The sequence below is a fragment of the uncultured Tateyamaria sp. genome (assembly GCF_947503385.1).
Taxonomy (GTDB): Bacteria; Pseudomonadota; Alphaproteobacteria; order Rhodobacterales; family Rhodobacteraceae; genus Tateyamaria.
The window spans coordinates 109,609-223,353 of record NZ_CANNDO010000004.1 but is presented as its reverse complement, the minus strand read 5'-3'; the positions used below and the strand labels follow the sequence as shown (position 1 = coordinate 223,353).

General features: G+C 62.3%; 107 protein-coding genes and 2 tRNA genes (2 of these 109 cut by a window edge). 56 read left to right on the top strand and 53 right to left on the bottom strand.

Annotation, left to right across the window (positions count from 1 at the left end; translation table 11 throughout):
• Positions 1-793: the 3' portion of a hypothetical protein gene (locus Q1A85_RS14915; protein ID WP_299690953.1), read on the top strand. Its footprint begins 218 nt before the window's first position; the window shows 793 of its 1,011 coding nt (coding positions 219-1,011); the start codon falls outside the window, past its left edge; the stop codon is at positions 791-793.
• Positions 794-810: 17 nt separating this feature from the next.
• Here the strand turns inward: Q1A85_RS14915 and Q1A85_RS14910 are convergent, their stop codons facing one another.
• A complete protein-coding gene (locus Q1A85_RS14910; protein WP_299690950.1) occupies positions 811-2,184 on the bottom strand; it encodes an L-serine ammonia-lyase in 1,374 nt (457 codons plus the stop codon).
• Between the two features lie 3 nt (positions 2,185-2,187).
• Positions 2,188-2,895: a glutathione S-transferase family protein gene (locus tag Q1A85_RS14905; protein WP_299690947.1), complete on the bottom strand. Its 708-nt coding sequence runs from the start codon at positions 2,893-2,895 to the stop codon at positions 2,188-2,190.
• Positions 2,896-3,023: 128 nt separating this feature from the next.
• Here Q1A85_RS14905 and Q1A85_RS14900 point away from each other — a divergent pair, with 128 nt between their 5' ends.
• The 7 genes from Q1A85_RS14900 to Q1A85_RS14870 all read left to right on the top strand — a co-directional run bounded on the left by Q1A85_RS14900 (position 3,024) and on the right by Q1A85_RS14870 (position 9,956).
• Entirely contained in the window at positions 3,024-3,611 is a 588-nt protein-coding gene (locus tag Q1A85_RS14900) for a hypothetical protein (protein ID WP_299690944.1), read from the top strand.
• A gap of 103 nt (positions 3,612-3,714) precedes the next feature.
• Entirely contained in the window at positions 3,715-4,503 is a 789-nt protein-coding gene (gene rpiA, locus Q1A85_RS14895) for a ribose-5-phosphate isomerase RpiA (protein WP_299690941.1), read from the top strand.
• A gap of 11 nt (positions 4,504-4,514) precedes the next feature.
• Positions 4,515-5,990: an FAD-dependent oxidoreductase gene (locus Q1A85_RS14890; RefSeq protein WP_299690938.1), complete on the top strand. Its 1,476-nt coding sequence runs from the start codon at positions 4,515-4,517 to the stop codon at positions 5,988-5,990.
• 74 nt (positions 5,991-6,064) lie between these two features.
• The gene (gene hflK / locus Q1A85_RS14885) at positions 6,065-7,240 is read left to right on the top strand and encodes an FtsH protease activity modulator HflK (RefSeq protein ID WP_299690935.1); all 1,176 of its coding nucleotides are present in this window, start codon (positions 6,065-6,067) and stop codon (positions 7,238-7,240) included.
• Positions 7,240-8,127: a protease modulator HflC gene (gene hflC, locus Q1A85_RS14880; RefSeq protein ID WP_299690932.1), complete on the top strand. Its 888-nt coding sequence runs from the start codon at positions 7,240-7,242 to the stop codon at positions 8,125-8,127. The genes hflK and hflC overlap by 1 nt, the downstream gene beginning before the upstream one ends.
• Complete coding sequence (locus Q1A85_RS14875; RefSeq protein ID WP_299690929.1) at positions 8,127-8,321, top strand: DUF2065 domain-containing protein; 195 nt, start codon at positions 8,127-8,129, stop codon at positions 8,319-8,321. Before hflC ends, Q1A85_RS14875 begins: the two co-directional genes overlap by 1 nt.
• Positions 8,322-8,486: 165 nt before the next feature.
• Positions 8,487-9,956 carry a DegQ family serine endoprotease gene (locus tag Q1A85_RS14870; protein WP_299690927.1) on the top strand — a complete coding sequence of 490 codons (1,470 nt, stop codon included), beginning with the start codon at positions 8,487-8,489 and terminating at the stop codon, positions 9,954-9,956.
• Between the two features lie 59 nt (positions 9,957-10,015).
• Here Q1A85_RS14870 and Q1A85_RS14865 read toward each other — a convergent pair whose 3' ends face one another.
• The gene (locus tag Q1A85_RS14865; RefSeq protein WP_299690924.1) at positions 10,016-10,543 is read right to left on the bottom strand and encodes a peptidoglycan-binding domain-containing protein; all 528 of its coding nucleotides are present in this window, start codon (positions 10,541-10,543) and stop codon (positions 10,016-10,018) included.
• 63 nt (positions 10,544-10,606) lie between these two features.
• Positions 10,607-11,026: an OB-fold nucleic acid binding domain-containing protein gene (locus Q1A85_RS14860; protein WP_299690921.1), complete on the bottom strand. Its 420-nt coding sequence runs from the start codon at positions 11,024-11,026 to the stop codon at positions 10,607-10,609.
• A 122-nt stretch (positions 11,027-11,148) separates the two neighbouring features.
• Here Q1A85_RS14860 and Q1A85_RS14855 point away from each other — a divergent pair, with 122 nt between their 5' ends.
• The 3 genes from Q1A85_RS14855 to Q1A85_RS14845 all read left to right on the top strand — a co-directional run bounded on the left by Q1A85_RS14855 (position 11,149) and on the right by Q1A85_RS14845 (position 12,615).
• A complete protein-coding gene (locus tag Q1A85_RS14855; RefSeq protein ID WP_299690918.1) occupies positions 11,149-11,472 on the top strand; it encodes a 2Fe-2S iron-sulfur cluster-binding protein in 324 nt (107 codons plus the stop codon).
• An 88-nt stretch (positions 11,473-11,560) separates the two neighbouring features.
• On the top strand, positions 11,561-12,223 hold the full coding sequence (locus Q1A85_RS14850) for a VCBS repeat-containing protein (protein WP_299691460.1): 663 nt from the start codon (positions 11,561-11,563) through the stop codon (positions 12,221-12,223).
• Positions 12,220-12,615, top strand: a complete 396-nt coding sequence (locus Q1A85_RS14845; RefSeq protein WP_299690915.1) for a hypothetical protein — start codon at positions 12,220-12,222, stop codon at positions 12,613-12,615. Before Q1A85_RS14850 ends, Q1A85_RS14845 begins: the two co-directional genes overlap by 4 nt.
• Positions 12,616-12,622: 7 nt before the next feature.
• On the opposite strand, the gene purD is transcribed toward Q1A85_RS14845, so the two are convergent.
• Positions 12,623-13,888: a phosphoribosylamine--glycine ligase gene (purD, locus tag Q1A85_RS14840; protein WP_299690911.1), complete on the bottom strand. Its 1,266-nt coding sequence runs from the start codon at positions 13,886-13,888 to the stop codon at positions 12,623-12,625.
• Positions 13,889-13,958: 70 nt separating this feature from the next.
• Here purD and xseA point away from each other — a divergent pair, with 70 nt between their 5' ends.
• Positions 13,959-15,500: an exodeoxyribonuclease VII large subunit gene (xseA, locus tag Q1A85_RS14835; RefSeq protein WP_299690908.1), complete on the top strand. Its 1,542-nt coding sequence runs from the start codon at positions 13,959-13,961 to the stop codon at positions 15,498-15,500.
• A gap of 99 nt (positions 15,501-15,599) precedes the next feature.
• Here xseA and Q1A85_RS14830 read toward each other — a convergent pair whose 3' ends face one another.
• Both Q1A85_RS14830 and Q1A85_RS14825 read right to left on the bottom strand, forming a co-directional pair.
• Positions 15,600-15,995 (bottom strand): hypothetical protein, encoded by a 396-nt coding sequence (locus Q1A85_RS14830; protein ID WP_299690905.1) that lies wholly within the window; start codon positions 15,993-15,995, stop codon positions 15,600-15,602.
• Positions 15,996-16,044: 49 nt separating this feature from the next.
• The gene (locus Q1A85_RS14825) at positions 16,045-17,085 is read right to left on the bottom strand and encodes an alkane 1-monooxygenase (RefSeq protein ID WP_366140594.1); all 1,041 of its coding nucleotides are present in this window, start codon (positions 17,083-17,085) and stop codon (positions 16,045-16,047) included.
• 196 nt (positions 17,086-17,281) lie between these two features.
• Here Q1A85_RS14825 and Q1A85_RS14820 point away from each other — a divergent pair, with 196 nt between their 5' ends.
• Positions 17,282-18,976, top strand: coding sequence for an NAD(P)H-dependent oxidoreductase subunit E (locus tag Q1A85_RS14820; RefSeq protein ID WP_299690902.1), 1,695 nt, complete (start codon positions 17,282-17,284; stop codon positions 18,974-18,976).
• On the opposite strand, the gene Q1A85_RS14815 is transcribed toward Q1A85_RS14820, so the two are convergent.
• Positions 18,973-20,847, bottom strand: a complete 1,875-nt coding sequence (locus Q1A85_RS14815) for a glycosyltransferase family 2 protein (RefSeq protein ID WP_299690899.1) — start codon at positions 20,845-20,847, stop codon at positions 18,973-18,975. The genes Q1A85_RS14820 and Q1A85_RS14815 overlap by 4 nt on opposite strands.
• Before the next feature lie 83 nt (positions 20,848-20,930).
• Complete coding sequence (carA, locus tag Q1A85_RS14810) at positions 20,931-22,088, bottom strand: glutamine-hydrolyzing carbamoyl-phosphate synthase small subunit (protein ID WP_299690896.1); 1,158 nt, start codon at positions 22,086-22,088, stop codon at positions 20,931-20,933.
• Positions 22,089-22,287: 199 nt separating this feature from the next.
• Between carA and Q1A85_RS14805 the strand changes: the two genes are divergently transcribed.
• On the top strand, positions 22,288-22,752 hold the full coding sequence (locus tag Q1A85_RS14805; protein WP_299691454.1) for a GatB/YqeY domain-containing protein: 465 nt from the start codon (positions 22,288-22,290) through the stop codon (positions 22,750-22,752).
• On the opposite strand, the gene Q1A85_RS14800 is transcribed toward Q1A85_RS14805, so the two are convergent.
• The 6 genes from Q1A85_RS14800 to Q1A85_RS14775 all read right to left on the bottom strand — a co-directional run bounded on the left by Q1A85_RS14800 (position 22,730) and on the right by Q1A85_RS14775 (position 29,320).
• Positions 22,730-23,224 (bottom strand): DUF2244 domain-containing protein, encoded by a 495-nt coding sequence (locus tag Q1A85_RS14800; RefSeq protein ID WP_299691450.1) that lies wholly within the window; start codon positions 23,222-23,224, stop codon positions 22,730-22,732. The two genes, Q1A85_RS14805 and Q1A85_RS14800, sit on opposite strands and share 23 nt — an antisense overlap.
• A gap of 83 nt (positions 23,225-23,307) precedes the next feature.
• Positions 23,308-23,913, bottom strand: a complete 606-nt coding sequence (locus Q1A85_RS14795) for a peptidoglycan-binding domain-containing protein (RefSeq protein WP_299690893.1) — start codon at positions 23,911-23,913, stop codon at positions 23,308-23,310.
• Positions 23,914-24,739: 826 nt separating this feature from the next.
• The gene (gene ctaD / locus Q1A85_RS14790; protein WP_299690890.1) at positions 24,740-26,413 is read right to left on the bottom strand and encodes a cytochrome c oxidase subunit I; all 1,674 of its coding nucleotides are present in this window, start codon (positions 26,411-26,413) and stop codon (positions 24,740-24,742) included.
• A 162-nt stretch (positions 26,414-26,575) separates the two neighbouring features.
• Complete coding sequence (locus Q1A85_RS14785; RefSeq protein WP_299690887.1) at positions 26,576-27,787, bottom strand: Hint domain-containing protein; 1,212 nt, start codon at positions 27,785-27,787, stop codon at positions 26,576-26,578.
• 98 nt (positions 27,788-27,885) lie between these two features.
• Positions 27,886-28,548 carry a lipoyl(octanoyl) transferase LipB gene (lipB, locus tag Q1A85_RS14780; RefSeq protein ID WP_299690884.1) on the bottom strand — a complete coding sequence of 221 codons (663 nt, stop codon included), beginning with the start codon at positions 28,546-28,548 and terminating at the stop codon, positions 27,886-27,888.
• Between the two features lie 4 nt (positions 28,549-28,552).
• On the bottom strand, positions 28,553-29,320 hold the full coding sequence (locus Q1A85_RS14775) for a LytTR family DNA-binding domain-containing protein (RefSeq protein ID WP_299690881.1): 768 nt from the start codon (positions 29,318-29,320) through the stop codon (positions 28,553-28,555).
• 113 nt (positions 29,321-29,433) lie between these two features.
• Between Q1A85_RS14775 and Q1A85_RS14770 the strand changes: the two genes are divergently transcribed.
• The 3 genes from Q1A85_RS14770 to Q1A85_RS14760 all read left to right on the top strand — a co-directional run bounded on the left by Q1A85_RS14770 (position 29,434) and on the right by Q1A85_RS14760 (position 31,597).
• Positions 29,434-29,919: a DUF2306 domain-containing protein gene (locus Q1A85_RS14770; RefSeq protein ID WP_299690877.1), complete on the top strand. Its 486-nt coding sequence runs from the start codon at positions 29,434-29,436 to the stop codon at positions 29,917-29,919.
• Positions 29,920-30,030: 111 nt separating this feature from the next.
• Positions 30,031-31,392 (top strand): peptidoglycan-binding domain-containing protein, encoded by a 1,362-nt coding sequence (locus tag Q1A85_RS14765; RefSeq protein WP_299690875.1) that lies wholly within the window; start codon positions 30,031-30,033, stop codon positions 31,390-31,392.
• Between the two features lie 118 nt (positions 31,393-31,510).
• Positions 31,511-31,597 (top strand) — tRNA-Leu (locus tag Q1A85_RS14760).
• 35 nt (positions 31,598-31,632) lie between these two features.
• Here Q1A85_RS14760 and Q1A85_RS14755 read toward each other — a convergent pair.
• From Q1A85_RS14755 to Q1A85_RS14740, 4 genes are all read right to left on the bottom strand, one after another.
• Positions 31,633-33,237 carry an amidohydrolase family protein gene (locus Q1A85_RS14755; protein ID WP_299690871.1) on the bottom strand — a complete coding sequence of 535 codons (1,605 nt, stop codon included), beginning with the start codon at positions 33,235-33,237 and terminating at the stop codon, positions 31,633-31,635.
• A 5-nt stretch (positions 33,238-33,242) separates the two neighbouring features.
• Positions 33,243-34,538: a TRAP transporter large permease gene (locus tag Q1A85_RS14750; protein WP_299690868.1), complete on the bottom strand. Its 1,296-nt coding sequence runs from the start codon at positions 34,536-34,538 to the stop codon at positions 33,243-33,245.
• A complete protein-coding gene (locus Q1A85_RS14745; protein WP_299690865.1) occupies positions 34,535-35,071 on the bottom strand; it encodes a TRAP transporter small permease in 537 nt (178 codons plus the stop codon). The genes Q1A85_RS14750 and Q1A85_RS14745 overlap by 4 nt, the downstream gene beginning before the upstream one ends.
• Before the next feature lie 87 nt (positions 35,072-35,158).
• On the bottom strand, positions 35,159-36,151 hold the full coding sequence (locus Q1A85_RS14740) for a TRAP transporter substrate-binding protein (RefSeq protein ID WP_299690862.1): 993 nt from the start codon (positions 36,149-36,151) through the stop codon (positions 35,159-35,161).
• 102 nt (positions 36,152-36,253) lie between these two features.
• On the opposite strand from Q1A85_RS14740, the gene Q1A85_RS14735 reads away from it, so the two are divergent.
• From Q1A85_RS14735 to Q1A85_RS14725, 3 genes are all read left to right on the top strand, one after another.
• Positions 36,254-37,156: a LysR family transcriptional regulator gene (locus tag Q1A85_RS14735; protein ID WP_299690859.1), complete on the top strand. Its 903-nt coding sequence runs from the start codon at positions 36,254-36,256 to the stop codon at positions 37,154-37,156.
• A 120-nt stretch (positions 37,157-37,276) separates the two neighbouring features.
• Complete coding sequence (locus tag Q1A85_RS14730; RefSeq protein ID WP_366140593.1) at positions 37,277-38,860, top strand: amidohydrolase; 1,584 nt, start codon at positions 37,277-37,279, stop codon at positions 38,858-38,860.
• On the top strand, positions 38,857-39,729 hold the full coding sequence (locus tag Q1A85_RS14725) for a GTP-binding protein (RefSeq protein WP_299690853.1): 873 nt from the start codon (positions 38,857-38,859) through the stop codon (positions 39,727-39,729). The genes Q1A85_RS14730 and Q1A85_RS14725 overlap by 4 nt, the downstream gene beginning before the upstream one ends.
• Here Q1A85_RS14725 and Q1A85_RS14720 read toward each other — a convergent pair whose 3' ends face one another.
• From Q1A85_RS14720 to Q1A85_RS14695, 6 genes are all read right to left on the bottom strand, one after another.
• Entirely contained in the window at positions 39,730-43,314 is a 3,585-nt protein-coding gene (locus Q1A85_RS14720) for a hydantoinase B/oxoprolinase family protein (RefSeq protein WP_299690850.1), read from the bottom strand. It lies immediately after the preceding gene.
• An 89-nt stretch (positions 43,315-43,403) separates the two neighbouring features.
• Positions 43,404-44,687, bottom strand: coding sequence for a TRAP transporter large permease (locus tag Q1A85_RS14715; RefSeq protein ID WP_299690847.1), 1,284 nt, complete (start codon positions 44,685-44,687; stop codon positions 43,404-43,406).
• The gene (locus Q1A85_RS14710) at positions 44,687-45,250 is read right to left on the bottom strand and encodes a TRAP transporter small permease (protein WP_299690844.1); all 564 of its coding nucleotides are present in this window, start codon (positions 45,248-45,250) and stop codon (positions 44,687-44,689) included. The genes Q1A85_RS14715 and Q1A85_RS14710 overlap by 1 nt, the downstream gene beginning before the upstream one ends.
• A gap of 66 nt (positions 45,251-45,316) precedes the next feature.
• A complete protein-coding gene (locus Q1A85_RS14705) occupies positions 45,317-46,354 on the bottom strand; it encodes a TRAP transporter substrate-binding protein (protein ID WP_299690841.1) in 1,038 nt (345 codons plus the stop codon).
• A 2-nt stretch (positions 46,355-46,356) separates the two neighbouring features.
• A complete protein-coding gene (locus Q1A85_RS14700) occupies positions 46,357-47,190 on the bottom strand; it encodes a putative hydro-lyase (protein WP_299690839.1) in 834 nt (277 codons plus the stop codon).
• Positions 47,191-47,274: 84 nt separating this feature from the next.
• Positions 47,275-48,150 (bottom strand): LysR family transcriptional regulator, encoded by an 876-nt coding sequence (locus tag Q1A85_RS14695; protein WP_299690837.1) that lies wholly within the window; start codon positions 48,148-48,150, stop codon positions 47,275-47,277.
• 123 nt (positions 48,151-48,273) lie between these two features.
• Here Q1A85_RS14695 and Q1A85_RS14690 point away from each other — a divergent pair, with 123 nt between their 5' ends.
• Positions 48,274-49,125: a YihY/virulence factor BrkB family protein gene (locus tag Q1A85_RS14690; protein WP_299690835.1), complete on the top strand. Its 852-nt coding sequence runs from the start codon at positions 48,274-48,276 to the stop codon at positions 49,123-49,125.
• On the opposite strand, the gene Q1A85_RS14685 is transcribed toward Q1A85_RS14690, so the two are convergent.
• The 7 genes from Q1A85_RS14685 to Q1A85_RS14655 form a co-directional block, all read right to left on the bottom strand.
• A complete protein-coding gene (locus Q1A85_RS14685) occupies positions 49,122-50,051 on the bottom strand; it encodes an AEC family transporter (protein ID WP_299690833.1) in 930 nt (309 codons plus the stop codon). The two genes, Q1A85_RS14690 and Q1A85_RS14685, sit on opposite strands and share 4 nt — an antisense overlap.
• Positions 50,052-50,119: 68 nt before the next feature.
• Positions 50,120-50,923, bottom strand: a complete 804-nt coding sequence (locus Q1A85_RS14680; RefSeq protein ID WP_299690830.1) for an MBL fold metallo-hydrolase — start codon at positions 50,921-50,923, stop codon at positions 50,120-50,122.
• Entirely contained in the window at positions 50,920-51,720 is an 801-nt protein-coding gene (locus tag Q1A85_RS14675) for a TatD family hydrolase (protein WP_299690827.1), read from the bottom strand. Before Q1A85_RS14675 ends, Q1A85_RS14680 begins: the two co-directional genes overlap by 4 nt.
• The gene (locus Q1A85_RS14670; protein ID WP_299690824.1) at positions 51,717-52,835 is read right to left on the bottom strand and encodes a DNA polymerase III subunit delta'; all 1,119 of its coding nucleotides are present in this window, start codon (positions 52,833-52,835) and stop codon (positions 51,717-51,719) included. The genes Q1A85_RS14675 and Q1A85_RS14670 overlap by 4 nt, the downstream gene beginning before the upstream one ends.
• 61 nt (positions 52,836-52,896) lie before the next feature.
• Positions 52,897-53,532, bottom strand: a complete 636-nt coding sequence (gene tmk / locus Q1A85_RS14665; RefSeq protein WP_299690821.1) for a dTMP kinase — start codon at positions 53,530-53,532, stop codon at positions 52,897-52,899.
• A complete protein-coding gene (locus Q1A85_RS14660) occupies positions 53,529-54,680 on the bottom strand; it encodes a D-alanyl-D-alanine carboxypeptidase family protein (RefSeq protein WP_299690818.1) in 1,152 nt (383 codons plus the stop codon). The genes tmk and Q1A85_RS14660 overlap by 4 nt, the downstream gene beginning before the upstream one ends.
• A gap of 18 nt (positions 54,681-54,698) precedes the next feature.
• On the bottom strand, positions 54,699-55,619 hold the full coding sequence (locus Q1A85_RS14655; RefSeq protein ID WP_299690815.1) for an SPOR domain-containing protein: 921 nt from the start codon (positions 55,617-55,619) through the stop codon (positions 54,699-54,701).
• A gap of 211 nt (positions 55,620-55,830) precedes the next feature.
• Between Q1A85_RS14655 and Q1A85_RS14650 the strand changes: the two genes are divergently transcribed.
• A tRNA-Ser gene (locus tag Q1A85_RS14650) sits at positions 55,831-55,920 on the top strand.
• Between the two features lie 53 nt (positions 55,921-55,973).
• Here the strand turns inward: Q1A85_RS14650 and Q1A85_RS14645 are convergent.
• A complete protein-coding gene (locus tag Q1A85_RS14645; protein WP_299690811.1) occupies positions 55,974-56,984 on the bottom strand; it encodes a LacI family DNA-binding transcriptional regulator in 1,011 nt (336 codons plus the stop codon).
• 127 nt (positions 56,985-57,111) lie between these two features.
• Between Q1A85_RS14645 and Q1A85_RS14640 the strand changes: the two genes are divergently transcribed.
• A complete protein-coding gene (locus tag Q1A85_RS14640; RefSeq protein WP_299690808.1) occupies positions 57,112-59,382 on the top strand; it encodes a DUF1989 domain-containing protein in 2,271 nt (756 codons plus the stop codon).
• A 26-nt stretch (positions 59,383-59,408) separates the two neighbouring features.
• Here the strand turns inward: Q1A85_RS14640 and Q1A85_RS14635 are convergent, their stop codons facing one another.
• A complete protein-coding gene (locus Q1A85_RS14635; RefSeq protein ID WP_299690805.1) occupies positions 59,409-60,326 on the bottom strand; it encodes a LysR substrate-binding domain-containing protein in 918 nt (305 codons plus the stop codon).
• A gap of 110 nt (positions 60,327-60,436) precedes the next feature.
• On the opposite strand from Q1A85_RS14635, the gene Q1A85_RS14630 reads away from it, so the two are divergent.
• The 5 genes from Q1A85_RS14630 (at position 60,437) to Q1A85_RS14610 (ending at position 65,900) form a co-directional block, all read left to right on the top strand.
• Entirely contained in the window at positions 60,437-61,480 is a 1,044-nt protein-coding gene (locus Q1A85_RS14630) for a D-cysteine desulfhydrase (protein ID WP_299690802.1), read from the top strand.
• Between the two features lie 40 nt (positions 61,481-61,520).
• Positions 61,521-62,486 carry a glycine betaine ABC transporter substrate-binding protein gene (locus Q1A85_RS14625; protein WP_299690799.1) on the top strand — a complete coding sequence of 322 codons (966 nt, stop codon included), beginning with the start codon at positions 61,521-61,523 and terminating at the stop codon, positions 62,484-62,486.
• A 74-nt stretch (positions 62,487-62,560) separates the two neighbouring features.
• Positions 62,561-63,616, top strand: a complete 1,056-nt coding sequence (locus tag Q1A85_RS14620; RefSeq protein WP_299690796.1) for a betaine/proline/choline family ABC transporter ATP-binding protein — start codon at positions 62,561-62,563, stop codon at positions 63,614-63,616.
• On the top strand, positions 63,613-65,178 hold the full coding sequence (locus Q1A85_RS14615) for an ABC transporter permease subunit (RefSeq protein ID WP_299690793.1): 1,566 nt from the start codon (positions 63,613-63,615) through the stop codon (positions 65,176-65,178). Before Q1A85_RS14620 ends, Q1A85_RS14615 begins: the two co-directional genes overlap by 4 nt.
• Positions 65,175-65,900 (top strand): alpha/beta hydrolase, encoded by a 726-nt coding sequence (locus tag Q1A85_RS14610; protein WP_299690790.1) that lies wholly within the window; start codon positions 65,175-65,177, stop codon positions 65,898-65,900. Before Q1A85_RS14615 ends, Q1A85_RS14610 begins: the two co-directional genes overlap by 4 nt.
• A gap of 54 nt (positions 65,901-65,954) precedes the next feature.
• On the opposite strand, the gene Q1A85_RS14605 is transcribed toward Q1A85_RS14610, so the two are convergent.
• The 3 genes from Q1A85_RS14605 to Q1A85_RS14595 all read right to left on the bottom strand — a co-directional run bounded on the left by Q1A85_RS14605 (position 65,955) and on the right by Q1A85_RS14595 (position 68,669).
• Entirely contained in the window at positions 65,955-67,097 is a 1,143-nt protein-coding gene (locus tag Q1A85_RS14605) for an aldo/keto reductase (protein ID WP_299690787.1), read from the bottom strand.
• 37 nt (positions 67,098-67,134) lie between these two features.
• Complete coding sequence (locus Q1A85_RS14600) at positions 67,135-67,692, bottom strand: nuclear transport factor 2 family protein (RefSeq protein WP_299690784.1); 558 nt, start codon at positions 67,690-67,692, stop codon at positions 67,135-67,137.
• Between the two features lie 80 nt (positions 67,693-67,772).
• Positions 67,773-68,669, bottom strand: a complete 897-nt coding sequence (locus Q1A85_RS14595) for a LysR family transcriptional regulator (RefSeq protein ID WP_299690781.1) — start codon at positions 68,667-68,669, stop codon at positions 67,773-67,775.
• Between the two features lie 97 nt (positions 68,670-68,766).
• Here Q1A85_RS14595 and Q1A85_RS14590 point away from each other — a divergent pair, with 97 nt between their 5' ends.
• Both Q1A85_RS14590 and Q1A85_RS14585 read left to right on the top strand, forming a co-directional pair.
• Entirely contained in the window at positions 68,767-69,687 is a 921-nt protein-coding gene (locus tag Q1A85_RS14590) for a DMT family transporter (protein ID WP_299690776.1), read from the top strand.
• A complete protein-coding gene (locus Q1A85_RS14585; RefSeq protein WP_299690773.1) occupies positions 69,674-71,032 on the top strand; it encodes an adenylate/guanylate cyclase domain-containing protein in 1,359 nt (452 codons plus the stop codon). The genes Q1A85_RS14590 and Q1A85_RS14585 overlap by 14 nt, the downstream gene beginning before the upstream one ends.
• On the opposite strand, the gene Q1A85_RS14580 is transcribed toward Q1A85_RS14585, so the two are convergent.
• From Q1A85_RS14580 to Q1A85_RS14550, 7 genes are read right to left on the bottom strand one after another with little or no spacing between them, the layout of a single operon-like run.
• A complete protein-coding gene (locus tag Q1A85_RS14580) occupies positions 71,029-71,808 on the bottom strand; it encodes an aldolase/citrate lyase family protein (protein ID WP_299690770.1) in 780 nt (259 codons plus the stop codon). The two genes, Q1A85_RS14585 and Q1A85_RS14580, sit on opposite strands and share 4 nt — an antisense overlap.
• Entirely contained in the window at positions 71,805-72,206 is a 402-nt protein-coding gene (locus tag Q1A85_RS14575) for a RidA family protein (protein WP_299690767.1), read from the bottom strand. Before Q1A85_RS14575 ends, Q1A85_RS14580 begins: the two co-directional genes overlap by 4 nt.
• A 3-nt stretch (positions 72,207-72,209) precedes the next feature.
• A complete protein-coding gene (locus tag Q1A85_RS14570) occupies positions 72,210-74,237 on the bottom strand; it encodes a dehydrogenase E1 component subunit alpha/beta (protein WP_299690764.1) in 2,028 nt (675 codons plus the stop codon).
• 6 nt (positions 74,238-74,243) lie between these two features.
• Positions 74,244-75,560, bottom strand: coding sequence for a TRAP transporter large permease subunit (locus Q1A85_RS14565; protein WP_299690762.1), 1,317 nt, complete (start codon positions 75,558-75,560; stop codon positions 74,244-74,246).
• Positions 75,560-76,051 carry a TRAP transporter small permease gene (locus Q1A85_RS14560; RefSeq protein ID WP_299690760.1) on the bottom strand — a complete coding sequence of 164 codons (492 nt, stop codon included), beginning with the start codon at positions 76,049-76,051 and terminating at the stop codon, positions 75,560-75,562. The genes Q1A85_RS14565 and Q1A85_RS14560 overlap by 1 nt, the downstream gene beginning before the upstream one ends.
• A gap of 52 nt (positions 76,052-76,103) precedes the next feature.
• Positions 76,104-77,108, bottom strand: coding sequence for a TRAP transporter substrate-binding protein DctP (dctP, locus tag Q1A85_RS14555; RefSeq protein WP_299690758.1), 1,005 nt, complete (start codon positions 77,106-77,108; stop codon positions 76,104-76,106).
• Positions 77,109-77,139: 31 nt separating this feature from the next.
• Positions 77,140-78,039 carry a 3-keto-5-aminohexanoate cleavage protein gene (locus tag Q1A85_RS14550; protein ID WP_299690756.1) on the bottom strand — a complete coding sequence of 300 codons (900 nt, stop codon included), beginning with the start codon at positions 78,037-78,039 and terminating at the stop codon, positions 77,140-77,142.
• Positions 78,040-78,168: 129 nt separating this feature from the next.
• On the opposite strand from Q1A85_RS14550, the gene Q1A85_RS14545 reads away from it, so the two are divergent.
• The 9 genes from Q1A85_RS14545 to Q1A85_RS14505 all read left to right on the top strand — a co-directional run bounded on the left by Q1A85_RS14545 (position 78,169) and on the right by Q1A85_RS14505 (position 88,896).
• On the top strand, positions 78,169-79,026 hold the full coding sequence (locus Q1A85_RS14545; protein WP_299690754.1) for a LuxR C-terminal-related transcriptional regulator: 858 nt from the start codon (positions 78,169-78,171) through the stop codon (positions 79,024-79,026).
• Between the two features lie 155 nt (positions 79,027-79,181).
• Entirely contained in the window at positions 79,182-81,209 is a 2,028-nt protein-coding gene (gene goxA, locus Q1A85_RS14540; protein WP_299690752.1) for a CTQ-dependent glycine oxidase GoxA, read from the top strand.
• Positions 81,206-82,321 carry a glycine oxidase maturase GoxB gene (gene goxB, locus Q1A85_RS14535; RefSeq protein ID WP_299690750.1) on the top strand — a complete coding sequence of 372 codons (1,116 nt, stop codon included), beginning with the start codon at positions 81,206-81,208 and terminating at the stop codon, positions 82,319-82,321. Before goxA ends, goxB begins: the two co-directional genes overlap by 4 nt.
• A gap of 68 nt (positions 82,322-82,389) precedes the next feature.
• A complete protein-coding gene (egtB, locus tag Q1A85_RS14530; RefSeq protein WP_299690748.1) occupies positions 82,390-83,637 on the top strand; it encodes an ergothioneine biosynthesis protein EgtB in 1,248 nt (415 codons plus the stop codon).
• Between the two features lie 2 nt (positions 83,638-83,639).
• On the top strand, positions 83,640-84,581 hold the full coding sequence (gene egtD, locus Q1A85_RS14525; RefSeq protein WP_299690746.1) for an L-histidine N(alpha)-methyltransferase: 942 nt from the start codon (positions 83,640-83,642) through the stop codon (positions 84,579-84,581).
• A gap of 181 nt (positions 84,582-84,762) precedes the next feature.
• A complete protein-coding gene (locus Q1A85_RS14520; RefSeq protein WP_299690744.1) occupies positions 84,763-86,610 on the top strand; it encodes a ferritin-like domain-containing protein in 1,848 nt (615 codons plus the stop codon).
• Between the two features lie 11 nt (positions 86,611-86,621).
• Complete coding sequence (locus tag Q1A85_RS14515; protein WP_299690741.1) at positions 86,622-87,188, top strand: hypothetical protein; 567 nt, start codon at positions 86,622-86,624, stop codon at positions 87,186-87,188.
• On the top strand, positions 87,185-88,129 hold the full coding sequence (locus tag Q1A85_RS14510) for a DUF692 domain-containing protein (RefSeq protein WP_299690726.1): 945 nt from the start codon (positions 87,185-87,187) through the stop codon (positions 88,127-88,129). Before Q1A85_RS14515 ends, Q1A85_RS14510 begins: the two co-directional genes overlap by 4 nt.
• The gene (locus Q1A85_RS14505) at positions 88,126-88,896 is read left to right on the top strand and encodes a DNA-binding domain-containing protein (protein WP_299690723.1); all 771 of its coding nucleotides are present in this window, start codon (positions 88,126-88,128) and stop codon (positions 88,894-88,896) included. The genes Q1A85_RS14510 and Q1A85_RS14505 overlap by 4 nt, the downstream gene beginning before the upstream one ends.
• Here Q1A85_RS14505 and Q1A85_RS14500 read toward each other — a convergent pair.
• The gene (locus Q1A85_RS14500; RefSeq protein WP_299690720.1) at positions 88,893-89,795 is read right to left on the bottom strand and encodes a hypothetical protein; all 903 of its coding nucleotides are present in this window, start codon (positions 89,793-89,795) and stop codon (positions 88,893-88,895) included. The two genes, Q1A85_RS14505 and Q1A85_RS14500, sit on opposite strands and share 4 nt — an antisense overlap.
• A gap of 717 nt (positions 89,796-90,512) precedes the next feature.
• Between Q1A85_RS14500 and Q1A85_RS14495 the strand changes: the two genes are divergently transcribed.
• Positions 90,513-91,487 carry a glycosyltransferase family 2 protein gene (locus tag Q1A85_RS14495; RefSeq protein ID WP_299690718.1) on the top strand — a complete coding sequence of 325 codons (975 nt, stop codon included), beginning with the start codon at positions 90,513-90,515 and terminating at the stop codon, positions 91,485-91,487.
• Between the two features lie 13 nt (positions 91,488-91,500).
• Here Q1A85_RS14495 and Q1A85_RS14490 read toward each other — a convergent pair whose 3' ends face one another.
• Complete coding sequence (locus Q1A85_RS14490) at positions 91,501-92,436, bottom strand: hypothetical protein (RefSeq protein WP_299690715.1); 936 nt, start codon at positions 92,434-92,436, stop codon at positions 91,501-91,503.
• 311 nt (positions 92,437-92,747) lie between these two features.
• Here Q1A85_RS14490 and Q1A85_RS14485 point away from each other — a divergent pair, with 311 nt between their 5' ends.
• Both Q1A85_RS14485 and Q1A85_RS14480 read left to right on the top strand, forming a co-directional pair.
• Positions 92,748-94,241 (top strand): radical SAM protein, encoded by a 1,494-nt coding sequence (locus Q1A85_RS14485; RefSeq protein ID WP_299690712.1) that lies wholly within the window; start codon positions 92,748-92,750, stop codon positions 94,239-94,241.
• A gap of 25 nt (positions 94,242-94,266) precedes the next feature.
• Positions 94,267-94,938 (top strand): acetyltransferase, encoded by a 672-nt coding sequence (locus tag Q1A85_RS14480; RefSeq protein ID WP_299690709.1) that lies wholly within the window; start codon positions 94,267-94,269, stop codon positions 94,936-94,938.
• Here the strand turns inward: Q1A85_RS14480 and Q1A85_RS14475 are convergent.
• Positions 94,935-96,065, bottom strand: coding sequence for a DegT/DnrJ/EryC1/StrS family aminotransferase (locus Q1A85_RS14475; RefSeq protein WP_299690707.1), 1,131 nt, complete (start codon positions 96,063-96,065; stop codon positions 94,935-94,937). The genes Q1A85_RS14480 and Q1A85_RS14475 overlap by 4 nt on opposite strands.
• Positions 96,058-96,765 carry a WbqC family protein gene (locus tag Q1A85_RS14470; RefSeq protein WP_299690704.1) on the bottom strand — a complete coding sequence of 236 codons (708 nt, stop codon included), beginning with the start codon at positions 96,763-96,765 and terminating at the stop codon, positions 96,058-96,060. Before Q1A85_RS14470 ends, Q1A85_RS14475 begins: the two co-directional genes overlap by 8 nt.
• 314 nt (positions 96,766-97,079) lie before the next feature.
• On the opposite strand from Q1A85_RS14470, the gene Q1A85_RS14465 reads away from it, so the two are divergent.
• The 8 genes from Q1A85_RS14465 (at position 97,080) to kynU (ending at position 104,452) form a co-directional block, all read left to right on the top strand.
• Complete coding sequence (locus Q1A85_RS14465; RefSeq protein WP_299690701.1) at positions 97,080-97,730, top strand: tail fiber protein; 651 nt, start codon at positions 97,080-97,082, stop codon at positions 97,728-97,730.
• A gap of 26 nt (positions 97,731-97,756) precedes the next feature.
• On the top strand, positions 97,757-98,398 hold the full coding sequence (locus Q1A85_RS14460; protein ID WP_299690698.1) for a tail fiber protein: 642 nt from the start codon (positions 97,757-97,759) through the stop codon (positions 98,396-98,398).
• A gap of 35 nt (positions 98,399-98,433) precedes the next feature.
• The gene (locus tag Q1A85_RS14455) at positions 98,434-99,078 is read left to right on the top strand and encodes a tail fiber protein (RefSeq protein ID WP_299690695.1); all 645 of its coding nucleotides are present in this window, start codon (positions 98,434-98,436) and stop codon (positions 99,076-99,078) included.
• A gap of 200 nt (positions 99,079-99,278) precedes the next feature.
• A complete protein-coding gene (locus Q1A85_RS14450) occupies positions 99,279-100,703 on the top strand; it encodes a circularly permuted type 2 ATP-grasp protein (protein ID WP_299690692.1) in 1,425 nt (474 codons plus the stop codon).
• Entirely contained in the window at positions 100,703-101,644 is a 942-nt protein-coding gene (locus tag Q1A85_RS14445; protein WP_299690689.1) for an alpha-E domain-containing protein, read from the top strand. Before Q1A85_RS14450 ends, Q1A85_RS14445 begins: the two co-directional genes overlap by 1 nt.
• 3 nt (positions 101,645-101,647) lie before the next feature.
• Entirely contained in the window at positions 101,648-102,448 is an 801-nt protein-coding gene (locus Q1A85_RS14440; RefSeq protein ID WP_299690687.1) for a transglutaminase family protein, read from the top strand.
• A 9-nt stretch (positions 102,449-102,457) separates the two neighbouring features.
• Entirely contained in the window at positions 102,458-103,189 is a 732-nt protein-coding gene (locus tag Q1A85_RS14435; RefSeq protein WP_299690684.1) for a peptidase, read from the top strand.
• Positions 103,190-103,249: 60 nt separating this feature from the next.
• The gene (gene kynU, locus Q1A85_RS14430) at positions 103,250-104,452 is read left to right on the top strand and encodes a kynureninase (protein ID WP_299690681.1); all 1,203 of its coding nucleotides are present in this window, start codon (positions 103,250-103,252) and stop codon (positions 104,450-104,452) included.
• A 52-nt stretch (positions 104,453-104,504) separates the two neighbouring features.
• Here kynU and Q1A85_RS14425 read toward each other — a convergent pair whose 3' ends face one another.
• Genes Q1A85_RS14425 through Q1A85_RS14415 form a run of 3 tightly spaced genes read right to left on the bottom strand, consistent with a single transcriptional unit; the run spans position 104,505 to position 106,496 of the window.
• Positions 104,505-105,299 carry a metal ABC transporter permease gene (locus tag Q1A85_RS14425; RefSeq protein ID WP_299691447.1) on the bottom strand — a complete coding sequence of 265 codons (795 nt, stop codon included), beginning with the start codon at positions 105,297-105,299 and terminating at the stop codon, positions 104,505-104,507.
• Positions 105,292-106,020 carry a metal ABC transporter ATP-binding protein gene (locus tag Q1A85_RS14420; protein WP_299690679.1) on the bottom strand — a complete coding sequence of 243 codons (729 nt, stop codon included), beginning with the start codon at positions 106,018-106,020 and terminating at the stop codon, positions 105,292-105,294. Before Q1A85_RS14420 ends, Q1A85_RS14425 begins: the two co-directional genes overlap by 8 nt.
• Positions 106,020-106,496: a transcriptional repressor gene (locus Q1A85_RS14415; RefSeq protein ID WP_299691444.1), complete on the bottom strand. Its 477-nt coding sequence runs from the start codon at positions 106,494-106,496 to the stop codon at positions 106,020-106,022. The genes Q1A85_RS14420 and Q1A85_RS14415 overlap by 1 nt, the downstream gene beginning before the upstream one ends.
• 90 nt (positions 106,497-106,586) lie before the next feature.
• On the opposite strand from Q1A85_RS14415, the gene Q1A85_RS14410 reads away from it, so the two are divergent.
• Positions 106,587-107,711: a zinc ABC transporter substrate-binding protein gene (locus Q1A85_RS14410; RefSeq protein WP_299690676.1), complete on the top strand. Its 1,125-nt coding sequence runs from the start codon at positions 106,587-106,589 to the stop codon at positions 107,709-107,711.
• Between the two features lie 7 nt (positions 107,712-107,718).
• On the opposite strand, the gene Q1A85_RS14405 is transcribed toward Q1A85_RS14410, so the two are convergent.
• Positions 107,719-108,948 carry an FAD-binding domain-containing protein gene (locus Q1A85_RS14405; RefSeq protein ID WP_299690673.1) on the bottom strand — a complete coding sequence of 410 codons (1,230 nt, stop codon included), beginning with the start codon at positions 108,946-108,948 and terminating at the stop codon, positions 107,719-107,721.
• 135 nt (positions 108,949-109,083) lie between these two features.
• Between Q1A85_RS14405 and Q1A85_RS14400 the strand changes: the two genes are divergently transcribed.
• From Q1A85_RS14400 to Q1A85_RS14380, 5 genes are all read left to right on the top strand, one after another.
• A complete protein-coding gene (locus tag Q1A85_RS14400; RefSeq protein ID WP_299690670.1) occupies positions 109,084-109,725 on the top strand; it encodes an ATP-dependent Clp protease proteolytic subunit in 642 nt (213 codons plus the stop codon).
• A 159-nt stretch (positions 109,726-109,884) separates the two neighbouring features.
• Positions 109,885-111,147: an ATP-dependent Clp protease ATP-binding subunit ClpX gene (gene clpX, locus Q1A85_RS14395; RefSeq protein ID WP_299690667.1), complete on the top strand. Its 1,263-nt coding sequence runs from the start codon at positions 109,885-109,887 to the stop codon at positions 111,145-111,147.
• Between the two features lie 123 nt (positions 111,148-111,270).
• Positions 111,271-111,615 carry a metalloregulator ArsR/SmtB family transcription factor gene (locus Q1A85_RS14390; RefSeq protein WP_299690663.1) on the top strand — a complete coding sequence of 115 codons (345 nt, stop codon included), beginning with the start codon at positions 111,271-111,273 and terminating at the stop codon, positions 111,613-111,615.
• A complete protein-coding gene (locus Q1A85_RS14385) occupies positions 111,612-112,067 on the top strand; it encodes an SRPBCC domain-containing protein (protein WP_299690660.1) in 456 nt (151 codons plus the stop codon). The genes Q1A85_RS14390 and Q1A85_RS14385 overlap by 4 nt, the downstream gene beginning before the upstream one ends.
• 52 nt (positions 112,068-112,119) lie before the next feature.
• On the top strand, positions 112,120-112,488 hold the full coding sequence (locus tag Q1A85_RS14380; RefSeq protein WP_299690657.1) for a RidA family protein: 369 nt from the start codon (positions 112,120-112,122) through the stop codon (positions 112,486-112,488).
• Here the strand turns inward: Q1A85_RS14380 and Q1A85_RS14375 are convergent.
• A protein-coding gene (locus tag Q1A85_RS14375) for an FkbM family methyltransferase (protein ID WP_299690654.1) crosses the window boundary here: on the bottom strand, positions 112,485-113,745 show its 3' portion. 509 nt of this gene lie beyond the right edge of the window; only the last 1,261 of its 1,770 coding nucleotides appear in the window; the start codon falls outside the window, past its right edge; the stop codon is at positions 112,485-112,487. The genes Q1A85_RS14380 and Q1A85_RS14375 overlap by 4 nt on opposite strands.

The following is a 113,745-nucleotide window of genomic DNA, read 5'->3' as shown; positions in this document are numbered from 1 at the left end:
GTCGTGGCGACGGCTAGAGTCCGGGCAGGACGAACTGTTTTCGACGGGCATGACGTATCATCTTTTTACCGGATACTGGGAAGTCCTGATATCCAGCAGCCTGCATGTCGGGGCTGCGCATGAACTGGGGCAGGAGTTGAAGGCATTTCTGCAGGTCGTATCCAATGCCCGCCTGTCGACCATGACAGTGCGCTCCGAGGAAACCTATTTTGGTGAAAAAGAGTTGCCGGAGCCAAGCGATCCGGACCCGGTAGAACCCGAAGTCACCCAGCACACCACCAAGCGGTCCGGACCCAAACAGGAAAGTATGGCTGCGTTTCACATCTTCCGTGACAAGGAAACGCTGAAACATATCCAGAGCATGTTTCAGGCCGGTGGGACGGTGGAGAATGTGATTCACTCCATGACGGCCCGGGCAATCGAAACGACACTGAATGCCGTTGCCCGTCCGACATCCACCTTTTCACCCGGCGCAGTGCCACAGGCCTACCTGGACACCGGCGAGGCAGAACGAAACTTGGCCAAAAATCAGCGGAACGGTCTGGTGAGGCATGTGAACCCCAACTACAAGCGCCGCCATTCTGTCGGCAGTCAGGCCTTTGACGCCGAGTATCTCGAAACCCTCATGCAATATAACAAAAAGGGCGACGTGACGCCCGGAGTGAAGCGCATTCACGCCGGTGATCGCAGTCGCAGTGTGTCACCGGTACGTGAGCCGCGAGGCGCGAAGAAAAAGCAAAAACCGCTCAGCCAGTCGCAAGGCGCTGTTGGAACGGGCAACAGCGGCCCGTGACATTCGCCTCGCGATGATCAGCAGTTGGGCACGTTGACAGCAAGGCCCCCCAGCGACGTCTCCTTGTACTTCTCGCTCATATCCGCACCGGTCTGGCGCATCGTCTCGATGCAGGCATCAAGCGGCACCAGATGCGTGCCGTCGCCGCGCAGGGCAAGAGAGGCGGCAGACACGGCCTTGATCGCGCCCAGCCCGTTGCGCTCGATACAGGGCACCTGCACCAGTCCGCGCACGGGATCGCACGTCATACCGAGGTGATGTTCCAGCGCAATCTCGGCCGCGTTTTCGATCTGGGCGGGTGTGCCGCCCATCACGGCGCAAAGCCCGGCTGCGGCCATAGCGGCGGCGCTGCCGACCTCGGCCTGACACCCCGCTTCGGCACCAGAGATCGACGCGTTGTACTTGACCAGCCCGCCGATGGCGGCGGCGGTCAGCAAAAAATCCTCGATATGGGCCTCGGACGCGCCCGGTACGTGGTCGAGGTAATAGCGCAGCGTTGCGGGCAGCACGCCCGCCGCGCCATTGGTGGGGGCCGTGACGACTTGCCCGCCTGCCGCGTTCTCTTCGTTCACCGCCATGGCATAGACACTCATCCAGTCGTTGATGGTGTGCGGTGCGGTCAGGTTCATGCCGCGCTCTTCCAAGAGCTTGTCATGGATCCCCTTGGCGCGCCGCTTGACCATCAGACCGCCGGGCAGGGTGCCGTCCGTCGTCAAACCGCGGTTGATACAATCGTTCATCACTTGCCACAGCCGTTTGGTGCCGGATTTCAGATGTGGGTCGCCGTTGCGCGACACTTCGTTGGCGCGCTTCATCTCGGCGATGGATTTGCCCGAGGCTTGGGACATCTCCAGCATCTCGGCAGCGGTCTTGAACGGGAAGGGGACCGGCGCGCCCTCATCGGTCGCCTTGCCCGCGGCCAGTTCTTCTTCGGTCATGACGAAACCACCGCCGATGGAATAGAACACCTGCCGCAGGGTTACGTCGCCTTGCGCGTCCGTGGCCATCAGGATCATGCCGTTGGCGTGTCCGGTCAGGGCGGTATCATAGTCAAAGACGAGATCGGTTTTGGGGTCAAAGTGCAAGGGTGGCAGGCCGTCGGGATGCAATTGACGGGTTTCGGCGAGTTTGGCTAGCACCGCTTCGGCCCGTTCGTGATCGTAGCTATCGGGCACAAAGCCCGCCAGCCCAAGGATCGTGGCCCGGTCCGTTGCATGGCCGACGCCGGTAAACGCAAGCGAGCCATGGAGAGAGGCGCGCACACCCGCAAACTGGAAGGGTGACCCGCGCATCATGTCGAGAAAGCGCGCCGCAGCCACCATAGGCCCCATCGTGTGGGACGAGGACGGACCGATGCCGACCTTGAACATTTCAAAAACAGAGAGAAACATGGGCTAAAGCGCTATCCCTTCGGGCGGATTGGGGCGCCGGGGCGCGGTGAACGGGGTGGGGCCAAGACCTTCGGCGGCCTGCACGGCATGAACGGCGGCGCGGGTTTCGAGCGCCTCGGCCATGCTGTGCAGCGCAGGCCAGCGCGTGATGTCGAACCATACGGTCTGGCCCTCGGGGTAGATGCCGCACCATCGCAGGATGGCGGCGATGTAGTAGTGCAGGACAGAAGGTGCCGCGTGCTCGGGATGGTCCGCAATGTACCGGTCGAGCAGGTCAAGACCCTTGGGCAGCGTCATGTCGGGCGCGCTGTGCCGGGTGATCTGCGCGCGCAGGTTGGCCTGCGCGTCGGGGTCCGGCCCTACATATTTGGCCGGATAGAACAGCATACGCAGGTGCGCGTGCACCGTGTTCGAGGTGAAAAACAGCCATTTGAGGAAGGCCGCCCGGTCTGCGTCGCCCGGTTGTGGGGCCATGGCGCGGTGCGTTTCGGTCAGCCACAGCAGGATGGCGGCTGTCTCGAATAGGGTGCCTTCCGGGGTCTCAAGCGCAGGAATCAGACCGGCGGGATTGATGGCGCGGTAGGCCGCACTTGCCTGTGCCTGTGCCGCGCGGTCCACCAGCGCGGTGCGATAGGGCACGCCCAGCTCTTCGAGCGTCATCCGCACGATGATCGAGGCGTTGTCGGGCGCATAATGGAGGACGTAGGCCATGGCTCGGTTCTACAGACGCCGCATCTGCGTGCAACGCCTCAAAGCGACAGGTCGGACACCGTTTCGGTCAGGCTTAACCGGCAATTAACCCTGAAATGATTGCCTGCTGAAAAATGGAGGAGGATGCCATGCGCTGGTTCATTGCGGCCCTGTCGCTGATCACATGTCTGATGCCGTGGCGGGCCGGGTTCGGGCAGGAACTGTCGCCCGATGCGCTGGCGGCCGCGCTGACCGCGCGCACACCGGGCGCAACGCTGGAGCGGCTTCAGGGCAATCCGCAGGCCTTCATCGAAGAAGCGGCGGGGCTGATCCTTGGCTATGGGCAGGGTGGGGCGCTGACCGCGGACCAGATCGAGACGGCCATCGCGGCAGAACTATCGCGCTTGCGGGCGCGCGAACTGCGCCGCTTGCTCGAAGCGGATCTGGACAATGACCTGAACGTGACACGCGCCGAACGCGATGTGCAGATTGCAGCGGCCAGTGCCACGATGCGGGGCCGTTTGCTGATCTGGCACAGGGCGGCAGATGCCAACCGCGACGGCACCGCCACATGGGCCGAGATGCGCGCCCATGCGCAAGCCCGGTCTGAGGCGGGGCTGTCCGCGCGGGCCCGTGCGGGGATGCGTGCCATGCTGGTTTTCGATCTGGATGGTGACGGGCGCGTGGTTCTGGACGAAGTGCTCGAAGCGGTTGACGCGCTGGATGGCGGCGTGTGACAGGCCCGCATGGCGAGACGTGGCCAAGGCGGGGGGTTAGGGGTCGCCACCCCGGCGCGCGGCCTCTATAACCACGCCAGCACCAAAAGGAGTCGCCCCGTTCATGCCCGGAGAATTGTCCCCCATCGACAAAGCGAAATTCGTCGCCGCCAAACGCGCCGCCGATTATGTCGAGGATGGGATGCGTGTGGGCCTTGGCACCGGGTCAACCGCCGCGTGGCTGGTGCGCTGTCTGGGCGAACAGGTTCGCGAAGGCGGGCTGCGGTTTCGCGGCGTGCCCACGTCCACGCGCACCGCTGACCTTGCCCGCGAGGTGGGGATCGAAGTCATTTCGCTCGACGAGGCCAAGTGGCTGGACCTGACCATTGATGGCGCGGACGAGTTCGACGGCGACCTCAACCTGATTAAGGGCGGTGGCGGCGCGCTCTTGCAGGAAAAGATTGTGGCGACCGCCTCCGATCAAATGGTGGTGATCGCTGACATCGGCAAAGAGGTCGAACACCTCGGCTCCTTTCCGCTGCCCATCGAAGTGATCCCCTTTGGCTGGCAGACCACTCAGGCGCTGGTCGAGGAAACTCTTATTTCCATGGATGTTCTGGGCCGTCAGTCCACCTTGCGGATGAACGGCGACCGGCCCTTTATGACCGACGAAGGCAACCACATTCTCGACCTGCATCTGCAGCGCATCGGCAACCCGAGGCAGCTGAGCCTTGTGCTGAACCAGATGCCGGGTGTGGTTGAAAACGGGCTGTTTATCGATATCTGTGACGCTGTCGTGATTGGCTACGGCGATGGCCGGGTCGAGGTGCGCGACATCAATGAAGGCACGGTGGAGCAGGACCGCCTCGATTTTCTTGAGACCGACAACCTGTTCACTGACCTGGCAGAGTAAGGACCCCGAGCATGGCAGAATATGACTACGACCTCTTCGTGATCGGAGGCGGTTCGGGCGGGGTGCGCGCAGCACGTGTGGCCGCAGGCGAAGCAGATGCCAAGGTCGCGCTGGCCGAAGAAGACCGCTATGGCGGCACCTGCGTGATCCGTGGTTGCGTGCCCAAAAAGCTGATGGTGTTTGCCAGCGAGTTTTCGCACATGCCCGAACTGGCGGCGGGATATGGTTGGGACATCAACCCCGGCACGTTCAACTGGCGTGCGTTCTGCGACCATCTGAACACCGAACTGAACCGGCTCGAAGACGTCTACAAATCGCTGTTGGACAATTCCGGCGTGGACCGGTTCGATGCCCGCGCCACCATCGAGGATGGCCACACCGTCAAACTGTCCACCGGCGAGACCAAGACCGCCAAGACCATTCTGCTGGCCAATGGCGGGCATCCGGTGCGCCCTGATTTGCCCAATGCCGATCTGGGCATCGTATCGGACGACATTTTTCATCTCGAAAGCCTGCCCAAATCGCTGCTGATCGTCGGGGGTGGCTATATCGCCTGCGAGTTCGCTTGCATCATGCACGGACTGGGCGTTGAGGTGACGCAATACTATCGCGGGGCGCAAATTCTGCGCGGCTTTGACGATGAGGCGCGCGGCCTGATCGCCGAGGCAATGCGGTCGCGGGGTATCGATGTGCACACCGGGACGGATATCGTGGAGATGCGGCGCGCCGCTGACGTAGACGACGGCGCCCGGCCCACCGATTCCGATGCCGCCATGGGCGCGTCGGCACAACAAAGCAACATCCTCACTGAACAGACCCGAGACGCGGCGGACCCGTCGCGTGGTGGGCCGATCTGGGTCAAGGCCACGAACGGGCGCGAACGTGTGTTCGACACCGTGCTGTTTGCCACGGGCCGGACACCCAACAGCGCTGACATGGGCCTCGAAGACTTGGGCGTAAAGCTGGGTCGCCGCGGCGAGGTTGTCGTGGACGAATACTCCAAGACGGATGTGGACAGCATCTATGCGGTGGGCGATGTGACCAATCGTGTGAACCTGACGCCGGTCGCCATTCGCGAGGGCATGGCCTTTGTCGAGACAGTGTTCAAAGACAACCCGACGCCGGTCGATCACGCGCTGATCCCGTCTGCGGTGTTCACGCAGCCTGAATATGGTTCGGTTGGGATGACGGAAGAGCAGGCGCGCGATCAGGAAGAGATTGAGGTTTACTGCACGTCGTTCCGCCCGATGCAGACCGCCTTTGCCGGGCAATCCGACCGGGTGCTGATGAAACTCATCGTCGCGAAGGAAAGCCGCAAGGTGCTGGGCTGTCACATCGTCGCACCACATGCGGGCGAGATGATCCAACTGGCGGGCGTGGCCATCAAGATGGGCGCGACCAAAGAGGATTTCGACCGGACCGTGGCGGTGCATCCGACCATGTCCGAAGAGATCGTAACCATGAGAACGCCCATGCGGACCGCTTGAATTTGTGGCGGAAACACACAGTTATGGGCCAAGGCGTAGCGGATGCTGCGCGATCAAAAGGAGAAATACACCATATGGCTGGCAACACGGGCGGCCCCTGGGGCGGTGGCGGTAATTCCGGCGGCAACGGCGGCGGGCGTGACAACGGTTCACGCGGCCCCGGTCGCGGCAATGGCGGCGGCGGGCGTGGCCCGGGCGACGAAGGACCGCAAATCCCCGAAATCGACGAGTTGGTCAAAAAGGGCCAAGAGCAGTTGCGCGTTCTCATGGGCGGTCGCGGCGGAGGCAACACCGGCGGCGGCGCAGGTGGCGGCGGCGGCGCAGGCCCGTTCCTGACCCGCGGCACCATCGGCATTGCTGCTGTGATCGGCGTTGTCCTATGGGGCATGGCGAGCTTTTACACAGTCCGTCCCGAAGAACAGTCGGTTGAGCTGTTCCTTGGCGAATTCTCCTCTGTCGGTAATCCCGGTCTGAACTTTGCCCCGTGGCCCGTGGTCACAGCAGAAGTTATCCCCGTCACACGCGAACAAACCGAAGAGATCGGTGTGGGCGGACGCGGTGGAGACGCGGGCTTGATGCTCACCGGCGACGAAAACGTGGTCGACATCGATTTCCAAGTGGTTTGGAACATCACCGAACCGGACAAGTTCCTGTTCAACCTGCGCGATGCGCGCCCGACGATCCGGGCCGTGTCTGAATCGGCGATGCGCGAAATCATTGCGCAATCCGATCTTGCACCGATCCTGAACCGGGATCGCGGGTCCATTGCGGATCGTTTGCAGGAACTGATCCAAAATACGCTCGACAGCTATGACGCGGGCGTGAACATCATCCGTGTGAACTTTGACAAGGCCGACCCGCCGCAGGAGGTGATTGACGCCTTCCGTGACGTGCAAGCCGCCGAGCAAGAGCGTGACCGGTTGCAAAACGTGGCCGACGCCTATGCCAACCGGGTCCTCGCCGAGGCGCGTGGTCAGGCCGCTCAGCTTCTCGAAGAAGCCGAAGCGTACCGCGCCCAGCAGGTCAACCAGGCCGAAGGTGAGGCGTCCCGCTTCTCCGCTGTTCTGGAGGAATATTCCAAGGCACCAGACGTGACACGCAAGCGTTTGTATCTGGAGACGATGGAAACTGTTCTGGGCAGGATCGACAAAATCATTCTGGATGAGAACAACGACGGTGGCGGGCAGGGCGTTGTCCCCTATCTGCCACTGAATGAACTGCGCCGTGGCGCAACAGGAGGGTCGAACTGATGCGTCGTTCCACTTATCTGATCCCGATCCTCGTCGTTCTGGGCGCAATTGGCCTCAGTTCAGTCTACATCGTGGACGAGCGTGAAAAGGCGCTGGTGCTGCAATTTGGTCGTGTGGTCGACATCAAGGAAGACCCCGGTCTGGCCTTCAAACTGCCGCTGATCCAAGAAGTCGTGCGTTATGACGACCGGATCCTCAGCCGCGACGTCGAACCGCTGGAGGTCACGCCGCTGGATGACCGTCGTCTGGTTGTCGACGCGTTTGCGCGCTACCGGATCGTGGATGTGAACCAGTTCCGTCAGGCGGTTGGTACGGGTGGTGAACAATCTGCCGAACGCCGCATCGACGGTATTCTGCGGAACGAACTGCGCGAAGTGCTGGGTTCTGTGTCGTCCAATGATATCCTGAGTTCGGATCGGGCCGCGCTGATGCTGCGCATCCGCAACGGCGCGATTGCCGAAGCGCGTGCGCTGGGCATCGAAGTGGTGGACGTGCGCCTCAAACGCACCGACCTGCCGCCGGAAAACCTTGATGCGACATTCGAACGGATGCGCGCAGAGCGTGAGCGTGAGGCTACAGATGAACGTGCCCGAGGTAACGAGGCGGCGCAGCGTGTGCGGGCCCAAGCCGACCGGACCGTGGTCGAACTGACCTCGGACGCCGAACGTCAGGCGGAGATCATTCGGGGTGAGGCAGATGCCCGCCGCAACGCGATCTTTGCCCAAGCCTTTGGCGAGGATCCGGAATTCTTTGAATTCTACCGCTCGCTCACGGCCTACGAACGCGCGTTGCAGGGCTCGAACTCGACCATGGTGATGTCGCCGGACAGCGAGTTCTTTAACTACTTGCGCTCCGATCAGGGGTCGCGCAGCGCCGAAGGCGACTGATGGCTTGGATTCTACTGGCCTTGGGCTGTGTATTGATTGTGGAGGGGCTGGCCTATGCGCTGGCCCCTTCGCTTATCGAACGGGTGCTGGAAGTGCTGCGCAGCCTGCCCGAAACAGCCCGTAGACAATTGGGTGCGCTGGCGCTGGTGTCGGGACTGATTTGCGTCTGGCTTGCCTTCTTCATCGGTCTTTAACCAATATGGCGCTCACATGGGCCTCACGGTCTGTTGAAAGATGTGACGTGCGTTCCATCTTTAATGTTGCGCGTATGCAACCCTACATGCACCCTGTGCGCAGGCGCGCACTGAGATGTGCAGATGGCCGTTTCGGCCCAAAGTAAAGATGCAGGAGAACCCGTGATGCAGTCCAAGGCAATCGCCGTTTCGAGACAGCTTCCCCACCCCAACATCATCCGGGCGTTCTGGCTGGGCGCACTGGCGCTGGCCTTTGTGCTGGTACAGGCGCTGGCCGCACAGGCCCGTCCCGAAAGCCTCGCCCCGCTGGCGGAACAGATCAGCCCGTCGGTGGTCAACATTACCACCTCGACCGTGGTCGAAGGTCGAACAGGCCCGCAGGGCATCGTGCCCGAAGGCTCGCCCTTCGAGGATTTCTTTCGTGAGTTTCAGGACCGCAACGGTCCCAGCGACCGGCCCCGCCGGTCCTCGGCACTCGGGTCCGGCTTTGTGATCTCCGAAGACGGCTATATCGTGACAAACAACCACGTCATCGAGGGCGCGGACGAGATCAATATCGAGTTCTTCAACGGCGACGAGTTGACCGCGACATTGGTCGGCACCGACCCCAATACCGACATCGCGCTGCTAAAGGTCGAGGCCGACGCGCCGCTGCCGTTTGTGCCGTTTGGTGACAGTGATGGCGCCCGTGTGGGCGATTGGGTCGTGGCCATGGGCAACCCGCTGGGGCAGGGTTTTTCGGTATCGGCCGGGATCGTTTCGGCGCGCAACCGGGCGCTGTCGGGCAGCTATGACGACTACATCCAGACGGATGCCGCGATCAACCGGGGCAACTCGGGCGGTCCGCTGTTCAACATGGATGGCGAGGTGATCGGTGTGAACACTGCGATCCTGTCGCCCAATGGCGGTTCCATCGGCATCGGCTTTTCGATGGCGTCGAATGTGGTGACCAAGGTCGTGGACCAGTTGCAAGAGTTTGGCGAGACCCGCCGGGGCTGGCTGGGCGTGCGCATTCAGGACGTCACCGACGACATCGCAGAGGCGATCGGGCTTGAAAACACCGAAGGCGCGCTGGTCACATCCGTGCCCGAGGGTCCGGCCAAAGAGGCGGGGATGCAGGACGGCGACGTCATCCTGAGCTTTGCCGGCGTGGACGTGGCGGACACCCGTGGTCTCGTGCGGCAGGTGGGCAACAGCCCCGTGGGCGAGACGGTGCGCGTTGTCGTGTTCCGCGATGGTGAAACACTGACGCTGCGCGTCACGCTGGGTCGCCGGGAAGAAGCCGAAGGCGCGGTGCCCGCCGTGGCAGAGGCGCCCGAAGCGGATGCACCCGAGACCAAGGACGTGCTGGGTCTGACGCTGAGCACGCTGACAGAAGAGCTGCGCGCAGAACTGGGCGTGGCCGAAGATCAGGTGGGTCTGGCCGTGACGGATGTGGACGAGACATCCGAAGCGTTTGAAAAAGGTCTGCGTGCCGGTGACGTGATCACCGAAGCCGGTCAGCAAAAGGTCGCGACCATCGCCGAGTTCGAAGAACGTCTGGAAGATGTGAAAGAGGCGGGCCGCAAGTCGCTGCTGCTGCTGGTACGGCGCGCAGGTGATCCCCGCTTTGTGGCGCTGAGCCTCGCAGGCTGACGACCACGCGGCACGGAAAACAACAAGGGGCGCTCTGGTTCGGAGCGCCCTTTTTCGTGTCAGAGGCGGGCGGTCTGGTTGACCGCGATCAGGCCCAGTTTGCGCGCAGCGGCCACGGTGAGGGTCGGATTGTCGAACCCTTCGCTGCGTTGAAATCGGTGGATGGCCTGCCGTGTGCGCAAGTCGATCTTGCCAGTGAGCGGGCCATTGTAGTGTCCGCGTGCGGCCAGTGCGCGTTGGAGCGAGGCGACAAAGTCCGGGGTCAGTACGTCGGCGCAGGGGATTTCAAACCAGTTCTCGCGCCGTGGCTCGACCACGATCTGTTGCGTTTCGGTTTTGTAGATCGGCGGGGACTGCACGCGGCCATCGCTGCTGATCTGTGCGGGTTGCAGCGCGACTTTGCGGGTCTGGGTTTCGACCACGGCAGGGCTCACCGTTTTGTCCCAGCAGGTCCCGGGGGCCGCGCCGGGTGGTGCGCTGGCCAGTGACACCGGGTCGATATTTGAGCGGGTGGCGGTGCCGATTTCGGCACAGGCACCAAGGGCGAGAGCCGCCGCGAGGGCGGTGGCGGGAAGACGATATGACATGCTCGGGCCTCTGATTTGGGCTTTTGCAGTGAGGATAGCGCAGGGCGCGCGTCCTGCATAGGCTCAGCCGCTTTTGCGGCTTTCCCAGGTCTCGGTCCGTGTCTCGGCGGCCATGGTGCGGCCCGTGTCCTCGGCCAGAAGCTGGTCCAGCAGGTGCGAGATATCCTCGATCTCTTCGGCGAGCACATGGGTGACATTGTGCGCCCGCTGCATCCGGCCAGTGACGCGCAACATGCGCCCGGCGATCACCGCGCGGCGGAACGCCTCGTAGATGTGACGCCAGACGATGATGTTGACCACGCCGGTCTCATCCTCAAGGGTAAGAAAGATCACGCCCTTGGCGGTGCCGGGCCGCTGCCGCAAGATGACCAGCCCCGCCACGGCCACGCGTGCGTTTACGGGCGGCAGTTCCAGTTCGGACGCGCGCAGGCAAGCGGGGGGGCGGGGCCATTGGGCCGATGTTGGGGCGGGATAGACCTGCATAAGAACATATATAGAACATTTGCATCGACTGGCAAAGTCGAAACGCCCCCCTGAAAAAGGGGCTGGTGCGGCCTATTTCCCATGGGTAGAAGTTTGCGGGACTGGAACGGAAGGGGCTTTTGATGGCCAAGATCACCTATATCGAACATGGCGGCACAGAGCACGTGGTGGATGTCGCCACCGGCCTCACGGTCATGGAAGGTGCGCGGGACAATAACATCCCCGGCATTGAGGCCGATTGCGGCGGTGCGTGCGCCTGTTCAACCTGCCATGTCTATGTGCATCCTGACTGGGTCGAAAAGCTGCCCGCAAAGGACCCGATGGAGACCGACATGCTCGATTTCGCCTATGAGCCTGACGAGACCCGGTCGCGGCTGACCTGCCAGTTGAAGGTGACGGATGCGCTGGATGGTCTCGTGGTGCAAATGCCCGAAAAGCAGATCTGATTTGACCGGCGCGCCGCGTCCGCTGTCACGCCTGTGCCACGCGCCCGCCCGCGGCGCATGGCTGGCGCTGTGCCTGTGGTGCGCGTCGCTGGGCGCGGGTGCCGCCGGTGGGACCATCACAAACGCGGAATACACATCACCGACAACGCGCTATGGGCACGCGGTTCTGGGTGACGCGATTGAGTGGGGGGCCTTGACCCTGACGCTGGCGCATGGCGAGCGCGTCACCTTTACCCTGCCGCAGGATCATGTGTTCGAGGATGTTGCCCCGCGTCTGGCCGACGTGGACGGGGACGGCGCGCCCGAAGTGATTGTCGTGGAAACGGATGTCACCGCCGGTGGCGCGCTGGCCATCTACGGCGCGCAGGGCAAAATTGCCGAGACGCCGCATATCGGCACGACAAACCGCTGGCTGGCCCCGGTCGGCGGGGCCGATCTGGACAAGGACGGTGCGGTCGAACTGGCCTATATCGACCGGCCACATCTGGCCAAGACCTTGCGGATCTGGCGCTTTGACAACGGCGCGTTGACAGAGGTCGCACATCTGCCCGGCCTGACCAACCACCGCATCGGAGAAGCCGATATCGCTGGTGGCATCCGCGAATGTGGCGACGGCCCCGAAATGATCCTTGCCACAGGCAACTGGTCCGACCTGATCCTGCTGCGCTGGGACGGCCGCCGATTTGACTGGCAGGCTCTGGGCTCGGACACAACGCGTCCTGCCTTTGCCCGCGCGATGGCCTGCCAATGATCCGGTCGGCGCTGTTGGTGCTGACCAGCGCAGGCCTTGCCACAGCACAAGACCAGATCAGCGCCGAAGAATTCCTTGATCAGCTTACGGGCAAGACTGCGACATTTGTGATCTGGGGCACGGACAATCTTGTCGGTGTAGAGCAGTTTGTGCGCCGCGACCGCACAGTCTGGGCGCGGTCGGATGGCTCGTGCGCCTACGGCACGGTGACCATCGACGGACCGCTTGTGTGTTTCACCTATGATGACGAGCGCAATGGGCGCCAGCATTGCTGGTTCCCGTTTGTGCAGGATGGCACGCTTTTGGTGCTGGATGACGAAGGCGATGAGATACAAGCCGTGTCGGAGATCACAGACCGGCCCGTGGCCTGCAATCCGCCGCCGATCTCCTGACCGCGCATCAGTTGAGGGCGCGCCACCCGATGTCATTGCGAAAAAACCCACCGGGAAAGTCGACCTGATCCACCATACCATAGGCCCGCTCGGCGGCTTGGGCCAACGTATCACCGCGGCCCGTCACATTCAGCACGCGACCACCAGAGGCGGTGATCGCCCCGTCTTTGAGCGCTGTGCCAGCGTGAAACACCATGTGATCGCTGTCTGACGCCAGCGCGTCCAGCCCATCAATCTTGGCCCCTTTGGCATAGCTGCCGGGATAGCCGTTGGCGGCCATGACCACTGTCATGGCGTGATCCGCAGCCCAGTTCACCTGCGCGGTGTTCAGACGTGCCTCCGCAGTGGCGTGCATCAGGTCCAGCGCCTGCGCGCCCAGCCGCATCATCAGCACCTGACATTCCGGATCGCCAAAGCGCGCATTGTACTCCACAAGGCGCGGCGCACCATGTTCGATCATCAGTCCGGCATAAAGCACGCCCTGATACGGCGTGCCGCGCCGGGCCATCTCGGCAACGGTCGGCTTGATGATCTCGTCCATGGCACGCTGTGCAATGGCGTCGGTGAGCACCGGCGCTGGCGAATAGGCGCCCATGCCGCCCGTGTTGGGGCCGGTGTCGCCCTGACCCACACGCTTGTGGTCTTGCGCCGTGCCGATTGGCAGCACATCCACCCCGTCGCACAATACGAAAAAAGATGCCTCTTCGCCCTGCATGAACTCTTCGATCACCACTTCGGCACCGGCACCGCCAAAAGCACCGCCAAACATGTCGTCAATCGCCGCTTCGGCCTCCGCCACGGTTTCGGCGATGATAACGCCCTTGCCCGCAGCCAGACCATCCGCTTTGACCACGATGGGCGCGCCCTGTGCTTGCGCATATGCCTTGGCCGCCGCAGCATCCGTGAAGTGGCCATAGGCCGCTGTTGGCGCACCGGCGGCGTCGCAGATCGCCTTGGTAAAGGCTTTGGACGCCTCAAGCTGTGCCGCCGCCTGACTGGGGCCCAACACCAGCACACCCGCTTCGCGCAGCCGGTCAGCCACCCCCGCGGCCAGCGGTGCTTCGGGACCGATGATGACGAAATCAATGGCCTCAGCCTCGACGAAGGCGAGCACCGCGCCCGCGTCGCAGATGTCGAAAGATGCGCAGTCGGCAATCGCCGCGATGCCAGCGTTGCCCGGTGCCACCACCAGCCGGTCGCATTTGGGGTTTTGCAGCACGGCCCACGCCAGCGCATGTTCGCGCCCGCCACTGCCGAGGATGAGGATGTTCATATGCGCGCCCTTCTTGGCCTTCGTTGCTGCGCGTTCTAAGCTGATGCGCAGAGCGGCACAAGGAAGCGACATGGACCTGATCGACGATCCCGAAGAGGCAGGCAACGCCCCGGAATTCAGCGTCTCTGAAATCTCCGGCGCGGTAAAGCGCATGATCGAAGGCGAGTTTTCTCATGTACGGATCAAAGGCGAGGTGGGTCGGGTGAGCCGTCCACGGTCCGGGCACATCTACCTTGATCTCAAGGACGATCGCGCCGTGATCGCGGGTGTAATGTGGAAAGGGGTGGCAAGCCGTCTGCAAACCCAACCCGAAGAGGGGATGGAAGTCGTGGCCACGGGCCGCCTGACCACCTTCCCGGGACAGTCAAAGTACCAGATCGTGATCGAAGATCTGAAACCCGCAGGCATGGGCGCGCTCATGGCGCTGTTGGAAAAGCGCAAGGCGCAGCTACACGCCGAAGGGCTGTTTGACGCCCGCCGCAAGCGCCCGCTGCCCTACCTGCCGGAGGTGATCGGCGTTGTCACTTCGCCTTCGGGTGCGGTGATCCGGGACATCCTGCACCGCCTGCGCGACCGCTTTCCGCGCAAGGTGCTGATCTGGCCCGTGGCCGTGCAGGGGGCCGCCTGTGCCCCCGAGGTGGCGCGGGCAATCGAAGGGTTCAACGCGATGTCGCCGGGTGGGGCAATGCCGCGCCCGGATCTGTTGATCGTGGCACGGGGTGGCGGGTCGGTCGAGGATCTGTGGGGCTTTAACGAAGAGGCGGTGGCGCGCGCCGCCGCCGCATCCGACATACCGCTGATCTCAGCGGTGGGGCACGAAACGGACACGACGCTGATTGACTACGTCTCGGACAAACGCGCCCCCACGCCCACAGCCGCGGCGGAATTGGCGGTGCCTGTGCGCCATGAGTTGATGGCGTGGTTCGACACTGCGGCGGCGCGTATGTCCGGCGCGCTCAGCGCGGGCCTGCAACGGCGTGGCCAGCGCCTGGCGGATCTGGGCCGTGCATTGCCTAAACCCGATGCGTTGGTCGAAGGGCCGCGCCAGCGGCTCGACATGCTGGGCGACCGTTTGGCGCCTGCGTTGATTGCGGGCGTGCAGCAGCGCAAGGTGCGCCTGTCTGATGTGGCGGGCAGCCTCAGGCCCGCCACCCTGCGCCGTCAGGTGCAGGCCAATGCGCAGCGGCTCACGTCCGCTGCGGATCGCCTCGCCCCCGCACTGCACCGCGTGGCTTCTGCGCGCCGAGATCAACTGACCGCGCGGACAGCGCGGTTTGGTCCGCACCTGTTGCAGCGCGACCAGACGCAGGCCGCCGAACGGATCGCGGGCCTGGTTGCGCGCCTGTCGCGTGTGGGTGCGGCACAGGTAAGCCGTCTGCGGGCGCAACTCGACGCAATGGACCGCCTGCGCGAAACGCTGGGTTACAGGGCAACGCTCGCGCGGGGCTATGCCGTGATACGCGGCGGTGGACAGATCGTGACGACCAAAGCGGCCGCAGCCAATGCGCCGGGTCTCGAAATCGAATTTTCCGATGGCCGCATGACGGTTGGTGGCAGCAAGGCCACCCCCAAAAAATCGGCACCAAAACCAGAGCAAGGTTCGCTGTTCTGACCCGTCTCTGTCCCCAAAAAATCCTCGGGGGAGCGCGAGGGGGCAGACAGCCCCCTCGTTCACAAAAATGAATCGCGTGCGCGTCAGCGCTCCTTTGGATCACACACCGATCTTGGGGCCTAGGCAGATCATCTCCTCGCCCACGTCCTGCGCCTCGTATAGCGCGGTGCTTTCCGGGTTGTTCTCGAACCGTGCGATCAGGCCGCTATTGCCTCTCTCGAAGGTCCAGCATTGCGGCTCTGGGCGGTCGTCATACACGAAACAGATGCTGCGCCCCTCCGCGTACCAGTATCCGTCCTTGCAGTCCCCATCCAGGAACGACCAGGTCACACGCCGATTTTCGTGATAAATTTCTGCGCCATAGGCCTCGCCTGACCGACCATAGTACAGCGTCTTGCCGGTCACATAGGCCTCGAACTCGGCGGCGGTCATCGGGTCGGCATGGGCCATTCCGGCACCGACGATCAGGGCAAGCGAAAGCAGGGCATGTCTCATGCCCGCATCTTGTCAGATGCGAGCGGGCGGGGCTAGCGCTTCGCGCGGGCTATTCGGCGGCAAACGTCGCGTCGGTGGCGGGCTTTTGCCAGCGCAGCGCGCGGCGATCCATCAGGTGCCGCCACACCGGCGGAACCAGCGCCAGCACGGCCATAACCGGCAGGGGGCGCGGCAACATCGGCATTGTCGCGCGGTCCAGTTCCAGCGCCGGGAACGGTTTGGCCGGGTGCATGTGATGCTCGGAATGACGTGGCGCATTCAGCATCATCGCCGAAGAGTACCAGTGCGGCGTGTTCCACGAATGCTGCGGCCCCATCGGTTCGACCCGCCCGTCTGATGTCGTTGCCCGTCGCAGGCCGTAATGCTGCACATAGTCCGACAGCATCAGTTGCAGTTGCGCATAGGCGGCGATGGCAACCAGCCCGGCAACACCGCGCCAGCCTGCCAGACCCGCCGCACAGGCAAGGCTGGCCACGGCACCACCCACATACCACCGATAGGGGGTGGGCCAAAACGCGCCGTCCCGCCGCCGCCGCTCGGCCCGCAACCCGGCGCGAAAGCTGCCCAGCCACGTGCGCGGCACGTAGCGCCAGAACCCTTCGCCCAATCGGGCCGACGCCGGATCGCGGTCGGTTGCGGCATAGACGTGATGCACCAGCCGGTGCGCGCTGGTGTGATGTCCAAACAGCAGACTGGCATAGCACGCAGCCCCCAGCCGGAAAGGCCAGCGCGCATTGCGGTGGATCAGCTCATGCGCGTTGGAATTCGAAATCTGTCCAAACCAAAGGCCGCAGCCGATGATGATCAACACTTTGTCGATCAGAGCCATGGGCTGCCCCATGGACCAGATCGCCAAGGCCAGTAGCACAAAATGCACGATCCCAAGCGCTTCGGACAGCCGGTGCCCGTCTGCATCGCTGGGCGTCATTTCGACCGTCACTTTGTCGAGAAAGAACACAACCACCGTGATCGTCAGAACCGCAGCCAGCGCCCATATCCCGCCCCAGACGCTGGCCGCCGCGAGCAGAGCGGCGGGCACAAGCGTGGCCACGATGTATGGCATCAGGCGGAACATGGGCGTCAGAATCACTCCGATGAACAGGCGCACGACCCTAGCACGGGCCGCGCCGACCCACCTAGCGGGTGATCTGGCCCAAAACGTGTCCGATGGGCGGCAGGGTGGTGACCATCGGCGCGCGCTTTGACGCGCGAGGCGTCGCTTTTGGGCTGATGGGGTGTCAGGCGCGCTGATACTGTCACCCCGAGATAGGGCAGGAGACGCAGCGATGGCGCTGGATCAGGAAACCAAGGGCAAGGGTGTCTGGAAATCGGGACGAGGCAAGGGGCGCGTGCGACCCAAAGGCCGCGCGCTGGAAGATCAGGCCTGGGACGAGGTGCGCGCGTTGCTGGGCGATGCGCCCCGCCGTGCGGATCTGCTGATCGAATTCCTGCACGCGATTCAGGATGCGCATGGCCATCTGAGCGCCGCTCACCTGCGCGCACTGGCCGAAGAGCTGCGACTGAGCATGGCCGAGGTATACGAGGTCGCGACGTTCTACGCCCATTTCGACGTGGTAAAGGAGGGCGAGACACCGCCGCCTGCGCTCACTATCCGTGTGTGCGACTCGCTCAGCTGTGAATTGGCGGGTGCCCAGGCTTTGAAATCAGCGCTCGAAGACGGGCTTGACCCCGCCCAAGTGCGCGTCCTGCGCGCGCCCTGCATGGGCCGGTGTGACACTGCACCGACGCTCGAACTGGGGCACAACCACATCGATTTTGCCACACCCGAAAAGGTGCAGGCGGCCATCGCCGCTGGCGACACGCACGCCCATGTGCCCGACTACGAGACCTATGCCGATTATGCAGCCGCAGGTGGCTATGACGCGCTGCGGGACCTGCGCGACAATGGCAATTGGGAAGACGTGCAGGCGCAGATCAAGGACAGCGGCTTGCGTGGTCTTGGCGGCGCGGGCTTTCCGTCGGGCACGAAATGGGGCTTTGTCCGCGCCAATCCCGGACCACGCTATCTGGCGGTGAACGGGGATGAGGGCGAGCCCGGAACTTTCAAGGATCGCTACTACTTGGAGCGGACACCTCATCTATTTCTTGAGGGGATGTTGATCGCGGCGTGGGCTGTTGAGGCGGATACCGCCTTTATCTACATGCGCGACGAATACCCGGCGGTTCTTGAGATTTTGCGACGTGAAATCAAGGCGCTGGAAGACGCAGGTGTTGTGGACAAAGGCTTTATCGCGCTGCGGCGCGGCGCTGGTGCCTATATCTGCGGCGAAGAAAGCGCGATGATCGAAAGCATCGAAGGAAAGCGCGGTATGCCGCGGCACCGCCCACCTTATGTGGCGCAGGTCGGTATCTTTGGCCGTCCGACGCTGGTGCACAATGTCGAGACGCTGCATTGGGTCGCACGGGTGTGCCGCGAGGGTCCGCACGTGCTCAACAGCACGGAAAAGAACGGGCGTGTGGGTTTGCGCAGCTATTCCGTGTCAGGTCGCGTGGCGCGCCCCGGTGTCTATCTGCTGCCCGCAGGCTCCACCATCACCGACATCATCGCGGCGGCAGGCGGTATGGCGGATGGCCACGTGTTCAAAGCCTACCAACCGGGCGGGCCATCGTCGGGCCTGCTGCCCGCGACACTGCATGATGTGCCCCTCGATTTTGATACGTTGCAGCCGCACGGCACGTTTATCGGTTCCGCCGCAGTCGTCGTGCTGAGCGATCAGGACAAGGCGCGGGACGCAGCGCTCAATATGCTGCGGTTCTTTGAGGATGAAAGCTGCGGCCAGTGTACGCCGTGCCGGGTGGGCTGCGAGAAGGCGGTCAAGTTGATGCAGGCCGAGGCATGGGATCAGGGCCTGCTCGAAGAGGTGTGCACCGCGATGGCCGATGCGTCGATTTGCGGTCTGGGGCAGGCGGCCCCAAATCCGATCCGTTTGGTCATGCGCCACTTTGCCGATGAGGTTTAGGGCGCGGCTGCGCGCCCATGCTGTGTCTTGTCCCAGTAGAACGGGGCGACGATAAGTTCGTAAAGCCCCTTGTAGGCAGCGACCGCGGCCAGCGGAAAGTAGAACGGCATGGTCAGAACCCACGGCACAAGATGTCTGTGTGTGCGGTCCGACACGGCCAGAACGCTGACGACGATGCTGATCAGTTCGGACGTAATAAATAGGGCTGCCAGTGGCCACATCACCCCGGCACCAGCCGTCAGCGTCACGGGGTGGGTCACGCCAAAGACGGGCAGCCAAAAGCTCCAGAGCAGGGGCAGCGTCGCAAATTGCACGACAGTCCCTAGAAACATCGCCTGAATCCCAAGAAACCGCAGAGGCCCGAGGTCGCGAAGCAATTGGCGCGGGCGGCGCATGTGGACGCAATAGGTGATCAGGAACCCTTTGATCCAGCGTGAACGCTGCTTGATCCACGCCCATGGATGGCAGTTCGCCTCCTCCATCGTGACGGTGGGGATCAATTCTGTCACATATCCTGCGCGCGCAAGGCGTATGCCCAGATCGGCGTCCTCGGTGACATTGTGGGCGTCCCAGCCGCCCAGTTCTTCGAGGATGTCACGGCGAAAGAACAGGGTTGTGCCCCCAAGCGGCAGGGCCAGTCCCATCCGGGCGGCCCCCGGCAACACCAACCGCCACCACGCCGCGTATTCGATGGTAAAGCAGCGCGACAGCCAGTTCTGCCGCGCGTTGTAATAGTCGAGAATACCCTGGAGGCAGACCGTCTTTGGACCCGCTTGCGCAAACCGGGCGACGGCCTTTTCCAACTGGTCCGGTTCGGGCGCGTCTTCGGCGTCCCAAATGCCCACGATCTGGCCCTGACAGAAATCCAGCGCGTAGTTCAGCGCGCGGGGTTTGGTTGTAATTGTGCCATCATCGGGCACTTCGATCACGCGCATCCAGTGCGGCAGTTTGGTGCGGGCGATGGTGTCGCGGGTGATGGTATCCTTGGCCTCCAGCACCAGCACAACCTCCAGCAGCGCCTTGGGGTAGGTGAGGCGGGTCAGGCGCTTGATAAGTGCATCGGCAATGTTTTCCTCGTGAAACAGGGGGACCAGCATCGACACTTTGGGCATTCGCGAAAGCGGCACCGGCGCCAGCGGTGCCGTTTGAGACGGCACACCCTTCATCAGTTGCGCCACAAGCGCACCCGCCTTCAAGCCGGTGGTGAGCAGCAGCGACAGAACACTGATGGCAACAAGGATCGTGATCAGCATGGCCGGCATCAGGACAAGGCCCATAATCAGCAGACCCAGCAACAGGACTGTTGTGGACGCGCCCATCGCACTGGCCAGCGTCCATGTGCGCGAGCTGATGTCGCCCGGCAGGCGGGTCAGGGCGCGGTGCGCCAGTTCACCGCCATAAAGGGCCGATATCTGCGCGATAACCTGCGCCCGCTCGGCCACGACGGGCAGGATGCGCGGGGCATCAGGCCCAAGGGAGGCGCGCAGCGCCCGCATACGATCCGGGCGGTCCGTCGCCACCAGCAGCGTTCGCCCAAACCAACGCCACGGCACTGCGCCATAGCGTTGGCACGTCGTGGCGGGCAAGGCATCCGACATTGTTGTAGCGGGTGGATCAATGGACAGGTCCACCTGCTCGGCCCCGTATTGCACGGACAGTGCGGTGAGAACATCGGCAGGGGCCGCATCGCCGGTCGCCACCAAAATCTCGCCCAGCGGTGCATCGATATAATGTTGTAGGTTCAACGCCTTGAGCAACGCACCTTGGTCAATCACACCGGCATCGACCAATTGCCGCCCCACCGGCACGGCTGGACGCCCCGCACGGGCAACAGGCTGGGGTGCGGGCAGGCGCAGAAGGGGGTCGCTCATCGCTGGGATCGCTCCTTTGACCGGAGCGACATTGGCGCGCGCGTGGTTAACGTGCGGTTAACATTGGCAAAGCGCGCGTCGCGTCAGGCGGCGCGGTCCCGCATCGCGGTGGCGAACCGTTCAAAGAGGTAATAGCTGTCTTGCGGGCCGGGGCTTGCTTCGGGGTGATATTGCACCGAATAGACCGGCTTGTCGGCCATGCGGATGCCGCAATTTGACCCGTCGAACAGCGATGTATGCGTCTCGATCACACCGTCCGGCAGGCTTTGCGCGTCCACGGCAAAGCCGTGGTTCATCGAGGTGATTTCGACCTTGCCGGTCTCCAGATCTTTGACCGGGTGATTGGCGCCGTGGTGACCGTGGTTCATCTTGATCGTCTTGGCCCCAAGCGCCAATGCAAGCATCTGGTGGCCGAGGCAGATGCCAAAGACCGGCAGGTCGCGTGCCAGCACGTCCCGGATCATCGGCACGGCATAGACGCCGGTCGCCGCCGGGTCGCCGGGACCGTTGGACAGGAACACCCCATCGGGATTGTGCGCCATGACATCGTCCGCCGTGGCGGTTGCGGGCAAAACAGTGACGTCACAGCCCGCCGACGCGAGACAGCGCAGGATGTTGCGCTTGGCGCCGTAGTCCACAGCAACCACCTTGAATTCCGGGTTGTTCTGCGGCGTGTACCCATCGGGCCAGGCCCACCGCATTTCATTCCAGCGATAGGACTGCGCGCAGGTGACTTCCTTGGCCAGGTCCATCCCTTCAAGCCCGGCAAAGGCGCGGGCTGCCGTGACAAGCGCATCGGCGTCAAAATTGCCGTCAGGATCATGGGCCAGCGCCACATGCGGCGCACCGGCCTGCCGGATCGCGCGGGTGAGACGGCGGGTGTCCACTCCGCCGATGGCAATGCGCCCGCGCGCTGACAGCCAATCCGACAGAGGCTGGGCCGCGCGCCAGTTCGAAGGGGCCGTGGGCATCCATTTGACCACCATCCCGGCGGCCACAGGATCACCGGTTTCGTCGTCTTCGGGGTTCACGCCCACATTGCCCACATGTGGAAAGGTAAAGGTCACCACCTGACCCGCATAGGACGGGTCGGTCATAATTTCCTGATAGCCGGTCATGGCGGTGTTGAAACACAGCTCGGCGGTGGTGATCCCGGTTGCACCGAAACCGGTGCCGTAAAACAGGGTTCCATCGGCAAGGGCGAGGCAGGCGGTCGGGTGGGCGGGTGTGCTGTCGGTCATGGGCAGGCTCGGGCAACTTCCATAAGGGTGCAGAGACGCAAATTGCGCGGAACGTAAAGGGTGGCGCACATGCGGTCAAGGCGTTGGCGGAAATGTTCTTTCAAGTAATATCAATAGCTTACCTAGGATCATCAGCCTTGTCAGGGGCGTGTTTGTGCCCTATCTTCACAAACTCGACATGATGCCATGGGGATGGAACATGACAGATTTGCGGGGCCGCATCACTGCGGCGCTGAAACAGGCGATGAAGGACAAGGATTCTGACCGCCTGTCGACGCTGCGGCTGATCAATGCCGCGATCAAGGACAAGGATATCGACGCACGCGCGGCGGGCCATGACGATGGCGTGGCTGACGGCGAAGTGCTCCAGATTCTTGGCAAAATGGTCAAGCAACGCCGCGAGAGCGCGCGCACCTACGAAGAGGGTGGGCGGCTCGATCTGGCAGAGCGGGAGGAGGCCGAGGTCGTTGTGATCGAAGAGTTCCTGCCGCAAAAGCTGGATGACAAAGCCGCCGCTGCCGCCGTGGACGCCGCCATATCCGAAGTCGGTGCAGACAGCATTCGCGACATGGGCAAGGTGATGGGTGTGCTCAAATCCAAGTATACCGGTCAGATGGATTTCGGCGCGGTTGGCCCGATGGTCAAGGACCGCCTCTGCGGTTGAGCGCACGGTTGAGGTCGTCATATAGCGCGAGGCGTTCGTCCTCACTCAGAAAGGCGCCAATCTCGACCTCACGGCCCTTGCCTTTGAGCGTGATATAGTGGGGCACGGGCCCCTCGTTCTCGTATTTCGTCACTTGCGTCCAGTAGCGGTTACAATCCCATTCCTGCACGGCACCGTTGGCATCAGTTCGGGTCAGCGTCGTATCCTCGGGACCGAGGGTCAGCACCTCGATGATCTGGCGCGCGCGACGGTTGCGGCGCAGCGCATAGTACAGCGCCCACACGGCCCCCAGCACAAAGGGCAGAAGCCCCCACAGCACCACACTGCCCAACAGGGGCAATGTGGGGATCAGGATCATCGTAAAGGTGAACAGAACCACGGCTGCCATCCCGGTCTGGGGCAGCGAGTTGTGCGGCCAGAGTTGTAGCTCTTGCACATGTGCGTCCGGTTCTGTGGTCCAGCGATAGGGCATGGTCAAAGTATATTCCGTGCAGCCCGCATGTCGAAGGACAGGGTGTCGCGGGGCGGCGATTTGCACCGCCCCAACGGCTCCGGTCACAGGTCGATATAGGCGCCGGATGGTGCGGGTGTCAGGCTGCGTTGTTGCGCGCCGCCAGCGGCCAGATCTTCGCGGTAGAGCTTCAGCAGGCCGCGCGTGCCGTCGGGCAGGGTCGCGATGTCCTGCAATGTGCGGCTGCCGCCTGCTTCGGCGCGCAGATAGGACGTTGTCAGCAAGTGTTGCTGGAACGTGGTCAGCGTGCCTGTGCCGTCATAGCCCATATAGCGCTGGTAATCCGCGATTGCGCCCCGTGTCTTGCGGCCCACCTGACCGTCCACGGGACCCGCGTCAAAGCCAAAATAGTTGAGTGACGACTGAATTTCGCGCCCTTCGGGCGTGGCGGGGATGGAAGGGCGATAGGTCTTTTTCGCGGGCGCACGGTAGGTGCGCGGTTGGGCTGCATAGGTGCGCGGTGTCACCGCGCGCTGGCGGGCGGCCTGACGCTCTTTGTTCTTGCGCACTTCCTTGTTGATGATCGCCCCGGCGACGCCGCCAAGTACCGCGCCCGCGATGAAGTCCTTGCTATCGGCTGTGGCGCGGGTGGTGGGCACAAGGACAAGCGAGGTCGCGAGTGCGACGGAAATCAGTGTTTTGGACAGCATGACATGCTCCTTTTTGTCTGTCGTCCTGCGGGCGGCGGGTGCGGCGTTCGGGCAGCGCGATCCGCGGGCAGCAGTGGGACATGCATATGAGGCTGCCAGACGGCTGTGGAAAGGGTCGTGCGGATGCCCGGTCAGTGTGCGCGGTGATCTGCGCTTTTTGACGGCGGGCATGGGCAATGAACGGCCAAATGGCGCGGTTGATATTGCATAACAGCCGCAGCCTTTGCCTGAGTTTCTGTGTTTGGCGCCTGCGGCGAAGCGGCAGCGCATAGGCGGGCAGCGCGATGAGCACCCGAATGCACATCGTCACCACTGTAACGCCAATCCGGGTCGACAGGACGACCTGTGCCATGACATCAGGACGCGTCGTGTAACTGCGCAGGGTTACCGTCAGCACAAAGTTCAGAGCGATAGGCGGCCCGAACAACGCGCCAAACAGGCCCACATGCACAGACCTTTTGCACGGTGATCCAAGGCACGCGGGTCACGCGTGGGGCCACCCAACGCAGCACACGCAGAGCCAAGGCGACGCACATGGCCGGGGCGATCCGGCCGAAATGTATCACGACCCAATTCGTGACGTGGTCGCCCGTTTCTGTCGTGGCAGACAGACTGATGGTGCGCCGCGTCACAGGGAATGCAGCACAGTCCCACCGCACGGCAGCAACGCCGCCGCAAAACCCAACAGGTGATGCAGCCGCCCGGCCCATTCCAGCGGAGCACGCTATGCGATGACAAAGAGCAGGGTGTGACGTGACACGCACCCTCCCTCAACGAAAAAGGGCCCCGGCGGTCTGCCGAGGCCCAGATTTTGCAGCGGTCCACATTAGTGTGACGGCTGTTTGTCCCAGTCTTCCTGCTTGGGCAGGATTTCGAACGTGTGCTCTGGTGGCGGGCTGGGCAGGGTCCATTCCAGCGTGTCCGCATACTCGTTCCATGGGTTGTTCTCGGTGACTTTGGCGCCCCGGTAGAGGGCGTAGATGACCACTCCGAAGAAGAACAGGAACGACGCAAAGCTAAGGAACGCGCCAATCGACGACCACCAATTCCAGAGCGCGAATTGCTCGGGATAGTCGATGTAGCGACGCGGCATCCCCTGACGACCCAAGAAGTGCTGGGGGAAGAAGGTCAGGTTTGCCCCGATGAACATGGTCCAGAAGTGAACCTTGCCCATCCATTCAGGGATCATGCGACCGGTCATCTTTGGGAAGTAGAAGTAGACCCCGGCAAAGATACAGAACACCGCACCCAGGCTCATCACATAGTGGAAGTGCGCCACGACGTAGTATGTGTCGTGGTAGTAGCGGTCCACGGCGGCTTGGCTCAGCACGATGCCGGTCACGCCACCCACGGTGAACAGGAACAGGAAGCCGAAGGCCCACAGCATGGGTGTTTTCAGCTCAACCGAGCCGCCCCACATGGTCGCGATCCAGCTAAAGATCTTGACCCCTGTGGGCACCGCAATAACCATCGTGGCCAGCATGAAATAGGCTTGCTGGTTCAGCGACATGCCGACCGTGTACATGTGGTGCGCCCACACGACAAAGCCCAGAGCGCCAATCGCAATGATCGCCCAGACCATCGGCAGGTAGCCAAAGACGGGCTTGCGGCTGAACGTGGCGATCACGTGGCTGATGATGCCAAAGCCGGGCAGGATGATGATGTACACCTCTGGGTGGCCAAAGAACCACAGGATGTGCTGATACAGCACAGGGTCGCCGCCGCCTGCGGGGTCAAAAAAGGCAAAGCCAAAGTTGCGGTCCATCAGCAGCATGGTGATCGCGCCCGCCAGCACTGGCAGGGACAGCAGGATCAGCCACGATGTAACAAAGATCGACCACGAGAACAGAGGCACTTTGAAGAGCGTCATGCCCGGCGCACGCATGTTCAAGAAGGTGGTGATCATGTTGATCGCGCCCAGAATTGACGAGGCGCCCGACACGTGGACCGCGAAAATTGCGAGGTCCATAGACATACCTTGTTCGTTGGTCGACAGCGGCGGGTACAGAACCCAACCCACGCCGGACCCGGCCTGACCGTTGCCACCCGGTGCCAGCACCGAACAGATGGCAAGCGTCGTGCCCGCAACGTATAGCCAGAAGGACAGGTTGTTCATCCGCGGGAACGCCATATCCGGCGCGCCGATCTGCAACGGCATGAAATAGTTGCCAAATCCGCCAAACAGGGCGGGGATCACCACAAAGAACATCATAAGAATGCCGTGACCGGTGATCAGAACATTCCAAAGGTGTCCGTTGGGCGTACATTCCCCGGCGGCTGCGGCTGTCAGACGGGCGCCTTCCATACACATGTACTGGACACCGGGGTCCATCAGCTCGAGCCGCATGTAGACGGTGAAAGCGACAGAGACAAAGCCCACGAGGGCCGAAACGATCAGGTAAAGGATCCCGATATCTTTGTGGTTGGTCGACATGAACCAGCGGGTGAAAAAGCCGCGCTCGTCTTCATGCTCGTGCCCGTGAATGGCTGCGTCTGCCATGCGGTGCCTCCTGGCTGTTGATTTTCAACGCACGCGGGGTTCCCGACCGCGCACGGATTCTGTGTCGGTTCTAGTGACTTGGGGGGAGCGCTTCAATCAAAGATACGGCTCAGAGGCGGGATGAATTGTCGCGCACGGGGTCAATGATGGCAGGTCTTTGCACTATCGTGCCGCGCGTGCTCCGGATTGACGGTCGGGCATGGCGATATAGGTCGCGCGGCCCGTGTCAGGGCGCGATTTCGCGCTGCGTGGCGCATCCAGCAGCACGGCAGCTTCGAATCCGCGCAGAATGCGTCTGGCGGATGTAGCGTGGCGGGTGTGGGACCGCATGAGGTTGTTCTCAGTCTGCCATTTCGCGTCCGGCGCGCCTTCGTCCGCATCCGTGCCTGTGTTCAGGAATGTCTCGCTCCAGAACCCGTCGGCCAGAACCATCTCGTGTTCGGCAAACATCAGATGGTAGTAGGTGACGCCACCGCGGGGAAGTTCGGGGCGGGCAAAGCCGGCCAGTTCCAAGTGGCGCGCGCGCAGCAGCACTTCGCTGCATTCGAACAGCGCCTCGGCCATGGCCGACTGGAACAACAGGCAATGTGCGGGGGACAGCAGGGTACTGCCGGTGACATCAAAGGGTGCGCCATCCACGCGCAGCGGGCGCAAGGCCGGGTCGCGCAGCAGAGCCGCGGGCGGGATGGTTTGCGCACAGATGCCCACCAACCTCTGCATTCCGTTGTCATAGGTGGGAACACCGTCCCCGGGGGCCAGCGTTTCCACGGGTCGTTCCCCGTGCCGCGTCAGGATCATCGTCCCGGCGGTAAAACAGGCGATACCGGGCGTGCCGGGCGTGGGCGTGGTCTCGATCAGGTTGCCATTGGCATCACGGGCAAAGGCGGTGCCGTTTGGCGCGTTACTGTTCAGGCTTTCGCCGGATCCCACCTGCGTTGTGCCGGGAAACCCCGTCGGCAGCGTTGGCACCCGCGGCGGCTGACCATAGGACAGCACGATGTATTGGCCCGTGTTGGTGTCGACCAGAAAGATCGAGTCGAACTTCTGTCCTTCGCCATCGGGGATGAAGTTGCCGTTCTCCGCGATGCCCGCGTCGTAAAACCCGCCGGAATCGCCACCCGCATAGTTGCCGACCACCGTCGCAGCCTCGCCTGGGTTGAGCACGTCATTTACATCAAACGCAAACAGCGCTCCGTTCTTTTCAGACCACAGCTCGTAGCCATCCAGCGATACAGGTGCGCCCGAAGCATTGCCAAGCTCGATATACTCGTCGGCCTTGTTCGTGTTGCCGTCGCCGTCCACGTCAACGGCCGATCCACCCGCATTGTCGGCCAGAATCTCGCTGATGAAGATGCCGTTCAGAAAATCTGCCATGTGTACTGCTCGTTATGGTTAACGATCAGCTAATCAGATGATGTGGCCAAATTCGGTTCAGGGTTTGGCATTGATGCGGCTTTGGCCGGGTTCTGGATTTAAGTGTCTGGAAACACTTGCAGAAATGTCTTTCTCAGCGCGACATCCACGTCATCCATGGTAACGGGTAGGCCAAGATCCACAAGGCTGGTCACCCCATGTTCGGCAATGCCGCAGGGGACGATGCCATCGAAATGGCCCAAGTCAGGTTCGACATTGATACTCAGCCCATGAAAGCTGACCCATTTGCGCAGGCGAATGCCGATGGCGGCGATCTTGTCCTCGGCCGGGGTGCCGTCAGGCAATGGCGGCTTGTCAGGACGCGCGACCCAGACCCCGACGCGTCCTTGGCGGATTTCGCCGCGCAGGTTGAACTCGGCCAAGGTCGCGATCACCCACGCCTCAAGATTTTGGACAAAAGCGCGCACATCGCGCCCGCGCTTGCCCACGTCCAGCATCGTGTAGGCCACCCGCTGTCCGGGACCGTGATAGGTGTATTGCCCGCCGCGCCGGGTGTTGTGCACGGGAAAGCGGTCGGCATCGGTCAGGTCGGCTGGCTTTGCCGATGTCCCTGCCGTGTAAAGCGGGGGATGTTCCACCAGCCAGATGCATTCGCGCGCCGTTCCGGCGGCAATGGCCGTAGCGCGTGCTTCCATCCATGCCTCTGCGGTGCGGTAGTCTGTGAGGCCCGGCGTGGTGATCCATTCTGGCGTTTTGGTCATGGGGTCAGTCGGGCAGCAGCCCATGCTCCTTGAGGCGCGGCAGGTTGGATCGGCTGACGGGCAGGGTGCGCCCGTCGCTCAGCCGCACGGTAGCCTTGCCGGAGCCGCGCGCGACAGATGCCACATGATCCCGCGCAATCCAATGCGACCGGTGGATGCGCAGGCCGATGGTCGGCTGCGTTTCGGCGATGGCATCGGCGAGGCGGATCAGGACCAGTTCGGTGCCCTTGGTGGTCGTCACCTCAACATAGTGGTCCACTGCGCTGAGCGACAGAAGCGGTCCGCGTTTTGCAACCGGAAGACGGGACAACAGGGCAGGGTGTTCAGGGACCGTCGGTGTGCCAGCATTTGCAAAGGCGTATTCGAGGATTATTGTCACCACACAGGCCGTGCCCAGCGTGCTAACGGCAAAGCGAATAGCCGCCCCACCGGTCAGCCACCCTGTCCCAAAGAGCGCGGTATTCACTGCGGCGACGATGCACATCACGACCAACCCGACGGCAAGTCCTGTCAGCGAAAGCCGCAAGAAACGCGAGGCCGATGGCAATGCGCGCCGCAGCGTGCCCACGGTCAGCGCGCCCGCGCAATAGGTCAGGATAACCACGCTTATCCAGTACAGAACCAGCGGCACCGGGCGCAGCACGTCTGCCGTGCCGAACGCGCCCGCAAAGGCCAGCACAAGGCCCACGCCGCCCAACGCCACCCATAGAACGGGGCGCTGAAAATCGCGGCGCATTTCACGCATCGCGAGTTGCAGGGGGCTGTTGTTCACGCGGTTTCCTTGTCGTTTGACGCAGTACGTGTTGCGGGCGCGGCACCCGCCACTCTTGTTCGTGCCAGAGACGCAGCGTGCAGGCAAGCGTCACACGGAAAGGAGACCTGACCATGACATTTGACCCGCTTTTGAGCGCCCCCCCGATTGTGCAGACCCATGTGGCGCTGGCGCTGACCGCGCTTGTGCTGGGGCCGCTGGTGCTGTGGCGGCCCCGCCGGGACAGGCTGCACAAGACGCTGGGATATGTGTGGGTCAGCGCGCTGGCGGGCGCGGCTCTGGTGTCGTTCGGGATCACCAGCCCGTTCACGTCCTTTGGGCTCAGCCCGATCCACTTGCTGTCTGTCTATGCGCTCTATGGCATTTACGTTGCCATGCGGGCGATCTGGCGGCGCGATATCGCGCTGCACCGGCACGTGATGCAAAACCTTTACGTGCGCGGTGTCGTGCTGGCCGGGGCCTTTAACTTTCTGCCGGGGCGCACCACGCAGCATATCGTGATCCCGAATATGCCGGAACTGGGATACGGGATTATTGCGGTGGTGTTGGTCTGGGCCTTTTGGCCGCTGTCCCGGCGCGCGCCGCGAATCCGGGCGTGAACGGATGTTTTTCCTGGCGAACGCGCAGGTTTGACGGTCGGGTATGGAATTTGTGACTTCGCGAATCCCCTTTGTTTTGTATGATCTTCCCCATAACCCGGAGGGAATTTCATGATTTCGAAGACGATTACCGCCTCAGCCGTTGCACTGTCTCTGGCCGTTATTCCGGCCACCAAGGTCGCAGCGGACGCTGGTGACTTTGTGGCAGGCGCCATTATCGGTGGCATTGTGGGCCACGCAGCGACAAAGCAAAACCAGCGCAAGCGTGCCACCACCCGCACCTACACCAAAAAGACATACAAGCCGCGCATTCCTTCGACCCAAGAGGGACGTAACATTCAGGCGTCGCTCAACTATTTCGGCTTCAACGCCGGGGGCGTGGACGGCCAGTTGGGCCGCCAGTCGCGCGCAGCGATTTCGAACTATCAGGCCTATATGGGCTACCCGGCGACGGGCCAGCTGACCCCGTTCGAACAGAACCTGCTGATCACCTCCTACAACCGCGCGCAGGCGGGTGGCTACACGGTCAACCAGCAGATCGCGCAAAACCCCGAAGGCACGCGCGGCCTGCTCAAGGTCTACCGTCAGGAAATGGCCGGTGGCACAGCCGTGGCACAGCCGGGTGCGACAATCGTCGTGGCCCCGCAACCCGTTGCACCCGTGGGTACGACAACCACGACAACGGTTGTGGCGACACCGACGGCCCCGGCTGCGGCGGCACCGGCGGCACCCACGACGACAACCGCGTCCGCAGCGCTGCCCAATTTCCTCGGGCAGGGGGGCACGCAGTCTCTGGCGTCCCATTGCAATACCGTGTCGCTGCTGACCAACACCAATGGCGGCTTTACCACCGCGGCGTCGATGACCGACCCCAACGTGGCGCTGAACGAACAGTTCTGTCTGGCCCGGACCTACGCCATCGCCAAATCCGAAGACATGATCGCCAAAGTGCAGGGCTTTACCTCTGACCAGATCGCGGCGCAGTGCCAACAGTTCGGCCCCGCGATGCAACAGCATGTGGCCGCTCTGGCGCTGAAAACCCAACCCGAAGTCGTCAGCGACGTGGCCGGGTTCATCCTGACCACGGGCATGTCGCCTGCACAGCTGAAAGGGACGGCACAGATTTGCATGGGCGTCGGCTACCGCACGGACGACATGGACGTCGCACTTGGTTCGGCACTGATGCTCTTTGCCATGGGCGACCACGTATATGGTGAGCTGATGGGCCACCACTTGGCGCAGGGCTTTGGCACCTCGCAGCGGGTGGACGTTGCCCGCGTCTGGTATGCCCAAGGGCTCAAAGCCGTGGATGCCGGCGCACCGGCCGTGTTCGCACCCGGTCAGCCCGAGCGGGTGGAGTTGCTGCGCAAAGCGTCCCTGACGCTGGGCACAAATTCCAGCGCCGTGGCCACGCAGCCGCAGGTGCAACCAGCCTCGGCTCTGCCCAGCTTTGGCCTCGTGATCAGCGATTGATCCGACGCACAATCGGACATCCCGAACCGGGGCCTGTCACGGCCCCGGTTTTTCTTTGGTTTTGAGGCTTGGCATTGCAGATGTTCGACGCTAAAGACCACGGACCAAGTCAAGGTCTGCGGCCGTGGCGGAATTGGTAGACGCGCAGCGTTGAGGTCGCTGTGAGGTAACACTCGTGCGAGTTCGAGTCTCGCCGGCCGCACCATATCTTTCCCGAATGCCCTGCTCTGACGTGTCGCGTTATCCGGCGGATTGAAACTCGCGCAGCACGACGCCGTTGTTCATTTCTGTCCGCTTGCCATTGCGCATCGACATCGCGCCGTTGACCAGAACGTGGGCAATGCCGGACGCATAGCGGCGCGGGTGGCGGGCTGTGGCATTGCTGGTGATCGCCGCAGGGTCGAACACGCAAATATCCGCGTGATACCCCTTTTGCAGCTTGCCGCGACCTTTCAGGCCCAGACGCTCTGCCGGGATCGAGGTGATCTTGGCCAGTGCTTGCGACAGGCTTAGAACCCGACGGTCGCGGACATAGTGTTGCAGGAACCGCGCGGCCCAGCCGTACCCGCTCAATGATCCGATGTGATCGCTCAGGATGCCGTCATTGGCGATGGCCACCGTGTCCGAGATCACCGCGCATTCGGGCTGTTCTAGGCACAGGTCGATGTCGGAATTCAGAAAGCTCTTGGACGACCACATCGTGGCCATCAGGTTTTCGCCTTCCTCCAGCAAGATATCGAGCACGGCGTCATAGGGATCAACGCCGCGCATCCGCCCGATCTCTTGGAAATTGGCACCGACGAGATCTTTGTTCTCGGTCGCGTTCAGCAGAATGATATCCTTCCACTGCCGCGCCTTGACGATCAGCCACATGGGCTTGGGGTTGGCCTTGATCCGGTCGCGCAATTCTGGGTTCGCCAACCGTTTCAATACATCGTCGATCCCCCCGGCCTGCGCCCATTTCGGCAGGATCGCGGCCATCAACGTGTGGTTCCAGTCATGCGGGATCACGTCAAAGGCGATGTCGCCATCATGGTTGCGCGCCACGTCGATCATTTCGAGCGTATGTTCCATCGCGTGCACGGGCGCGCCGAATTTCGGTTGGATGTGACTGATCTGGAGGCGCGCGCCCGCCTGACGCGCCGTGCTCATCGCTTCGGTAAAGCCAAGGTCATACTCGGTGTCGCGGTTGCGCACATGCGTCGCATAAAGCCGCCCGTATTTGGCCGCGACCTCGACCATGGGCACCAGATGATCGGGGGCGGCGAGGATGCCGGGGAAATACTCCAAGCCGGACGAAAATCCGCCCGCACCTTCCTCCATGCACTGATCGACGAACTTGGCCATCTTGGCCACGTCGTCCGGCTCGCCTGCGTGCAACTCGTCGCCCAGAACCGCACGGTGGATGGTGCCGTGCCCGACAAAGGCCACGACGTTGACACCCAGCCCGGTGTCGTCCAGCACATCCAGATATTCGCCGAACCCCAGCCATTTGCGGTGCTTGGCCCGTTCGGTGAACCACGGGGACACCTGCCGGATCGCGGCGTGTGAACAGACCGGCGCGCAGGAGATGCCGCATTGGCCGATCACTTCGGTTGTGACCCCCTGATGCACCTGGCTTTCGGCGCGGCCATCGGCGATCAGGGTGAAATCCGAATGGGTGTGCATGTCGACAAAGCCGGGCGACACGGCGAGGCCGGATACGTCAATCACTTCGCCGTCGCTGTCTGGTTTGATCTCGCCCACATGGGCGATCATGCCGTCCTTGATGCCCACATCCGTGACCTGCGCGGCACAGCCTGTGCCATCATGCACCTCACCACCCTTCAGGATCAGGTCGAACATGGGCGTCACCTCACGGATGCGGGCCCGTAGACCCAATTGGGCAGGAACAGTGTCAGGTCCGGGAACAGGATCAGGATGATCATCCCCAGAATATAGGCCCCGATAAAGGGCAGCACCGCGACCGAGATACGTTCCAGCGAAATCTTCGAGATGCGCGATGCAATCGTCAGGTTCGCGCCCAGAGGCGGCGTCAGAAAGCCGATCTCGCAGGTGATCACGGTAAAGATGCCGAACAGCACCGGGTCGATCCCCAGCGACGTGACCAGCGGCAGGAACACGGCTGTGAACAGAACGATCTGCGCGAGGCTTTCCATGAACGTGCCGATGAAGATGTAGAAAATCCCGATCAGCAGCAGGACAAGGAACGGGCTGGTGGTGATGGCGGTGATGCCGGATTGCACGGCTGCGGGCACATCGTAAAAGGCGGTCAACTGACCAAAGGCCAGCGTCGGCGTCAGCAGGATCAGGATGCCGGTCAACAGGGCGGTGAACCGCAGCGCCTCCAGGACCTTGCGCAGGGTCAGTTCGCGGTAGATGAACAGGCCCACAAAAAGCGCGTAGAACACCGCAACGCCCGCCGCCTCGGTCGGGGTAAAGACCCCGCCGTAAATGCCGCCAAGGATCAGGACAGGCGCGCCGATCGACCATTTACCCTCCCACGCGGCGGTCAGGAACGGACCCCATGTGAACGGATCGCCGCCCCCGCCGTAGCCGCGCCGCCGCGCGATGATGTAGGTGGTCATCATCAGCAGGGTGGTGACGACAAAGCCGGGGATGATCCCCGCGAGAAACAGCCGCGGGATCGAGGTTTCGGAGACCAGCCCGTAGATGATCATCAGGTTCGAGGGCGGGATCAGGCTGCCCAGAGCGCCGGCACTTGCGGTGATTGCGGCGGCAAAGGGGACGTCATAGCCGTCCTTTTTCATTGCAGGCACCGTGGCCGACCCGATGGCCGCCGTCGTGGCGGGCCCGGAGCCTGAGAGTGCCCCGAACAGCATACAGGCAAAGACTGTGACCAGCCCCATGGACCCGCGATAGGCCCCCACCAGCTTGGTCGCGATGCCGATCATCCGGTTGGCCATACCACCCGTCTCCATCAGCCGTCCGGCCAGCACGAAAAGCGGGATGGTGAGCAGGGGAAAGGGGGTGAGGCTGTTATAGCCGGTCTGCGCCAGCAGGGTAAACGGGATGTCGATCAGGAACAGCGCCAGCGCGGTGGTCAGGCCCACAGCAGCAAACAGCGGCACGCCGATCAGCGTCAGAAAGACAAAGCAGATCGACAGGATCAGAAGCTCATTCAAAACAGATGCTCCTCATCCGGGGCCGCGTCGCCATCCTCGACCAGCATCCCCGGCAACCCTTCGGCCCCGTTGCGATACCAGATCACATAGGTCTGGATCAGCCGGGCCAGCATCAGCCCGTAGCCGATGACCAGAATGGTCTGCGGATAAAACTCGTTGATCCCGAGGCTGGGACTGCGCGACGGGAATTTCCACAGCACGCCGAGGTAATCCCAACTGACCCGGATCATCAAAACGCAGAACCCCGCCCAAGCGAGATCAGCGAGAAAAATCGCGATCCGTCCCATCCCCGTGGGCAGCGATTGGACCGCGACGAGGATGCGGATGTGGAACCGCTCGCGCACGCATAGCGACGCGCCCATGTAGACGGCCCAGACCATGCAGATGGCAGCGGTTTCTTCGGTCCAGCGCAGCGCCACTTCGAACACGTAGCGGGCCAGCACCTGCGAAAACACGGCAACGGCGATGATCACGAGGGCGGTGCAACACAGTGCTTCCTCGAAATGCCGTTCGAGCCATCGTAGCACGGCCATGGTTGTCCCCCTCGGGTGCGCTGTCGGGATCGGGTGGTCGGGCCGGGGCCAGCAAAACGGCCCCGGCAGTTGCTCGGATGCGCAGGCTTACTCGGCTGCGGCGTTGATCATGTTAACGAGGTCCACAAACTCCTGCCCGCGTTCTTCGGCCACGGCTTGCTGCACGGTCTGTGCGGCCGCGATAAAGTCGGCGCGGTCAGGGTCCGTGCGGGTCATCCCACCTTCGGCGACCAGCCATTGGCGCACTTCTTCGGTCTCTGTGCGGACCTCTTCGCTGAACTTGTTGCCCGCATCGACGGCGGCGCGCATGATCTGCTCGCGCTGTTCATCGCTGAGCCGGTCCATAAAGCTGGAGGAGGCAAAGAGCGGCGCCATCGACACGAAATGTTCGAGGATGACGAGGTTTGGCATGAACTCATAAAAGCTCATGTCGCGGATAAAGGACGTGCCATTGTCGCCGCCGTCCACGGTGCCTGTTTGCAGCGCGGTGGGCGTTTCCGACCATGCCAGCGGCACGGGGTTTGCGCCAAATGCCTCGAACGTGGCCAGCATCACCGCGTTGTTCGGTGTGCGGATTTTGAGGCCGTCCATGTCGGCCATCGTGTTCACCGGACGGACCGAGTTGTAGAAGTCTCGATAAAGCGCCGGACCAAAGCTCAGAAGATGCACACCGGTGTCGGCCAGCAGTTGCGAGCGGATGAAATCGCCCACTTCGCCATCCACAACCCGTGCGAGGTGGTCGGTGTTCTGGAAGATATAGGGCAGCACGGTCACATCCATCAGCGGCCAGTGCGGCGACACGTTGTTGGCTGTGATGAAAAAGCCGTCGACCGTGCCCAGCTGCATGGCGCGGAACCCTTCGTCCTCGGTCGCGATTTGGTTGCAGCAGCGCAGACGCACATCGACGGACCCGCCGGTGTACTCTTCGGCCATCTCTTCGAAAATCGCGCCGAACCGACCATAAAGCGAATCCTCAGGCGCGCCAAAACCCACATTCATTGTGATGTCCTGCGCCGAAACGGCTGTGGTGGCTGTCGCCAGTGCCAGTGCTGCCACGGCAGTCTTTATCTGAAATCCCATGTTGTCTCTCCTTGTTGTCCATCTGTTTTTTCTTTCAGCTTTGCATGGGGAATCGGATCGGCATAATATCAAATGTAACAATTTTGATACCGAAACGGCATCATGCGCACCGATCTTCGCCTTGTCCGCTACTTTGTCGCCACCGCCGAAGACCTGCATTTTCGCCGGGCTGCGGACAGGCTTGGCATTGCCCAGCCCGCACTGAGCCGCGCCATTCAGGCGCTGGAGACGGAACTGGGCGTGGCGCTGTTCATCCGGTCCAACAGGAACGTCCAGATTACGCCCGCAGGGCGCGCATTCCTTGGGCGGGCCTATGAGATTCTCAGCCTGATGGAGCGCGCCACCGAAGAGGTGCGCAGCGCCCATGACGGGCGGATTGGCTCTTTGCGCATCGGGTACACGGATTTCGCGATTGCCGGTCCCTTGCCGACGCTGCTCAAGGATTTTCAGGAGCGCCAGCCGCAAATCACGCTCAAGCCGCAACACGGCGTGACGCTGACCCAGATGCACCGGCTGGCCGAGGGCAAGCTGGACATCGGGTTTGTCACCGGCCCGGTCAGCAAGGACGGCTATGACCAGCACCCGGTGCAATCGGAACGTTTTGTCTGTGTCTGCGCGGACAGCCATCCCTTTGCTGAACGCGATGCCATTTGTCTGGCCGATCTGGCGGACGAGGATTTCGTGCACGGGAATTCCACTGACTGGCAGCATTTTTATGACTACCTGATCCCCCTGTGCCGCCGCGCGGGCTTTGTCCCGCGCATCGTGCAGGAGGCGTTCAACACCGCAGGTATCCTTGGTCTTGTGTCCTGCGGCATGGGGGTGACCGTTCTGACCGAAGACGTGTGCAGCGCGCTGGCACCGGGCCTTGTGGTTGTCCCGATTGAGGATGTGACCGAACGGCTGATCACATCGGCGATCTGGCGGCGCGATCACGTGGTGGGACCCACCCGGCATTTCGTCGACTACTTGCAGGCGCTGCCCGCGCCGCAGCACCCAACCTAAGCACGGTCCGCGGCCAAAACGAGTTGTCTTTGTCGCTATCTGCTGTAGGCCTAGAGGTGTACTACAGCGGGGGTCTGCATGTCTGACATTACGGTTTTTCAAGCAAAAACAATCGTTACCATGGACCCAACGGTGCCCGAGGCGACGCATGTTGCAGTGCGGGACGGGCGTATTCTGGCCTTGGGGGATGCCACATGCGCCGACCCGTGGGGTGCGGTTGTGCACGACACCTCGCTGGCGGACGCCGTGCTGATGCCCGGTTTTGTCGAAGGTCACGCGCATATGATGGCGGGTGCCATCTGGGACTATGCCTATACCGGCTATCACGACCGGATCGACCCAGAGGGCCGCATGTGGACGGGGCTGTCGACCTTGGGCGATGTCGTCGCGCGCCTGCGCAAGATCGAGGCCGAACTGCCACCGGATGCGCCTTTGATCGGCTGGGGCTTTGACCCGATCTTTCTGCCGGACGACCGGCTCGGCCGGGCGCATCTGGATCAGGTATCAGCCACACGCCCCATCGCGATCCTGTTTTCCAACTTTCACCTGATGTGCGTGAACTCTGCGGCGCTGGCACTTGCGGGATACGATGCCAACACAGACGTCAAAGGTGTGGTCAAAGGCCCGGATGGCACCCCAACGGGCGAATTGCAGGAAATGGCGGCGATGTTCCCGATCATGCGGCGTCTGGGTATAGATTTTCGGGCCTTGTCCCAGCGTGCCAGCGCGATCCGGTCCTATGCGCAGGTGGCGCAGCGGGCCGGGGTCACGACGGTCACGGACCTCTTTTCGCAACTGGAGGACGAAGACCTCGACGTGATGTTGACGGTGACAGGGGATGACGCGTTTGCCTTGCGCATCGTACCTGCATTGGGGGCAAGCGGCGATCCGTCCGCCCTTGCGGCCCGCGCGCTGTCGCTCAAGGGTCGGTCCACCGACAAGGTGCGGCTGGGCGCGGTCAAGCTGATGACGGATGGGTCGATCCAAGGGTGGACCGCGCGGGTGCGCTGGCCGGGCTATGTGGGGGGGCAGCCCAATGGCATCTGGAACATGGCCCCCGACCAGATCCGCACCACCTGCGCCGCCCTGCACGCGGCGGGCGTACAGATGCATATCCACGTCAATGGCGACGAGGCGTCCGAGGTCGTGATCGACGCGCTGGCCGAGGCTATGCGCGCCGCCCCGTGGCCGGATCACGGCCATGTGCTGCAACATGGGCAGATGATGGATGCGGCACAATTCCGGCGCTGCGCCGGTTTGGGCATTCGTGTGAACCTCTTTGCCAACCACCTGTGGTATTTCGGGGACCAGCACGCCGCACTGACCATAGGCAACGACCGCGCTCAGCGGATGGACGCCGTGCGCTCTGCGCTCGACGCCGGGCTGACGGTGGCGATCCACTCGGACGCGCCGGTCACGCCCATGGGCCCGCTCTTTACCGCGTGGTGCGCGGTCAACCGCCGGACCATGTCGGGCCAAGTGCTGGGCTCTGCGCAGCGCATCACCGTACCCGAGGCGCTGCACGCAATCACGCTGGGTGCCGCGCAGACCCTGAAGCTGGATCACGAGGTCGGCTCGGTCTCGGTGGGCAAGCGCGCGGATTTTGCCGTGCTTGGTGCCGATCCGCGTGCGGTTGATCCTGAGGCGCTCCGGGATGTGACGGTTCTGGGCACTGTGTTTGGCGGCAGGGTGACGTTGCTGTGACACCGCTGCCGATGACGGTCATCTCCGGCTATCTGGGCGCGGGGAAAACCACGCTGATCAACCGGTTGCTGGCGGCGGATCACGGGCTAAAGCTGATGGTGCTGGTCAATGATTTTGGCGCGATCAACATCGACGCGCGGCTGCTTGCGTCGCGGGACGAGGACACGATTGCGCTGACAAACGGATGCGTATGCTGCACGATGGGTGCGGACCTGTTCATGGCGCTGGGCGACGCGCTCGACCGCCGACCGCGTCCGGACCACCTGATCGTCGAGGCAAGCGGCGTGTCCGACCCTGCGCGCATCGCCAACGCGGCCCTCGCAGAACCCGAGATGCGCTACGGAGGGATCGTCACGGTCGTGGACGGCCTCGCCTTTGACGGTTTGCAAGCCGACCCGCTGATTGGCCCGCAACTGGTGGATCAGGTGGCCAAGGCCGACGTCATTGCGGTCAGCAAGATACCAGAGGAGGCGGCGCTGCCGCGGCTTGCCACGGATGCAGCGACACTGCGTTCGAACGACGTTGACACGCTGGCCCGGCTTTTGTTGTTGCAACCGGTTGCAACGGCCACGCCAGCCTCCGGCGCACCGCACCCAACGCACACCGCTTGGTCGTGTTCCGACGTGACGGGCGTGGACGTGGCAACGCTGCGCGCCGCTCTTGCCGCGCGGCCCGCCGGGCTGTTCCGGCTCAAGGGGCGTGTCATTGATCGCAGCGGTGCCGCGTGGGACGTGCAGGTGGTGGGCCAACAGATCGAGGTGACGCCTGCTCAGGCCGACTGCGCGCCCGCGCTCGTTGGTATTGGCCTGTCCGACCGCCTTAGTCTGACCGACGTGGACGCGTGGTGGGCCAGCCTATCGGCGGGCTGATCACGGCACCCGCCCAAACCCGCCGCCGCCCGGCGTGTGCATCACAAACACATCGTCCGGCTGCATCGACGTGACATCATTGCCTTGCAACACCTCATGGGTCCCACCCGCCCGGATCACCCGGTTTTCTCCGGGTTCTCCGGATGCGCCACCGGACGCCCCATGCGGTGGCACCGTGCGGTGCGACGACAGGGTGGTGACCGTCATCGGTTCCAGAAAGCGCAGCGCGCGGGTGATCCCATCACCGCCCCGGTAGCGCCCCGCACCGCCAGACCCGCGCCGGATGGAAAACGCCTCGACCCGCACCGGAAAGCGCGTCTCGAGCACCTCCGGGTCGGTCATGCGGGTGTTGGTCATGTGGCTGTGCACGGCGCTGGCCCCGTCGAACCCGTCGCCCGCTCCGGTGCCGCCGCAGATCGTCTCGTAATTCTGCAAACGGTCGTTGCCGTAGACAAAGTTGTTCATTGTGCCCTGCGATCCGGCGATCACGCCCAACGCGCCATAGAGCGTATCTGCAATCGCTTGGCTGACCTCGGTGTTGCCCGAGATCACGGCGGCGGGGTAGGCGGGATTGATCATGCTGCCTTCGGGCGCGATGATCTCAAGCGGCCTGAGGCATCCTTCGTTCATCGGGATGTCCGCGCCGATCAGCGTGCGAAAGACATACAGCACCGTCGCCCGGCAAATCGACAGGGGCGCATTGTAGTTGAACCAGTCCTGCGCCGACGTGCCGGTGAAGTCGATCACCGCACTCCGCGCCGCGCGGTTCACACGTATGGCCACCTTGATCTTTGCGCCGCTGTCGAGCGGGTAGACAAACTGGCTGTCGGAGAGGACGTTCAACACACGGCGCACGTTTTCTTCGGCGTTGTCCTGCACGTGGCGCATATAGGCGGACACCACATCGACGCCGAAATTACGCACCGCCTTCATCAGTTCTGCCGCCCCTGTCGCGTTGGCGGCGATCTGGGCCGACAGGTCGGCGATGTTGTCGTCGATGTTGCGGCAGGGATAGGGGCCGGAGGCCAGAAGTGCGCGGGTGTCCGCCTCGCGGAAGGTGCCCGCGCTGACCAGTTGGAAGTTCGAGAACAGCACGCCTTCCTCGTCGATATGGGTGCTGTCAGGCGGGGCAGAGCCGGGGGTCTTGCCCCCCACATCCGCGTGGTGCCCGCGCGAAGCGGTGACAAAGAGGATGTCGCGCCCGGTCGCATCAAAGACGGGTGTGACCACGGTGATATCGGGCAGGTGCGTGCCGCCGTGGAATGGATCGTTCAGCATGAACACGTCGCCGGGGCGCATCCGGCCTGCATTGTCGCGCAGGATGGTGCGCACGCTGTCGCTCATGGAGCCGAGGTGGACGGGCACGTGCGGCGCGTTTGCCACCAGATCACCCGCCGCGTCAAAGATCGCGCAGGAGAAGTCGTATCGTTCCTTGATGTTCACCGAATAGGCAGTGTTGGCGAGGGTCGCGCCCATCTGGTCGGCGATGGACATGAACAGGTTGTTGAAGACTTCGAGCATGATGGGATCGACACTGGTGCCAATCGCCTCGGCCCGTTGCAACGGCGTCGTGCGGCGCAGGACCAGCGCCCCGTCCTCCAGTTTCGAGGCGGTCCAACCGTCCTCGACCACATTGGTGCCGGTTGGGTCGACGATGATCGCCGGGCCGGGCACGTCCCCGGCCATGCCGTCACGCTGGTAAAGCGGGACGCTGCGGAGGACGCCGTCGCTGACCATCTGAACCGGAACAGGGTCTTGGGCGGTGCCGGTGTCGCTCAGGCTGGCCGCTTCGCCTGTGGAGCCGATGGCTTCGACAGTCAGGAGGTCGATGACGAGGTTCTGCACGTCGGGTGCGAAGCCAAAGCAGGTCTCATGCGCTTGGGTGAACGCCGCCACCATCTCGTCATGGGGGCCAAAGGCCACGGGAAAGGTCTGTTGCCCACCGCGCGTGCGTACATGGACGGTTTGCAGCATGGTGACAGCGTCCCGCCCGATGCCCTGTCCGGTCACCTCCGACATTGCGTCATCGCTGAGGCGGCGCAGGGTTTCGCCCGCATTGTCGAGATCGGCAAGCGTGCCTTCGAATTGGAACTCGCGCAGGGCGCGCACATCCGCCAATCCCATGCCAAAGGCCGACAACACGCCCGCAAAGGGATGGATCAGAATGCTTTGCATCCCCAGCACATCGGCGGCCTTGCACGCGTGCTGCCCGCCCGCGCCGCCAAAGCAGTTGAGCGTATAGCGGGTGACGTCATAGCCGCGCTGCACGCTGATCTTCTTGATCGCATTGGCCATGTTCTCGACCGCGATGCGCAAGAAGCCTTCGGCCAGTTCCTCGACGCTGAGGGGCGCTTCGCCGGTTTCGCGGGCAATGTCCTGGGCGAGGATCGCAAATTTTTGACGGGGTGTGTCGGCATCGAGGGGCTGGTTGCCGTCGGGGCCAAAGACGGCCGGAAACTGGTCCGGTTGCAGCTTGCCCAGCACCACGTTGCAATCGGTGACCGCGAGCGGGCCGCCGCGGCGGTAGCAGGCGGGACCAGGGTCGGCGCCGGCACTTTCGGGGCCGACCTGCATCCGGCCTTGCCGGAAGCTCAGGATCGACCCACCGCCCGCCGCCACCGTATGGATAGACATCATCGGCGCGCGCATCCGCACGCCCGCAACTTCGGTCTCAAACGACCGCTCATAGCTGCCCGCATAGTGGCACACATCGGTGGACGTACCCCCCATGTCGAACCCGATCAGCTTGTCGAACCCGGCGGCGTGCGCCGTGCGCACCATGCCGACGACACCGCCCGCCGGACCGGACAGGATCGCGTCCTTGCCCTGAAACAGGCTTGCATCGGTCAGACCGCCATTGGACTGCATGAACATCAGCGATTTGCATCCGCCCGATCCGGCCCCGAGCGCGTCGCGCACCTGATCGACATAGCGGCGCAGGATGGGCGACAGGTTGGCGTCAACCACCGTGGTGTCACCGCGGCCCACCAGCTTGATCAGCGGGCTGACCTCATGGCTGAGCGAGACCTGGGTGAACCCGATTTCGCGCGCGATCTCGCCCGCCCGCTGTTCGTGGCGCTGAAATCGGTAGGCGTGCATGAGTGCAATGGCAACAGCGCGGAACCCGGCGTCATAGGCCGTTTGCAGATCGCGGCGCAGTTGCGCCTCGTTCAGAGGGGTGATCACGGCTCCGTCTGCGGCCACCCGTTCGCGCACCTCATAGGCAGCGTCATACAGCAATTCGGGCAACGCGATGTTCAGATCAAACAGCTTGGGCCGGTTCTGGTAGCCAATCCGCAGCAGATCCTTGAGCCCTTGGGTGATAAAGAGGACGGTGGCGTCGCCCTTGCGCTCCAGCAGTGCATTGGTGGCGACCGTGGTGCCCATCTTGACCGCATCAATCGTGCCGTTGGGGATGGCGTCGTCGGGGCGCAGGCCCAGCAACTCGCGGATGCCCTGCACGGCGGCGTCGCGGTAGCGTTCGGGATTCTCGGACAAGAGCTTGTGCGTCACAAGCGTCCCGTCCGGGCGTCGGCCCACGATGTCGGTAAAGGTGCCCCCACGGTCGACCCAGAATTGCCACATGAGACAAAGCTCCCTTGTTTGCCGGGCAGGGCCGGCACGTTTGTGTTACAGCGAAAAAGGCGTTGGTTCAGGTCAGTGGGCGCGCATGATCAGTACACCAGCGACGGCAGCCACAGTGCCAGTTGCGGGAAGGCCAGCAAGATCGCCAGCATCACGAACATGGTCACCACGAAGGGCAGCGCACCCTTGATCACGTCCATGATCGGCCCGACCTTGCGGATGCTCTGCACCACGTAAAGGTTGATGCCGATGGGCGGGGTAATCAGCGCGGTTTCCAAGAGCACCATCAGCAGGATGCCGAACCAAACAGGGTCAAAGCCAAGCGCCACCACAATGGGCGTGATCAGCGGCGCCATGGTCAACAGCATTGACAGCGTCTCCATAAAGCAGCCGATCAGGATCAGCACCGCAACAATCATCAGCATGGTCTGCATCGGGGTCCAGCCAAGGCCGGTGACAAAGTCGGTCAGCGCCTGTGTCAGGCCGATGATCGACAGGACAAAGTTCAGGAATACGGCGGCAATGATGATCAGCATGATCATGGCGGTGGTGCGCATCGTCCCTTCGATCGCCTGCCGCATCATGTCCACGGTCAGCTTGCGGTTCAGCGCAGCCAGACCCATGGAGGCGACAACGCCCAAGGCGGCCGCTTCGGTCGGCGTGGCGAGGCCCGCGTAGATCGAGCCGACGACCACCATAAAGATACCCAGCGGCGGGATCAGGGCGGGCAGGGCGCGCAGACGCTCGCCCCACGTGTGGCGCAGCTGCGCGCCGCCCCATTCGGGCTTGATCATGCAGGCGACAATCACCGTCGCCATGAACAGCGCGGCCAGCAAGAAGCCAGGGATGAAACCCGCCAGGTACAGTTCGGGCACAGAGGTATTGGTGAGCAGGCCGTAGAGGATCAGGTTGATCGACGGCGGGATCAGGATGCCCAGCGTGCCCCCGGCAGCGACAGTGCCCAGAAACAGCGGCTCGTTATAGCCGCGCTTTTCGATTTGCGGCACGGCGACCGTGCCGATGGTGGCAGCCGTGGCCACGGACGAGCCCGAGGTGGCCGCGAACAGCGCCGAAGAACCGATATTCGAATGCATCAGCCCACCTGGCAGCCAGCCCAGCCATTTGACGATGCCGTCATACATCCGTTCGGTGATGCCCGCGCGCAGCAGGATTTCACCCATCATGACGAACATCGGGATCGCCACGAGCAGGAAGTCGGTCGAGGTCTGCCACGCCATGTCCGAGATCGCGCGGTGCAGCGGCATGGGGCTGTCGGTGTATTGCAGGATCAGGCCCAGCCAGCCCAGCGATGCGGCGATTGGCACAGCCAGCGCGATCAGCGCCAACAGGATAAGGAGCGTCTTGGTCAGCATCAGACAGTCTCATCCTTGATCTGCTCGTCCAGGGATTTGACCCCAATGAGGTCCTGAACGCCGCTTGGATCGCGTTGCAGGTATTTGACGATGGCCGCGACCGCGATCAGCACACCGGTAAAGACAAAGAACATCCATCCGATCAGCCAAGGGATTTGCGGGATGGCGAGGGGCACGCGCATCGGCGTGATCGACCGCGAACCATGTTGGAGCGTGTCGCCGACCATGCTCCAGACCATCCAAACGACAACCAAGGCAAAGCCGATCAACAGAGCGTGGCCAAAGAGGTTCAAAAACGGGCGCAACCCGTGGGGCAGAACACCAATCAGGGCATCGACCCGAATATGCGCGCGCTCGAACAGCGCATAGGAAAACGCCAGCGCCGTGGCCACACCAAACGCATAACCCGATATTTCATCCGCGCCGCCAAGCGATACATTGAAAAGTTTGCGCAGGATCACTTCGAGCGTCACCAGAAAGGCGGACAGAACGATGAGGGTGCCGCCCAGCCATGTGAGCCACAGGCTCAGCTTGCGGGTGCTGGCAAGGAGGGTGTCGAGCATATCGGGAAACTCCGTGAGGGCAAAAGGGGCAGCGGGGGAGAGCGCGCCGCCCCTTTTTCCGGCAGCTTAGTTGGCGGCCGCCGTCAGGCCGAGGATCGGACCAACGGTTTCGTTCCAGTTCGCGGCACAGTCTGTGCCGCACCGTTCCGCCCAGCGGGCCAGCACAACGTCTGTGGCGATCTTGTCGCGCAGGGCGAGGTCTTCGGCACTGGGTTCAACCAGCACCATCGAACCGGGATCACCCACTTCGCAGGCACCGCCTGTGATGCAGGAAATGGCCACTTCGTCCTCGGTCGCGGTTTCGGCCCACATGGCGTCGTTCAGCGTCGCAATCTCGGTCTGCAAGAGGGCCTGCTGATCGGCGGACAGGCTGTTCCATTTGTCCATGTTCATCGCCCCAAAGGCGAGGCCCCAGCCCACGCGCAGCGTATAGGCATGTGTGGCGACTTGGTTCCATTTGGCGGTATAGGCCGACATTGTGCCGGTGATCGCACAGTCCACAACGCCCTTTTCCAGCGCCGGGATCACTTCGGAGAAGGCCACCGTGACAGAGGTGCCGCCGACCCCTTCGACAAAATCGCCAAGGGTGGTGGAATAGACGCGGATTTTCTTGCCATCGAGGTCCGCGATGCCGTTCACCTCGCCGTTGCACCACAGCGTCTGGCTGGGGAACGGGTAGAGCATCAGCAGCTTGGCGTTGTAAATGTCGGCAAACGCGTTCTCAAGCGTGTCGAAATAGGCCTCCGACACCTTGCGCTGGGTGTCGATGTCCTGCGTCAGCGACGACAGGTCCGCGCCTTCGAAGATGGCGTTTTCCGCCGCCACATAGCCCGGCAGTCCAAAGGCGAAATCAAACACACCGTTCTTGACGAGGCGCATGATCTCGAACCCTTTGAGGCCCAGACCGGATTGCGACTGGATCTTGCCAACGATGTTGCCGCCCGACGCCTCATTGAGGCGCTGGTTAAAGAACGGCTCTTCGTGTTTTTGGAAATTCGTCAGGCTGGACCATGTGCCGACAGCACTCAGGACCACCGGGCTTTCTGCAAACGCGCCGGAGGCGCTGATCGCCAGAGCCCCGAGGGCGGTTGTAAGTTTTTTCATTTTCACTCTCCTGTTGGTGATTTTGTTGTGGTTAGAACTGTGAATTCGGCGTCGTCGGGGACGTCGGTGATCAGCATATGCCCGGGCTTGTGCGTGATGCAGATCGGCAGCCGCGCTTCCATGACAGCGGATTGCGGCGTGACCCCGCAGGCCCAGAACATGGGCACCTGTCCTGCGCCGATGGGGGCGGGATCGCCCCAATGTGGCGCGTCCAGATCCGTGATCCCGATGGCTGCGGGGTCGCCGATATGGACCGGGCCGCCATGGGCCATGGGAAAGCGTTTCGAAATCGCGGTGACGCGGTCCACATCGGTTTCGTTGATGGCCCGCATACTGACAACAGTCGGCCCACCAAACGGACCTGCGGGCACCGTCATGATGTTTGACCGGAACATGGGCACGGTCGTGTTGTTGTCGATGTGCCACACGGGAATGCCTGCATCCTGCAACGCATGTTCGAACGTGAACGAACACCCCAAGGCAAAGGCCACCATATCGTCGGTCCACAGCGCGCTGATATCGGCAAGCGTCGCGTCCAACATACCGTCACGGTAGACGTAATAGCCGGGCAGGTCGGTGCGGATGTCGATGTCCCCGCCCAGCGTCGTCATCATCGGGTTGCCGGTGTCGGACACGCCCACAAGGGGGCAGGGCTTGGGATTGCGCTGGCAAAAGCGCATGAAGTCCAGCGCGTGATCGACCGTCAGAATGGCGAGGTTGGCCTGCAACGTCTTGCCGCCCAGCCCTGCGGTGTGACCACAATAGGCACCCGCGCGGATCTGTGCGCGCATATCGTCGGTTGCGAGTTTTTGCAGACCTTCAAAGGCAATGGCCATATCCGTCCCCCGGTTTTGGGCACGGTCCTCTGCCGTTGAAATAAAATCCAATAATGATTTTTTGGCCTAAGCTATAGAAATTTCCTATAACTCTTTGGCTGCAATGGCTTGCGCGGTTTTTGCCGCTGCTTCGATGACGTAATTTCTTGGCTCGCCGATGTAAGAGGCCGAGAAATTGAGCGGCGAAGGCGCGACACCGGCATCGAATTCCACCAGTTTGCCCGCCTCGACCATCGACCGGCCAAGCGCCTTGGGCAGTGCACCGACGGCCAGCCCGGCCTCGACCATGCGAAAGCATGACGATAGCGACGATGACGGAAACAGGGTGATGTCCGGCCCGAACCGGTCAAAGAGTTTGGCCCTGAGTTCGCGGAACGGGCGTGTGTTGCGGGCGTAGGTCGCGATGGGCGTCGTGCGCAGATCCACATCGCGCCCTTCACCGGCGGCGCGAAACCAGACCAGCTCGACGCTGGGCAATTCGATGTTGTCGACTGTGAAATCCGAGATGGGGCCAAGCAGGATCGCCAGATCGACCTCCCGCCGCAGCAGCTGTTCGCGCAGGTTCAGAGAGATATCAACGCTGATCTCGATCTTGAGGTTGGGAAAATCCTTGTGCAGTGCACCGATGAAATCCGGCAGCCAGCTTTGGGCGATGGTTTCCGACACCCCGATCCGCATCAGGCGGTCCACACCGGCGGCATCCATCACGTTCTCTTCGACCATGTCGCTGAGTTGCTGGAACTGGGCTGCATATTGCAGCAGCATGTCGCCGCGTTTGGTCAGGCTCATTCCCGTCGCGGTGCGGTCGAACACCTTGGTGCCAAGGCTGGCCTCCATCGCTTTGATCCGGGACGTCGCGGTGGGCTGCGTCAGGTTCAGCGCCTCCGCGGCACGGCTGACGCTGCCGTAACGGGCGACGGCGAGAAAGGTCTGGAGATGTTCAAGTTTCAGTCGGGACACGAGACGCACTAGACAGGGTTCGGACGTGGCAGGCAACGGTGAACTGCGGTCGCAGACGCGCCGCGCCATGCCCCGTTGCATGGCTGTGTCCGCTGAGGCAAGTTTGGCCAAACAGGGGGCATCATGACGGATCAAGGCCTGACAGGTGCGCGCAAGCCGGTGATGCGGCTTTGGGGCGTTTTGCAGCGGGTTTGGAACCTGATCGGGGACAAGAACCTTGGGCTGATCTCGGCGGGTGTCGCGTTCTGGGCCATTCTGTCAGTCTTTCCGGGACTGGCCGCGACCATCGCGCTGTGGGGCGTGATTGGTGATCCTGAACTGGCCTTGCAGCAACTGGCTGCGTTTCAGGCTGTGTTGCCGGGGGACGTTTATACCCTGATCGCCGGTCAGCTTGATGCGCTCTCGACCGCAGATGGGCTGACCCTGGGGTGGGCGTCGGTTCTGTCCTTTGTTCTGGCGTTGTGGTCGGCGCGGGCCGGGGTGGCGGCGCTGATCCAAGGGTTGAACGCGATCCACGGGGTGCCGAACCGGTCCGGTGTGGCACATGCCGCCCGCGCTCTGTTCCTGACCTTGTGTTTGATCGGGGTCGTTCTGGTGGCAATGGCGTGCATCGTGGTGATGCCGGTCGTGCTGGCGTTTTTCCCGCTGGGTCCATGGGCGTCGGCGGGTGTGGAGGCGCTGCGCTGGGGCGTCGGCCTTGCCGTTTTGCTGGTCGGGTTTTCGTTGCTGCACCGGGTCGGGCCAAACCTGCGCACCCGAATGCCGGGAATGGTATCAGCCGGAACCGTCTTTGCCGCCGCCGGGTGGGTTGCCGCCTCCGTTGGGTTTTCGATCTACCTGCAGAATTTTGGGACCTATAACGAGGTTTACGGATCCATCGGTGCGGTGATGGCAATGCTCATGTGGCTGTTTTTGAGCGCGTTCATGGTGCTGCTTGGGGCGGCGTTGGATGTCAGCCTGCGGCAGGTGACCTAGCCTAGCACGATGAGCCACATCCAAGCCGTCAGGAGCGATGCCCCCGTGGCCACCAGCACGGACGAAGCCGCCACGCGTTTGGCCCGGCCATACATGTTGGCAAAGATATAGGCGTTCACGCCCGGTGCCATGGCCGCCGTCAGCACCCCGGGTTTGAAGGTCTCAGGCGGGACCGACAAGAGGCTGCCCAAGGCAAAGGTGATGGCCGGATGCACCAGCAGCGAGATGCCGCAAACCATTGCAATCACGCGCGCGTCGCCTTCGGGCCTGTAAGCGACCAGCACGCCACCCAATGCAAACAGTGCCGTGGGCAGGGCCGCGCGAATAACCAGATCAAGCCCGTCCCGGATCACGCCGGGCAGGGTTATCCCGGTGAGGTTAACGACAAAACCCGCCAGAATGGCCAGCACCAGCACGTTGCGGAACATGGCCCGGATCACACGACGCGCGGTGTCCAGAGGTGCGCCCCCGCGGTTGCGCGCAATCTCCATCGCGGTGATGCCCAGCCCGTAGCAAAAGGGTGAATGAAAGGCGATGATGGCAAAGGCGCCTGTCAGCGCTTCGGCCCCGTAGGCACGTTCATTGATGGCAAGGCCCAGCAGAACCGAGTTGGAAAACAGGCAGGCAAAGCCGATGGCGACGCTGTCTTCGACGTCGCGGCCAAAGAGATGCCGCGCGCCCAGAAACCCCAGCGCAAAGCTGGACGCGGCCCCGACGTAAAAGCTGCCCAGCAGGCGCAGGTCCAGCCCGTGGGACAGGTCGATATTTGCGATGGCGGAAAACAACAGGCAGGGGATCGCGAAATGCTGCGAGAATTTCATCAGCGCGTCCACGCCGGCCTCGGGGAAAAGCTGTCGCCAGACGGCAACATAGCCAAAGCCGATGACCAGAAAAACGGGCAGGATGACGTCGAGGAGGGCCTGCATGATCGGGCCTTTGCTTGGGCGCGGAGGACGGGAGCCTCCGGCGGGAGTATTGATCAAAGAGAAGAAGGTCAGGGGGTGGGAAAGGTGAGGGTCATTCCATCATAGGCGGGTTCGATGTGGTCAGGTGTTTCGGCCAAGAGCGTCGCATAGTCGAGGTCGATATGCATGTTGGTGAGGATCGCCCGTTTGGGCGCGGCGCGGTCGATCCATTCGAGGGTTTGCGCAAGGTGGCTGTGCGTCGGGTGCGGGTCGCGGCGCAGCGCGTCCACGATCCAGCAGTCGAGATCTTGCAAGGCGTCCCATGCGGCATCGGGGATGTCGGCCACATCAGGCAGGTACGCCAGATCGCCGACGCGAAAGCCGAGCGCGTCGATGCTGCCATGGCCCACTTCGAACGGCCTGAAGGTGATCGGCCCGCCGGGGCCGTCGATCACCGTGTCCCCGTCGATGGTGTGCAGGTCAAGGATGGGCGGATAGGGCGAGCCCGGTGGTTGGTGAAACACGTAGCCAAAGCGCCCAAGCAGGTCGTTCTGCGTGGCACCATCCGCCCAGACCCGCAGCCGTTCACGCATGTTGAAGACGACCATGCGCAGATCATCGATACCGTGCACATGATCGGCATGGGCGTGCGTGTAGATCACGCCATCGAGCCTGCCGATATCGGCCCCCAGCAATTGATTGCGCAGGTCAGGGGAGGTGTCGATCAGGGCGATTGTGGTTCCGTCCGGCCCCCCCCGTTCGACCAGCATGGAACAGCGCTGGCGGCGGTTTTTGGGGTTCGCCGGATCGCACGCGCCCCAGTGACCACCCAAACGCGGCACGCCGCCGGAGGAGCCACAGCCCAGAATCGTAAACCGTAAGCTGTCGCTCATGCGGCGGCCTCGAAACGGGCTGCCTTGGTGAAGAGCCGGTCAAAATTCTGTTGTGTGCGGTCTGCGAAATCGGCGTAGTCGAGGCCAAAGACCCCGGCACCCACGCGCGCGGTGTGGGCTGTATAGGCCGGTTCGTTCCGCTTGCCCCGATGGGGCGGCGGGGCAAGGTAAGGCGCGTCGGTTTCCACCAGAACCCTGTCGACGGGGGCAGCGGCGAAGATGTCGCGCAACTCCTGACTTTTGGGAAAGGCCGCGATGCCGGACATACTCAGATAAAAGCCCAGATCGAGGGCGGCGCGGGCCAGTTCCGCGCTGGAGGAAAAGCAGTGCATGACGCAGGTATAGGCGCCATTCGCGTGCTCTTCGGTCAGGATGCGGGCCATATCTTTGTCGGCGGCGCGTGCGTGGATGATCAGGGGCAGCCCGGTGTCGCGCGCGGCGGCGATGTGAATGCGCAGCGATTGCTGCTGCACGTCCGCACTGTCGGATGTGTAGTGGTAGTCGAGCCCTGTTTCCCCGATGCCTACGCATTTGGGGTGCTGTGCAAGCCGCACCAGTTGATCGACCGATGCCATGGGTTCGTCCGCGGCGCTCATCGGGTGGGTGCCTGCTGCGTAAAACACGGGCGCATGTGCTTCGGCCAGGGCGCGGACTTGTGGTTCGAGACGCAGTTTGGTGCAGATGGTCACCATGCGCGTGACGCCAGCGGCGGCCGCATCTGCGATGATCTGAGGCAACTGCCCTTCGAAATCGGGAAAGTCGAGGTGGCAGTGGCTGTCGGTGATCTCTGGGGTCATTGCGAAGGTGCCGTCGCTGAGAGCTTGAACAGCGTATCTAGGACGAGGGCGGCAGGGTCAAGATTGACCGCCCGGCCATGGCGTGCCCGGTCGAGCGCCGTTTGCGCCGTGTCGGCCCATGCGCGGGCTTGCGGGGCGTGCGGGGCAAGGCGGCTCAGAATGGCCGCTTCGTTTGGCGCGGCCTCGGTTGCCGGGGGGGTGCCCGTGGCACCCGTGCGGGCCAGTCGGGCCAGCGCGATGTCGAGCAGGGTGTAGAACAGGTCCAGACGGGCCTCGCTGCCGCGCGCTGCGGCGGCCTCTGCCACGGCCAGAGCGCGGGGGCGGTCGAGCCGGGGCATGGAGCCCAGAAGGGCGATGATCTCAGCATAGAGCTTTAGCCCGTCCTGAAGGGCAAGGCGCATGGCGTCACCGACCGATCCGCCGCTGAGTTCCGCGAGGGCTGCGGTTTGCGCGGCACTGTCGATGCCACCCTGCGCCATCGCAGCGGCCATATCATCAGGTGTCAGGCTGCGCAGGCGCAGCGTGCGGCACCGTGATCGGATGGTGGGCAAGAGGCGGCTGGGCTGGTGGCAAACGAGCAGGAGCGTGGTGCGCGCGGGCGGCTCTTCGAGCATCTTGAGCAGCGCATTGGCGGCGTTCACGTTCATTTCGTCCGCTGCATCAATGATGACCACGCGACGGCCACCATCGGTGGCCGACAGTTGAAAAAAGCTGCCAAGCGCGCGAATATCATCCACGACAATCTGGTCGCGCAGTCGCTTGGTCTTGTCGTTCTCGGTACGGTGCACGGATTTCAACCCCGGCTCCGCGCCTGCCGCGATGCGGCGGGCAATGGGGTGATCGTCCGGGATGTCGAGGGTCGTGGGCGCGGGCGCGCCGAACATATCGTTGGGGTCCGGGTCAGGCGTGGCCAAAAGGAAGCGCGCAAGTCGCCATGCCAGCGTGGCCTTGCCCACTCCGCGCGGTCCGGTCAGCAGCCACGCATGGTGCAGACGCCCGGTTGTGAACGCGTCAAGAAAGGCGGCCTGCGCGCTGTCCTGCCCAATCAGGCGGACGGTGTCGCGCGGGTGCGGTGCGCCGGGGACGCGTGTGGGATCGGCTGTGTCGTCGGACATGAGACGGGGTGTAACACCGCCGCCCGCCAGGGGGCCAGCCCCCTGGACCCCCGGAGTATTTTCAAAGAGAAGAAGTGAGGTGCGATTGCGCCAAAGCGTGCACGTCATGCGCCACGATTTCGATCGGGCGGCCACCGTCGATGGTGTGAAAACGGTGCGGGAATTCTTTTGCCAAGCCCAGAAAACCGGCGCGCATCTTCTGTTGCAGGTCCGTGCCAAAATCCTCGAACCGTTCTTCTACGCCCTGCCGCCCCTTGGCGCGGGCGAGGCCAGTTTCGGGGTCCATGTCGATCAGAATGGTCAGATCGGGTTCGCGCCCGATCATCAGATCGTGCAATTGGTCCACTGTGGCGCGCAGATCGCCGCGGCTCAGCCCCTGATAGAGGCGCGTGCTGTCCGCAAAGCGGTCGCAGATCACGATCTTGCCAGCAGAGATGGCGGGCAGGATCAGACGCTCCATATGGTCGCGCCGCGCGGCGGTGAAAAGGAGCAGTTCGGTTTCCGCCGACCAGCGGTCAGGATCGCCTTGCAGCACGAGGGCGCGGATTTCCTCGGCGCCCGGACTGCCACCCGGCTCGCGGGTCAGCACGACGTCGTGGCCTTCTGCGCGCAGCCGTTCCGCGAGCAGGCGGGCTTGTGTGGATTTGCCGGAGCCGTCGATGCCTTCGAAGCTGATGAATGCGCCTTTTGCGCTCACGCACCATCCTCGCTTGTGACTTGCGTGATCAGGGCTTTGGCCGCGGTGGACACTTTGGCGAGGAAACCGCCATGGGCCACGTCGGTTTCGGCCACCAGTTCGAACCGTTGTTCCGGCAAGCCTTCGGGTTGCACAACCAGTTCGGCCAATGTGGTGCCCGCGGCGATGGGGGCCTGAATGGGGCCGGTATAGACCACTTCGGCGGCGACACTGTCGCCGGACAGGACCGGCAGCAGGACAGAGATGTCTTCGGCCGGAACCAGTCCCACTTGCGGCTCGGCCCCTTCCCACACGGCGGCGGTGGCGACGCGCACGCCGCCCTTGGCGATGGTGCGTTCGGCAAACTGGCGGAAGGCCCAGTTCACGATGGCTTCGGATTCCTGCGCGCGGGCGGCCGTGGTGTCGAGGCCGGAGACCACGAATACGACCCGGCGGTCCCCCTGTTTGGCCGACCCGGTCAGGCCATAGCCCGCCTCTTGGGTGTGGCCGGTTTTGAGGCCGTCAGCACCGATGCCGAGGGTCAGCAGGGGATTGCGGTTGAACCGGTTGGCGCTTTCCTTGGTGTCAAACAGGAACTCGGTTTCCGCAAACATCGGGTAGTATTCCGGATAGTCCTCGATCAACCGCGTGGCCAGCAGGCCCAGATCGCGCATTGACATGCGATGGCTCGGGTTCGGCCAGCCGCTGGAATTGGCGAAAGTGGAATTGGTCATGCCCATTTCCTGCGCCCGGCGCGTCATCAGGCGGGCAAAGCCACCTTCGGTCCCGTCGGGGCTGAGCGCCTCGGCAATGACGACGCAGGCATCATTGCCCGACAGCACGATGATGCCGCGCACCAGATCCTCCACCGTGACCCGCTCGCCCTGTTGCAGGAACAACGTGGAGCCGCCGAAACTGGCGGCATGAGCGGAGACGGCCAGCGTGTCGGTCATGCTGAGTTGCCCGCGTTCCAGTGCCTCGAACGCCATGTAAAGCGTCATCAGCTTGGACATTGATGCCGGGGGCAGGGGGGTGTCCGCATTCTTGTTCAGCAACACGGTGCCGGTGGTCTGGTCAACCACATACGCCGCCGACGCGCGGGTCTCAAACGCGGCGGCGGGCAGGGTGGAGGCGATCAGCAAGGCGGTGGCGGCAAGGGTGCGGATCACGGGAAAGGCTCCTATCGGTCAGTTGGACACGGCATAGGCATCGGTAAAGCCTTCTTCCTTGACCTTGTTCAAGAGCTGACCGCGCTCTGCGCTGGAACTTGCCGGCCCAACAACCACGCGCCAGAAGGTTTTGCCATCGCGTTCAAAGGTCTTGGTCACCGGCACGATGCCCGCGTCGCGCATCCGGTTGGAGGTGCGTGTGGCGTTGGCCTCGATCGAGAAAATGCCGATCTGGATAAAGGGCTTGGACAGGTTAGACGCAGCGGGCCGCGTGGTTGCGGCGGCCTTGATCGGTTGTTCCGGCGCGGCGGCGGGCTGGATGCCGGTGGACACCGCAGGTGCGGGCGTCGGTGCATCAAGGGCCGCGGCAGCGCTCGCGATGGGATCAAGCGAGGTGGTGGCAATTGCGGCAGGGGCCTCGACCGCGTCGACCTCTTCGATGTCAGTTTGCGCCGCGTCGATCGGTTGTTCGACCGCGACGTCTTCCTTGCGCAGCGCCGTCACGTTGAGCTCGGCCGGTGCGCCCGCCAGCATCCCCAGCGCTTCGGCGGCGTCTGAACTGATCTGTAGGCGCGGGCCGGGAATGTCGCGTTCGCGGCGGAAGAGGGCGCCGACCACGAATTTGTTGTTGGTGGCATTGCGGATGATGACCCGCTCGGGCTCGCTCACATCGGGGTGCGCGACCCAGACACCGCCCAGCGACGGGCGACCGTCCCACAGTCCCGCTTCGGTGGCGGAGAACACATCGGGCGCTTCGACATCGCGTTCGACGGTTTTGATTGGCGCGCCCGGTTCGGGGGTGCCTGCAGTCTCGGTGTTCGACTGGAAGGCCTGCATGGCCACGAACTGCCCGTTCTCGTCACAGCCTGCCAGAAGGCTGAGGGCCAGAACGGCTGCGACGCTGCTGCGCATGGTGGATTTCGAGAATGATCTGCTCATGGACCAAGTCCTTGCCTGCTGTTGCCTGTGGTGGCCGTTTTTTGGCCAAGTGCCTTTACGACACCGTTTTTTCCCGTCGTTGCGGGTTGATTTGTCTGTAGCATAGCGGGTCGGGAGACATCTGAAAAGGATACGGGGAACTTTTCGGCAAATTTCCCCGGGCATTGGCATATTTGCCGAATCGTGCGGGCGGCCCTAAAGCGGGGGCACCGGAGGTTTGGCAGAGTGGTCGAATGCGGCGGTCTTGAAAACCGTTGGGCGTGAGAGCGTCCCGTGGGTTCGAATCCCACAGCCTCCGCCACCATCCATTTGAATTGACTTGTGTTGGCGGTGAGGCGTCTTGCGATGTCGCGCTTAGAGAATGCGGGCTGTGGTATCGCGCTGGATCACGCCGGTGTGCAGACGCACCGATGCAGGGCGCGTGCCGGTGTTGAGCCAATCTGCGACCGCTGCGGCGGCGTGCAGGCCCATGTCCCCGACGCTGAGTGTCACGCTGGTCAGGGGCGGGTGCATGAACCGCGCCGCGGGCAGGTCCTCCATCCCCATGATCGACATGTCTTGGGGGACGCGCAGGCCACGGCTGTGCAGCGCGTTGAGCGCACCGAGCGCGATCACGTCCGAGAAACACAGCACGGCGGTGGGACTGTTGGTCTGCTCCAACAGTCTGTGGATGCCGGTGTGCCCGCCTTCGACCGAAATCGGGACCTCGACGTAATCGAATGTGATCGCTGTGCTTGCGTCTTGCAGCGCGACTTTGCGCCGCCGCATCCGGTCATTGGTTGCCGTCGGCCCGTGCAACACCGCAACCCGCCGGTGCCCGAGCGCGGCCAAGTGATCCGCGGCCTGAAGGGCAGCGCGCTGGTTGTCATAGCCGCAGGTCGGTATCGGCCCGCTGTCCTCGTAATGTGACACGGCGACGATGGGGATTTGTGCGCGTTCCAGCAGATCATAAAGGCCATCCGTATGGGACATGCCGACTACGATCAGCGCCTCGGCCCCCAAGGCGACCAACTGTTTTGCCCGCGCAAGTTCAATCGCTGGGTCATCACCTGTCTGCGCGACCATCAGGGCAAGGTGCCGGGCGGCCAGACCTTCCTCCAGACCGTCCACGACCCGCGCGTAAATCGCATTGTCGAGGGTAGGGATCAGCGCCGCGACCAAACCGGAACTGCCCCGGTTGATGGCGCGTGCCGCAGCAGACGGAACAAAACGGAGCTGTTCAATCGACGCCTCGACGCGTGCACGTGTCTTTGGGGCGACTGATTGGGGTGTGTTCAAAACCCGGCTCACCGTCGCGACAGACACACCCGCATGGGCCGCAACATCGCGCAGGTTGGTCCTTTTTCGGGCAGAGTTCCGCATCATGGGCACAAGCGTAAGGCAGGTTATTGACAGACGTAACCAGTTTCACCCACGATGTAACTAGTTACAGGCTCCTCAAAAGTGGCTCTCGCCCATGGAAAATGCGCTGCTGGAATTTCGTAATGTCGGGATGGACTCCCGGTTTCGCGCGTTTCCTGGTTTTCCTGCGCCGTCTCAGGCGGAACATCACAAGCTGTCGCCGCGCGGTGCCCTTCGCATCGCACTGGCGCTGGGCGATTTGCTGTCGGTGTCCGGCGACGCGGCCACCCTTGCGGTGATCGCTTTTGACGCGCGCGGGCGTTCTGCATTGGGTGCATTGGGCCTGACCGGCACGCGTCCGGTGTCCGGTCTGCCATTTGACGATCAGGCATATTTGGCGTGGGTGCAGGCAAAAGGCGGCACGACAGATGATCAAAGGGCAGCACTGATCGAGGTTGATGGGCGGATCATTCTGAAAGCCGGAGCCGAATGCAGTGTGTGGGTTGTTCTGCCGACACCGCCTGCGCAGGCAATCACCGGCGACACCATGGCGACCCTGTCCGTGTCGGTCAGCCGTGCTGCGCACACAGTACGCCTGCCAGAGCCGTTGGGGCAGGTGGCAGACGCGTTCACCGTACCGCGCGGCACGGCCAGGGCCTACAGCCTTGCACGCGGCGACATTGTCCAGATCATCGATGTCGAAGGGCAGCAATGTTCGGATTTCATGGCGTTCCGCACCGACAGCCTTGACTGTGGTCGTGTGGCCATGATCGACAGCACCGCCACACGGTCCATGGTGCGCCAGCCCTATCCGCAACCGGGTCTGCTGGACAAATTCTTTGATGCGGATGCGCGGCCCATGTTGCAGGTGGTGCAGGACACGTGCGGACGGCACGACACGTATGGGCTGGCCTGTACCGCGCGCGGATATGCGGACCGCGGCTTTCCGGGGCACCTCAATTGCTCGGACAATATCTCGGACGCGATGGACCCCTACGGCATCGCCCGCCGTCCGGCTTGGCCCGCGATCAACTTTTTCTGGAACACATGGGTCGATCCGCGGTCCGGTCACATCCTGACAGAGGAAAGCCATTCGCGCCCCGGTGATTACGTGGCCATGCGCGCGCTGTGCGATCTGGTCTGCGTGTCCACCGCGTGCCCGGACGACATCGACCCGATCAATGGCTGGAACCCGACGGATGTCCATGTCCGGATTTACAAACGGAACGCACCCATCCCGCGCGCCGTGGCCTACCGCGCCAAGGAGGATGCGCCGATGACCCTCAGCCGGGAAAGCGCGTTTCACCGCCGCACCGCTGCGTTGACCCAAGATATGGCGCCCGCGCGTGACCTGTGGCTGCCCAACACCTATCCGTCGACCGGAACGCTGGGTGAATACTGGGCCTGCCGGGAGCGGGTCACCGTGCAGGACATGAGCAGCTTGCGGAAATACGACATCGTCGGGCCGGACGCGGAGACGGTGCTGCAACAGGTGCTCACCCGCGATCTGTCGCGCCTTGCGCAGTGGCGCGGCACCTACGCGCTGATCTGTGACGACACCGGGGCGGTTGTGGACGATGGCACGCTCTTTCGTCTTGGTCCGCAGGTGTTTCGTTGGTGTTGCGGGTCCGAGGAAAGTGCCCGCCGGATCGAGGCGCATGTCGCTCAGACCGGACAACAGGCCCGCCTGACAGACATGAGCGATACGCTGGCAAACCTTGCGCTGCAGGGGCCGAAATCGCGCGATGTGCTGGCGCAGGTCGTCTTTACCCAGCCGCATGTGCCTGCGCTGGAACAGCTGAACTGGTTTGGCGTAACGATTGCCCGTTTGGGGGATCGCGATGGCGCGCCTTTCATGCTGTCGCGCACCGGCTATACCGGCGAACTGGGTTACGAGGTTTTCTGCGCCCAGTCGGATGCCGTGACGATTTGGGATGCGCTGATGGAGGCGGGGCAGGCTCATGGTGTGACCCCCATGGGCGGTGCCGCACTGGACATCATCCGGACAGAGGCCGGGTTTGCCGCGCCGGGTGCGGAATTTGCGCCCGGTGTGGACGCGATGGAGGCGGGCCTGGGCTTTGCGGTGGATTTCAGAAAGGCCAGCTTTGTTGGCAAAGCCGCGCTGGAGCGCAATGCCGCAGCACCGCGTCGCGTGTTGACGGGGCTGATGTTCGGCGGTGACGACGTGCCTCACCACGGTGCGCCGGTCTTTGCGGGTGAGCGTCACGTGGGGCAGGTTACGTCCGCGACCCGTTCTCCGATGCTGGGGCACGGGATTGCCATGGCGCGGCTGGCCATCGAGTTTTCCGAAACCGGCGCGGCGCTTGAGGTTGGCATGATGGATGGGCGCATGAAACGGCTTCCCGCGGTTGTGGCCACAGTCCCGTTTGTGGACCCCAAACGAGAGCGGGCACGCGCATGACGCCAAGGGTTCGGATGTCGCAACGCTCAATCCGTCGTGACAAGCGGTGCCGCGTCGCGCGGGGCAAGGAAGGACCAGATCGAGCGTGTCATGCGGTTCGTACGCTCGGGATTGCGCAACAGGCGTATCTCGAGGGGCACTTGCCAGTCTTGCGCGCCCGTACACATCAGGTGGCCTGCCTCGATGTCCGGGGACACAAGGCTGCTGGGCAGCCACGCCACGCCGTCGCCCGCGCGCGCTCGTATACGCAAAGCGCCCGCCATGGAGTTTTCATAGACCGTGTGCAGGCGCGAAGTCAGCCCGTGCTTGGCCAGCATCGGTTCGAGCAGCGCGCCAATCGGTGCTGCTGCGCCAAACCGCAGAAACGGCATTTGCACATCTGCCGCATCGAACCGGAACAAGGGCGCGCCGTCGCCGTCAGGTTTGCACACCGGGATCAGGCGATCATGCCCGATGACGATGCCTTCGACGTCGGGCGCATCGGATGCGCCCGGCCCCGCATAGGCAATGACATAATCCACATCTCCCCGTTTCAGATCACGCAGGCAATTGGGCAGATCGTCGGCCCGCAACCGCGACAATACTGGCCCATAAGCCGTTTCCAGCGATTGCAGCCAAGCAGGATAGAAACGCCAGCCGATGGAATGCTGCGTCGCAAAGGTAACCACGTATTTGTCCGGCAGGGCCATCGCCGCGCGAATCTGGCTGCGTTCGTGTTCGATGCGCGTCAGCGCCTGCAATCCCGCTTCGAGAATGCGTGTTCCGGCCTCGGTCAGTTGCACGGGCTGGCGGGATCGGTCCACAAGAAGCGCGCCGACCCAAGCCTCAAGCGATTTGATCCGCCGGGACAAAGCAGGCTGGCTGAGATTGCCAAGGGCTGCGGCTTGCGAAAAGTTTCCCGTTTGCCGCAGCCGTTCGAGATCGCGAAACAGAGTCGTGTCCATTCTTTGGGAGGCATAATGCAAAAAATGCATAATGTCATTCGCACATGACATTGGAGCGGGCGGGGGATTTGCGGCACACTTCGACGCGACACTCACATCAGGACATAGCCATGGCTGACACAGACACACTGACGCGCCCGGTCTCGCGGATTGATTTCGACCGTTTTCCGAGAACCGCGTTGTGCCATCAGCCCACCGCAATCGAGGCGATGCCACGCCTGTCCGCGCATCTGGGCGGTCCTGCATTGTTTCTCAAGCGTGACGATTGCACCGGCCTTGCCACGGGCGGCAACAAAACCCGTAAGCTGGAGTTTCTGGTTGGAGCGGCCATCGCCGAAGGGGCCGACATGCTCGTCACGCAAGGGGCCGTGCAATCCAACCATGTGCGCCAGACAGCGGCGGCGGCCTGCAAGGTTGGCATGAAATGCCATGTGCTGCTGGAACGCCGGGTGCCTGACCGGGATGCGTCCTACGAGGTGACGGGCAATGTCCTGCTCGACACGCTTTTCGGGGCAACGCATGAATTTCGCCCCGCCGGGCTCGATATGAATGCCGAAGGTGAGGCGGTGGCCGAGGCGCTGCGCGCCAAGGGACACAAGCCCTATTTCATTCCCGGCGGCGGGTCGAACCCGACCGGCGCGCTGGGCTATGCCAATTGCGCACAAGAGATTGCCGACCAGTGCGCGGCGGACGGTCAGCGCTTTGACTGGCTGGTGATGGCCACGGGCAGCACGGGGACACAAGCGGGACTGGTCGCCGGTTTCCACGCCATGGGTTACGACCTGCCGGTGATGGGTGTGAGTGTCCGCCAGCCCCATGACCGTCAGGTCGCCGCTGTGCACGGCCTGACCCAGCGCACGTTGGAACATCTGGGCGCGGGCAGCATCGACAAGGACCGTATTCTGGTCGACGACGGCTATGTGGGCGAAGGCTACGGCATTCCCGCACCGTCTACTTTTGAGGCAATCCATATGACCGCGCAGCAGGAAGGCGTGCTTTTGGATCCGGTCTATTCGGCCAAGGGCATGGCAGGCTTGATCGGATTGATCCGGCAGGATTTCTTCAAGCCGACCGACCGCGTGCTGTTTCTGCACACAGGCGGGGCGACAGCCTTGTTTGCTTATGAAGATCAATTGCTTGCATCGCTCACTTAATTCGACGCCTCAACGGCGCGTTACAACAGAGGAGACTACCATGAAGACAACCCTGAAATCCCTGAGGCTTGCCACCGCCGTCAGCGTGTTTGCGCTGCCTGCCTTTGCCGCCGAAGAGGTCGCCATCGGCGTGCCATCGTGGACCGGTGCGCAGGCCATTGCGCACGTATTGGGCGAAGTGGTCAGTTCGCGCATCGGCGGGACGGTCGAGTATGTGCCGGGCAACAACGCGACGATCTTTCAGGCGATGGACCAGGGCAAGGGCGACATCGACGTCCACCCAGATGTCTGGCTCCCGAACCAGGAAAGTTTTACCAACAAATATGTGGACGAGGCGGGCACCGTCACGCTGTCGTCCAATCCCTATCAGGGCAATCAGGGCTTCTGTGTCACGAAGGACTTTGGTGAGGCCAACAACATCACGGACATCACCGATCTGGGCCGCCCGGACGTGGCCGCGCTTATGGACAGCGATGGCAACGGCAAGGGCGAGATGTGGATCGGCGCGCCCGGCTGGGCCTCGGCCAACGTGAACGAGGTCAAGACCCGCGATTACGGTCTTCTTGATTTCATTGAACCCATCCGCGCCGAAGAAGCGGTCAAGACCGCGCGCATCAAGGACAGTGTCGCCAAGGGCGAAGGCTATGCTTTCTATTGCTACGAGCCGCACGCCGTGTGGTTCATGTTCGACGTTCAGATGCTGACAGAGCCGACATATGACCCCGCGAAATACGTGATGGTCCAGCCGTCGGACGATGCGGATTGGTACGAGAAATCCATGGTGGCGTCCAAGGATGCGCTGAAGGATGTGCAGATCGCGTGGTCCAATTCGCTGGCGGACCGGTCACCGGCAATTGCCGAGTTCTTTGCCAACTTCCAGCTTGAAGCGGGCGATGTGAGCCAACTGGCCTTTGAGATCAGCGCCAATGGCCGCGACCCGGCAGAGGTCGCCAAGGAGTGGGTGAACGCCAATTCCGAGCGCGTCGACAGCTGGCTCGGCCTCTGACGACACACGCACACACGGCGGCAGCGCAGCCCAACTGCGCTGCCGCAACCGGACACGGGGCGCAGGGGGTGGACATGTCGTCTGACACGGTCATTGAGATTTCCAACATCTGGAAGATTTTCGGCGCCAGCGCACAGGCGGCACTTGCGGCCATTCGTGAGCGGGGTCTGACCAAGGCGCAGGTTCTGGCCGAATACAACGCCGTTGTCGGTGTGGCGGATGTGTCCCTGTCCGTGAACCGGGGCGAAATCTTCTGCATCATGGGTCTGTCGGGGTCGGGCAAATCCACGCTCGTGCGCCATTTCAACCGGCTGCTGGAACCCACCGCAGGCAGGATCGAGATCGAGGGCACGGACGTCATGGCTCTGGGTCCGCGCGAATTGCAACGGTTTCGCAACCAGAAAATCGGCATGGTGTTCCAGAACTTTGCGCTGATGCCGCACCGGTCGGTGCTGGACAATGTCGCCATGCCGCTGGAAATCCGCAAAGTCGCCAAAAACGAACGGATGCGGCAGGCGGCCGCGATCCTCGACATTGTTGAACTGGGCGCGTGGGGGGCAAAATTTGCGCACGAGCTTTCCGGTGGGATGCAGCAACGCGTGGGTCTGGCCCGCGCCCTTGCGGCCAACCCCGATGTGCTGCTCATGGACGAGCCGTTTTCCGCGCTGGACCCATTGATCCGGCGGCAATTGCAGGACGAATTCATCCGGCTCAGCAAGATCCTCAAGAAAACGACGATTTTCATCACGCATGATCTGGACGAGGCCGTGCGCATCGGCGACCGCATCGCGATCATGCGGGACGGCCGTATGGTGCAGATTGGCACAGCCGAGGACATCGTAATGAACCCGGCCGACGATTACGTGGCCGATTTCGTCGCGGGCATCTCCCGGCTCAAGGTGGTGCACGCGCACGCGGTCATGCGACCGATCGAGACGCATATCGCGATGCACGGGGGCCTGCCTGCCGAAGCAAAGCGCGTGAACGAGACCGAAACATTGTCGACGCTGATCACCCTCGCCATTGACGATGCACACCCCATTATCGTGCAGATCAACGGTCAGGACACTGGCGTCATCACCCGCGCAGACCTGCTGCGCACCGTGATCGAAGGGACGGAGATGTCATGATGGATCAAACCGTGGACACAGCCGAAGACCTTGGTTCCAACCCGCTTGAAGACACGAACACCGACGCGGCCCGCGCCTATGCAGAAGAGCGCAAGGATAACATCCGCACCTTCGTCAGGACCGCGCCCGATTACTATATTCGGGCGTTTGACAAAATCGGTGCCTCGTCCAAATTCACGCCGACCTTCAACCTGATGGCTGGCCTGTTTGGCCCGATCTGGTTTGGCGCGCGCGGCTTGTGGAACTGGGCGCTGCCCTTTCTGATCCTCGAAGCGCTGGCCTTTGTGCAAATCGCCCGTGGCCTCTTTGGCGATCTGGCGGCCGACGCGATGGCGCGCATTGCGTCGATTGAAGGCACGCTGGAGCTGCGCCGTCAGCAACTGGCCGCCGCAATCGAAAACAACTCGGACCGTGTGGATGCGTTCCAGCGCACGGTGGATTCGCTCGAAGCCAATATCGGCGGCATCCGCGCAGAGGCCGAGGCGCTCGCCGCCCAAGGGCCGACCATCGTGCTGACCGGCATCGCGATCCTTGTGGTGGCCAAGCTGGCGCAGGCCTTTACCGCCAACACTGCGCTTGAGGCGCGGTTTTCCGATTGGCTGAGCGACAGGTCGGTTCGGTCGGGTATGCCGGTGCCGCATATGGTGTTCAGCGCCGTTTTCATGGTGCTGATCGTGTTTGCTGCGATGATGCACTACAGCTTTCCGGGGCGGTTCACGTTGTTGTCGGAATTCCCAACCGATCCCGACATCCGGCTGATCAGCATCGACGGGGTCGAGGCGTTCTTTAACTGGGCAGTGCTGAATGGCGACGCGCTTTTTGACGGGATCACCTACGGCATCCGCATGGTGCTGGATGCGCTTGAAATCGTGTTTGTCAGCACCCCGTGGATCGTGATTGCGTCGCTGATCATCCTGCTGACGTGGCTGACGGCGGGGGTGCGCATGGCGATCTATTCAGGTGCGTTCCTGTCCTACATGGGGCTGCTGGGGTTTTGGGAAAAGGCGATGACGACTCTGGCGCTGCTGGGCACGGCGGCTTGTCTCTCGATCCTGATCGGCATCCCGCTGGGCATGTTCGCAGCGCGGCGCCCCCGGTTCTATGCGGCGATCCAGCCCATTATGGATTTCATGCAGACCATGCCCGCATTCGTGTTCATGATCCCGGTTATCGCGTTTTTTGGCACGGGCAAGCCTGCGGCGGTGGTCACCACCATGATCTTTGGCGGTACGCCGGTGGTGCGCCTGACCGTGCTGGGCCTGCGCGGCGTGCCTGAAAGTGTGCGCGAGGCGGCGATCAGCTTTGGCGCGAACAAGTGGTATCTGCTGACCAAGGTCGATCTTCCACTGGCGGGCCCGTCGATCCGGGCGGGTATCAACCAGACCATCATGCTGTCGCTGGCGATGGTTGTGGTCGCCTCGCTGATCGGGGCCAAGGGGCTGGGCGAGGACGTGCTGGAGGCGTTGCAATACGCCAATGTGGGGCAGGGGATTTTGGCGGGCTTTGCCATCCTGTTCTGTGCCATGATCCTTGACCGGATCGTGCAGGGCGGGCGTAAGTGACGCCCCTTGTCCTTGTGCACGGGTTTATGGGCGGCGGCGCGCAATGGGACGCGCAAGCGCCGCTGGCGTGCTGCCGTGATCTGATTGTCGTGGATTTGCCCGGCTTTGGACAGAACGCCGACATGGCCCCGATAGACAGCATCAGCGGCTATGCCGCGTGGGTTCTGGCAGAGCTGTCGCGCCGCGGTGTGCACCGGTTTGATCTGCTGGGCCATTCCATGGGTGGCATGATTGTACAGGATATGGTGCGTCAGGCGCCCGACCGCGTGCATCATCTGATCCTCTATGGCACAGGGCCGGTGGGCGTGCTGCCCGGTCGGTTTGAAACCATAGAGACGTCGATGGCGCGCGCACGGAATGACGGTGCAGAGGCGACGGCCCGCAGGATCGCCGCCACATGGTTTTTGCGCGGCGCGGCAGACCTGGCTTACGCGCCCTGTTCTGATCTCGCCGCGCGGGCCGGGTTGCCTGCCATTCTCGCGGGTCTCGAAGCTATGCGAAACTGGTCGGGTGAGGCGCATTTGCCGCATATCGCATCCCCGACGCTGGTCCTGTGGGGAGATCGGGACCGGACCTATGCGTGGCCGCAGATCGAAACGCTATGGACCGGCATCGCGGACACAGAGCTAGCGGTGGTGCCCGGTTGTGCCCATGCCGTGCATCTTGAGTCACCGGGCCTTTTTAACCGGGTGCTGGAACGTTACCTGACGCGGACGCAATAGCGCGTGGTGCTTTGGCCAGAGCCGGTGCGGGCTCTGGCCTTGGGCTATTGCCGATCAGCTGCGTGCTGGGGCCTCGACCCCGGACCACGCGGCCACCATGGCCGGCATACGCGCGCCCTGCACCTCAATGGCGGCGACGGCTGCGTTCAGTTCGGCCAGTTCATCCGCGCTGAACCGGATGCTGGCGGCCCCCGCATTGTCCCGCATATGTGCCATCTGCGTTGTGCCGGGGATCGGCACGATGGACGGCCCTTGGGCAAGCAGCCACGCCAGTGCAATCTGGGCTGGTGTCGCGTCCTTGCGGGTGGCCCAGCGTTGGGTCAGTTCCACCAGCGCAAGGTTCGCCTCGCGGTTCTCGGTGTCCATCCGCGATGTGTTTGCGCGGAAATCTCCGGGGGCAAAGCTGGTGCCCATGTCGATGGCCCCGGTGAGAAAGCCGTAACCCAGCGGGCTGAAGGGCACAAAACCGATCCCCAACGCCTCACACAAGTCGAGCAAGCCGTTTTCCGGCCCGCGCCACAACATCGAGTATTCGTTCTGCACCGCACTTACCGGCAGTTCGGTGTGCGCCCGGCGCAGCGTATCCGGCCCCATCTCTGACAGGCCCCAGTGCAGAACCTTGCCCGCATCCACTAGGTCCTTGACTGCGCCTGCCACGTCTTCAATCGGCACTTCGGGGTCCACACGGTGCTGGTAGAGCAGGTCGATCCGGTCCGTGCGCAGTCGGCGCAACGATCCTTCGACCGCCCTTTTGATATGATCGGGGCGGCTGATCAGACCCGGCGCCCATTCGCCGGTTTCAAGATCGACGTTAAAGCCGAACTTGGTCGCAATCTGCATCTGGTCGCGAATGGCGCCGGAGGCTTCGCCCAGAATGCGTTCGGAGTCGTGGGGGCCATACACCTCGGCCGTGTCAAAGAACGTGATGCCCTCGTCAAAGGCGCTGCGGATGATGTTGTGCATCTCGGCCCGGTTGGGGATCGTGGTTTGGAAGGTGCGGCTGTGGTTTTGCACGCCCAGACCTGTGGCGGACACCTCCAGCGCGCCCAGCATCCTGCGGCCTTGGCCGGGCGTTTGGCGCGCTGTCGGCGGGGCGGCCTGCGCAGCAGTGCGGGTTGCTGCGATGCCACTCAGCGCGGCGGCGGCGACACCAGCGGTCAGAATGGAACGGCGGTTCGGGTTGATTGGATTGCTCATTGGATGGCTCCTTGGGTTCTTACGGTGATGTGGGGGATCAGCTTCCGGGGGTGTCGCGGACAAATGCATTGCCGCGCTGCGCGGTGGCGGTGAACGTCATCGCGTCCACTTTCCAGCCTGCGTCGGTCTGCACGAAGCCGTGGACATATGTGCCCCAAACCTCCCACAAAGCCTCGCCGCCATTGGCCTTGAGCGCACCACGTTCCATCCGGTTCCACGCATAGCCGTGGGACAGCATCGTCGCCGTGCTGTCATCGTCAAAGGTGACGCGGTGGTTGCCGCGCAAATGGAACGAGGTTTTGTCCGCCGTCAGGTTGGCGGACCACCCCGCGATCAGCGCATCGGCCGGGATCGTGGCGGGGGCACCACCGACCAGCGACGTGAAATCCACGTCAATGATGTCGGTAAAGAATGACCTTGCGCGGTCCCAATCCTTGTCATCAACGGCGGCATCCAGCGCGTCGGCAATGCGGACCATCTCTGCCTGCGCCACAAGTGTCTCCACCGTGACAGGGGTGCCTGCGATATCCGCTTTGGCTGGTGTGGCCGCCGCAATCAGAGTTGCAATCAGCGGGGCGGTCAGAGCGCGTTTCATCATATGTCTCCATCGTTGGTGTGATGGGACACATGTGGGGCAGTAGTTGCATAAACAAAAATTCTATAGTGGTATAAGATTCATGCCTTTTCGGCATTTAATCCCATCACGATCGTCTTGAGCCGTTCGGCGAGGCTTCCGGCGTTCTTTTGCGTGACAAAGAGAAATTCAATGGGGACCGACAGACCACGGACAGCGCGAAACTGGACGTTTTCGGGGGGGCGGTGCCGGTTGGCAGAGTTTACAAATGCGCATCCCACACCGGCTGACACGAGGCTGAGCATCGTGGTTTCGTTTTCTGCCTCTTGCACGATCACAGGATCAAACCCGATACCGTCAAGCGCGTCAAACAAAGCGTCATGATAGGCCGGGGCGACGCGGCGTGGGAATGCCACGATGGGCAGGCCGTCGATATCGTCGAGGTCCAGTGGCCCGTCCTTGTCAAAATCCAGATCGACGGACGCGGCAAGGACAACATCATCCATGCGCAGCGGCAATATGGACAGCGCGTCATCCACCAGATTGTCCTGACGGTAGATAAATCCGGCGTCCAACGCACCCGCCAACAACGCCTCGATCTGCTCGACCGAACCCATGGGGACCGCTTCCATCCGCACATCCGGGTAGGTGCGGGCAAACAGGCTGAGCGCACGAGGCAGATGTCCCGCCCATGACGCGCTTTCGAGCAGCCCGATTTTCAGATGACCCGCTTCGCCCTTGTCGATCCGGCGGGCTTCGTCCACGGCCTCGCTTGAGGCGGCCAGAACCGCGCGCGCCCGGTCAGCGAATGCGCGGCCTGCATCGGTCAGTATGACCCGCCGTCCTTCGCGGCGCAGGAGGGCGATGCCCAGCTCTGCCTCAAGATCGCGGATTTGACGGGACACAGCCGGTTGCGCGATATTGAGCCGTTCCGCCGCATGGGTGATCCCGCCGTGATCGGCCACGGCCACGAAATAGCGCAAATGTCGAAGCTCCATCCATCAATGCCTTTTGCGTATGAGTGTGCATGTAAATTAGCATTGGTTGGCATCGTATCCAAAGCCCATTCTCCCATCACCGATGATGGAGACTGCGATGCGAGCGACTCACCTGATTGGACCGATGTTGGGCGCGCTGACGGTTCTGTGCTGGTCCGGGTACAATGTCGCGGCCAAACATGGCATCGACGCGGGGCTGTCGCCACAGGCGCTGGCCTTTCTGCGCTTTGCGCTGCCGGGCCTCGTCGCTCTGCCTGTGCTGGCGATCCGCTATGTCCTCGGGGTGCGGACCGGCATCCCCTTGCTGCGGCTTGCCGCACTGATTTTTCTGGGCGGGCCGCTCTTTGGCGTGGTGGCGGTCAGCGGATATGTCCATGCGCCGCTGTCTCATGGATTGCTGTTCGCGCCCGTTGCAGTGTTCGTGGTGGGCGGCGTGCTGGGCGCTGTTCTGCTGTCCGAGCGTTTGACGTTTCGCCGTTTGGTTGGCGCATCTGTCATGTTTCTGGGGCTCGCGATGCTGGTTGGGTTGGACGTGAGGGGGCTGGGGCCTGACTGGGGGCAGGGGGTTGCGCTGTTCGTTTTGGCGGGCAGTATGTGGGGCGGCTACACCGTGTTGCTGCGTTTTTGGCGCATCCCCGTGATCGACGGGACCGTGGCGGTTGCTGCCGGGTCCGCGCTTGTTTCCCTCCCACTGTTGGGCGTTACAGCCTCCGAAACACTGCGCAGCGTGTCGTGGTCCGATCTGATGTTGCAAATGGTCATGCAGGGGCTGGTGGGCGGTGTCGTGAGCGTAGTGGCCCTGATCGGCGCTGTGCGCCTCCTGTCCGCGCAATCGGCGTCCTTGCTGCCGATATTCACACCGGTGGTGGCCTTGGGCCTTGCTGCGGTGCTCTTCGGATCGGTGCCTTCGGGCGCAGAGATCGTTGGCGTCACGATTATCGCCGCAGGCTTTTTGTTAAGCCTTGGCGTATCCATTCCGCGCAGCCACCTGACAGGGCCCGTCAATGACACCGTCTGAATCCGATCCGTTCGCCGCAGAATCCGCAGCCCGCCTGATCCGGGCCGAGCAAAGCGGGCTGCGCATTGCCATCGCGTGCCGGTCACTGGTGACGGGTTTGGCTCTTGCGTGGTATGTCGGTGCGCCGGTTGTGTTCAGTGGCTTCGAGCCGCGCCTTGCCGCTGTTGTCGTGTTGTTGATCTTTACCGCTGTCGGCGTGGCGCATCTGGCTGTGATTGGCACGCGGTTTGACCGCTGGTGGATGAAGTATGCGGTCTACACCCTTGATACATTGTCGATTTGCGCAACATTCGCGCTAATCCCGATCAGCCGCGCTGATGACGTGCCGCAAATCATCGCCTTTCGGGCTTACGGCATATACTACCTGTTTCCGCTGGTCGCCATCTGCTGCCTGAGCCTGTCCTGGCGGCTGGTTCTTTGGACCGGGGCAATGTGCGTGATTGGTTGGTGGGGCGCGTTTCTATGGGTGACATCCCGGATGGACGGTGGCCTGTCTTGGGCCGATATCCCGGCGGATGCCACGCGTGCGGATTACGAAACGGTGTTCCTGTCCATCGATTTTATCGGGCGCGGCAACCGCATCGAGGAGACGGCCATGCTGATGTGTGCAGCTTTTGCCCTTGCAGTGGCAGTGTACCGCGCGCGGGGCGTGTTTTTTGCCCAAGTGGCATCCGATCTGGAGTGGCGGCAGGAGCGTTCGGCCCGCGAGCGGGTCAGTGCGCTTTTTGGCAAATACGTGCCCGCAAAAATCGCCGAGAGCCTGATTGCAAATGACGGACCGATGCAGCCACAGCGGACACCCGGCACCGCCCTTGTCATGGACATCGCAGGCTTTACCGCCTTTTCCGCAAATCATCCGCCCGAACATGTGATTGGTGTTCTGGATGCGTTTCTGGCGGACGCGACGGATGTTGTTTCTGATCAGGGCGGCATCGTCATGTCCTATCTCGGGGATGGGTTTCTGGTGACGTTCAACGCGCCGATACCGGTGGCTGACCCCGCGCAGGCCGCAGTTAATGCGGCGCAGCAGTTGCTGAAAACGGCGCGCGCCCACGGGTTCGGTATTCGGGTCGGCATTGCCAGCGGCGACTTGGTGACCGGCACAATCGGATCGACCGACCGGCAGTCGTTCACCGTTTACGGCGATGCCGTGAACCTTGCCGCGCGACTGGAGGGGCAGTGCAAGACGCTTGGCGTTCCCGTCCTTGTCGATGCGCAAACGCAGCGTTTGCGCCGTGGTTCGCCCCATCTGGAGCCATATGCTGCCCAAAGGATCAAAGGGCTGGCGGACCCTGTCCCGGTGTTCGGCTTGCCGGCTGATCTGCAACAGCAACCGGTCCGCTAGGCGGACAGGTCCCCGGTCCATTGGGAAAACGCGTCTGCAATCAGGATCTTGTCAGAGCCGACCACAAAGGTCGTTACACCTTGGTTGCGCCAATGATCGACAAGTGTCCGCGCCTCGTCTTTGTCAGATGAGAACACCGGCATGATGACCGGTACGCCCGCCGACTGTGCCGCGCCCACCATATGCGCGACAACCTCAGAGACTTCGGGGGCACGCCAGTCGCCGTTATATCCCATGGAAACGGACAGATCGAAAGGGCCGCACATGAGTGCCGTCAATCCGGGCACGGCCACGATAGCCTCGATATTGTCTGCGCCCTTTGCGGTTTCCACCAGTGCAATCGCACCCACCCGCGCCTCTTCCGCAGCGACATATTCGGACCAGTTGCGGATAAAATGCCCGCCCGATCGACAGCACGGGCACGCGCCGCGCAACCCGTGGGGACCGAACCGCGTGGCCGCAACAGCCTGTGCGGCGGCCTCCTTGGTCTCGACATTGGGGATCACCACATGGCGAATGCCTGCGTCCAGTGCTTTCATGATCTGAACAGGGTCATTTTCCGGCAATCGGAGGGCGCAGGCGATGCCGTTGGCGTCCGCCGCCCGCGCGAGGTTTTCTGCCGTCTCGATCCCAAAAGGGCCGTGCTGGCAATCGATAATCGTAAAGGCAAAACCATTGAGCCCGATCAGGTCGATCAACTCGGGTGCGGGAATTTGCGTCCAAGTGCCCAGCACCGCCCGATCATTGCCAAGCAAAGACTTGAGATCGCGCGTCATGGCGCCAGCCCAAGGATCGCCTTGCACTTGATCTCGACCAGAATGCCCGGCATCGAAAATCCGCGCACAGCAAAGCCGGTCCACGTGGGGTAGAGGTTTGTAAAAAAACGGTCCTTGACCACCATGAACGTCTTGAGGTCACCCATGTCTGGGGCAAACCAGCTATCCAGCTCGACCACGTCATCCCAACCTGCACCGGCTGCGTCCAGAACCTTGCCCATATTTTCAAACGCTTGCGTGTATTGCGCTTCGACACCTTCGACCACGTTCAAGTCTGTGTCGCGGCCAACCTGACCCGAGCAATACAGCGTGTCTCCGACCAGAATGCCCGGCGCATAGTGATAGCTGTCATAGATGTTCTCCATCCCCGGCGGGATGATGATCTGGCGCTTGGGCATGGGTCAGCTCCTGTAACAGGCGGTTTCGATTGCGGTCGCGATGTCGCGGGCGTCTGGCATGTAGTCGCGCTCAAGACGGTCGTTGTAGGGCACAGGCATTTCAGGCGCGCCAACCCGCACGACAGGGGCATCAAGCCAGTCAAAGGCCTGTTCCAAGATGCGCGCCGCAATCTCGCCGCCAAAGCCGCCAAAGAGGGGCGCTTCGTGCACCACGACGGCGCGATTGGTCTTGCGGACGGAGGTCAGGATCGTCTCCATGTCCAGCGGCTTGATTGTGCGCGGGTCGATGACCTCGACGCTGATGCCCTTTGCCTGCAACCGGTCCGCAGCCTGTTGGGCCCGTTCGACCATGGCGAGCGTCGCGACGACGGTACAGTCCGTTCCGTGCCGCACGATACGGGCGGTGCCGGGGTCAATGTGATAGGCGGCTTCGGGCACCGGTGTTTCGGCCCCGAGATAGAGCAGTTTGTGTTCCAGAAAGACGACCGGATTGTCAGAGCGGATCGCCGCTGCCATCAGCCCCTTTGCGTCATAGGCAGAGGCGGGGGCATAGACCTCAAGGCCGGGCACATTGGCAAACAGCATCTCCAGCGACTGGGTGTGCTGCGCGGCCAGCCGGATGCCCGCACCTTGCGGGCCGCGAAAGACGATGGGAACGCGGGCCTTGCCGCCCAGCATAAAGCGGGCCTTGGCGGCCTGATTGACGATGGCATCCATCATCAGAGTGACGAAATCGAACAGTTGGATTTCGATGATCGGGCGCAGGCCGCACAAAGCGGCCCCCACACCGCAATTGGCCAGAACGCCCTCGGCGATGGGCATGTCGCGCACCCGGTCGGGTCCAAAGGCGTCGTGCAGCCCAACCGTGGTGCCAAAGATACCGCCGATCTGCCCCACATCCTCGCCCATCAGGATGACGGATTGATCCCGTGCCATTTCCTGATGGAACGCCTCGTTTATTGCCATCTTGTAGGTGAGTGGTCGGGCACCCGGCGCCGGTTCTGCGGCGTGCGTTGGCGGCGGGGGGACTTTGACCATCTGCATGGCGTTGGCCATGTCCGGCTCCGGCAGATCCAGCGCCCAGCCGATCGCGTCTTCGACAGAGCTATGAACGCGCGCCTGCAGGGCGTCGATGTCGTCTGCGCCAACTGCGCCCGCAGCAAGAACCAGTGCGCGCTGTCGCGCGATGGGATCCCGGTCACGCCATCCTGCTTCTTCGCTTTCGGTGCGATAGCCCGCGAGGTTGGCGCGCATGGAATGGTCGTCCCAGCGGTAGGTCATTGCCTCGATCAGCGTCGGGCCGTCACCTGCCCGGGCACGCATCACGGCCTGTTCCACCGCGTCGAAGACGGCGACGGGCGCATTGCCGTCGATCACGACATTTGGCACGCCATAAGCATCTGCGCGCGCGGCAATTCCGTTTCCTGCAATAACGCTTTCGGTGGCGGTGGTCAGGCCGTACTGGTTGTTTTCGCAAAAGAAAATCAGTGGCAGATTCCACAGTGCCGATAGGTTCATCGCCTCGTGAAATATCCCCTCGTTCGAGGCCCCGTCGCCAAAAAATGCGATCCCCACCGCGCCGTCGCCGCGCATCTTGGCCGCAAGGGCCGCGCCCGTTCCCAACCCCATGCCCGCGCCGACGATCCCGTTGGCCCCAAGGATGTTGAGGTCAAAATCCGCTATGTGCATTGATCCGCCAATGCCGCCGCAATAGCCCTCGGCCTTGCCCATCAGTTCGGCAAACATGCGCCCGATATCAGCGCCCTTGGCGATGGTGTGCCCGTGGCCGCGGTGGTGGGTCAGCAGGAAATCGCGCGGCTCCAGCGCATGGCAGGCGCCCACCGCAATCGCCTCTTGCCCCACGGACGAATGCGCTGTGCCCTTGATCACGCCTTTGAGAAACAGCTCCTTGGCGCGCAATTCGAATTGGCGGATCAGCATCATCTGTTCCAGCAGTGCCAGATGGTCCTGCGCGCTCAGCCGGTTGGTCCGGGGCGTGGGCAGCGTGTCGAGGATGGTTGCATCAGCCATGGAGGATCATCCGTACACCAGTTGCGGCAACCACAGGGACAGGCCGGGCCACAGCACGACGATGATCAGCGCGACCACCTGAATGCCGATAAAGGGCCACTGCGCGGCGAAAATGTCCTGCAATGTCACGCCCGGCGGCGCCGCGCCCTTGAGGTAGAAACAGGCCGGTCCGAAAGGCGGCGTCAGGTAGGCGATCTGCATCGACAGGTTGAACACGATCCCGAACCAGATCGGGTCATATCCCAGCGCGGTCAGCACCGGCAGAAACACCGGCATGGTCAGAAACAGGATGCCGATCCAGTCGATGAAGAACCCCAACAGGATGAACACACCGATCATCACGCACAGGATTACGGCGGGCTCGTCCGACACGCCGCCCAGCGTGGTTCGGGCAAAGTCGATGCCACCCATCAGGTTGTAAACACCGATCAACGCATTTGTGCCGAAGACCAGCCAGAACACCATGCCGCAGGTGCGCAGGGCCTGCACCAACACCGCGCGCAGCATCGTTAGGCTGAATCGCCCCCGGACCCATGCCGCCACGGCGGCGCCAAAGGCCCCGAGGGCGGCGCTTTCGGTGATCGAGGCAAAGCCCGCATAGATCGACACCAGCACACCGCCCGCCACCAGCATCGGCAACAGCACCCCGCCAAAAAGACGCAGCTTGTCCGCCAAGGGCATATTGCGCTCTTCCATGCTCAGCGGCGGGCCCATCGTGGGGTTTAGCCCGCAGCGGATCAGGATGTAGGCGATGTAAAGTGATGCAAGCATCAGGCCCGGCATCAATGTGGCGAGGAATAGGTGCGAGATGCTGACCTCGGCGGTCAAGCCATAGAAGATCAGGATGATCGACGGCGGGATCATCGTGCCCAGACTGCCGCCCGCGGTGATCGTGCCTATGGCCAGCTTCTTGTCATAGCCCAGCTTCAGCATCTGGGGCAGGGCGATCAGTCCAAGCAAGACGATCTCGCCACCGATGATCCCCGTTGTGGCGCCCAGCAATACGGCCGCGCATGTCGTGACCACTCCGATCCCGCCGCGCAACCCGCCGGCCCAGACGTGGAACGCCCGGTAAAGGTCGCCCGCGACCCCGGACCGTTCCATGATCGACGCCATGATGACGAACATCGGCACTGCGATCAGGGCAAAACTGTCGAGGAATTCGACGGTCCGGCTGCCCACGAGGAACAATGCGTTCCAGCCGAACTGCGTCACCGTCAGCACCACCGCAATCGCGCCCGACACAAACGCCAGTGGCACCCCCAGCATCAGCATCAGCGCCATCGCGCCGAGGATCAGCAGGGTGATCGTGCCGATGTCCATCAGCCGCCCCGCCGTGGGATCATGCGGCGCAGCACCAGCAGCAGGAACAGCGCGCAGCCGACAAACAGCAGCGCCTTGAGGTAGCTGGGCAGGGGCGAGTTGAGCGTGCTGCCCGACCGCTCCGGATCCCACGTGCCCGACAGCGAAAAGCGCCACAGCGCCTTTTCCGCCATGCGCCACGCCGCATAGCAAAGGCCCGACAGGTAGATGGCCCCGGCCACGAGGCTCAGCGCTTCGGAAAACCGCCCCAGAGCGGGGCGTGCCTCCACCAGAAACGTGATCCGCATATGCGTGCCTTCGGCCATGCAGAACGCGCCGCCAAAGACAAAGCCGCAGGATGCCAACAGGACCGAGACCTCGTGCGCCCAAGTGGTTGGCGCGTTAAACCCATATCGCGCGGTCACCTCGTAGACCATGACAGCAATGATCGCGGCAAAGCACCACGCCGTCATGCGGCCCAGCCAAAGTGCAAAGCGGTCCAGAAATGTCATGTGCGGCTCCGACAGGGGCCGACCCAAAGGGCCGACCCCCATGCTGGGGAGATCAGTTGAGGCCGATGCTGGCCATGAATGCCTTGTGACTGTCGACAACCGCCTGTGCGTCCGCGGACTTTGCCCCCCAGTCCGACCAGACATCATTTGTCAGTGCCCGGAATTTGGACGCATCCGCGTCGCCAAAGGCCACGAAGGTCACGCCGAGTTCATCCTTGGCTTGTGCCTCTGCGGCGGCATCTTCGGCGGTAAGTGTGGTTTGCAATTCGGCTGACATAGCGTTGCAGGCGGCTTCGAATTTCTGCTGGTTTTCGGCAGATAGCGCGTTCCATTTGTCCATGGATACCGACATCTCTGTTACCGCCATCGAGTGGCGCGCCAGCACGGAATACTTGGCCTGATTGTGCATCCCGAGCGCCACGTTCAGCGCCACGTTGGCGAGGTCCGTGGCGTCCAGCACGCCGGTTTCCATCGCCGTGACGCTTTCGCCAACACCCATGGTCACCAGCGACGCGCCCGCGCGGCTCAGCAGGTCAGACGCAAGTCCGCCCGGCGCGCGCATCTTGATCCCGTTAAGGTCGGCGACTGAACCGATTTCGACCTTGGAGGGGATCTGCTCGGGCGGCCAGTAGATCGGGCACACCAGATAGAGGTCGTATTTCGCATAAAGCGCCCGTGCCAAGTCCAGCCCGCCGCCCTCGGTAAACCAGCGGTCGCGCGTGGCGCTGTCGGGATATGCGGCCAACGTGTCACCCAGCACACCCAATGCCGCATCCTTGCCCGCAAAATAGCTGGGGGCGGTGTACTGCCCGTCGAGCAGGCCGTTGTTGATAGCGTCTATCGTCTCGCCAGCGCCGACAACCGACCCACCGGGCAGCACCGTGATTGCGACAGCGCCGTCTGTGTCCGCATTGAGCTGGGCGGCCATGGCCTCGAATGCTTTGGTCGTCGAGGCGTTGGCGCCAAGAAACGTCTGCATCTTGAGCTCGGCCGCACCAGCGGCCCCTGCGAGTGCAACAGCGCTCGCCGCCGCCAAGAGTTTCAGCGTCTGTGTCATTTTCTTTCCTCCCATTGGATTGGCGTGCGGCTTAGGCCGCTATCTTTCGTGTCGGCATTTGCAGGATCTCGCGCGTTTCCGCGACGCTTGCAGGCTCACGGCCCAGGCGGCGCGCTTGCGCGATGATCCGGTCTATCACTTCGGCATTGGTCAGGTGGCGCGCGCCGTCCGCATAGGCATAGTCGCCAAGGCCAACTGAGATATGGCCCCCTTGGCGAATGATACGCTCTGTCAGTTGAAACAGGTCGCCCTTGTAGTTGACGACAGTCCAGACAGTTTGAAAATCCTGCGGCAGAAAGGCGGTATGCGCATCGAGACCGGCTTGCGTGCCGGGATGCCCGGCAAAGATGATCTCGTCCGTCATGCAGAAACAGACATAGGCTGGCCCGCGCAGAACCCCCATTTTGAGGAATTGCTCGATCTGCCGGGTAAAGCTGACATTCCAGCTGACCAAATAGGGTTTCAGGCCAAAGTGGTCGATCCGCTCGGCGAAATACATCAGCGTGGCGGTCGAGTTTTTGTAGATCAGGTCGGTGGTGTCGTAGCGGCCCGTTTCCGGGTTCCACCAATCCACGTTGACGCTGCCGCAATCCATCGGCGCAAAATCGGGCGCGGTGTCTGCGCTGCGCATCATCGCCTCGACCGCTGCAAACCGTGCGCGCGCATCGGCATCGTTGGCCACGTAGCCCAGTGTCGGGTGGATCAGGATATCGGATTGCGCGCGGATACCCGCGTTGGTTTCAAGGTAGAATTCCGGCGCATGATCGGGCGCGCCATCTGCGGTGCGGCCATGGTAGTGGAAAACGGATGCGCCTGCGTCGGAGCACGCTTTTGCATCGGCGATGATCTCTTGTGGCAGGAACGGAACGTGCGGATTGCCGCGACGTGTCGCAAGCTCGTTTACACGCGCTTCGATGATGATCTTGTCCACCTTCGTCTCCTCCCCGAATGCGCCAAGTTCTGACTGTGTTTGGGCCATGCTTAGTGCAGAATCGGGTAAATGGACAGAAAAGATATATGTTGATTGCCATATTTTATATATCTGTATACCTATAGATATATGTCTGGTTCGTATCTCCCGCCCGCCCATGACGTCACTGCCCTGCTGGGTGGCGCGTTCCCCGGTCACACGATGCAGCGCGTGCGCACGCCCGATGGCCGGTATCGCTACAGCTATGTCAGCGCAGAGGTGCAGGCGGCCTTTGGCCTTGATGCCGAGGCTTTGATGGCGGAGGCGTCTGTGGATCACGCTTGGGTCCATGACGAAGACCGGCAGCGTTTTGTGGTTGCGTTAGAGCGGTCAGCGGCGGAGTTGACCACGTTGGACGAAGAGGTGCGGGTGGTCCTGCCGGAAGGCGGGTACAAATGGGTGCGTTCGCTGGGCCAGCCACGGCGTTTGCCCGACGGCAGCGTCATCTGGGACGGTGTGGCCCTCGACGTGACGGACCGGCGCGAGGCGTTGCAGGCACTCGAACGGGCACTCCGGGATGCAAAACGCAACGAGGTATCGGAAAGCCGCTATGCCGCCATCGCCGCGCAAGACCTGACGGCCCCGTTGAACACGCTGGCACAGGCGATAGATCGGCTGATCACAACCGAACAGCGCCCGTCGCCCGAAGCCGCAGAGGTCAAGCGCAGCTTTGACGCCTTCACCAAGGCGCTGTCGGCAGCGCGCGCCATGGTCGAGGCAAGTCCGGCGCAAAACAGGCGCGCGCAGAGTGCCCGTACCGCCGTGCAGGACACGCTGACTGCCCGCCAGTTGCAGATCATGCAAATGGTGCACGCAGGTGCATCAAATTCCGAGATTGCGGATGCGCTGTCGATCACGGTCGGGACGGTCAAGTTGCATATCTCTGCCATTCTCAAACGCACCAACGCCAGAAACCGGACCGAAGCGTCGCATATGTGTTTCGGGTAATCCGTGCTTTGCCCTTGGGGTCGCCCGTTCTTTGTTGCGAGCGACTGTCCGTGCGTCCGGTCAGGGGCGACCTGCGGTGCCACAGCCTGCGGTTGATTTTTTGCGCCTTTGCGTAGACGCTCTGCGCATAGCAAAGTTTTTTTCAGGAACGTATTATGTCGACAAAGTCATACGCCACATCACGCCGCCATTTTCTGGGGATGGCATCCAGTGCCGCATTGATCGCGGGCGCACCTTGGCCTGCGCGGGCGAATATCAACACGCAGAACGCCTATGGTTTGGCCCCCGCAGACGCGGCGGTGGCCAAGGTGCGTATTTATCCTGCCTTGGGGATTTGCCGGGTCGGGGGATCGGACAAATGGTTTTACGCACCCGAGGTGCCGGGCCTGCCCCCCGCGCCGGATGACGGCAATTTCAAGGACGGTCTGGAAAAGATCAAAAAGCAGGTCCAACGGTTCCGCCTTTATGCCTTTGACGCGGACGACAACGTCATTGGCGAGTTGACCGGCGACAACATCACATGGGGCGTGCATTTGGCCAACGCCAAGGCGAATTGGTACGGGTTCAACAACCCGCTCGACAACGGGGATCTGGCACCGGGCCTGCCGTCGCAAAAGCGCAACCAGTATTTTGTGTCCGCCAGTGACCGCGAGGAGAACCTGATTATCGACGGCGGAGCGCTGGAGATCAGCGGCACGGACACCAATGCAGGTGGAACAGAGGCGGATTACCGCTTTGTCGGCACGTTCTGGGGCGGGCAACCCGATGCGATTGAGGTTGGGTTGGGTCAATTGCGCACGGATGATGCGGGCCGGTTGCTGGTGGTGCCGCCGGACGGTGTTTCGGATTCGCCCAGCGACGCCCCGATCACCAGCTTTGCCGACAACAACGCATGGCATGATGACTGGTGCGACGGGCCCGTGACGGCGCGCGTGACCATTGGCGGTGACGTGTTTGAGGCCGAACCGTCTTGGGTCGCCTGTGTGGGCCCGAACTTTGCCCCTGAAATCCCTCCAATCACAACGCTCTATGATGTGGTGGCGGATATGAACCTGCAGGCCGGCTGGGCCGAGTTGCCGGCGCTGCCGCTGTCCTTCATGAGTTACATTTACCCCACGTTCCGCCGCGTCGCGCTGATGGCATGGGTGACGCAGGCTGCCAATTTGCGGCAGGGGTGGATGGCCATCGGGGACATGGGCGATCCGGACTATGTCGCGCGGCTGACCGACCCATCCCCCGAAAACGCGGCGTTCCGCCAGACGATCTTTGACCTGTTCCGTGACCCCTATAATCTGAGTGATGCGGCCTATAAGGAAGAGCGGCTCAAAATCCCGTATATGCTGGGCGATGGTGTGAACTACGATGGCAGCCCGCTCCAGTGGTTCCAGTTCCCGAAACTGCAATACGAATACCTCAAGGCGTGGGCGGCTGGCGAATTCGTCAATGACTATGCCGGGCAGGTGGCCGAAGACGTGGTGACGGACTACCAGAGCTTTGAGGATATCCCGTTGGAATTGCAGCCGGGTGCGTTGACCCAAGCCGCGCTTGAGCCGTGTTCGGGTGGCGCGTTCCACCCCGGTGTCGAGCTGACCTATTACCTGCGCCTCAAAGAGATGTATGCGCGCCACTATGACGACAGTGCTCAGCCGTTCCGCATCGCGCATGGTGACCGGCCCAGCCTGAACCAAGACCTCGGGCGTTTGCTGACACCGGAGGTGGCGTTCGATGGCTTTGGCGACACGCCGCCGCCGATTGGACCGCAGATGGCGGGCGATCTGACGCGCTGGATGGGACTGCCATGGCAGTGCGATGCGTTCAGTTGCCAGCAGGTGTTGATGCAGCAGAACTATCCGACCGCCGTGTGGTGGCCCGCCCTGCTGCCCATCGACGTGTTGCCGGAACCCTATTACGCCGCTGCGCTGGACGACGCGCTAAGCGCCGAGGAGCGGGACAAGTTCCTTGATGCGCGTGTCAACTGGTCCCGTGGTGTGGCCGGGATCGGATACCATGCCAATGGCAGCTACTGGGACGGGATCACCAACATGATCACCCTGTGGGAGCGTATGGGCTTTGTCGTACGGATGCCGTCGCCCGAAGGCGACGTGTTTGTCGAAATGCAGCACGCTGACAACATGGAAACGCGGTTTGACTGGAACCCGAGCCAGGGGATGCTGCCGAATTGATCCACGATGTCGCCGTCCTCGGAGGCGGGATTGCCGGTGCGGTCGCGGCGTTGCGGCTGGCCCGAGGGGGCGCGCGTCCCCTCTGGATCGCGGCCCCGCGTGGCGATGCGTTCAAACCCGGCGAACATCTGAGCGCGGCCGCGCTTCCGCTGCTCAAAACGCTTGGATCGGACGCGGTGCTGCGAGCCGAGGTTCATCGGCACGCGCACAGCACGTATTCGGCATGGGGCAGTGATCTGCTGGTGGAACGGAACGCCATTGTGCAGCTTGAAGGACCACCTACAGTACTGGATCGCGGCGCGTTCGAGGACGCGCTGACCGCGCAGGCGTTGTCGGCGGGTGCCGAACGGATTGGCCATGACGTGACAGGCTTGGCCGTGGACAGCGACCATTGGCTGTTGGAGACGGACAGCGGGCCCATCGCCGCTCGCTTCCTCTTTGACGCAACGGGGCGCAAGGCGCTGGTGGCATCGAAACATGCGACACGGTTTCAGGCTGACAGGCTGGGGTGCCAATACGGCATCTTCGCCGCCTACGGCGATCACGCACCGCGCCCTGTGACCTTGATCGAAGCGGAAGAGCGCGGGTGGTGGTATCTGTCCGTGTTTGCAGACGGGCGGGCGGTGGTGAATTTCTATGCCGACACGGATTTGCCCGGGTTCGACACCGGCGACTTTGAAGAGAACGCGCGGGGCACTGTGGCGATTGCGGCCTACCTGTCTGATCACGGATATCACCGATGCGGTAGGGCAAGGCGCATCGCGACCAACAGCACGTGGATTGCGCCCGTCATTGGTGCAGGCTGGGTGGCCGTTGGCGATGCCGCCGCCGCGTTCGACCCGCTGTCCTCGCACGGCATGACCACGGCACTTTGGACTGCGATCCATGCTGCGGATGCCTATCTGGCACAGGACCGGGACCAGATGCAGCGCTATGCCGAACACGTGGCCAGGGGTGTGCAGGATTACCTTGTCGCGCGGCAGGCGGTTTACACGCGCGAGGCCAGATGGCCTGACAGCCCATTCTGGGCGCGGCGTTTTGCCATTCCGGACGCTGCATCGGCACCATTCCGCGCTTGGTCCAATCCTGCACAGGCCCCCACGCAAACTTGATCCGGGCGTGTCCGGCGCGCGTGCATATGTTGGTGTCACCGTTTCGCTTTGCACAGGATGCACCGCCCATGCCAACCACACGCGCCGCCCAAGATCAGTCGACCATTTCAGACCTGTTCGAGCGCACGCGCGCGCGGACCACAGCGCTGGTCGCGCCCTTGTCTGCAGAGGATATGATGCTGCAATCCATGGAGGATGCGAGCCCCGCCAAGTGGCATCTGGCGCACACCACATGGTTCTTCGAAGAGTTCATTCTGCGCGAACATCTGCCTGATTACCGGTCGCCCGATGACCGGTTCGCGCTGCTCTTCAATTCATATTATGCGCAGGCCGGACCGCGCCATGTGCGCGACAAGCGCGGCCTGATATCGCGCCCCGATCTGGCAGGCGTCATGTCCTACCGCGCCCATGTCGAAGACAGTCTGCGCACGCTTGTCCAGTCCGGTGCGGGCGATGTAGAAACCGTGCTGGAACGGGTTGAACTGGGGTGTCATCACGAGATGCAGCATCAGGAACTGCTGGTGACCGATCTGCTGCACGGGCTGTCCTATAACCCGCTTTTGCCCGCCTACATCCCGCCCGAGCCGATGCCGGTGCGCGGTCCCACAGACCTCTGCTTTGACCGGTATGACGGCGGATTGATGGAGATCGGCCACAGCGGACAAGGGTTTGCCTATGATTGCGAGGCACCCCGGCACAAGACGTATCTTGAACCCTATGCGCTGGCCAATCGCGCCGTAACGAATGGCGACTGGATCGCCTTTATGGAGGATGGCGGGTATGATTGCGAACCGCTGTGGCTGTCCGAAGGTTGGACCGTGCGAAGCCGTGACGGCTGGAGCCACCCGCTTTACTGGTGGGAACAGGACGGCGTTTGGTGGTCCTTCACCTTGCGCGGGGCGCAGCCTGTGAACCTTGATGCGCCGGTTGTGCATGTCAGCTACTACGAGGCAGAAGCCTTTGCACGCTGGGCGGGCGCGCGCCTGCCAACCGAAGCAGAGTGGGAATGTGCGGCAACAGGCACCGACGTCACCGGCAACTTTATGGAAAACGCGGCCTTTCGCCCGCTGCCGGGATCGTCGCTTTGGGGCGATGTCTGGGTCTGGACGCAAAGCCCGTTCACGCCGTATCCCGGATTTCGCGCGCCGGACGGGGCCATCGGGGAATACAACGGCAAGTTCATGGTCAACCAGATGGTGCTGCGCGGCGGATCTTGCGCCACACCGCGCGATCAGATGCGCGCCAGCTACCGCACATTCTTTTACCCACATCAGCGTTGGCAAATGCTTGGCCTGCGTTTGGCCAAGGACGTCTGAGCATGAACAAACCGATCCGCAAAAACGCCGCCCTGATCGCATCTGCGCAGGCCGGGCTGTCGCAGCCGCAAAAAACGTTGGACCCAAAATGGTTTTACGATGATGTGGGCAGTGCTCTGTTCGAACAGATCACCGCGTTGCCAGAATATTACCCGACACGGACCGAGGTGCAGATCCTGACCGATGGCGTGGCAGGGCTTGCGCGCGCTGTGCCCGAGGGGGCGGTGTTGGTGGAACTGGGCAGCGGTGCCAGCACCAAGACGCGCATTCTGCTGGATCATCTGCCCACCCTGTCGGGCTATATGCCGCTGGACATCTCTGCCGCGTTTCTGGCGGATATCGCAGCGGGGCTTGCCGCTGAATACCCGACGCTGGACATCACGCCGATGGCCGCGGATTTCATGGCGCCACTGGTGTTTCCCGAGACCATCGCCAAAATGCCCAAACTGGCCTTTTTCCCCGGATCGACGCTGGGCAATCTGGAGGCTGAGGCCGCCATTGATCTAATGGCACGGGTGCGGGATTGGCCACAGGTCGCGGGCTTTGTCATTGGCGTCGATCTGGTCAAAACACCAGACCGGCTGATCGCAGCCTATGACGACGCACAAGGCGTCACAGCCGCCTTCAACATGAACATCCTGCACCGCCTCAATCGCGAAGCGGCAGCGACATTTGACCCGGCTCAGTTCCGGCACGTGGCGCGCTGGGATGCAGATGCCGAACGGGTGGAAATGCACCTTATGGCCCGAGAAGACATCGCCTTTGCCGTGGACGGTACGGTGTTTCACATGACCCAAGGGCAAAGCATCCACACGGAGAACAGCCACAAATACACCCGCGCGAAACTTGACGCGATGGCGGCAATGTCGGGATGGTCCGTGGCGCAGTGGTTTACCGACCCAAATGCTGATTTTGCCGTCACACTGCTCGTCCCAAACGCCTGAACCACAGTTGCGATCCTGCAGATGGGACGCCCGCGTTTTCCCCAGATATTTTTTAAAGAACGGCTTGACGGCGATACACGTAAAGCGCGAGTTTTACCTATGCGATTGTTTGTGCGCCGCTGCATTACCTGCGTCGGCCCACACGTTTTTTAAAGCAAAACCATTTTCGGAGGAGACCCATTTGGACCCGAAAGAGAACTGGCGTCACGTCTGCCAAGCCACAAAAGACTTTGATTTGAACCCTGCCGAAAGCCTGATGGTTTTTGCAATGAATGCAGGTGTTTACGGGGATCGTGACAAGCTGTTGGCGCGGCTCAAGGGCGATCTGCAAGCGGCCATTTCGGTCGAACTGGCGACAATCCCCATCTACCTCTATACCTATTATTCGATCAATCGCACGGTGAATTCGGGCCGCGATCTGACGGACACGTCCCGCTTTGCCAATGAGGCGGGGGCGGTGATCATGTCCGTCGCGGTCGAGGAGATGCTGCACATGTCGCTCTCCTCCAATATTTACTTTGCTCTGACCGGCACGCCGCCGCAGCTGTATATGGCGGCACCGGGAAGCTATCCGACGATGCTGCCGCACCACAATCCCGTGGGTCCGCCCGGCCCACATGGCGGCGTGGACACGCATATCCCCCTCAAGGGGCTCAGCTTTGAACAGCTGTGGCATTTCCTCCAGATTGAATACCCGCAAGGGCCCATCAACCTCGTTATGGATGAGGTTGAGAAAGTGGCCCATCACCTGCGCGACGACGTCTCGCAGCACCCCGCCGAGGTGACGGATCGTCTGGGCGAGATGCTGCACGGGCTGGGCTGGCCGTCGGACGAGAACTGGAATTCCATTGGACAGTTCTATTCGTTCATCCGCTGCATGATCGCTTGCGCCAAGATTCACGACAGTGATTTCCGCAATGGCATCGCCGCACGGCAGATTCAGCCGCTGAACTATGCGCCGAACAATGTCGACACGATCTATGCCTCGGAAAAGTTCAACAAAACGGCCCCGGCACCCGCCGCCAGTGGCAAGGCAATCGCGACCGCTTCGAAACTTCCACATGCGTCAGAGGTGGCGGTCTATACCGACGAACCTGACAGCCACGCCGGGGATCAGGATGGCGACTGGACCGAAGACAACGAACTGATCACGGTGTCGGACAAGCGTCAGGCAATGATCGCCTTGCACACCATCTGCGAGCAGGGCGAGGGCTACAAGGATGCGTTTGGTGCCGAAAGCAACATCGACGATCCCGACAAGGCCAAACAGGGCGACGGCCCGGCGGGCGTGCGCAATTATGAGCCTGAGGAAAGCCATTTCTTCAAGTTCCTGCGCTTGCAGGCGCAATTCGTCGAATATGCCGAACACAAGGAAAAACTGCCCGCGTGGATGGCTGATGAAATCGAAGAGATGGAGTTGGAGGAGATCCTCGAGGACCAATACGCCAAACGCACGGCAGACAGCATGATTTCGGGGGGCATGGTCTACGATTTTCCCACTAGCCCTGTCAGCGCGCAGTACCCGGCAGCCTATGCGGCGCTCAACGATTTCAACAGCGGTCTGTTTCAGTACATGCTGATCATGTCCGAGACGATTTATCTGGTGAAACCCGAGATGATCGGCCCGGACAAAAAGGTGCACAGCCAGCAGCAATATTTCAACATCGCGCTGCACCGGTCGATGATCTGGATTATGGACAAGTGGATACAGATGATGCGCACTTTGCCCGCGATGCCGGACGGCCCACTTGCGGGCAAGGTTGTTGCGCCGACCTTTGAAAACCTGAGCCTCGGCACCCGCGAGCAGGCGTTCGATGCGCTGGTCGAACTGGGCCACCGTGCGGTGGAGGCATCCAAGGACTTGGACGCTGGCGCGCAAAGCAGCGTTGCCAAACTGGTGGCCAAATCGGTGAGCCTGCTGGGCGCGGACGGCACCAGCCCGATGCATTTGCCAAACGTCAAAAACCACTGGGCCGGCAACACGCCCATCAACCCTGCGCCCGACACCGGCGCGGTTGCGGCGGAATAAGGAGAGGTCAGATGAGCAAGACAGACACAGCCAAGAACACGATCCCCCCATTCAACATCAGCGACTTCAAACGTGTGCCCGTCCCGGGCGAGGAACTGCACGCCTGCATGGGGCTGAACAAATGTGCAGGTCAGGACAAATACGGCATGGACGGCGCGCCGGGCTTTGACGCCAATGCCTGTGCGGGGCAGGGGTATTGCGCCACCACCGCCATGCACAGTTGCCACACCAACAATGACTGCGCGAACCAAGGGGGCTGCGGTCTTTATGGCGCGGAATCCGAGCTTCGCAATCCCGGTCTGAACGCCTGTCGGTCCATGGGCTCTTGTGCGACGCCGATCAACGCCGAAAGGTTCATCACAACCGGGGGGCTGCGTGGCACAAGTGTATGGGCACGTGCGCGCAAAGTCTTTGCCGCAGCTTATGAGAAAGATGGGGGAACTGTGGGCCCACAACCGCAGGCCTTCCCGCACGGACCGACAGCCGCGTGGATCAACACCCCGCCCGAAGGCGGGTCCTGTACCAGCTATGCGGCCTGCGGGGCCAGCGGCATGTCCGGTGGCGGCAGCTGCGGATGACCCGGCAAACCATCGCGGATTTGCCCCGGCTTGGCCTTGGGCTGGGGCTCCGCAACGTGCATTTCGAACACATCCTGACGCATTGGCCGGACGTGGACTGGTTCGAGGCGATTTCGGAGAACTTTATGGATTCCGGTGGCCGTCCGCGCCATGTGATCCGTCAGGTGGCCGACCGCTACCCGGTGGTTCTGCACGGGGTATCCCTGTCCATCGGCAGCACCGACCCGCTGAACATGGATTATCTGGCGCGGCTCAAGGCGCTGGCGGCAGAGGTGCAGCCGCAATGGGTCTCCGATCACCTGTGCTGGACCGGTGTCATGGGGCTGAACTCGCACGATCTGCTGCCCGTGCCGCTGAACGCGGACACGTTGGACCATATCGTGCCGCGCATCCACAAGGTCCAAGAGGTGCTGGGCCGTCCGCTGATCCTTGAAAACCCATCCACCTATGTGGGGTTCCGGGACAACGCCATGTCCGAACCGGAATTCCTGCGCGAAATGGCGGACCGGACGGGCTGTGGCCTGTTGCTGGACGTGAACAACGTCTACGTGACCTGTTACAACGCGGGGGCCGACACGGCGGCCTATCTGGATGCCTTTCCGTGGGACAAGGTCGTGCAGATGCATCTGGCCGGTCACACCGATTGCGGCACGCATATCATCGACACGCATGATCAACCTGTCCGCCCCGAGGTTTGGGCGTTATACGCACGCGCATGGCAACAAACCGGAGGCGTATCGACCCTGTTGGAATGGGATGGCAACATTCCGTCCTTTGGCGATTGCCATACCGAATTGCTCAAGGCGCAAAGCTATATGGGTGGGGCGGGGTTTCAGGAGGTTGTCGCCGCCGCACATCCGACGGCACAGCCCGGCGTGTCGAACCCGGTCAGCTTTCTTGTGCCGCAGGTCATGGACAGCGCGACATCGCTTGATCCATGACGCGCACCTTGCCCGATTTGCAACGCTGGATGCATGACGCGCTGCTGCGCCCCGAAGACGCGGATCCCGCCGACGCGGCCGCGCTGCTGACGCCGAACCCGCGGCTGACGGCTGCGCAATCCTTGGCAATCTACCAGCAAAGCTACCGGCTGCGGATCGCGTCTTGTATGCGCGAACAGTTCCCGGCGCTTTGCCATGCGCTGGGGGCTGGGCTGTTCAACGATTTTGTGTCGGAATATGTCCGGGATGCCCCGCCGGAGAGCTACACGCTCTATGATCTGGGGCGTCGCTTTGCCGATTTTCTGGAAGCGCACCGGCCTGACCGTGACGCGCCGGATCGCGAGGTCTGGATCGACTTTGTCGTCGATCTCGCCCGGTTCGAGCGGTCGGTTTTTGTCACCTTTGACGGGCCGGGTGCCGAAGACCTGCCCACAGCCACCGCACAGACGACTGACGCGGCGCTGCGCCTGAACCCCAGCCTGTCTGTGGCACGCTACAGGTTTCCGGTTGCGCAATACTACCTAGCCGTCCGGGCCGAAGCTGCGCCGCAGCCCCCGCACCCGGCAGACAGCTGCATTGCCGTGATCCGCCGGAACTACATCACGCATATGGCACCGCTGACGGCATCGCAGTACGGCTTTTTGGCAGCGATGCTGCGCGATGGTGCTGTCCCGGCAGACATGACCCCGCCATGGACGACAGACGCAAAGGTCAGAGACACATGGTTGCGCGCTGGTTTTTTCGTCGACGGCAGTGCGCAGGCCTAATGCGACACGCCGCTGATGCGCGCCGCACTCATCACGGCGCTGTCCAGTTTGGCTTTGGCGGCGGCGGCACCGGGCCATGAGGGGGCGAGATCAATGGCCCGCGTTAGGCCCAAATGTCCGAGAATGGCATGGGCCACCAAACCCTGATCCGAATCGAGATGCGCCACAATCGCATTGGCGTCATCCATCACTTCGTTGGCGGCATGTGCCATGATCGCTGCCTCGGTCGAGCCGGAGGTCAGCCCGTGCGCCGTGCTGCGCAGAGCATGGGCAAGGTCAACGATATGACCGACATGCGCATGTTCGGCCTTGCCCGGATCAAGATCACCGGAGGTCGCTGCAAATTGCACGTCCTGTTGCGGGCTGGGCGCGGTTGGCGCGGCACCTGTCGTCCAAGGCGTATCGCCGATCTTGGTGATGGTCACCGCCGCGTTGAAGGTCGAGGCCCACGTGTCGCAGTGATATTGCGTGCCGCCGCCCTTCAGGAACCAGCCGGGCACGATCTTTTTGTTCACCTTCGCGGCCTGAGACCAGATGCCGCCAACCCATGCGGGCAGGCTGTGCCCGTCATTGACCGTCAGTTGGGCGACGAAGGCGCCGTCATTCCAGCTGGGCAAGACGGCGTTGATGTTGCGCCACTCACCCACGGTCATGTCCGGTGCCGGTGGGTTGGGGGACCAGTAGCCGCCAATCTCGCCCGCCGGACCGCCGTAAACGCGGAACAGTTTGTGCCCCGGCTTCAATGTGATGGGTTTTGGAGGATCGCCCACAGGATAGTTGACCGCGTCCGAGGCTTTCAACGTATCGCCATCGGGCGCAACAATAGCCTTGGCGGGCATACTGATTGTCAGCATCGGGTTGAGTTGTGCGCCGGGAAACGGCTGTTGTGGAGCGTCCATAATCTATCCTTCCCAATAGAATTCAATATGTGGCAAATGACTGTGTCCCATGCCAAATGGGGCCACAAAGGGCCCCATGGCTATGTTGTGCTGCAATGTATTGCGGTTGCAAATCACTGTTGGGCGCGGCCCAACGCTATGAGCTGCACCGCACCTGATGAGAGTGCGCATCAAGTGCGGCGCAATCCGCCAAACATCACCGGCCACCCGAACTGAACGTATTGCCCCAGCACTGCGTTCAAAAAATGGTCGGGAGGGGTCAGGCGGATCTTGAGGCTGCGGTATTCGTTGCCCAATGCGCCACTCACGCGTCGGACGGGAGAGAAACCGCAGCCCCAATTTCGGTGCGTCAATCAGTAACTGCGCGGACGGGTCCCGATGAAATAATCTCGGTGCGGCATTGCGATAATGCGCCGCTTTCGCGCTCACTTGTTACCCAGACGAACATGGCGTTTTCCCGTAGTTGCCACCCTGCGCCACCGTTACCAAACCCGGCAGCGCTGATTACAACTTGCCAAGTTCTGTCCGCGAGTGCCTGAAATAAACACGAAATTTTGCTGAAATTTAACCTTTCGGATACGCGAACTGGTTGTATTTCGGGGCGGGTCGGGTGCCTGTTAGGCTGTGACGTGCGCGGCTGACGCGCGCGTCTGCGAAGATGGGGCGCACGCCCTTTGCCCGCAAAAACGGGCAAAGTGAGTCGCCGGGAGGGACCGCGTGAAACTGGTTGGCACGATGCTTGTCGGCAATGAGGAAGGCTTGGTTGCCGCTGCGATCGAACAGGCCTTGGCGCATGGCGTGGATGCATTTGTGATTGTCGAAACGGCCTCGCGGGATGCAACCGCTGACGTGTTGCGCCGTTACTGTGACGATCCGCGTTTCGACATTACGTTTCTGTCTGAGGACGTCGTGTTTGGCCCCAACCCACCGCATCCCTACACAGTGTGGGAAGGGATCGTTGACCGGGCCAAGTCCCTGTTTGGCGCGGATTGGATCATAAGGATCGACGCGGACGAGTTTGTCTTGGTGTCGGGTGGCGATCTAAAGACGCTTTGTGCGGGGGCGAACGCGGATGAAATCCAGTTTAATCGGGTCAATGCGCTGATCCCCGCAGATGGCGCGGACCCAAGCGATTTTGTCCATGATCCCGAACTGTTGGCCGCCGTGCAGGTGGTGTCGCGACCCTTTCCCAACGATGTTGTCCGCCTAGGTCAGAACGAAGATGTGCCGTTGATCCTGACGCATGTGGCCCCACGGGCCATCGCGCGCGCCGCTGCCATTACGCGCTTTGACGCCGGGGGGCACCGGGGCGTGGATGAGGCGGGGCAGGTGCTGGCCTCTGAGCCGACCAACGCGGCTTGGATTGTGCATTTTTGGTTCACGACCGAGGCCCGGTTTGCGGGCAAGGCCCGGTTTTTGCGCGACATCACATCATCTGTGCGAAAGCTGACGCCGGGGGGGTGGCAATGGAATCGCTGGGCGGCTCAAGCGGATCAGGACACCGCAGCGATAGCCGCAGAGTATCAGCGTCAGGTGGTGGACGATGCCACACGTGCAGAACTGCTGCGGCAAGGGCGCGTCACGCGCGCTGATCAGGTGGACCCGGCACGTTTTGGGAGCACCGCGGATGAGGCCGCGCGGGACCTGCGTCGCCTGGGTTTTGCCACCGATCCTGCGGAGGCGGCCGACTGAACGGACTGTGCGTTCAATCCGCCGCGACCTCGACGGCATAGCCGATGCCGCTGCGTCCAAACCCGTTCCCGCAATAGAACAGGTAGCGTTGCCCGTCCTCTTGGACCACGTGCGGATAGCATTGCATATCGCTGTCCCAATCGCCGTGCTCCGGCGGGTTTTCAAAGCTGAAACCGGTGTCCCTGCGCGTCCAAGCGGCTGCATCCGAAGACGTGGCATACCCAATGCGGTAGGCGCGGCTGGCAGGGTCTGTTCGGTGCTCTGGTCCGCGGACGGAATACCACATCTCAAAGCCGTCTGCGGTCGACAGAACGCATGGCCGCACGATGCCAGCCTCGCGCGGGCGGGCGAGTGCGATGGCCGGTGCGGTGTCTTGTGTCCAGTGCTGCAAATCGTCCGAAACGGCATGGCGAATGTCATAGGTCGGCTCGGACGGGCCACCATTGGTGCTGCGCCAGTTGCGCATACTGGTAAACCACATGTGCCAGCGCCCGCCGATCCGCAGGATATCCGCGATGCCGCCGCCCAGCGGGTTGTCGTCACCCGCGACCAGGATCGGCGGTCTGGCCAGTTTCTGGAAACTGCGCCCGCCATCAGGGCTGCTGAGCCAAAAGGTCGAAATCCTGTAATGCGGATGATCGCGCACATTCATACCACCGCCAACCCACAACTGCGCGCCCTCATGGTCAATGGCGCATGAGACACCCACGCCGTCCCGGTCAAGCGCGCCGGGCCCGCCAAAGGCCAACGGCAAATCCTGGCTGACCGACAGCACTTTCATGCCTTGGGTCGGATCGACATCTGCCACGATAATATTGGAACGGTTTTGCACGTCACGCCCGGCCAGACAGATTCGCCAATGGGCGCCGTTCACCTTGGTCACCGTCGGCATTTGCGCATGTGTCACCCACCATGGATGATCGCTTGGGACCTCAAGGATCCGCGACATTCTACGCCAGCGGGAATTCATACACCCCCTTTCACATGTTCGCTCCTTAAATGTCCATAAATACTGGCCTATTCGGTTGTATTTCGTCGGGATAATTTGCGCAGCACCCCGTTGTGAACTAAACTTTGACTGTCCGGGGGGACGCGGTTTTTGGACCGCAATTTGGGGCGTTCGCGCCACTGCACAAAACGACGGAGCACGTTGCTTTGAAGGCGTTGTCGATCTGTTTGATCAGTCCACGTTTCGAGCCGTCATTCTGGGGGCGCGAACACGCACTTCCGTTGATGCCGGGGGACAAACGGGCATGGATGATGACAGGAGGACTGCCGTTGCTGGCGGCACTTGTGCCAGAGCCGCATCAAGTGACGCTGATCGACGAGGCTGTCGAGCCGATAGATTTCGAGGCGCTCAAGCGATTTGACGTGATTGGCCTCACCGGGATGATCGTACAGCGGGACCGGATGCGGGAAATCCTGCTGGGTCTGCGCGGCCATGATGCGCAGGTCATCGTGGGCGGGCCCTATGCCTCGATTGACGAGGGGTTCTTTGACGGGCTCTGTGACACAGTTTTTGTGGGCGAGGCGGACACCACATGGCCCGGCTATATCGAAACGCTGGCCCAAGGCGGACCGCCCGAAGGACGATACGAACAGGCCGACGCCACCGACATGACCACCTTGCCGCCCGCACAGTTCGACACGGCACAAAGCAAGCACTATGTCGCGGCGTCCCTGCAATATTCGCGCGGGTGCCCCTTTACCTGCGAATTCTGCGACATCATCGTGATTTTTGGCCGCCGCCCGCGGGTCAAGGCCCCAGCACAGGTGATCGAGGAACTGGAGCGGGTCCGGCAGGCGGGCTTTGGCACCTGTTTTATCGTCGACGACAATTTCATTGGCAACAAAGTGGCCGTGAAACAGCTGCTGCCGGAAATCATCGCGTGGCAGGAACGTCATGGCTATCCGCTGACGCTCAGCACCGAGGCGACACTGAACCTTGCTGATGATCCTGATCTGCTCGACATGATGTACCGGGCCAATTTCCGCGATGTCTTTATCGGCATCGAAAGCCCGCGCGCGGCATCGCTGGCAGAGACCCGCAAGCTGCAAAACATCCGAGGCGATTCGATGGCGGACAAACTGGCGCGTATCCGTGATGCGGGCATCGTGGTGTCGGCCGGGTTCATTGTGGGATTTGACGAGGATGACGACAGCATCTTTGATGAACAGCTGCGGTTCATTGAGGACAACAATATCGGGCAGGCGGCCCTTGGCACGCTCACCGCGCTGCCAAAGACCCCGTTGCACGACCGGTTGAACGCGGCCAACAGGCTGCGCCCCGATGATCCGCTGTGCAATTTTGAACCAGCGCGGATGACGCGGGACCAACTGGTGTCAGGCTGCACGGAGATACAACGACAACTATATGAGGCGGACGCGTTTTTCGGGCGTGTGCGGCGCAATTTGACGCCGCCCTCCAAGCTGTTGGAACAACGAATAAAACTGCGCAGCACAGGCGCGCGGTTGGGTGCCGTGGTCAAGGGGTTTTGGGCCAGTGCCACGCTTGCCGTGCGGCTTGGGATGGCGATGCACCGACAGGATATGCTGCGCGCGGGTGCGGCCATGTATGCGCGCCAGTTCCGAATGATGCCGCGCGGTGCAATGTCCCTACAGGCGTTTCTGTCGCTCTGCGCCTTGCACTGGCATCATTACACCCTGACCCGCAAGGCGGCCAACACCGCCCGCGACGGGATCAGCCTTTACGGCGTGGCCCCTGTCAGGGACAGTGATGTTCCGGCGGCCTGACGCCGGTTGATCAAACGGTGGTGCGATGGCGTCAGTCATTCTTTTTGGTACGGGACAACTGGCCCAGACGGTCACGGTGTACCTTGAACGTGACAGCGCGCATGAGGTGGCGGGCTATGTGATTGATGCGGCCTACCGCAACGGTCAGACCACGTGCATGGGGCGGCCCGTGTACGATTGGGAAACGCTGGAGACGCATTTCAAGCCAACGGATGGGCTTCTTTTTGGTCCGATCAGCTACCGCGACCTCAATCGGTTCCGCAGGGCGCGCTATCTCGAAGGCAAGGCGCGCGGCTATGAATTCCTCAGTTTTGTGCACCCGGCGGCGCATGTCTATACCGAAGAGATCGGAGAGAACTGTCTGATCCTTGAACAGAACGTCATCCAGCCTTTTGCCCGCATCGGCAACAACGTCGTTATCTGGAGCAACAACCACATCGGACACCACAGCGTGATCGGGGATCACTGTTTCATCACCTCTCAGGTGGGCATCGCAGGCGGGTGTCACGTGGGGGAGGGGTGCTTTTTCGGCGGGCAAAGCGGGGTAATCGACAACCGGACTGTCGCGGCGGGCAGTATCATCGGCGCGGGCGCGACCGTTCTGACGGATATCGGGGCAGGCGATTTCGTGCAGCAAAGCCCGGTGCGTACGTTGCGCGGTGCGGCGGGTCGCTTTGCCCGGCGGCTGCTGGGTTAGATCACGCGGGCCACGGTGGCTGCGATCTGCTCCATCTCTGCGTCGGGCAGGTCGAGATAGGCCGGCAAACCCACCAGTTGCGAGGCGAGCGTGTCGGTATTTGGCATCGGGTCATGTGTGTAAGGGCCGAACCCCTGTTCGGCGTGCAGACCTGCACCATACCAAAACCGCGTTTCATAGCCGTCATAGGCCAACGCCATGCGCAGCGTCTCTGCGCTCATCGCGTCCGGACAGTGGCAAAGCGCATAGACGGCAGACACCTCGCCCCCAACATGGATGCGGTCAGCCAGTCCGACCGTGCGAAAGGCGTTGCGGTATGTGGTCGCCATCGCCTCGTACCGCGTCTGCTTGTGCGCCCAGCGGTCCAGTTCGGCCATACCGACACAGGCGTGGTATTCGCTCATCTTGCCGTTGGTGTTGTCGCCAATCACCTGACGACACCCCAGAAATCCGTTGTTTACGGCCCGGTGGCACCGCAAGGCAAAGTCCGGATCGGCGCTGAACACCGCGCCGCCCTCACCGCAGCCAAAGGCCTTGGTTGCGTGAAAGCTGACCGCGACCGGAATGGTTTTCGACAGAGGCGCGTTTGCCCGCACCATGACATCGAACCCGGCGGCGCAGTCGACCACAACCGGCACCCCGGTGCGCGCCTCGAACGCCTCCCACGCGGCCAGATCGACCAGCCGCCCGAAGGGGGCGGTGACAACCACAAGCCCGGCCTCGTGCAGCCGTGGATGGTTGTGCAGGCTGTCCGGGTCGAGCGCCCAGTGGTCAGGTGAGATGTCGACAAAATGCGGAGCATAGCCACAGTTCTGTGCAGCCGTGGCCGACGCAACAAAGGTGAAGGATGCGCAAAGCGCGATGGGCTTGCCCGTGGTGGCCCGGCCCGCCTTGGTCAGAATGGCGCCGATCAGCGCGGCAGTGCCAGATGCGGCAGCGGTCACGCCCCCCTTGGGCTGGCCGAAATACGCGCTCAGCCGTTGCTCAAGCCGCAGCACCATCGGTCCGTTATTGGTGTAAATGCGACTGTCTTCGAGGCTGCGCAGATAGGGCACCAATGCGTCCGTCGTCGGCAGTTCGGGGCGCAGAACGGGAATGCGTGTGACCAGTTGTGAGCTGTCAGGCATTGGCACCCTCCGCCTTGACAAGCGGTTCTGCCGCGTAGCGTGCGAGGTCTTGTGTCATATGGCCAATATCGTCCCGCATAAGGGCGGGCAGCAAATGCCTGAACGGACCCGTATAGTCGGGCAGAAACGCAAGATCGAGGCCGTGCTGCGCGAATTGATCTGCACAATACAGTGACCGACCGCCCGGCGCGTTCACGTAACGTGCGGCACCACGCGCGCCTGCAATGGCTGCCAAGCGTTCCGACCCGCGCTTTGCGGGATCAATGCCAAGGTCTGAACTGCGCGTGATCGCGCAATTCAGCCCCAGTGCATCGCGCAGGAACACCAGTTGTTCCAGCAGATAGTCACCAAGGGATGCGCCCCGGATCACCAATAGATCCAGAAGCGTTTCGGTCCACGCAGAACCCGTGCCATTCTGCGCCCACGGGTGCAGTGTCAGTCGCGTTTGCCACCGGCGGGCGGCGTCCGACTGGAATTGCATATCGCAGATGCGGGCCGATTGCGGCGCATGGGCCACGGGCAACGTCAGCCAGCGTTCGCTCGCGTGTGGTCCGGGCACCTGACACCGATGCACCCGACCGCGACGGGGGAACTGCACACAATCCAAAACCACAAACTCGTCCGCATGTGCCATCAAACCCAGGTATCCGAGATACGGGAAAAAATAGGGCTGCATAATGGCAATGGTCTTGACTGACATCTCTATTCCGGCAGCGCGCCTCGAACTGAGGACGCTGGTGCAATGACCCAAGTATTAACAAAATATGAACGCGGAGTCAGGGTTGAGATGGCCAAAAATGACATTCAACCTTTGGTTACTGGACGATTCCCGTCAGGGATGAGGATAGGCGGTGATCGAAGGTGCTGTCGCGCACCTGGACGCTGAATTTTATTATATAAAACATGTGTCTAGTAAATTCAGACATTGCCACGCAAAATTTCTGTCTTTGTGAGAACTTAACCTGTGGTTAAGCTCAGACTGTGGAACCAACACTTTTGAAAAAGGATTTCATCATGAAACTGATTAAGACGGGGATTCTGGCGTTGGCCTTGGCGGGTTTGTCGCCAGCAGCGCCAGCGCAGGCCGGTTCAGATCCAATGCTCGGCGATATCATGATTGTCGGCTTTAACTTTTGCCCACGGGGCTGGGCGCGTGCGGACGGACAGATTCTGCCGATCAACGAGAACCAGTCGCTCTATTCGCTGCTGGGCACGACATATGGCGGCGACGGGCGCACCAGCTTTGGGCTGCCTGACCTGCGGTCGCGCCATGTGGTCGGCACCGGCGTATTGTCGGGGACCAGCACGGACTACACTTGGGGGCAACGTGGGGGTACGGAAACCGTAAACCTGAACCAGACCCAATTGGCCACGCACAACCACATGATTACGGCCCTTCCGACTGCGGATGTGCGCGCGTCTTCCAACGCGCCAAGCTCGAATGATCCGACCGGCAAGACGCTGGCGAAATTTCCTGCCTCGCAGCGAATCTATGCCACCGATCAAAGCTCTGAGACGTTGATGGGCGACCGGTCGGTGAATTTGACCTTGGAAAACATCACCGTGACCAACTCTGGCGCGAGCCAAGCAGAAACGAACATTCAGCCCATCCTCGCATTGACGCACTGCATCGCTTTGCAAGGTCTGTTCCCGTCGCGGAACTGATTGGCGCGAGAAAAGGAATTACGGAAATGAAAAAGAGTATTATTGCAATCGCAGCCGCCGTCACAGCCTATATGGCGCCCGCTGCGCCCGTTTACGCAGACGACCCCTTTGTTGGGGAAATACGCGCATTTGGTTTCAACTTTTGTCCACGCGGATGGGCGGATGCGGCTGGTCAGTTGCTGGCTGTGTCATCGAATGACGCCCTGTTTTCGCTTTATGGGACGATTTATGGCGGCGACGGTCGTACGACCTTTGGCCTGCCGGACCTGCGCGGGCGAGTGCCGATCAATGATGGCACCGGGCCGGGCCTGACCACATATCGGCTGGGTGCCAAGACCGGGCAGGAGACGACACAAGCCACGCAAAACACCATGCCGCAGCACTCGCATGGCGTGACAGGTGTCCTGAGCGCGCGTATGGCGGCCAGCACGTCGGCCAGTTCCTCCGGTGACCCAACGGGCAACTTCATCGGTGTTCTGTCAGGTACGGGCGCGTATACCACGGATGCGACGAACCTTGTTCAGATGGCAGATGGTGACATTACGGTTGACGTGAGCACAACCCGGCTCAGCAACAGTGGCCAGAACCTGCAACAGAACAACATGGCTCCGTTTCTGGTGCACCGGTACTGTGTCGCACTGTTTGGCATTTACCCAAGCCGCAACTGAAGCCCTCAGCAGCATTCGAGACTTAGGATAACGTTATGAAACACATTCTTTCGACTATCGCGGCGGCTGCACTTGCGGCCAGCATTGCCCCGGCACCTGTTGCCGCGGGTGCAAACCCGTTCATCGGCACGATCCAGACCTTTGGCGAAAACTTTTGCCCGCGTGGCTGGGCTCCGGCAAACGGTCAGCTTCTGCAAATTTCCAGCCACACCGCGCTCTTTTCGTTGATTGGAACGATATACGGCGGGGACGGGCGCACCACCATGGGATTGCCCAACCTGAACGGTCGGGGCAGCGTCGGTTATGGCAACGGTCCGGGCTTGTCCACGCGGACCATGGGCCAGGTCGGCGGTGCGACCACAACCACGATGAACGTCACGACCATGGCGAACCACACCCACAGCGTCACGGGCGATATCCGGGGCAACACAGTTGCCAGCGCCGCGGCACCCAGCACGACGGACCCGGCGAACGCGTATTATTCGACGTTCCCGTCGGGCACTTCGATCTATGCGGACGCGTCGACTCCGCCCGTCGAAATGGGCGATGGGTCGGTTGAATTTGAATCCAGCGCTGCGATCTCCAACAGCGGCGGCGCGCTATCTGCGACGAACGAACAGCCTTTCTTGGCGATGACAGTGTGCATCGCGCTTGAGGGGATTTATCCGTCACGGTCGTGATCTGAACCTCTGGCCTGATCCCGCATACGCCGGGGTCGGGCCGACCATTGTCGACCACGGGCTGCGCCGCGCGAACGCAAGCGTGTGCGACCTGAACTTCTCGCATCAAATCGCTGATAATTTTGGCATTTTGCCCGGTTTCGCAAGGCCGGTCCGCTGTTTGCTTGTAACCTTGGCCACGTCTGGTCTAGGGTCGGAGCATGTCAGAGATACGTCATTTCGACGAGATGTGGGGCCGCACCGAAGAGGTGCGGGGACCTTACCGCGAACTGGACGGGTGGATCAAAGGCGAGGATCCGGCGCGGCTTCGTGCCAAACAACGCGAAGCCGAAGAACTGTTTCGCCTGACGGGCATCACCTTTAACGTCTATGGCCGCGACGAGGCCGAAGAACGCTTGATCCCCTTCGATATCATCCCGCGTATCATGTCCGGTGCCGAATGGCGCAAACTGTGCCGCGGGATCGAACAGCGCGTGCGCGCCATCAACCAGTTTCTGTACGACATTTATCACCGGCAGGAGATCATCCGCGCAGGCCGCATCCCCGCAGAGATGATTGAGCGCAACGCCGCGTTTCTGCCGCAGATGTGTGGTGTGAACCCACCCGGTGGCATCTACACGCATATCGTTGGCATTGACCTTGTCCGCACGGGCGAGGACCAGTTCTATGTGCTTGAGGACAACGCGCGCACGCCGTCGGGCGTGAGCTACATGCTCGAAAACCGCGAGACGATGCTGCACATGTTTCCCGAGCTTTTTGCCCAGAACAAGGTGCGTCCGGTATCGAACTATCCCACCGACCTGCGCCGATCGCTGGCGGCCTGCGCGCCAACGATGACGACCGGTCGGCCCACTGTTGCGGTGCTGACGCCGGGGATATTTAACTCCGCCTATTTCGAGCACGCGTTTCTGGCCGATCAGATGGGCGTCGAACTGGTCGAAGGGCAGGACATTCGCATCATCGACGGGCGTGTGGCGATGCGCACCACCTGCGGATACAAACCGATCGACGTGCTGTATCGTCGCGTGGATGACGACTACCTCGATCCACTGAACTTTCGTCCCGACAGCCAGTTGGGCGTGCCGGGCATCATGGATGTCTACCGCGCGGGCGGCATCACCATTGCCAACGCCCCCGGCACGGGCATTGCCGACGACAAGGCAATTTACAGCTACATGCCGGATATTGTTGAGTTCTACACGGGCGAGCGTCCGCTGCTGGAAAACGTGCCCACATGGCGCTGTGCCGAGGCCGATGCGTTTGCCTATGTGCGCGAACATCTGCACGAATTGGTGGTCAAGGAAGTCCACGGCTCGGGCGGGTACGGGATGCTCGTGGGGCCCACTGCGACCAAGAAGGACATCGCCGAGTTCCGAAAGAAATTCGAGGCGCGGCCAGCCAATTACATCGCGCAGCCGACGCTGAGCCTGTCGACGGTGCCCATCTTTAACCGGGCGGGGCTGACCCCGCGCCACGTCGACTTGCGCCCCTTTGTGCAAGTGAGCCCGCAAGGCATCAATATCACGCCCGGCGGGTTGACCCGTGTGGCGTTGAAAAAAGGGTCATTGGTGGTCAACTCCAGCCAAGGGGGCGGCACCAAGGACACTTGGGTGCTGGACGACTGATGCTGGGACGGACCGCAAATGGATTGTTCTGGATGTACCGTTATCTTGAGCGGGCGGAAAACACGTCGCGCCTGATCGAGACAGGCCAGCGCATCGCCCTGACGCGCTCGGGCGTGTCGGACGATGAATGGCGGCCTGTGCTACAATCAGCAGGCGGCGCACCCGCCTATGACGCGATGCACGACGCGGTAACGCGTGACCTGGCCATTGACTGGCTGCTGCGGTCGCCCGACAACCCTTCGTCGGTCCTGTCGGCGGTGGCGGCGGCACGCCAGAACGGGCGCGAGGTGCGCACCGCATTGACCGAAGAGGTCTGGGAAGCGACCAATGGCGCTTACATGACCATCAAAAAGCTGCTGGCCCGCAAGGTGCAGGACCGCGACCTGCCCGAAGTGCTCGCCTCCATCCGGCAACACACGGCGCTTGTGCGCGGGGCGACCCACGGCACCATGATGCGCAACGACATCTATGACTTTTCCCGGTTGGGGACTTTTCTGGAACGGGGTGACAACACGGCACGCATTCTGGACGTCAAATACTATGTGCTGCTGCCGTCGGCCATGTCGGTGGGATCGTCCATCGATAATGTGCAGTGGGATTCGATCCTGTCGTCGGTGTCGGCCCGTGGCGGGTTCCGTATGGCCTTTGGCAACGCGGGCGGCGCGCGCGATATCGCGCAGTTCCTGATCCTCGACCGGCGGATGCCGCGCAGCCTCGCCTTCTGTGTGGGCAAGATCCTCGACAATCTTGGTTATCTGATCTCCGATTACGGGTTTCGGGGCGAGGCGATTGACCACGCAGAAGCGCTGGCCGAGCACTGCATGAGCACCGATATCGACGCGATCTTTGATCGTGGCCTGCACGAATACTTGCAGGATGTTTTGCTGCGCCTTGGCATGTTGGGGCGCCAAATCGAAATCGACTACCGGTTCTCGGGGTAAGCCATGCGTTTGAACATCCGACATGTAACCACGTACAGCTTTGAAGACCCGGTGGCCTATGGTCTGCAACAGTTGCGCAAGACGCCGAAATCCACGTGGGGTCAGACCGTGACGGAATGGCAAACGGATGTCGCAGGCGGTGCCAAGGAGGTTTCGTTCGAGGACCACCACAACAATGTGGTCGAACTGATCAGCTTTGAGCGGCAGGCGACCAAAGTGGTCGTCACCTCGACCGGTGTGGTTGAAATTGACGACACTGCGGGCGTGATGGGCAAGCACAAGGGGCCGTCGCCGCTGTGGCTGTATCTGCGATCCACCCCGCTGACCCATGTGGGGCCAGGAGTACGCGCGCTTGTGCGCACCGCGCGCGAGGCCGATAGCGACCTCGACAAGCTGCACAAGCTGATGGCGGCAATCCGCGATGTGGTGGCCTACGAAGTGGGGTCATCCTATCCCGACTGGACCGCCGAGCAGGCCATCGAAGAAGGGCGTGGCGTCTGTCAGGACCACACCCACATCTTTGCTGCAGCAGCCCGTGAACTGGGGTTTCCTGCGCGCTATGTGTCGGGCTACCTGATGCTTGACGACCGGCTGGCGCAGGATGCGATGCACGCATGGGCGGAGGCGCATGTGGACGGGCTGGGTTGGGTTGGCTTTGATGTGTCCAACAGCATCTCGCCCGACACACGCTATGTGCGGGTCGCAACAGGGCTGGACTACCACGAGGCTGCTCCTGTAACCGGGACACGGATCGGTGGCGCGGATGAGACGCTGCGCGTCGATATCGAAGTGGCACAGCAGTAAAGGCACCGCATGACCTATTGCGTTGGGATGGTTCTGGATCGGGGCCTCGTCTTTATGTCGGACACGCGCACCAATGCCGGGCTCGACAACATTTCGACTTTCAACAAGATGTTCCACTGGGAAGTGCCGGGCGAACGGATGTTGACGTTGATGACGGCGGGCAACCTCGCCACGACCCAAGCGGTGGTCAGCCTGCTGGAAGAGCGGTCCAAAGCACCCGACGACCGCGCGCCGGCGCTGTTGTCGGTGCCGTCGATGTTTCAGGCCGCCCGGCTGGTTGCGGACACGCTGCGCGAAGTCATCGCCGATCAGGCGGGGGCGGGGCAATCAGCCGACGCCTTCGGGGCCACGATGATCATGGGGGGGCAGATCGCAGGCGGCCCGCCGCGCATGTTCCTGATCTATCCCGAAGGCAACTTCATCGAAGCGGGGGAGGACACGCAATTCTTCCAGATCGGCGAGATGAAATACGGCCGCCCCATCCTTGTGCGGGCCTATGACGCGTCGATGGCCTTTGAAGAGGCGATCAAGCTGTTGCTGGTGAGTTTTGATTCGACCCTCAAGGCGAACCTGACCGTGGGGATGCCGATTGACTTTCACGCCTACGAAGAAGGCAGCCTTGTCAAAGGCCAGACCGGTAGGATCGAGGCGGATAACGCGTATTTCACGGAAATTTCGCAAGGCTGGGGCGACGCGCTCAAGAGCGCGCTGGACAGTTTGCCGGACTTTCGACTGGATTAGACGGGGTTTCCCAGGCGGCGGTCGATGTGTGGGCCACGTGCGTCCCTGTTGACCCGCAACATGCGAAAAGGTGTGCAGGTGGTTCTGAAGAAAGAGTTTTTCGACTTACCCACAGGGGTAATCTATCTGGACGGCAACTCGCTCGGTCCGCTGCCCAAGGCTGCGCAGGCGCGCGTGGCTGCGATGATGCAGGACGAATGGGGGCAGATGCTGATCCGGGGCTGGAATGCCGCAGGCTGGATGGAACAGCCCGCCCGCGTTGGCGATAGAGTCGGTCGGTTGATTGGCGCACCGGCTGGGACGGTCGTGATGGGCGATACGCTGTCGGTCAAGGTCTATCAGGCGGTGGCAGCTGCGTTGAACATGGTGCCGGAGCGGCGGGTGATCCTGAGCGACCGGGGCAATTTCCCCACCGACCTCTACATGGTGCAGGGTCTGATTCAGGCGCTGGACCGGGGGTATGAGTTGCGGTTGGTGGAGCCCGCGGCAGTGGCGGACGCAATTGATGCGGATGTGGCGGTGGTTCTGCTGACGCAGGTGGATTATCGCACGGGCCGGATGCACGACATGGCGTCCATCAGCGCGCAGGCGCAGGATGCGGGGGCGGTGATGGTTTGGGATCTTGCGCATTCCGCAGGGGCCGTGCCCGTGGACCTTGAGGGTTGCGGTTGTGCCTTTGCTGTTGGATGCACGTACAAGTACCTCAACGGCGGACCCGGTGCGCCTGCGTTCATCTATGTGCGCAAGGATTTGGCCGACCGGGTGGAGCCTGTTCTGGCCGGCTGGCTGGGGCATGATGCGCCTTTTGCCTTTGATCTCGACTACCGCCCGGCGTCGGGCGTGGGGCGGATGCGCGTTGGCACGCCGCCGGTGATCCAGATGGCGGCGCTTGAGGCGGCGCTGGACGTTTGGGAAGCTGTGGATATCTCTGAATTGCGTTCTGCGTCAGTGGCTTTGCAAGAGATCTTCATATCTGAGGTGGAGGCGCGGGTGCCCGCGCTGACCCTTGCCAGCCCGCGCGCGGCGGCGCACCGGGGCAGTCAGGTGTCGTTCGCGTTCGAGCATGGATATGCGGCGATACAGGCCCTGATTGCGCGTGGTGTGATCGGGGATTTCCGCAGCCCGGACATCATGCGGTTCGGCTTTACGCCGCTTTATCTCGATGAGGCGGATGTACGGGCCGCTGTGGATCACATTGAGGTGGTGATGCGCGACCGGCTTTGGGACAATCCGGTTTATCAGACCCGGCAGGCAGTGACCTGATCCGACGGGCGGACGCTGTTTGCTGCGCAAAGGCGCCCCGCCCGCCGTCCCATCAACGCTTTGACCAGATGCGAGCGCCCACTGCGCTGACAGCAAAGGCTGCCGCGGCGGCACATACGATGCTGGGCCCCGTGGGTGTGTCGAATTGCAGCGACCCGGCAAGGCCCAGAAGCGTCGCAGCGCATCCAATGAGCGCAGTCAGCAGCGCCATGGCTTCGGGCGTGCGAGCGAGGGGACGCGCTGCCGCCGGTGGGATCACCAGCAGCGCACCAATCAGCAGCGCGCCCACCGCCTTGATCGCGACCGCCACCGTCAGAGCGAGCGCGATGGTCAGCACCAACCCTTCGACCCGGGCCGAAATGCCGCTGGCCTGTGCCAAATCAGGGTTCAGCGTCGCCGTCAGCAGCCGTTGCCAGCGCCAGATCATCAGGCCAACCACAATCGCCGCGCCGCCCCAGATGAGCGCAAGGTCCGTGACCGTGACCGCCAGAATATCGCCAAAGAGATAGGCCATCAGATCAACGCGCACGCCCGAGATAAAGGACACGCCGACCAGACCTGCGGCCAGCGCGCTATGCGCCAGAACGCCAAGGCTGGTGTCCTGAGCAAGGCCGACCCCGGTCATGGCCTGTACGGTGATCGCCATGACCAAAGCGGCGGCCAGCACCCCCAGCATCACGGGGCCTTGCAGCGCCAGCGACAGCGCCACACCCAGCAGGGCGGCATGGGCAGTGGCATCGCCGAAATAGGCCATGCGCCGCCACACGACAAAGCAGCCCAGCGGGGCAGCAGCCAATGCGGTGCCGATCCCGGCCAGCCCCGCGCGCACTAGGAAATCGTCAAGCATGGTCGTGATGATGATGGTCGTGATCGTGATCGTGTTCGTGGCGGTACAGCGCAAACGCACCTTGTGTGCCGCTGCCAAAGAGGGCGCGGTATTCAGGTGCGCTTTGCACCACGTCGGGCGTGCCTTGACAGCAGACGTGGCCATTGAGGCACAGCACCCGGTCAGAGGCCGCCATAACCACATGCATGTCGTGGCTGACCATCAGCACGGCGCAGTTCAATTCGCTGCGCACGGCGGCGATCTGGCGATAGAACGCGGCGGCGCCGGGCTGGTCCAGCCCTTGGGTCGCCTCGTCGAGGATCAGGACATCGGGGCGCATCAGCAGCGCGCGGGCCAGCAGCACGCGTTGGAACTGGCCGCCTGACAGGGCCTTCATCTGGCGTTTGGCAAGCCCGGGCACGCCTGCCTCGGTCAGGGCGCGGTCGACGTCGCGGGCAGGCTGGCGTGTGGGCAGGCCCAGAAACCCTTGGACGGTCAGGGGGAGAAACCCATCAAGTTGCAGGCTCTGCGGGACATAGCCAATGCGCAGCCCCGGCATCCGGGTCACGGTGCCCGCGGTGGGGGGCAGGGCGCCGATCAACCCTTTGACCAATGTGGATTTTCCCGACCCGTTCGGGCCCACCAATGTCACGATTTCCCCGCGGTCGAGGTCAAAGTCGACATTGCGCATCACTGGCGCGCCGCCCTGTGCCAGCGTCAGTCCCTTGGCCGAAATCAACATCACGCCGCATCCTGACAGGCGGGGCAGAGGCCAAGCGCCTCGATCACGGTGCGTTCGATGTGAAAGCCGGAATCGCGGGCCGCTTCGGCCAGCCGCCCCTTGGTGGTTTGTGTTTCAGCCTCTGCCACTGATTTGCAGGCGGTGCAAATCAGGAACGCTGGCGTGTGATCGGCCCCCAGATGCGCGCAGGCGATATAGGCGTTCAGCCCCTCGATCTTGTGGGCAAATCCGGCGCTCGTCAGGAAATCAAGTGCCCGGTAAGCGACGGGCGGCGCCGTGCCCAAGCCCTCGGCTGCCAGAACGGCCAGCAGGTCGTAGGCACCAAGCGCGCGATGTTCGGCCAGCAGGATCTCCAGCGCGCGCCGTCGGATCGGCGTGAGGCGCAGCCGCCGCGCCTTGCACACCTTTTCGGCCTGCTCAAGCGTGGTGCGCACACAGTCGGCGTGGTCGTGGGCTTCAAAGCCGATGGGGGTCATCATGTCCTCCTGAGATGGCGCTTGATATGTTATAGCATAACGATTATCAATGCTCTACATGCGTTATAACATAACATAATGGAGCCTCTGATGCGCGTTTCCGCCCTTGCCCTTTGCCTGATCCCCGGTGCGGTTGCGGCAGACCCGCCCCGTGTGGTGGTCGATATTGCGCCGGTGCATTCCGTTGTGGCGGCGGTGATGCACGGGGTCGCTGAACCTGCGCTTATCGTGCCGCCCACGGCGTCGCCGCACGGCTACAGCCTGCGCCCAAGCGAGGCGCGCGCATTGGACCACGCGGAGTTGGTGGTTTGGATGGGCCCTGCGCTTGCCAATTGGATGGAAGGACCAATCGAGACATTGGGGGCGCAGGCCGAGGTTTTGACGCTTCTGGACGTGCCGGGCACACAGCTGCTCGGGATGCGGGAGGGGGCGGCCTTCGAGGCGGGGCATGAGGGCCATGACCACGGCGAGCACGGGCACGAAGAGCATGGGCACGAAGAGCATGGACACGAAGAGCATGGGCATGACGACACGGCACATGCCAAGGATGATGAACATGCGGACCACGCCGACCACGCCGCAGACAAGGATGATCACAGTGATCATGGGCATGAGGATGGCCACGACCACGAAGACCACGCGGACAACGCAGACGACAAGCATGACCACGACGATCATGCGCACGCACATAATCACAGCGCGCAGAGTGAGGGCGCAGACCCGCACGCATGGCTCGACCCGCGCAACGCGGTCACCTGGGCCGATGCAATTGCCACACAACTGAGCAATATGGATCCTGAAAATGCGGGCACCTATGCCGCCAACGCGGTGCAATTCGCCAAGGATATGGCCGCGGTTGAGGCTGACATTCGCGCCACACTCGCATCGGTGCAGGGTCGCCCGTTTGTGGTGTTCCATGACGCTTATCATTACTTTGAAGAGCGGTTTGGCGTAGAGGCCGTGGGCGCCGTGTCGGCCAGTGACGCGGCCTCGGCCAGTGCCGGTCGTGTGGCGGAATTGCGCGCGCGCATTGATGAGTTTGGTGCCGTGTGCGCGTTGACGGAGCCGCAGTTCAACCCCGGTCTGATGGATGCTGTTGGGGCGACCAAGCTGGGCGAGATTGACCCGATTGGGGCAACTTTGACCGCAGGGCCGGACCTGTATCCGGCACTGTTGCGCAACATGGGGTCATCGCTGGCCGAATGTTTGCAGTGACACTGGCCTAGCCCGCTGCGCGCATCCCGCGCAGTTGGCCCAGCAGGGCAGGGATCTTGTCCTTGAACCGAAAGAAACCGTGGGTGGCATGGGGCCAGGCGTCGTCATCATAGCTGCGCCGCACGCGCCGGATCGGCGGCACATTGTCCAGCCGCATCAGGTCCGACACCAATGTGGCGTTGGGTCCGGTGGGTGTGTCTGCCGTGACAATCTGGTCCAGCCGGTGCGCGTCCGCCCACATCCTGAGCGCGTCCGCAGTGGGGTCCACCATCGCCACATCCCCCAGACGATCACCATAACGCGCCACAACGTCTTCCTGCGCGCCACCCGCGAAGGCCGCCACATGCGCTGCCACCTGCAATGGCGACAGATTGGTTCGTGTGTTGATGCAGGCGGTGGCGATGGGCGTGATGCCTGCGTCCAGCAGAAAACCGGGGCTCAGATCATCATCATGCAGCAACAGGCCGGTTTTCGGGCTAGGCACTGCCGTGTCGCCGGGGCGCAGCGGTTGACGGTCGGGATTGGGCGCACCCGGCACCGGCGGCGCCTCTCCGGCCAATTGCCATTTCGGCGCAAACCGCCCTTCGGTGTACTTGGATATGTTGGACGTACGGGCAAGATACGTCTTGCCCGGTGTCTGCTGCCCCGCAACCCAGCGCCAGCCGAGCGTGTTGGACGCAGGATCGCCATCCAGCAGATGCCGCAGAAAGAAATCGGCACCCAATTCCCACGGCAACTGCAAAGTGAAAATCCAGATCGACGCAAACCACATCCGGGCGTGATTGTGCAAATATCCTGTTTCAACAAGCTCTTGCGCCCACGCGTTAAAGCATTCGATTTCGGTGGTGCCTGTGCAGGCCGCCTCCCACCTGTCGCGCAGACCGGCTTGGGTTTGAACGTCGTCAATCGCGCGCCGCAGGTCCGCCTGATAGCGCGTCCAGACCGTTGGGCGCATCTCCAGCCAGCCTTTCCAATAGGTCCGCCAGTAGACCTCTTGGATGAATTTTTCCGCCGAGGCGGGCGAAAACCGACCCAACACCGCTTCCAAAACCTCCTGCTCGGTCAACAAACGGCAGCGGATATAGGGCGAAAGCTGCGACACACCCTGATGCGCATCGCGGCCCAGATCATAATTGCGCCGTGCGGCATAGTCGCGGCCGGCATGGGGCACAAAGCGTTGCAACGCCTCAAGGGCGGCGGTGCGGGTGGGCGGAAATCGGGTCAATGCTTGGGTCATGCAAGCGCAGCTAGCGGGCGCGGACGGCGCTTCAAGCGTTCGCATGGCCTTGCAGCCCCCGGGGGCCGATACTAAGACTCACGTAACACTTTTGCGGGTATGGTCCCGCCGAAAGTCTGACGAGGCAGGAAAGACATGCGCGACCCCATCGAACAATATGCAAATATTACCAACAATCTGGTGCCCATGGTGGTCGAACAGACCAGCCGGGGCGAGCGGGCCTATGACATCTTTTCCCGCCTCCTGAAGGAGCGGATCGTGTTCATCAACGGCCCGATTCATTCGGGAATGAGCCATCTTGTCGTGGCCCAGTTGCTGCACCTTGAGGCGGAAAACCCGTCGAAGGAAATCAGCATGTACATCAACTCGCCCGGCGGTGAGGTGACGGCCGGTTTCTCGATCTACGACACGATGCAATATATCAAACCCAAAGTGTCCACGCTGATTTGCGGCATGGCGGCGTCCATGGGGTCGGTGATTGCGATCGGTGGCGAGCCGGGAATGCGTTTTGCCCTGCCCAATTCCGAAGTGATGGTGCACCAGCCCTCTGGCGGGGCACAGGGGATGGCGGCGGATATGCTCATTTCGGCCCGTCATATCGAACGCACCCGCGAGCGGATTTACCAATTGTATGTCAAGCACGCAGGCCAGGATTACGAAACGGTACAACAGGCGCTGGATCGCGACACGTGGATGACGCCGGAAGAGGCCAAGGACTGGGGGCATCTCGACGAGATTGTCGAAAACCGCGCCAAGGCTGACGACGAGGATAGTTAACTTTGCGGCACACGAAACTGTGCTGTGTGCGTGACGCCACTGTTGCGTAAAAAGACGATTGTGGACCCCGCGGGCCTGTCCTAAGCTGACATGCAACGCGGGGCGCGCGTCGGTTTTGACCGGCGATTTGACGACGGCTCCGGCCGGAAAGGACGCGACATGGCCACGAATTCGGGCGACAGCAAGAACACCCTGTATTGCAGCTTTTGCGGCAAGAGCCAGCACGAGGTGCGCAAGCTGATCGCGGGCCCGACAGTATTCATCTGCGACGAGTGCGTCGAGCTGTGCATGGACATCATCCGAGAAGAGACCAAGGCAAGCGGTCTCAAGGCCACAGATGGCGTGCCCACGCCCAAGGATATCTGCGGCGTGCTGGACGATTACGTGATCGGTCAGGCGACGGCCAAACGCGTGCTGTCGGTGGCGGTGCACAACCACTACAAACGCCTCAATCACGCCCAAAAGGGCGGGGATATTGAACTGGCGAAATCCAACATTCTGCTGATCGGCCCAACGGGCTGCGGCAAGACGCTGCTGGCGCAGACGCTGGCGCGAATCCTTGACGTGCCGTTCACCATGGCCGATGCCACCACGCTGACCGAAGCGGGCTATGTGGGCGAAGATGTGGAAAACATCATCCTCAAGCTGTTGCAGGCGTCCGAGTACAATGTCGAGCGCGCGCAGCGCGGCATCGTCTACATCGACGAGGTCGACAAGATCACGCGCAAGTCGGAAAACCCGTCCATCACCCGCGACGTGTCGGGTGAGGGCGTGCAGCAGGCATTGCTCAAGCTGATGGAGGGCACCGTGGCCTCTGTGCCGCCGCAGGGCGGGCGCAAGCATCCGCAGCAGGAATTCCTGCAAGTGGACACCACGAACATCCTGTTCATCTGCGGCGGTGCCTTTGCCGGTTTGGACAAGATCATCGCGCAGCGCGGCAAGGGGTCCGCCATGGGCTTTGGCGCGGACGTGCGGGACAATGACGCACGCGGCGTCGGCGAAATCTTTACCGAGCTTGAGCCCGAAGACCTGCTGAAATTTGGCCTGATCCCGGAATTCGTGGGCCGTTTGCCTGTGTTGGCGACGCTCGAAGATCTGGACGAAGATGCGCTGGTCACGATCCTGACAGCCCCCAAGAACGCGCTGGTCAAGCAGTACCAACGCCTGTTCGAGCTTGAAGACACCGATCTGACGTTTACCGACGACGCGCTGGCGGCGATTGCCAAACGTGCGATCGAACGCAAAACCGGTGCGCGGGGCCTGCGGTCCATCCTCGAGGATATCCTGCTCGACACGATGTTCGACCTGCCCGGACTGGAGCAGGTGACCGAAGTGGTCGTGAACGAAGAGGCCGTCACGTCAGATGCCGCCCCCCTGATGATCTACGCCGATGCGGAGAAAGAGCCGGCGAGCGCGGGCTAACATCTTGATGTGGATGAGATTTTAAGGGGTGGGTGAGAACTCGCCCCTTTTTTCATCCCATTTAGTTACCCATATGGCTAAGTTTTTGATGGCGCGCGCGTATACCTCATGTTACTTAGCCTTATGGCTAACACACAGCACGATACGCTTTCCCTTTTGTTTGCGGCACTGGCCGACCCAACCCGGCGGGCAGTGATCGACGCCCTTCTGGATGGACCCAAGCCGGTTTCTGCACTGGCGGCGCCCCATGACATGGCGTTGCCCAGCTTTTTGAAACATGTGGACCGGCTGGAAGGGGCGGGGGTGATCACCACGCGCAAGGACGGGCGGGTGCGGTTGTGTCAATTGCACCCGGAGGCGCTTGGCTCGGCGGAGCAGTGGCTGAACCGGGCCCGGGATCGCTGGGCAGGCAAGCTGGACCGGTTGGCCGCACATCTTGACGCGACGGCACAGGAGACCAAGCAATGAGCACCCAATTTGGACAGTTGCACTTTGACCGACAAATGAACGCAGCGCCTGCGCGCGTGTTCGAGGCGTTGATCTCGCCCGAGGAACGCATGGCGTGGGGGCCACCGGACACAGGTTTCGTGGTGCTGATTGATGCGCCGGTGACGCCGGTTCCGGGTGCACGCGAGATGGCGCGGGTGGGGCCGCGCGACAATCCATATGTGGATGTCGCGACCGATTGGGTGGTGATCGAGGCGCCGACCCGCCTGATTTACGCTGAAACGCTCAGCGCCGACGGCGAGGTATTGGCCACCGGCTTTGCCACGTTTGAGTTGACCGAAGAGGGTGCCGGCACGCAACTCCGCGCCACAGTACACATCGCGAATTTCGCCGGAGAAGAGATGATGGAAGAGGTCGAAGGCGGCTGGACTCACGCAGTGGACGCGCTGGCTGCACATGTCTCTGCGCGTTGACGCGTTACGCCAACAGCCGCTTTTGTGTGCGCGTCAGCACAAGGAGGCGCCTATGACCATCACTCGCATTCATTCCGGCGGCGCGTTTGAACCCAAGGTGGGCTATTGCCGCGCCGTTGTGGCCGGGGACTGGATTCACGTGGCGGGCACGGTCGGGCAGGGCGATGACGTGACCGAGCAATGCCGCGATGCCCTGCGCATCATCCACGCAGCCCTGACCGAGGCCGGTGCGGACTGGGCCGATGTGGTGCGGGTGACATATATGCTGCCCGACCGGCACCAATTTGAGCCGTGCTGGCCCATTCTGGCAGAGACATTTGGGACACATCCCCCGGCGGCGACAATGATCGAATGCGGATTGATCGACCCGAAATACCGGATCGAAATCGAGGTGACGGCGTACAAGCCCCGCGCGGCTTAAGCAGCCACCTGAAAGCGGGGGCCCAACGCCTCACGAATGAAATCCGGTGTCAGAGCGGGCCATGCCGGTCCGCCCGAGACAAAGCCGCCCGCTTGCAAAGCATTTTGCAATGCGGGCATGTCCGGCTCGCCCACCACCAATCTGGCGCGCCGTGTGCCCGGCTGCTGCCACTCGGCCCGCAGGCAATCAATGGACAGCGGCGCGCGGCCCGTAAAATGCGCAATATGCCGTTCGATCAGTGTGGTGGCGGCTGACTTGCGACGGATGATCATTGCCACCTCCTGATCCGAACGCCCGCACAGCGCATAGAGGTGCAGCGCTGAGCCGTCGCATGACACGATCTGTTTCGCCGCTTTGTAGCGCGCGATCTGGGTGGCGATGCTGTGTTTTTCGGGGCAGAACACCTCGTAGCCTTCGTCTTGCAGATGCTGTTCGAGGATGGATTCTCCCAGCAAACCGCCCCGGTTCACCGACAATTGGCTGCGCGAGATATACAGCCGCTCAGGCCCGTCCGGGGCAATCCCTTCGCCAAAGCGGGTGTGGATAAAGGTGCGGAAGGCAGGCGTGCCTTTGACAATCGGGCCGAGACCAAAGCCCTGACCGGGCACAACCAGTTCCTCGACGTCCATAGGCTCATCCGCCACGACGATGGGCAGATCAATGCCCAACGCTTCGAACACGCCGGTCTGAAAGGACAACAAGGCCGTCCTGTCGCCGCTGCGGCGGGGGACAAAGACAATCCCGTCGACTGGCGGGGCCCCATCAAGCGCCCAAAGCCGCCCCAGCGATTCCGCAACGAAATGGGCAAAGTTCCAATACAGCACGCCGCCCCACAGCCACCGCCCTGCGAGGGGTTTGCGCGGCGCGGGCGGAGTGTCGAAGGGCATGGTGATCCGGCGGGTGTTGCGCCAGTGGGCGGCGACGGGGACGTCCGCGCCACCCGCGGCCTGCACCCCTGCGGGGCCAATCAGACTGTCGCCTTCGGTGGGCTTGATGATCGCCTTGGTCAATGTCTGTGTGGCATGGGACCAGCCGAAATCGGGACGCGGCCATGAGGCATCCCCATGCGCCTGCCAGTCGGGCCGGGTTGCGGCCCAGACAAAGCGGGTCGAGACATCTTTGCGCTTTTCAAAGCCGGCTTTCTTGAGGATCGTTTTGCAATCATGCGCGCCGGGCTTGCCGTATACGTCGGGGTGAAACTCGATAATGATCGCGCGGATGCCCCGCAAATCGGCGTGGCGCAAAAAATCCTGTTCG

Coding starts and splice junctions, on each gene's coding strand:
- Q1A85_RS14910 (WP_299690950.1), bottom strand. CDS start 2,184: ATGTTTCTCTCTGTTTTTGAAATGTTCAAGGTCGGCATCGGTCCGTCC.
- Q1A85_RS14905 (WP_299690947.1), bottom strand. CDS start 2,895: ATGGCCTACGTCCTCCATTATGCGCCCGACAACGCCTCGATCATCGTG.
- Q1A85_RS14900 (WP_299690944.1), top strand. CDS start 3,024: ATGCGCTGGTTCATTGCGGCCCTGTCGCTGATCACATGTCTGATGCCG.
- rpiA (WP_299690941.1), top strand. CDS start 3,715: ATGCCCGGAGAATTGTCCCCCATCGACAAAGCGAAATTCGTCGCCGCC.
- Q1A85_RS14890 (WP_299690938.1), top strand. CDS start 4,515: ATGGCAGAATATGACTACGACCTCTTCGTGATCGGAGGCGGTTCGGGC.
- hflK (WP_299690935.1), top strand. CDS start 6,065: ATGGCTGGCAACACGGGCGGCCCCTGGGGCGGTGGCGGTAATTCCGGC.
- hflC (WP_299690932.1), top strand. CDS start 7,240: ATGCGTCGTTCCACTTATCTGATCCCGATCCTCGTCGTTCTGGGCGCA.
- Q1A85_RS14875 (WP_299690929.1), top strand. CDS start 8,127: ATGGCTTGGATTCTACTGGCCTTGGGCTGTGTATTGATTGTGGAGGGG.
- Q1A85_RS14870 (WP_299690927.1), top strand. CDS start 8,487: ATGCAGTCCAAGGCAATCGCCGTTTCGAGACAGCTTCCCCACCCCAAC.
- Q1A85_RS14865 (WP_299690924.1), bottom strand. CDS start 10,543: ATGTCATATCGTCTTCCCGCCACCGCCCTCGCGGCGGCTCTCGCCCTT.
- Q1A85_RS14860 (WP_299690921.1), bottom strand. CDS start 11,026: ATGCAGGTCTATCCCGCCCCAACATCGGCCCAATGGCCCCGCCCCCCC.
- Q1A85_RS14855 (WP_299690918.1), top strand. CDS start 11,149: ATGGCCAAGATCACCTATATCGAACATGGCGGCACAGAGCACGTGGTG.
- Q1A85_RS14845 (WP_299690915.1), top strand. CDS start 12,220: ATGATCCGGTCGGCGCTGTTGGTGCTGACCAGCGCAGGCCTTGCCACA.
- purD (WP_299690911.1), bottom strand. CDS start 13,888: ATGAACATCCTCATCCTCGGCAGTGGCGGGCGCGAACATGCGCTGGCG.
- xseA (WP_299690908.1), top strand. CDS start 13,959: ATGGACCTGATCGACGATCCCGAAGAGGCAGGCAACGCCCCGGAATTC.
- Q1A85_RS14830 (WP_299690905.1), bottom strand. CDS start 15,995: ATGAGACATGCCCTGCTTTCGCTTGCCCTGATCGTCGGTGCCGGAATG.
- Q1A85_RS14820 (WP_299690902.1), top strand. CDS start 17,282: ATGGCGCTGGATCAGGAAACCAAGGGCAAGGGTGTCTGGAAATCGGGA.
- Q1A85_RS14815 (WP_299690899.1), bottom strand. CDS start 20,847: ATGAGCGACCCCCTTCTGCGCCTGCCCGCACCCCAGCCTGTTGCCCGT.
- carA (WP_299690896.1), bottom strand. CDS start 22,088: ATGACCGACAGCACACCCGCCCACCCGACCGCCTGCCTCGCCCTTGCC.
- Q1A85_RS14805 (WP_299691454.1), top strand. CDS start 22,288: ATGACAGATTTGCGGGGCCGCATCACTGCGGCGCTGAAACAGGCGATG.
- Q1A85_RS14800 (WP_299691450.1), bottom strand. CDS start 23,224: ATGCCCTATCGCTGGACCACAGAACCGGACGCACATGTGCAAGAGCTA.
- Q1A85_RS14795 (WP_299690893.1), bottom strand. CDS start 23,913: ATGCTGTCCAAAACACTGATTTCCGTCGCACTCGCGACCTCGCTTGTC.
- ctaD (WP_299690890.1), bottom strand. CDS start 26,413: ATGGCAGACGCAGCCATTCACGGGCACGAGCATGAAGACGAGCGCGGC.
- Q1A85_RS14785 (WP_299690887.1), bottom strand. CDS start 27,787: ATGGCAGATTTTCTGAACGGCATCTTCATCAGCGAGATTCTGGCCGAC.
- lipB (WP_299690884.1), bottom strand. CDS start 28,548: ATGACCAAAACGCCAGAATGGATCACCACGCCGGGCCTCACAGACTAC.
- Q1A85_RS14770 (WP_299690877.1), top strand. CDS start 29,434: ATGACATTTGACCCGCTTTTGAGCGCCCCCCCGATTGTGCAGACCCAT.
- Q1A85_RS14765 (WP_299690875.1), top strand. CDS start 30,031: ATGATTTCGAAGACGATTACCGCCTCAGCCGTTGCACTGTCTCTGGCC.
- Q1A85_RS14755 (WP_299690871.1), bottom strand. CDS start 33,237: ATGTTCGACCTGATCCTGAAGGGTGGTGAGGTGCATGATGGCACAGGC.
- Q1A85_RS14745 (WP_299690865.1), bottom strand. CDS start 35,071: ATGGCCGTGCTACGATGGCTCGAACGGCATTTCGAGGAAGCACTGTGT.
- Q1A85_RS14740 (WP_299690862.1), bottom strand. CDS start 36,151: ATGGGATTTCAGATAAAGACTGCCGTGGCAGCACTGGCACTGGCGACA.
- Q1A85_RS14735 (WP_299690859.1), top strand. CDS start 36,254: ATGCGCACCGATCTTCGCCTTGTCCGCTACTTTGTCGCCACCGCCGAA.
- Q1A85_RS14730 (WP_366140593.1), top strand. CDS start 37,277: ATGGACCCAACGGTGCCCGAGGCGACGCATGTTGCAGTGCGGGACGGG.
- Q1A85_RS14720 (WP_299690850.1), bottom strand. CDS start 43,314: ATGTGGCAATTCTGGGTCGACCGTGGGGGCACCTTTACCGACATCGTG.
- Q1A85_RS14715 (WP_299690847.1), bottom strand. CDS start 44,687: ATGCTGACCAAGACGCTCCTTATCCTGTTGGCGCTGATCGCGCTGGCT.
- Q1A85_RS14710 (WP_299690844.1), bottom strand. CDS start 45,250: ATGCTCGACACCCTCCTTGCCAGCACCCGCAAGCTGAGCCTGTGGCTC.
- Q1A85_RS14705 (WP_299690841.1), bottom strand. CDS start 46,354: ATGAAAAAACTTACAACCGCCCTCGGGGCTCTGGCGATCAGCGCCTCC.
- Q1A85_RS14700 (WP_299690839.1), bottom strand. CDS start 47,190: ATGGCCATTGCCTTTGAAGGTCTGCAAAAACTCGCAACCGACGATATG.
- Q1A85_RS14690 (WP_299690835.1), top strand. CDS start 48,274: ATGACGGATCAAGGCCTGACAGGTGCGCGCAAGCCGGTGATGCGGCTT.
- Q1A85_RS14685 (WP_299690833.1), bottom strand. CDS start 50,051: ATGCAGGCCCTCCTCGACGTCATCCTGCCCGTTTTTCTGGTCATCGGC.
- Q1A85_RS14680 (WP_299690830.1), bottom strand. CDS start 50,923: ATGAGCGACAGCTTACGGTTTACGATTCTGGGCTGTGGCTCCTCCGGC.
- Q1A85_RS14675 (WP_299690827.1), bottom strand. CDS start 51,720: ATGACCCCAGAGATCACCGACAGCCACTGCCACCTCGACTTTCCCGAT.
- Q1A85_RS14670 (WP_299690824.1), bottom strand. CDS start 52,835: ATGTCCGACGACACAGCCGATCCCACACGCGTCCCCGGCGCACCGCAC.
- Q1A85_RS14655 (WP_299690815.1), bottom strand. CDS start 55,619: ATGAGCAGATCATTCTCGAAATCCACCATGCGCAGCAGCGTCGCAGCC.
- Q1A85_RS14645 (WP_299690811.1), bottom strand. CDS start 56,984: ATGATGCGGAACTCTGCCCGAAAAAGGACCAACCTGCGCGATGTTGCG.
- Q1A85_RS14640 (WP_299690808.1), top strand. CDS start 57,112: ATGGACTCCCGGTTTCGCGCGTTTCCTGGTTTTCCTGCGCCGTCTCAG.
- Q1A85_RS14635 (WP_299690805.1), bottom strand. CDS start 60,326: ATGGACACGACTCTGTTTCGCGATCTCGAACGGCTGCGGCAAACGGGA.
- Q1A85_RS14630 (WP_299690802.1), top strand. CDS start 60,437: ATGGCTGACACAGACACACTGACGCGCCCGGTCTCGCGGATTGATTTC.
- Q1A85_RS14625 (WP_299690799.1), top strand. CDS start 61,521: ATGAAGACAACCCTGAAATCCCTGAGGCTTGCCACCGCCGTCAGCGTG.
- Q1A85_RS14620 (WP_299690796.1), top strand. CDS start 62,561: ATGTCGTCTGACACGGTCATTGAGATTTCCAACATCTGGAAGATTTTC.
- Q1A85_RS14615 (WP_299690793.1), top strand. CDS start 63,613: ATGATGGATCAAACCGTGGACACAGCCGAAGACCTTGGTTCCAACCCG.
- Q1A85_RS14605 (WP_299690787.1), bottom strand. CDS start 67,097: ATGAGCAATCCAATCAACCCGAACCGCCGTTCCATTCTGACCGCTGGT.
- Q1A85_RS14600 (WP_299690784.1), bottom strand. CDS start 67,692: ATGAAACGCGCTCTGACCGCCCCGCTGATTGCAACTCTGATTGCGGCG.
- Q1A85_RS14595 (WP_299690781.1), bottom strand. CDS start 68,669: ATGGAGCTTCGACATTTGCGCTATTTCGTGGCCGTGGCCGATCACGGC.
- Q1A85_RS14590 (WP_299690776.1), top strand. CDS start 68,767: ATGCGAGCGACTCACCTGATTGGACCGATGTTGGGCGCGCTGACGGTT.
- Q1A85_RS14585 (WP_299690773.1), top strand. CDS start 69,674: ATGACACCGTCTGAATCCGATCCGTTCGCCGCAGAATCCGCAGCCCGC.
- Q1A85_RS14580 (WP_299690770.1), bottom strand. CDS start 71,808: ATGACGCGCGATCTCAAGTCTTTGCTTGGCAATGATCGGGCGGTGCTG.
- Q1A85_RS14575 (WP_299690767.1), bottom strand. CDS start 72,206: ATGCCCAAGCGCCAGATCATCATCCCGCCGGGGATGGAGAACATCTAT.
- Q1A85_RS14570 (WP_299690764.1), bottom strand. CDS start 74,237: ATGGCTGATGCAACCATCCTCGACACGCTGCCCACGCCCCGGACCAAC.
- Q1A85_RS14565 (WP_299690762.1), bottom strand. CDS start 75,560: ATGGACATCGGCACGATCACCCTGCTGATCCTCGGCGCGATGGCGCTG.
- Q1A85_RS14560 (WP_299690760.1), bottom strand. CDS start 76,051: ATGACATTTCTGGACCGCTTTGCACTTTGGCTGGGCCGCATGACGGCG.
- dctP (WP_299690758.1), bottom strand. CDS start 77,108: ATGACACAGACGCTGAAACTCTTGGCGGCGGCGAGCGCTGTTGCACTC.
- Q1A85_RS14545 (WP_299690754.1), top strand. CDS start 78,169: ATGTCTGGTTCGTATCTCCCGCCCGCCCATGACGTCACTGCCCTGCTG.
- goxA (WP_299690752.1), top strand. CDS start 79,182: ATGTCGACAAAGTCATACGCCACATCACGCCGCCATTTTCTGGGGATG.
- egtB (WP_299690748.1), top strand. CDS start 82,390: ATGCCAACCACACGCGCCGCCCAAGATCAGTCGACCATTTCAGACCTG.
- egtD (WP_299690746.1), top strand. CDS start 83,640: ATGAACAAACCGATCCGCAAAAACGCCGCCCTGATCGCATCTGCGCAG.
- Q1A85_RS14515 (WP_299690741.1), top strand. CDS start 86,622: ATGAGCAAGACAGACACAGCCAAGAACACGATCCCCCCATTCAACATC.
- Q1A85_RS14510 (WP_299690726.1), top strand. CDS start 87,185: ATGACCCGGCAAACCATCGCGGATTTGCCCCGGCTTGGCCTTGGGCTG.
- Q1A85_RS14505 (WP_299690723.1), top strand. CDS start 88,126: ATGACGCGCACCTTGCCCGATTTGCAACGCTGGATGCATGACGCGCTG.
- Q1A85_RS14500 (WP_299690720.1), bottom strand. CDS start 89,795: ATGGACGCTCCACAACAGCCGTTTCCCGGCGCACAACTCAACCCGATG.
- Q1A85_RS14490 (WP_299690715.1), bottom strand. CDS start 92,436: ATGTCGCGGATCCTTGAGGTCCCAAGCGATCATCCATGGTGGGTGACA.
- Q1A85_RS14485 (WP_299690712.1), top strand. CDS start 92,748: ATGACAGGAGGACTGCCGTTGCTGGCGGCACTTGTGCCAGAGCCGCAT.
- Q1A85_RS14480 (WP_299690709.1), top strand. CDS start 94,267: ATGGCGTCAGTCATTCTTTTTGGTACGGGACAACTGGCCCAGACGGTC.
- Q1A85_RS14475 (WP_299690707.1), bottom strand. CDS start 96,065: ATGCCTGACAGCTCACAACTGGTCACACGCATTCCCGTTCTGCGCCCC.
- Q1A85_RS14470 (WP_299690704.1), bottom strand. CDS start 96,765: ATGTCAGTCAAGACCATTGCCATTATGCAGCCCTATTTTTTCCCGTAT.
- Q1A85_RS14465 (WP_299690701.1), top strand. CDS start 97,080: ATGAAACTGATTAAGACGGGGATTCTGGCGTTGGCCTTGGCGGGTTTG.
- Q1A85_RS14460 (WP_299690698.1), top strand. CDS start 97,757: ATGAAAAAGAGTATTATTGCAATCGCAGCCGCCGTCACAGCCTATATG.
- Q1A85_RS14455 (WP_299690695.1), top strand. CDS start 98,434: ATGAAACACATTCTTTCGACTATCGCGGCGGCTGCACTTGCGGCCAGC.
- Q1A85_RS14450 (WP_299690692.1), top strand. CDS start 99,279: ATGTCAGAGATACGTCATTTCGACGAGATGTGGGGCCGCACCGAAGAG.
- Q1A85_RS14445 (WP_299690689.1), top strand. CDS start 100,703: ATGCTGGGACGGACCGCAAATGGATTGTTCTGGATGTACCGTTATCTT.
- Q1A85_RS14440 (WP_299690687.1), top strand. CDS start 101,648: ATGCGTTTGAACATCCGACATGTAACCACGTACAGCTTTGAAGACCCG.
- Q1A85_RS14435 (WP_299690684.1), top strand. CDS start 102,458: ATGACCTATTGCGTTGGGATGGTTCTGGATCGGGGCCTCGTCTTTATG.
- kynU (WP_299690681.1), top strand. CDS start 103,250: ATGCGAAAAGGTGTGCAGGTGGTTCTGAAGAAAGAGTTTTTCGACTTA.
- Q1A85_RS14425 (WP_299691447.1), bottom strand. CDS start 105,299: ATGCTTGACGATTTCCTAGTGCGCGCGGGGCTGGCCGGGATCGGCACC.
- Q1A85_RS14420 (WP_299690679.1), bottom strand. CDS start 106,020: ATGTTGATTTCGGCCAAGGGACTGACGCTGGCACAGGGCGGCGCGCCA.
- Q1A85_RS14415 (WP_299691444.1), bottom strand. CDS start 106,496: ATGACCCCCATCGGCTTTGAAGCCCACGACCACGCCGACTGTGTGCGC.
- Q1A85_RS14410 (WP_299690676.1), top strand. CDS start 106,587: ATGCGCGTTTCCGCCCTTGCCCTTTGCCTGATCCCCGGTGCGGTTGCG.
- Q1A85_RS14405 (WP_299690673.1), bottom strand. CDS start 108,948: ATGACCCAAGCATTGACCCGATTTCCGCCCACCCGCACCGCCGCCCTT.
- Q1A85_RS14400 (WP_299690670.1), top strand. CDS start 109,084: ATGCGCGACCCCATCGAACAATATGCAAATATTACCAACAATCTGGTG.
- clpX (WP_299690667.1), top strand. CDS start 109,885: ATGGCCACGAATTCGGGCGACAGCAAGAACACCCTGTATTGCAGCTTT.
- Q1A85_RS14390 (WP_299690663.1), top strand. CDS start 111,271: ATGGCTAACACACAGCACGATACGCTTTCCCTTTTGTTTGCGGCACTG.
- Q1A85_RS14385 (WP_299690660.1), top strand. CDS start 111,612: ATGAGCACCCAATTTGGACAGTTGCACTTTGACCGACAAATGAACGCA.
- Q1A85_RS14380 (WP_299690657.1), top strand. CDS start 112,120: ATGACCATCACTCGCATTCATTCCGGCGGCGCGTTTGAACCCAAGGTG.